Here is a 115,036-nt window from a genome sequence, read left to right on the forward strand (position 1 = left end):
AACCGGGACCGGTTCCCGGTCGATTTAAACCGCGCCAGCAAGGAAGAGCTGCTGCGTGTGCCGGGGCTCGGCACCAAGGCGGTCCAGCGGATCGTCGCCTCGCGGCGGTCCGGCCGCCTGCGCCTCGACGACGTGGCGCGGCTGACAGCCTCGATCAAGCGCGCGCGGCCGTTCCTCACGGCGCTCGACTGGCATCCCGGCGCGTCTCTCGACCACGCCTTCCTGCGCGACCGTCTCGCGCCGCAACCCGTTCAGCTTCCGCTTTTGTGATCTCGCTTTGTTAAGCCTGAAGGACGATCCGTCATGTATCTCGTAAGTCTGCCTGCCGATCTCTCCGCCGACGATGCGCCGTTCCGCGACGCTGCCCGGCGCGCGCTGTCTCTCAATCTCGCACCCGAAAAGGTGAGCTTCAGCGCCAATGGGGAGGCGAGCCTGCTCGGCCCTCTGCCCGACGCTAAGGCCGCGCCGCTCACGGTGCCGCCGGGCTTCGTGGAGCTGATGGAGCTGGCGATCCTTCACCGGGCCGCCGAACGCTACGATCTTCTCTATCAGATGCTGTGGCGGCTCAAGCATGGGGAGGCGGGGTTGCTAGCGCGTGCCAGCGACCCCTGCGTCGCGCGGCTACAGGGCTACGCCAAGGCGGTCCGCCGGGACATCCACAAGACCCATGCCTTCGTCCGTTTTTCGGAGGTGCAGGACAATATGGGGACGCTTCATCTCGCCTTCTTCGAGCCGAAGCATTTCACATTGCGCCGGTCGGCGCCGTTCTTCCGGGACCGGTTCGCGGGCCTGCGCTGGCGGATCGAGACGCCCGTCGGCACTGTGAATTGGGATCGGGAGACGTTGAGCTTCGGGGCGGCGGTTTCCGCCCCCTCCGAGCCGACCCGCGCAAATGGGGCGAGCGGCGAACTCTGGCAGACTTACTACCGGACGACCTTCAACCCGGCGCGTCTGCGCATCGATGCCATGACGGCGGAAATGCCGAAGCATTACTGGCGCAACCTGCCCGAGGCGGCGCAGATCCAGAAGATGATCCGGGAGGCAGGTTCGCGCGAGCGGACCATGCTCGACAGCGCGCCGTCGCCCGCACCGCGTTTTGCTGAGCGCATCGCCGAGCGGCGGGCGTTCGCCGAGGAGACCCAGGCGCCCCTCGCCTCGCTCGAGGCGATCAAGCAGTCGGCGGGCGCATGCACACGCTGTCCCCTTCACGCGGGCGCCACCCAGGCAGTGTTCGGTGAAGGACCGAAGGATGCGGCGCTCATGCTGGTTGGCGAGCAGCCGGGCGATCAGGAAGACCTGGCCGGCAGGCCCTTCGTCGGCCCGGCCGGCCAGTTGCTGGATCAGGCGCTGAAGGATGCCGGCATCGCGCGCAGTGAGGCCTACGTCACCAATGCGGTGAAGCATTTCAAATACGAGCCGCGGGGCAAGCGACGCATCCATAAGAAGCCCAACGCGGGAGAGGTTTCGGCGTGCCGGTGGTGGCTCGATGCGGAGATCGCGGAGGTGCGCCCGCAGCTGATCGTGGCGCTCGGCGCCACCGCCGGGCTCTCCCTGTTCGGCCGCCAGGTCTCGGTCATGAAAGAGCGGGGGCAGATTTTCGAGAGCGCGCAGGGTCGCGTACTGCTGACTGTACACCCGTCCTATCTGCTTCGTCTGCCACCCGAGGAGAGGGCTCGCGAATACGGGCGCTTTGTCGCCGATCTCGCGATCGCCGCGCGAGTGCTCTCAGGCCCGGTAGAGGTGGCGGCCTGACAAAAGCTCACCTGAAAGTGCCGGGAGGCTCGTCAGTACCTGCAAGGTTCGGACGTAATCGGTGGACGGAGGCCGCTCCCGCGAGGGCCAACGCGATGCCGGCCCAGTACGCCACGATATCCCACCAGGTGAATGTGCTGCCGAACACAAGCTGCCCCAGTGCGTGGCTGCGAATTTCGTCGAACCATTCGATGTGGACGGCCTGACTGAACTCGACGCCAGCAGCACCGATTGCCGCTAGAACCGACACGACCACGAGCCTTACAGAAGGCAATAGCGCCGCCAAAGCAAAGAATACCATGCACCCCACAACATGGAGCCGCCATACTTCGCAGCGAGCGGCGGAAATCCCAGCTCTGGCCGGCGCCATAGCAACCCCGCCGCTATGGTGCAAAGAAACGCGACCACATAGATCACGCGCAAGCGTCGTGTCCTCGGCGCGTTCATCGAATTTGCGCGAGGGCGACGCCCTCATCTGCGAGTTTTGGTTCCGCCGGCTTCTTGATCAACGCAACCAGCGTGTAGCTGATGATCAGCAGTAGAAACCACGAGCCGAACTTACCCATGCTGACCAATTCCCACCCCTCACGCTGACCCGGATAGAGCCACGTTTTGGTGTAGGTCCCGATGTTTTCCGCAATCCAGATGAACAGCGTGACCAACAGCACACCAAGCAAAAGCGGCATGTAACGGGGCACACGCCAATTGGTGAAATAGATCCGCGTGCGAAGCAGCAGCATGATTGCGGCGGCGAACAGCACCCATCGAAAGTCGTAGATGTAATGGTGCGTGAAGAAATTGACGTAGATCGCCACGCTCAGAACCGCCATCCAGATCATGGCCGGATGAGCAGCGAACTCGAAATGAAACAGCGACCAGGCACGACAGAGATAGCTGCCAATGCAGGAATACATGAAACCTGAGAAGAGCGGCACACCGGCGATGGCGAAGATGGCGGCTTCGGGATAGACCCACGACCCAACCGAGGTTTTGAAGATCTCCATCACGGTTCCGACCACGTGATAGGAGAAGATCACCTTCGCCTCTTCGAGGGTCTCGAGGCGAAAGATCAGCAGCAGGACCTGGACCGACAAGGCCGCCAGGAAAAGAAAGTCGTAGCGGTGGAGCGCGGCGCGCGCGGGTAATAGAGGAAGGTGGCGACGATCAGGAACACCATGATTCCGCCGAACAGGCAGGCCCAGGCCTGCTTCATACCAAACCGTAGAAACTCATAGAGCACGGCGGTGCTCCGCCGCTTCGCCATCCGGTTTCCGAAGCGCCGTTCGGCAACGATGAACCGCCGGAGAACCGGCCATTGAGTGGCACCGCTCTTTGCGACCAGCTTCTCGCGTCTGTCGCTCAACGCCACCCCCCATAAAAAAATCGCCGGGACGAACCCGGCGATTGTTTCATTACCCCGACTCGCAGCCCCGCCTAGTTATCCAGGAAGGAGCGCAGCTTCCGCGAGCGGCTCGGGTGCTTCAGCTTGCGGAGCGCTTTGGCCTCGATCTGGCGGATACGCTCGCGCGTGACCGAGAACTGCTGGCCGACCTCTTCCAGGGTGTGGTCGGTGTTCATGCCGATGCCGAAGCGCATGCGGAGCACGCGCTCCTCGCGCGGCGTCAGCGATGCCAGCACGCGGGTCGTGGTCTCGCGCAGGTTGGACTGAATGGCGGCGTCGATGGGCAGCACCGCGTTCTTGTCCTCGATGAAATCGCCGAGATAGCTGTCTTCCTCGTCGCCGATGGGCGTCTCCAGGGAGATCGGCTCCTTGGCGATCTTGAGCACCTTGCGCACCTTCTCCAGGGGCATGGCGAGCTTCTCGGCCAGCTCCTCCGGGGTCGGCTCGCGGCCGATCTCGTGCAGCATCTGGCGCGAGGTGCGGACGATCTTGTTGATCGTCTCGATCATATGCACCGGAATGCGGATGGTACGAGCCTGGTCGGCGATGGAGCGGGTTATGGCCTGACGAATCCACCAGGTGGCGTAGGTGGAGAACTTGTAGCCGCGGCGGTATTCGAACTTATCGACCGCCTTCATCAGGCCGATATTGCCTTCCTGAATCAAATCAAGGAATTGCAGACCGCGGTTGGTGTATTTCTTGGCGATGGAGATCACCAGGCGCAGGTTCGCCTCGACCATCTCCTTCTTGGCGATGCGCGCCTCGCGCTCGCCCTTCTGCACGATGGAGACGATGCGGCGGAACTCGCCGATCTGAAGCCCTGTCTCCGCGGCGAGATTCTGGATCTCGGTACGGATATCCTTGATGAGCCCCTTCTCGTCGCGCACGAAATCGGTCCAGCCGCGCTTCTTCAGGCGGCCCACCCGTCGGAGCCAGTTGGGGTCCAACTCGTTTCCGCGATACTCCTCGAGGAAGTCGCCGCGGTCGACGCGATAGCTCTCGGCAAGGCGCAGCAAGCGGCCTTCATATCCCATGAGCTTCTTGTTGATCTCGTAGAGGGTCTCGACGAGGCTCTCGATGCGGTTGGCGTTGAGCGAAAGCGACTTGATCTCGGTGACGATCTCGTCCTTCAGAGACTTGTAGCGCTTCTCCTGGGACGAGGAGAGCTGCTCGTTCTTCATCGCCTTCTCGACGAGCTGGTCCTGAAGCTTGCGAAGCTTCTTGTAGTTGGTGGCGACGGTATCGAAGGTCTCGACCACCTTGGGTTTCAACTCGGCTTCCATGGCGGCGAGGGACATGTTGTTCTCCATGTCGTCCTCGTCGTCGTAATCGTCGGAATCGCTCTCCGAATCGGAGTCGGACTCCTCGCTCTCGTCATCGTCGGAGCGCTCGCCAGACGCTTCGCCGGATTTCTTGGCCTCGGTCTCTTCAGACTCGCCTTCCTCGCCTTCTCCCTCGCCCGCCGGGGTCGGCTTGGCATCGGGGCCGGCATAGGTGGCCTCAAGATCAATGATGTCGCGGAGCAGAATCTTTCCCTCGTTCAGCTCGTCGCGCCAGATGATGATGGCCTGGAAGGTGAGCGGGCTTTCGCAAAGACCGGCGATCATCGCTTCGCGGCCGGCCTCGATGCGCTTGGCGATGGCGATCTCGCCCTCGCGAGAGAGCAGCTCCACGGAGCCCATCTCGCGCAGATACATACGCACAGGGTCGTCGGTGCGGTCTGCCGGCTCGGTGGTGCGCTCGGATTTGGTGACGGCCTGGACCTTGGCAACGGCGCCGCCGCCTTCGCCTTCGGCCTCCTGCTCCTCGGCCTCGTCGGAATCGATCACGTTGATCCCCATGTCGGACAGCATCGACATGGTATCCTCGATCTGCTCGGACGAGACCTCCTCCGAGGGGAGAACCTCGTTCAGTTCGTCATAAGTCACGAAACCGCGTTGCTTGGCGGTCTTGATCAGCTTCTTGACCGCGGCATCGGACATATCGAGGACGGGACCGTCCTGCCCTTCCCCTGCGGTTTGGTCCTGGGTCTGGGCTTCAGCTGTCTTGGTTGCCATTCAATAACTCCAAAGCGCCGGGTGCGCGCGTGCCCGGTTGTGTCTGTCGCGGTCCTGAGCGTGCTATCGCTCATCGGACCCAACCGGCTTTTTCCACCGGCAAGATGCCTCGCCTAACCGCTTCGCGTTAACCGGCAATTAAGCATGGCGAGCGGCCAGGGGCTTTTTTTCCGAAACCGGCCCGGTCCTGCGGTTAACCGGCGTTCGCAACGGCGATCCCCCAGTGATTCCGCCTCGCCGCCCGAGGCGGGAGCTCAGCTTCGAAAACGCCGTAACGGGATGCAAAACTCAGTCGCGATGAGCCGCGTCGAGCAGCTCGAGGCCAGGGATCACCTCGCCAATTTCTACCCCAATCGGTTTCCCTGGCGATTCTCAGCTATGCAATTGGCGAGGGAAAGGGGCAGAGTCAAGGCCGCAAACGCGAAAGTCGCAACCTGTTGCCGATCCCCCTCGCCGGTTCGTCTCGCCCCAAAGGATTTCATCGGCTTAACCCGGCTTTCTTGCCACGTCGCTGCCGCCGCCGGAGATCGCCGGAGGCGGGCTCGGAGCCGGTGTTCACGTCCTTCGACCGCGATTGAGACCAATGCGCTCCCTGCGCACCCTGGCGATCGTCTCGGCGAGGCGCTCCTTCGCCTCCCGGTCGCCGGCATCCTCGTGAGCTTCGGCGACGCCATCGTTGGCCACCTGTTCCTGAAGCATGACGAACTGCTCGAACTCCGCGTCGCTGGCTTCGGAGAGATACGGCGCAATCTCGAGCAGCTCCCGCTTGAGGGTCGGCAGCGCTCGCCAGCGAAACAGAAGATCGCGGAACTGCTCTTCGACCTCCTCATCCGGGGTGCCGGGCTGCAAGAAGCTGATGCGGCTGAAGGCGCTCTCCTTTGCGATGCGGTCGAAGAGCTTGGCATGGCGGCTGTCCCGCAAGGCATCGGCCAGCCCGTCCGGCGTCACCTCGGGCTCCGTCAGGATGATCTCAGCCAGCTCGTCCAGAAGGGCAGCGAAGGGCGCCGCCCGAAGCTCGAGCGCCGCGATCTCCTCCCCGAACCGCTCCAGCAGCCAGGGATGGTTGAGCAGGGATAAGATGATGGTGATGGCAAAGCCGCGTGGTGAGGTCGGCAGGTCGCGGATTCGGCGCACCTGGTCGGGCAGCGCCCGGGGGGCGCGGCCGAAGCCGGTGCGGGCCGGCGCTCTGCCCCGCGGCGCCGCGCGATCGTCGAAGCGTGGATTCTGTGGGCGCTGCACGGCCCAAAGCTGGGCCAGACGCCCCTTGATCTCTCGGCGATAATGCTCGCGAACCCGGCCATTACCGATGCTCTCCAAAAGGCGCTCCAACCGCGCTTCCAGGGCTGCCTTGCGTTCCGGCGTGTCGAGAGGCTGGGCGGAGATCTCACGGTGCCAGACGATCTCGATCAGTGGCTTGGCGTCGGCAAGGCACGACGCGAAGGCTTCAGGCCCTTCCGCCTTCACCAGATCGTCGGGATCGTTGCCCTCGGGAAGGAAGGCGAACCGGAAGGAGTGCCCTTCCTTCAGGGCCGGCAGCATGCGGTCGATGGCCCGGGCGGCAGCGCCCTCGCCCGCCTGGTCGCCGTCGAAGCAGATCACAGGCTCCGGCGCGAGTTGCCACAGGAGCTGCATCTGGCGCTCGGTGAAGGCGGTGCCGAGAGTCGCGACGACGTTCGGGAAGCCCGCCTGGTCGAGGGCGATGGCATCCATATAGCCCTCAACGACGATGATCTCGCGCTTGTCGTGGGCCGGCCCTCGGGCGCGGGCGAAATTGAAGACGCTCGAGCCCTTGTCGAAGAGCTTCGTCTCCGGGGAATTCAGATATTTCGGCTGGCCACCCTCCTCCAAGGTACGGGCGCCGAAGGCGATGACCCGGCCGCGGGAATCGGGGATGGGGATCATCAGCCGGTTGCGGAAGCGATCGTAGGAGGCCCGGCCGTCTTCGGGTTTGATGAGAAGCCCGGCTTCCAAAAGCTGGGCCTCGGTGAAGCCCTTGCCGATGAGCGCGTTCTTCAGGAAGTCGCGGGAGGCGGGGCATAGCCGATACGATAGTCCTGGATCGTCCGGTCCGAGAGACCGCGACCCTTGGCGTAGTTCCGAGCATGTCGGCCGTCGGATTGAACGAACTGCTTCTCGAACAGGCTTGCCGCCGCCTCCATGGCATCGATGAGGGACAGCCGCTCCTTCTCCGCCTTCTCGTATTGGGGGTCCGGCTTCGGCATGGCGACGCCCGCCTCGCCAGCCAGGCGCTCGACCGCTTCCGGGAAGCTCAGCCCCTCGGTCTCCATGACGAATCGGAAGATGTCGCCGTGATTGCCGGACGAGAAGCAGTGATAGAACCCCTTCTGGTCGTTCACCGTGAAAGAGGGCGTCTTCTCCTTGTTAAACGGGCTGAGGCCGACAAATTCGCGGCCGCGTCTTTTCAAGTTCACGCGCCGTCCCACCACCTGCGAAACAGGCAGCCGGGCGCGGATCTCGTCCAGAAAAGAATCGGTAAAACGCATGTTCCTGATTCGGCCTCTTTTCGCCAGCTAACAGGCTAGAAGCGCGGAAACCTATGGGTTAGCGCGTCTTCTCACCGATATTCACCGGCAGAACAGAGCATGAATGTGTGGCGGGGGTTGGGAATTACGCCGCCAAACATCTGCGGATTACCAAAAAATGAACGGGATTTTTTGTGCCCGCTATCATAAATCCCGTCGCACGATTTCAACGGCGCGCGCACCGCGCTTCGAATTGTCATTCGCCATGCTTATAGCCGCCATCGTCATCACCGCCCTTGCGATCGCCCTGATCGGATATCTTCTTTGGAAGGCGCCCCGCGCCCTCTCCGCTGCGGACTTCGCATTCGCGCTCCTGCCCGTGCTGATCGGGATCCTCATCATCGCCCGCTGGCCCCACGACCCGCTCGCGGTCGGGTTGGGCGTCATCCTGGTTTTGATCGGGGTCTATTCAGCGAACCGGCTGCATACCGGGCATTGAGGAGTCTCCGCGCTGCAGGGAATGACCCTACGTCGTCATCATGAACAGCCAGACGTCGGCCCGGCCCGAGAGCCATAGATTGGTGAAGACCAGCCCCGCTGCCAGGACGCTGACGACGAGGGTGGTCGCCGGCCATCGCCGCCAAAGCTCCCACAGAACCGTCATGGACAAGAACGCGAGTAAAGCCAGCACCGCGGGTGCCAGCAACGAACGCTCGTCTCCGCCGGCTCCCAGCGCCGGCAATCCGAAGAGCCCGGCCAACGGAACGATGGCAATTATCGATAGCGCTAGAGGTTTCGACGCCCGGCCCATGGCGAGGATCGCCAGCGCCAAGACGGTTCCGGTGACCGGGAAGAGCCAGGGTTCCATCAGGTAATAGACTTCCGGCATGCCGACCAGCAGCCCGTGAAGCACAAGCTCAGGCTCCATTTCGGGCGCGGGAGCCGAGGTTGCTCCCAGCCAAATCTGATACAGGACGAAGAGCACGGCGGCGAAGATGCTGAGAACCAGCGGTCCCGCCAGCGTGTAGATCACCGGCAGCGCGAGCAGCCAAAGGCGGCTGCGGTCCGAGGTCTCGTTGTCGGTGTTCTCGACCACGGTCTGCGTCGGGTTAGCCCAGCTTCGCCTTCACCGTAGCGCCGGCTTTAGCGAAATCCATCTGGCCGGCGTATTTGCCTTTGAGCTCGCCCATCACCTTGCCCATGTCCTTGATGGAGCCCGCGCCTGTGGCGGCGATGGCCTCGTCGACGGCCTTTTCCATCTCCGCATCGGAAAGCTGCTTGGGCAGAAACTCGGAGATGATCTCGACCTCCTCCGCTTCCTGGGCGGCAAGTTCGTCGCGGCCCGCGTCGGCGTAGACCTTTCGCGACTCCTCGCGCTGCTTCACCATCTTCGTCAGGGTTGCGAGGATCTCGGCGTCGGTGGCCTGCTCCTTCCCTTCGCCGCGGGCGGCGATGTCCCTATCCTTGACGGCGGCAGAGACCATTCTCAGCGTCGAGAGGCGCCGCTTGTCTTGCGCCTTGAGGGCGTCTTTCAGGGCGAAATTGATCTCGTCGCGCATCGGTATGGCCAGGGGCTTGGGGAAAGATATGCCAGAGGCTATCTGACGCGGGAATCTGGCGCAACTTCTTTTGCCGCTTCAACCTACTGGAATCATTGCGTTATTTTGGTGCATGCGCGCTGGCCTGACGCCTAGCCAATGTTGTTGGGTCCGCCGGGGTCTACGCCGCAGGAGATTCGGGGCTTGCACCGGAGCGCCGCATGGCCGATTTCTCCCCTCAAGACTTGTACGGATGAGAGTCGACATTCCATGAGCGATATCGAGAGCAAAGCGAGGGACGCAGGCGCGCCCTCCGCCGTTTCCGGCTGGGACGATCAGGGGCCGACCGCGCTTCTGGTTCTGGCGGACGGAACGGTGATCGAAGGGATGGGCGCCGGTGCCACGGGCGTGGCCGTCGGAGAGGTCTGCTTCAACACGGCGATGACGGGGTATCAGGAGATCCTGACCGACCCGTCCTATGCCGGGCAGATAATCACCTTCACCTTTCCCCATATCGGCAATGTCGGAGCGAACCCCGAAGATATCGAGACCGCGAACCTCGCGGCGTCCTCCGGCGTGCGAGGCTGCGTTCTGCGTGCGCCGATCACCGAACCTTCGAACTATCGGTCCGCGCAGCATTTCGACGAGTGGCTGAAGGCGCGCGGCATCATTGCCATCACAGGCGTGGACACACGCGCCCTAACCGCGCTGACCCGCGAGAAGGGCATGCCCAATGCCGTGATCGCACACGCACCCGACGGCAATTTCGATCGCGGCGCTTTGAAGGCGCAAGCTGCGGAATGGGGCGGCATGGTGGGGCTCGATCTCGCCAAGGAGGTGACGACCGCTCAGACCTACTCCTGGGACGAAGGCGCTTGGGAGTGGAACGAGGGTTTCTCAAGGAAAGAGGCTCCGCGCCATCACGTGGTCGCCATCGATTACGGGCTGAAGCGGAACATCCTTCGGGAGCTGACGGCTGCGGGCTGCAAGGTGACCGTGGTCTCCGCGAACACGAGCGCCGAAGAGATCCTGGAGCGCAATCCCGACGGTGTGTTCCTGTCGAACGGGCCCGGCGATCCGGCCGCGACCGGCGAATACGCCGTGCCGGAGATCAAGAAGCTGGTGGATAGCGGCAAGCCGGTCTTCGGCATCTGCCTCGGCCATCAGATGCTGGGGCTGGCCCTCGGCGGGACGACGTCCCACATGCGCCAGGGCCATCACGGAGCGAACCATCCGGTGAAGGATCACCTGACGGGAAAGGTCGAGATCACGTCGATGAATCACGGCTTCACCGTGGACCGGGAGAGCTTTTCCGACGAGATCGAAGAGACCCATATCTCGCTCTTCGACGGCTCCAATTGCGGGCTGAAGTTGAAGGGCCGGCCGGTGTTTTCCGTCCAGTACCACCCCGAAGCCTCCCCCGGGCCCCAGGACAGCCATTACCTCTTCACGCGCTTCGTCGAGATGATGGACGGGGTGAAGGAGGAGTAGCTAGCTCTCCTCGGCGCTCGCGCCCACCGTGTCGGCCATGACGGCGCCGCGCTTGCCCAGCGGCTGCTTCGGCCGGGTGGTCGTGTCCCTGGACGTCTGGTGCTCCAGCTCGGCATTTATCTCCGCACCCAGCAGAATGATGATGATGGACAGCCATAGCCACATCATCAGGCCGATGGCGGCGCCCAGAGAACCGTAGGTCTTGTCGTAGTTCGCGAAGTTGGACAGGTACCAGGAGAACAGCGCCGAGCCGACCAGCCACGTGACCGAGGCGAAGAGGCTGCCGACGCTGAGCCAGCGCCATTGGGGCGCCTCGCGGGAAGGACCGAAGCGGTAGAGTAGGCTCAGCCACGTCAGCACGATCAGGACCAGAGCGGGCCAGCGGAGAATGGAGATCAGGTGGCCGGCGTAGCTCTCGATGCCCACCCAGGACAGCACCAGAGGCAGCACGACGATGGCGTTGATGGCGATGATGATGAAGATCAGCCCGCCGAGGGTGAAGGCCATCGAAATCAGATTCAGGCGGATGAAGCCGCGCTTCTCCTTCTCGTCGTAGACGACGTTGAGCGCATCCATGACGGCCTTGATTCCGGCGTTGGAGCTCCACAGCGCCAACGCAAGACCGATTGCGAAGCCAAAGCTGAGGCTCGCTTCCTTGCTGTCCGTGATGCGATCGATCTGATCCTGGATGATCTCGACGCCGCCGGACGGCATGACGGCGGAGATCATGTTGAGGTGATCGGCGATGGCAGAAGCACTGGCTGTCAGGCCGTAGATCGAGACGAGGGCGGTGATGGCCGGGAAGAGCGCCAGAAGCATGTAGAACACCACGCCGGCAGCGACGGCCATGACGCGATCGTTGCCGATCTGATCCTTCACCCGCCAGAAGACGTCCTTCCAGCCCTGCCAGGGCATGTGAAACGGGCTGCGTGCTCTGCGGCCACGGTTCTTCTCCTGGGCGCGGGACGCATGAACGTGTTCGGGCTCTTCCGACGGTCTGGTCAGGAAGGCCCCCTCCTCGTCTTCCTCCACCGCAGCGCCGCGTTCGGAATTTTCAGGCTCGGGGGCGGCTTGCCGGCGGAGGGCAGTCCTTTTCGGTGGCGCGCCGAGACCAGCGATCCGGCTCACCTGGTTCACCAGCGTGACGGCGCCGACGAGCATCAAAAGCTCGAGCCAGAAGGGTGTTTTGTCTTGTCTTGCGAACATGTGGCGAAGGCTTAACACCGCAGTGTTGCCAAGGTTTCCGGGTGTCTCTCATTTCCACAGGCGGTTATTTCCGGGGATGCGGCGCCTTCGATCCTTCCCCCCAGATTGAATCTGGTCTAAAGAGCGCTCCTAGCCCTCATTCAAAAGGCTGCCACATCCGGCTCGCAGCGCCCCGGCGCCCCAAGAGCTGGCCAAAACCAGCACGCTTAAAGCCTTATGCCCAAACGCGAAGACATAAAGTCCATCCTGGTCATCGGGGCTGGGCCCATCGTCATCGGCCAGGCTTGCGAGTTCGACTATTCCGGCACCCAAGCCTGCAAGGCCCTGAAGGAAGAGGGCTATCGCGTCATCCTGGTGAATTCCAACCCGGCCACCATCATGACCGATCCGGACGTGTCGGACGCGACCTATGTGGAGCCGATTACGCCGGCCTTCGTCGCCAAGATCATCGAGAAGGAGCGCCCCGACGCGCTGCTCCCGACCATGGGCGGGCAGACCGCGCTCAACACGGCGCTGTCGCTGCAGAACTCCGGCGTGCTGGCGAAGTACGGCGTCGAGATGATCGGCGCGAACGCCGAGGCGATCGACAAGGCCGAAGACCGGGAGCTTTTTCGCGAGGCGATGAACCGGATCGGGCTGCAATCGCCTCGCTCGCTGCTGGCGACGGCCACGGATCTGAAGCGCGCCGACAAGCAGAAGCGCCAGGCAGAGCTCGACAAGATCGCCGCCTCCGGGATGAGCGAGGAGGAGAAGGAGCAGGCGCTCGAGGCGCTCGAGAAGGATTGGGCGCAAGGCGAAAGCGAGCGCAAACGACGCTATCGCGACAAGGGCATGATCGAGGCGCTTGAGGCGCTCTCCGAAATCGGTCTGCCGGCGATCATCCGGCCATCCTTCACCCTCGGCGGCACGGGCGGCGGCATCGCCTATAACCGCGACGAATTTATCGAGATCGTGGAGCGCGGGCTCGACGCCTCGCCGACCTCCGAAGTGCTGATCGAGGAATCGGTGCTCGGCTGGAAGGAGTACGAGATGGAGGTCGTCCGGGATAAGGACGACAACTGCATCATCATCTGCTCCATCGAGAATATCGATCCGATGGGCGTGCATACGGGCGATTCCATCACGGTCGCCCCTGCCCTGACGCTCACGGACCGCGAATATCAGATCATGCGGAACGCCTCCCTGGCGGTGCTGCGTGAGATCGGCGTTGAGACTGGCGGCTCGAACGTTCAGTTCGCCGTGAATCCCGAAGACGGCCGCCTGATCATCATCGAGATGAACCCGCGGGTGTCGCGATCGTCGGCGCTGGCGTCGAAGGCAACCGGCTTCCCGATCGCCAAGGTCGCGGCCAAGCTCGCGGTCGGCTACACGCTGGACGAGCTGGCCAACGACATTACGGGCGGCGCCACGCCGGCCTCGTTCGAACCGACCATCGATTACGTGGTCACCAAGATCCCGCGCTTCGCGTTCGAGAAGTTTCCCGGCTCCGATCCGGTGCTCACCACCTCCATGAAGTCGGTGGGCGAGGCCATGGCCATCGGCCGCAGCTTCCCGGAAAGCCTGCAAAAGGCGCTCCGTTCCATGGAGACGGGCCTGACCGGCCTGGACGAGTATCACTTCGAGGGGCTCGGCCAGGGGGACGACAGCAACGTGATCCGGGCGGCGCTCGGCACGCCCACGCCGGACCGGCTGCTCAAGGTCGCCCAAGCCATGCGGCTCGGCTTCGACCAGGAGCTGGTCTACGAGTTCTGCAAGATCGACCCGTGGTTCCTGGGCCAGATCCAGGACATCCTTCACTGGGAGGAACGGGTCCGGGTCCACGGCCTGCCGGAAAACGGCGCGCAGATGCGCAAGTTGAAAGCCATGGGCTTCTCCGACGAGCGGCTGGCCACCCTGTGCGGCCGGCCCGTCGAAGAGGTCTCCAAGCACCGGCGCGACCTGGACGTGCACCCTGTCTATAAGCGCATCGACACCTGCGCGGCAGAGTTCGCCTCTCCCACCGCCTATATGTACTCGACCTACGAGGGCGATTTCGCCGGCGAGCCGGCCTGCGAAGCGCGGCCGTCCGACAAGGAAAAGATCATCATCCTGGGCGGGGGACCCAACCGGATCGGCCAGGGTATCGAGTTCGACTATTGTTGCTGCCACGCGGCCTTCTCGCTCTCGGCGAACGGCTACGAGACCATCATGGTCAACTGCAATCCCGAGACGGTCTCCACCGATTACGACACCTCGGACCGGCTGTATTTCGAGCCGCTGACGGAAGAGGACGTGATCGAGATCATCCGCAAGGAGCAGGAGAACGGCACGGTCAAAGGCGTCATCGTGCAGTTCGGCGGGCAGACGCCCCTGAAGCTCGCGGCCGCGCTCGAAGCGGCCGACGTGCCGATCCTCGGCACCGCGCCGGACGCCATCGACCTCGCCGAGGATCGCGACCGGTTCAAGGCGCTTATCGAGAAGCTCGGCCTCCGCCAGCCGGTGAACGGCATCGCCCGTTCCCAGCAGGAGGCTATGGAGATCGCCAAGTCGATCGGCTTTCCGCTGATCGTCCGGCCGTCCTATGTGCTGGGCGGGCGCGCCATGGAGATCGTCTTCGAGGAGGCCCAGCTGGAGCGCTATATCTCCCAAGCCGTGGTGGTCTCCGGCAAGAGCCCGGTGCTGATCGACAGCTATCTGCGCGACGCCATCGAGGTGGATGTCGATGCCCTCTGCGATGGAGAGGACGTCTTCATCTGTGGCGTGATGGAGCATATCGAGCAGGCCGGCGTCCATTCCGGCGACAGCGCGTGCTCGCTGCCGCCCCACTCTCTTTCCGACGAGACGATCGCGGAGATTGAGACGCAGACCAGGCAGCTGGCGAAGGCGCTTCAGGTCGTCGGACTGATGAACGTGCAGTACGCCATCCAGGACGGCGAGATCTACATCCTGGAGGTGAATCCTCGGGCGAGCCGCACCGTGCCCTTCGTGGCCAAGGTGATCGGCCGGCCGATCGCCGCCATCGCGGCCCAGGTCATGTCCGGCAAGAAGCTTTCCGAGTTCGATCTCGCGAAGCGCAAGCTCGACCATATCGCGGTGAAGGAAGCGGTCTTCCCGTTCGCCCGCTTCCCCGGGGTCGACCCGGTGTTGGGGCCAGAGATGCGTTCCACCGGCGAAGTGATGGGCATCGACCGGGATTACGGCATCGCCTTCGCCAAGAGCCAGCTCGGCGGCGGCAGCAAGCTGCCCCTATCGGGCACCGTCTTCCTATCCGTGAAGGACGCGGACAAGGCTGGCATGGTGGCGCCGGCACGGGAACTGGTCGATATGGGCTTCCGGCTCCTGGCCACCCGGGGCACCCGCCGCTTTCTCGACGAGCAAGGCATCCCTTGCGAGCGGGTGAACAAGGTGCTCGAAGGCCGGCCCCACATCGTGGACGCCATCGCCAACGGCGAGGTGGACATGGTATTCAACACTACTGAGGGGATGAAGGCCCTGGCCGACAGCTTCTCGATCCGCCGGACGGCCTTGCTCTACCATATTCCCTACTATACAACGCTTGCCGGCGCTCTCGCCGCGACCGAAGCGATCAAGGCGCTGCGGGCCGCAGCCTGGAGGTGGCGCCGTTGCAAAGCTTCACCGCCGCGCAGTCCTGACGGCTGCCGCATTTCTCGATTTTGTTTGAGCCGCTTCACGCCGCGTTCTTGGCGACGGGTTTCTTTTGTGACTTTAATTCGACATTCGATGTCCGGCCGATTCCGGACTTTGCCGAGGAGCTATTGACCATGGATAAAGTGCCCATGACCGCGGAGGGGTATGCGGCGCTTGAGGCTGAGATCAAGCATCTCAAGACAGTCGAGCGTCCGCGCATCATCAAGGCGATCGCCGAGGCGCGCGAGCATGGCGATCTGTCCGAGAATGCGGAGTATCACGCAGCGAAAGAGCAGCAGGGCATGACGGAGGCGCGCGTCGCCGATCTGGAGGACAAGCTCTCCCGTGCCGACGTGATCGACATCTCGAAGCTTTCCGGCAATCAGGTGATGTTCGGCGCGACCGTGACGCTGATCGACGAGGACACCGAGCAGAAGGTGAAATACCGCATCGTCGGCGAGATCGAGGCCAACGTGAAAGAGGGCAAGATCTCGATCGGCTCTCCGATCGCGCGCGCGCTTCTGAACAAGCACAAGGGCGACGTGGTGGAAGTCTCCACCCCCGGCGGCGGCAAGTCCTACGAGATCGTCAAGGTCGAGTTCAAGTAGGCCTGCCCGGGGCCGTCCCCCCTCTTCACGACTTGCATCACTGAGGCAGACGCCGCCGCCATGCGAGCGGCGTCTCGCCGGTCCAGCGCCGGAACGCGCGGGTGAAATGGGCCGGATCCGAATAGCCCAGCGACAGGGCGATCTCGGTGATCGGCATATCCCTGTCCTTCAGGAGCGCGCGGGCCTGATCGCGCAACGTGGTCTCGGCCAGGCTTTCGAAGCTGACGGCCTGCTCTCTCAGCCGCCGCTGTAAGGTTCGCCGCGACAGACCAAGCCGGGCCGCCACATGGTCGATGCCGCTTTCGCCCTGGTCGAGCTGAAGCAGAAAGATATGCCGAACCACCTCGGTGAGCTCGGTCTCCGCCGGCACGGCAGGATAATCCGGCTCCGGCCCGCTCGCCGGTCGGGGGTTCGGCAGCGCCAGTAGCTCCGCCGGAAACACCACGCCTGCCGTCTCGCCGCTGGTGACATCGCTCGCCACCACATCTTCGATCTGACGCCTGCCATCGAACCGGCCTGCGATCTCGACGCGATCCGGCGTGAAGCTGTTGCCTGCGAAATAGCGCAGCAGGGCCAGCATGTAGCCGATGGCGAGCATCTCGTTCTTCTGCTGACCAAGACCCAGATTCTCCGTGACGCTGTAGGTCCATCGGGCCCAGGGCCCAGTCACCGTGAGTGAGATGGTGGTGGCGCCCTGCAACAGACTCGCGAGGCTGCGGCTGCTTTCACCTATCGCGTCCCCCAGGGTCGGCAGGGTGACGAGATGGGCGCCATACGCGCCAAGGCCGGGCACTCCTGCTTCCGTCGAGAGGCGGACAGCCAGACCGTGATCGCCGATGGTGCGGGCAGCGGTTTCCAGCAGCCGGAACTGATCGCGAAGAAGGATGAGGCGCTGAGGCTGGTCGAGCAGGGTCAGGGGAAGCTCGGACTTGCGGAAGACGTCCGCGATCGAGCCGCCCGAGGCCGCGACGATCTCGGCGATCGGTCCTACCGTGCTGGCCTTGGTGAGCGCGTAGCTCCGCATCGCTTCCTCCAATCGGTCGCTGCTTTGGCACCAAATGGCAAGCGCATCCAGGCAGAAACGATAGCGTCTTGGACGGAGCCCGCCGATAGCAGATTGGGAAAAAACAACTGCTCCGCGGCGGCAGAAACGGGACGCAATTCCCGGAACCGAGACTCGAAGGAGGAAACCATGGCGAGCAAGGCATTCGATGACAGCAACATCAATTGGCGGACCATCGATGGGTTCGACCATATCGCCTATCACGTCTGCGACGTCGACGCGGAGAACGGCATCGTCGATCTTCTGTTCAAGTTCGACGCCAACTCCAAGATCGCCATGCACAATCACATGGTGCCCTACCGCACGCTGGTGCTGCAGGGCGAGCTACGCATCTACCGCCCCAACGGGGAGATCAAGGAGGTCCGCCCCGTGGGAAGCTACGTGGCGGCGGCCGGGCAAGGCGAAACCCATACCGAGGGAGGCGGCGACGAGGACGTCATCGTCTTCTTCTCCAACCGCAACGTGAAGGACGTGGTCTACGAGATCCTCGACGAGAGCGGCGAGGTGATGACGACGTTCGGGCTGCCCGAGTTCTCGGCTCTCTTGGAAGAGCAGCGGGCGGCCGGCGAGAAATGCAACGAGCCCTATCCGGTGCAGCCGAGCACCGAAGCCAAGGTCGAGGCAGAAGCGTCAGCCTGAGGCTTGATTTTCCGGAATATCCCCCGGCAAGGCCGCCCTCTTCCCAACCTTCGTGGTGGGCGGCCTTGCCACCCGCTTTGGCTGCGAAGAAAGCGACCGCGGTTCGCGGACGATCGCGACACTGCCCTCTCGACCTGCAGGTTCTCTCTTCCCATAGAACGAGGCCGCGCCCCATTTGCGCCTTAGGCGACGGATAGGCCGGGACCATGATCACCCGCCGCCTCTTTGTCCAAGGAGCCGCCGCCTTTTCCGTTTTCGCCCTGAGCGGAAGCCTGCGAGCCGCCCCTTTCACCCTCCCCGCAGATGACGAGCTCGCCAAGCGCTTCGCCGAGCTGGAATCGTCGACCGACGGGCGCCTGGGCGTCGCGGTGTTCGACAGCGGATCCGCCAAGCGCAGTTCCTATCGGGGCGACGAGCGCTTCCCGATGTGCAGCACGTTCAAGTATCTCGCCGCCGGCGCGGTGTTGAAACGGGTGGATGAGGGCAAGGCGTCCCTCGACGAGAAGATCCCGATCACGAAGGCCGACATGCTGGAATATGCGCCGGTCACCGAGAAGCATATCGGCGAGGAGATGTCCCTCGAGGCGTTGTGCGAAGCCATCGTGACCTGGAGCGACAACCCCGCCGCCAACCTCGTTCTGAAACGCCTTGGCGGACCTGAGGCCGTTACAGAATTCGCGCGGTCTCTCGGCGATGAGGTTACGCGGCTCGATCGCTACGAGCTTGCGCTCAACGACGTTCCGCCGGGCGATACCCGGGATACGACATCGCCGCGCGCCATGGCGAACAATCTCGACCGGCTTGTCCGCACCGACGCCCTCTCCGACGCCTCGCGACGGCAGCTGATCGCCTGGCTGGTGGACAACCACACGGGTGACAATCGGATCCGGGCGGGATTACCGAAGGACTGGAAGGTCGGCGACAAGACGGGCACCGGCCCCCGAGGCTCGACAAACGATGTCGGCGTGGCGTGGCCACCTGACGGCAAGCCGGTCTTCATCGCTGTCTATCTGACCGACACTGAGATGCCGATCGCCAAGCGGGAAGCAGTGCTGGCCTCGGTGGCAAGGACCGTGGCCGAAACGCGCTGAGCGTCTCTAGTCGACCCCGATCAGATCGTCGTCGTTTCGGCTGACGGCCTCGCGGAGAGCGGCGGCGGCGCCCTGAAGCGCCGGTGCTTCCGCCCCGATAACATAGATCGGGATGGAGGCGAGGAAGGCTTCGCGCATTCGGCCCTTCGCCTCGAAATGACGGCGGAAGTCGCCCTCCTTCAGAATATCGAGGATGCGCACGGGGATACCGCCACCCAGATAGACGCCGCCGCGCGCCCCGAGCATGAGCGCCGCATCGCCGGCGAAGCTGCCGAGCCAGGCCACGAAATGCTCAAGGGTCTCGACCGCGATTTCATCGGTCTTCGCCGTCGCGCGCTCCACGATATCGCGCGCTTCCAGCGGTTCGGCCTCGCGCCCGTGCTCCGCGGCGACGGAGCGATAGAGATCGCAGATGCCGAGACCGGAAATGACGCGTTCGGCCGAAAGATGCTCGCGATCGCCCATCATACGCTGCAGGAGCGAGAGGTGACCGAGATGGACGGGCGCCAGATTGATGTGGCCGCCTTCCCCCGGAACGGCGACCCAGCCGGCTTCCGACCAGACGAGACCTGCAGTGCCGAGACCGGTGCCGGGGCCGAGCACGAGCTTGGTCGCCTTCTCCACCGGCGCGGTGCCGCCGATCTGGGTGAGGTCGGCATCGGCGATGTAGGGAAGCGACATGGCGAGGGCCTGGAAGTCGTTCAGCACCAGCAGCCCATCGAGGCCCATGGCCTTGGCGAGGCTCTTTCGCTCGAAGCTCCAAGGCGAGTTGGTGAAATCGACGGTATCGCCGGTGACGGGCGCCGCGATGGCGAACGCAGCCTTGGCAGGCGGATTGGCGAGGGATTTCGCGTAGGCAGTGGCCGCTTCGACGATGCTGGCATGTTCGGCGCAGGAGACGCTTTGGAAGTCTGAAAGTGCCAGCGTGGCAAGATCGGCAACGGCAAAGCGCGCGTTGGTGCCGCCGATATCGGCGACGATGGCGCGCGCCGGCGCGTCCTGGTTTCCCTGCAAGCTCATTCCGTTTCCGCCCTCTTGTTCGGCCCGGTTGTTCCGGCCGCATGCTCACCGTCATCGGCGCGAAGCAGATATAGGTTTTCTGATATTGCGGCCGACACAACCGCCGTTCGCAGCACCCCGCTGCGCTTCGGAACCGCGGCTTCGTCGCAATCTTCGTGACGGCACTGCTTTAGCGGAAATGCTTTGGCTATTGAAGGGGATGGCCGCAGAGCCCAGAATTCAAATGCGCCCGACGGCGCATGCGGCAAGAGGAGGCCTTTCGAGGCGGCATGATCGACAAACTGGAATTCATCATCGCGCTGGCCAGGGAACGGCATTTCGGCCGCGCGGCGGAAGCTTGCGGCGTGAGCCAGCCGACGCTCTCGGCGGGCATCAAGCAGCTCGAGGAGGTGCTGGGGGTCCTGCTGGTACAGCGCGGGTCCCGCTTCCAGGGGCTCACGCCCGAGGGCGAGCGCGTGCTCGATTGGGCCCGGCGCATCGTCGGCGACACCCGCGCCATGCGCCAGGAGATCGAGGCACTGAAGCACGGGCTATCCGGTCATATCCGAATCGCGGCGATCCCCACGGCCCTCGCCATGGTGGCCATGATCACCACGCCCTACCGGGTGCGCCATCCGAATGTGAGCTTCACCGTGCTCACCCGCACATCCATGGAAGTGCTTGGGATGCTTGAGAATCTCGAGATCGATGCCGGCCTGACCTATCTCGACAACGAGCCGCTCGGGCGGGTGAAGACCGTGCCGCTCTACGACGAGCATTACCGGCTGTTGCTGGCGGCGGATCACCCGCTCGCCGGCCGCTCGTCGGTCACCTGGGAGGAAGCCAGTCAGATCCCGCTCTGCCTGCTGACGCCCGATATGCAGCATCGGCGAATCATCGACGGGCTGTTGGGCGCATCCGGCACCCAGGCGGCGCCGACCCTGGAATCGGATTCCATGGTCGCGCTGTTCGCCCATGTGCGGACCGGTCAATGGGCCAGCGTGATGCCCGCAAAATTGGCGCAGGTCATGGGTTTGACGGCGACCATGCAGGCCATCCCGATCGTCGATCCGGAGGTGACCCACAGCATCGGTCTGGTGGTGCCGCAGCGCGATCCGATGACGCCGCTCATTAACGCGCTCGTACAGGAGGCGCAGCAATTGGCACCGATGCTCAACGACCTGGCGCCGCTGCCGAGCGCGAACTCGGCCTGAGCCGCCCCCGCCGAAAAAATATTCTTGAGAAATTTGGAGGTACCACCTCCTCGGCGAACGCGTCTGGCGGGACCGGAGGCGCCGGGCGACGATGTCGCAAGGGCGCGATTGTGCCTTAACTTTCAATTGCTTAGAGATTCATCAAAATCGCGCGCCAAACGTTCCGCTGCTCTAGCGTCGATAGGGATTTCCTATCGGGCAATAGGGCCTCTTTGTTGATTCTAAAGAGGTTTATCGCCATCTTTTGGATGAGTTCTAGGGAGCAGCGGCATGCACAATTATGAGCCATTCGAAGCCGACCGCGCCGCCGAAATAATCGCCAAGCATCAGGCGCGCGAAGGGGCGACATTACCCATCCTGCATGACATGCAGGAGACGTTCGGGCATATCCCGGACGCGGCCGTGGTGATGATCGCCGAGGCTTTGAACCTGTCACGAGCCGAAGTCCATGGCACCGTGACGTTTTATCACGATTTCCGGAAAGAGGTTCCGGGCCGTCGGGTCCTGAAGATCTGCCGCGCCGAATCCTGCCAAGCGGCCGGTGGCGATGCGATCGCCGACCGGATGGAAAAGCGGCTGGGCGTCGAGCTCGGCGGCACCACCACGGATCGCCGGGTGACGGTCGAGGCCGTCTACTGCCTGGGTCTGTGCCATAGCTCGCCGACCGCGATGCTTGATGAAAAAGTCTACGCCCTGCTCGACGAAGAGAAGGCGGATGCGCTTTGCGCGGAGGCCGAACGATGAGCACGCGTATTTTCATTTCCCGTGACGCGGGCGCTTTGGCGCTGGGCGCCGAAGACATCGCCCGCAAGATCGCAGACACGGCCGAGGAGAAGGGTCTCGATATCGAGATCGTGCGTCCCGGTTCCCGCGGCATGTTTTGGCTGGAGCCGCTGGTCGAGGTGGAGCGCCCGGAAGGCCGGATCGGCTACGGCCCGGTGCAGCTGGACGATGTCGACGGGCTGTTCGATGCCAATTTCCTCGAAGGCGGCGATCACAAGCTGAATCTCGGTCTTACCGAGGAGATTCCGTTCTTCAAGAACCAGACCCGCCTCACCTTCGCGCGGGTCGGCATCGTCGATCCCCGCTCGATCGAGGACTACAAGGCCACGCGCGGCTACGAGGGCCTGCGCAAGGCCATCGATATGGGCCCGGAAGAGATCGTCGAGGCGGTCACCAAGTCGGGGCTTCGCGGCCGTGGCGGTGCGGGCTTCCCCACCGGCATCAAATGGCGGACCGTGAACCAGGCCTCCGCTCCGCAGAAATACATCGTCTGCAACGCGGATGAGGGCGATAGCGGCACGTTTGCCGACCGCATGCTCATGGAGGGCGATCCCTTCATGCTCATCGAGGGCATGACCATCGCCGGCATCGCGGTGGGTGCCACCAAGGGCTACATCTACATCCGTTCGGAATATCCCCACGCCATTGAGGCCATGAACGCGGCCATTCTGAAGGCGCGGGAAGAGGGTACGCTGGGCGATAACATTCTGGGCTCGCCCTACTCCTACGATATGGAAGTGCGCGTCGGCGCCGGTGCCTATGTCTGTGGCGAGGAGACCTCGCTGCTGGACAGCCTCGAAGGCAAGCGCGGCGAAGTGCGCGCAAAGCCGCCGCTGCCGGCCCATATCGGCCTGTTCGGCAAGCCGACGGTGATCAACAACGTGCTTTCGCTGGGGGCTGTCCCGCACATCCTCGCCGACGGCGCGGAGTATTATCAGGAGTTCGGCGAGGGCAAGTCCCGCGGCACCCTTCCGATCCAGCTCGCCGGCAACGTCAAGTTCGGCGGCGTGTACGAGACGGCCTTCGGCGTCACCCTGGGCGAGTTGGTCAACGAGATCGGCGGCGGCACGCGGTCCGGACGGCCGGTGCGTGCGGTTCAGGTGGGCGGCCCGCTCGGCGCCTATTTCCCGCCTACCCTGTTCGACACGCCGTTCGGCTATGAGGATTTCGCTGCGAAGGACGGCCTCATCGGTCACGGCGGCGTCGTGGTCTTCGACGACACTGTCGACATGGCCAAGATGGCCCGTTTCGCGATGGAGTTCTGCGCCGTGGAATCGTGCGGCAAGTGCACGCCCTGCCGCATCGGCTCGTCCCGCGGGATGGAGCTCATGGACAAGATCGTGGCCAACGAAGACCGTGCCGCGAACCTCATCGTGCTGGAGGACCTCTGCAACACGATGAAGTTTGGATCACTTTGCGCCCTTGGCGGGTTTACCCCCTATCCAGTGATGAGCGCATTGACACATTTTCCGGAGGATTTCGGCGCCGATCCGTCGCGCCTGGAAGCCGCGGAGTAGTTTGAGAACAACCCGACTGAGATGAGACTTTTGGGATTTAGGTGAGGACGCACACATGTCGCTGATTCAGGAAACCGATTACGGCACCCCCCGCTCGAAATCGGAAGAGATGGTGACGCTGACGATCGACGGCGTCGAGGTATCGGTGCCGGCAGGCACCTCCATCATGCGCGCGGCGATGGAGATGGGAACCGAGATCCCCAAGCTCTGCGCCACCGACATGCTGGATTCCTTCGGCTCCTGCCGGCTCTGTCTGGTGGAGATCGAAGGCAAGGCGGGAACGCCTGCCTCCTGCACCACCGAAGTCGGGCCGGGCATGGTCGTCCATACCCAGACGGACCGCCTGAAGCGCCTCCGCAAGGGCGTGATGGAGCTCTACATCTCCGAGCATCCGCTGGATTGCCTGACGTGCTCCGCCAACGGCGATTGCGAGCTGCAGGACCAGGCCGGCGCGGTCGGCCTGCGTGACGTCCGCTACGGCTACGACGGCAAGAAGCACCCCAATTCGGGTGTCGACGAATCCAACCCCTATTTCACCTACGAGCCTGCCAAGTGCATCGTCTGCTCGCGCTGCGTGCGGGCCTGCGAGGAGGTTCAGGGCACGTTCGCGCTCACCATCGCGGGCCGCGGCTTCGACAGCCGGGTTTCGGCCAGCATGGAAGAGGCCTTCATGGATTCGGAGTGCGTCTCCTGCGGCGCCTGCGTGCAGGCCTGTCCGACGGCGACCCTCAACGAGAAGTCGGTCATCGACATCGGCACGCCGGAGCATTCCGTTGTCACCACCTGCGCCTATTGCGGCGTGGGCTGCGCCTTCAAGGCCGAGATGCGCGGCGAGGAAGTCGTTCGTATGCTCCCCTATAAGGACGGCAAGGCCAACCGCGGGCATTCCTGCGTGAAGGGCCGGTTCGCCTGGGGCTATGCGAGCCATAAGGACCGCATCACCAAGCCGATGATCCGCGAAAAGGTCACCGATCCCTGGCAGGAGTGTTCCTGGGAGGAGGCGATCGAGTTTGCCGCCAACAAGTTCAAGGGCATCCAGGAGAAGTACGGCAAGGGCGCCGTGGGCGGCATTACGTCTTCCCGCTGCACCAACGAAGAGACCTACCTGGTCCAGAAGCTGGTGCGCGCGGCCTTCGGCAACAACAATGTCGATACCTGCGCCCGTGTCTGCCATTCGCCGACCGGCTACGGCCTAAAGACCACGTTCGGCACCTCTGCCGGCACCCAGGATTTCGATTCGGTCGAATATACCGACGTGATCATGGTGATCGGCGCCAACCCGACGGACGGCCATCCGGTGTTCGGCTCGCGCATGAAGAAGCGCCTGCGCGATGGCGCCAAGCTGATCGTCGCCGATCCGCGCAAGATCGATCTTGTCGAGTCGCCTCACGTGAAGGCCGACCATCACCTGCAGCTGACGCCGGGCACGAACGTCGCCCTGCTCACCTCCATGGCCCATGTGGTCGTGACCGAGGGGCTGGTGAACGAGAGCTTCGTCCGCGAGCGCTGCGACTGGGACGACTTCCAGGAGTGGGCCAGCTTCGTGGCCGAGGACCGCAACAGCCCTGAGAACATGGAGCAGTATACCGGCGTCCCGGCAGAAACCTTGCGCGGCGCGGCCCGCCTCTATGCGACGGGCGGCAATGCCGCGATCTACTACGGTCTGGGCGTGACGGAGCACAGCCAGGGCTCCACCACGGTGATGGCCATCGCCAACCTCGCCATGGCCACCGGCAATATCGGCCGCGAAGGCGTGGGCGTGAACCCGCTGCGCGGCCAGAACAACGTGCAGGGCTCCTGCGATATGGGCTCCTTCCCGCACGAGCTTCCCGGCTATCGCCACGTGTCGAACGACCAGGTGCGTGAGCTGTTCGAGGAGCTTTGGGGACGTCCAGTCGACAACGAGCCGGGCCTGCGCATTCCGAACATGATGGACGCGGCCGTCGAGGGCACCTTCAAGGGCCTCTACGTCCAGGGCGAGGACATTCTTCAGTCCGACCCCGACACCAAGCACATGGTGGCCGGCCTTTCGTCCCTCGAGTGCCTCATCGTGCAGGATCTCTTCCTGATCGAGACGGCGAACTACGCCCATGTCTTCCTGCCGGGCTCCACGTTCCTGGAGAAGAACGGCACCTTCACCAACGCGGAGCGGCGCATCCAGCCGGTGCGCAAGGTGATCGCGCCGAAGAACGGTTATGAGGATTGGGAGATCACCCAACTGCTCGCCAACGCGCTGGGCTATCCCATGAACTACAGCCACCCGTCCGAGATCATGGACGAGATCGCTGCTCTGACCCCGACCTTCGAGGGCGTCAGCTTTGACAAGCTGGACAAGGAAGGCTCCATCCAGTGGCCTTGCAACGAGATGGCTCCGGAAGGCACGCCGGTCATGCATGTGGACGAGTTCGTGCGCGGCAAGGGCAAGTTCGTCATCACGGAATACGTGCCGACGGACGAGAAGAGCGGCCCCCGCTTCCCGCTTCTGCTCACGACCGGCCGTATCCTCAGCCAGTACAATGTGGGCGCACAGACGCGCCGCACGGCGAACTCCGAATGGCATGAGGAGGACGTGCTGGAGATCCATCCGCACGACGCCGAGCAGCGCGGCATCCGCGATCTCGACTGGGTGAAGCTGCAGAGCCGTTCCGGCGGCACGACGCTTCGGGCCAAGATCTCCGAGCGGATGGCTCCGGGCGTGGTCTACACGACCTTCCACCACCCCAAGACCCAGGCCAATGTGGTCACCACGGACTTCTCTGATTGGGCGACGAACTGCCCCGAGTACAAGGTGACCGCGGTGCAGGTCATGCCGTCCAATGGGCCGAGCGAGTGGCAGGAGGAGTACGACGAGTTCACCCGCAAATCGCGGCGGATCGCCGGCACTCCTGAGGTCATTGCAGCGGAGTAGGCAAGTGGCCTCGAAAGTGGCCTCCCCGGTCGCAAGGGTTCCTCGCAGCGTTTGGCGGCAGGCGGGCTCCTCCGAAGGAGCCCGCGCTGTGCCCGAGGAAACCGCTGTCGCCTTCACCTACGACACCGCCACCTATGCGGTGATGATGGCGACCCCCTCCGACCTTGAGGATTTCGCGTACGGCTTGAGCTTCACCGAAGGGGTGGCTCAGCCGGACGCCATCAAACAACTCGAAGTGGTCGAAGACACGGTCGACGGCATTCCGGCGATCGAGCTTCGCATGTGGCTCCACGCGGACGCCGGTACCGGGTTTGCCGAGCGCCGGCGCAGCCATGTGGGGCCCACGGGCTGCGGACTCTGCGGCATCGAGAGCCTCACGGAAGCGCTGAAGGCCCCTCCCCGCGTCGGAAAGGGCCGCATCTACAGTTTCGAGCAGATCATGCAGGCCGTGGAGGCGATGAGCCCGCATCAGACCCTCAATCACGAGACGCGCGCCGTGCATGCGGCCGGGTTCTGGAGCGCTCAGGACGGCATCGGGCCGGTCCGCGAGGATGTCGGGCGGCATAATGCGCTCGACAAGCTTGCGGGCGCGCTGCTCCGTCAGGGACGCGACGCGGCCGACGGTATCGTCGTGCTCACCAGCCGGGTTTCGGTGGAGATGGTGCAGAAGGCTGCCGCGATCGGCGCCCCGGTCATCGCCGCCGTTTCAGCTCCGACGGCTCTCGCCATCCGCATGGCGGAAGCGGCGGGCATTACCCTCATAGCGATTGCAAGAAAAGACGGTTTCGAGGTGTTCACCCATCGGGACCGCGTCCAAGGGGAACGTACAAGCGATGTCGCATAGCCATGTCGATCGCCTCGTCTACATGACGAACCAGATCAAAGACTATTTCAAGTATCAGCGCGACGCGGATGCCGCCGAGGAGATCGCCGATCATCTGCGCCTTTTCTGGGATCCGCGCATGCGGCGGCAGATCATCGAGCATCTCGACAAGACCGGCGGCGAAGGCCTTGAGGGCCCCGCGCTGAAAGCCATCGAGTTGCTGCGCGACGAGCACAAGGACCCGGAATATCTTCCGACCACGGCGAAATGCGATCCGAGCGGCGGACGCGAAGACGCGAACTAGCACTCCGGTCTTCGTCCTTGGAGAAGGGGGCATCTCGTCTATCCTATCGCTTGGCGATCTAAAGGCGATGGCGCGCTCCTAGCGAGGATCAGAACTGTGCCCGACGCCTTTCCATGGTGACGCCGGGGGCAGCGAGGGTCTCACCCCATGAGGCCCACGACGGGACGACAGTTTTTTCGCCGCCGATCCTATAGAGTGCCGCCGTGCTCGATCTCACGCCTCAAGAGCTGACCGCGATCGGCTTGAGCCTGAAGGTGGCGAGCTGGGCCACCCTCGTGGCGCTGCCTCTTGCCGTCCTTGTCGCTCTGCTGCTGTCCCGATGCCGGTTCCCCGGCCGTCTCCTGCTGGGCGCGCTGGTGCTGCTGCCGCTCGTGCTTCCGCCGGTGGTGACCGGCTATGCGCTCCTGCTGCTGTTCGGGCGGCAAGGGCCTCTCGGGTCCTGGCTCGCCGACAATCTGGGACTGATCTTCGCCTTCCGCTGGACCGGCGCTGCACTCGCCGCCGGCGTGATGGGCTTCCCCCTCATGGTGCGCGCCATCCAGCTCTCCGCCGAGGCCATGGACCGGGGGCTGGAGGAAGCCGCCGGCACGCTGGGCGCCAACCGTCTCTTCGCCTTTCTCACCGTGACCCTTCCGCTGATCGCGCCCGGCATCATCGCCGGCGCCATACTGTGCTTCGCCCGGGCCATGGGCGAATTCGGCGCAACCATTACCTTCGTCTCCAACATTCCGGGCGAGACCCAGACGCTTCCGACGCTGATCTATACGCTCACCCAGGTCCCCGGGGGCGACGCAGCGGCGCTGCGCCTGACGCTTATCTCCGCTGCGATCTCCATCACCGCATTGCTGCTTTCCGAGGTCGTTGCGCGGGCGGTCGGACGGCGGGTGAAAGCCCCATGAGCATCGACTTCGAAGCAAGGGGCCGGATCGGCGATCTTGCGCTCGATGCGGCCTTCCGAAGCGACGGGCGGCTGACTGCTCTGTTCGGCCGCTCCGGAGCCGGCAAGACGACCATCGTCAACATCATCGCCGGGTTACGGCGGCTGCCTCATGAACGGGTGGTCGTGGACGGCGCGGTCCTGAGCGATACGGCGCAGGGGATCCGCCTTCCGCCCCATAAGAGGCGGATCGGCTACGTCTTCCAGGATGCGCGGCTATTTCCTCATCTCAGCGTCCGGCAGAACCTGCTCTATGGGCGATACTTCGCCCGTGGAGAGACGCGGACCGGTTTGGAGGAGGTCTGTGCCCTGCTCGGCCTGGAGCCTCTGCTGCAGCGTGGCGTGACGGCGCTTTCGGGGGGCGAGAAGCAGCGCGTCGCCATCGGGCGGGCACTCCTCGCCCATCCGCGCCTCCTGCTCCTGGACGAGCCCCTCGCCTCTCTCGACGAAGCGCGCAAGCAGGAGGTGATGCCCTATCTGGAGCGGCTGCGTGACGAGGCGGGCGTTCCGATCGTCTATGTCAGCCATTCCGTGGCCGAGGTCGCGCGTCTCGCGACCACGCTGGTGCTCGTCGAAGACGGCCGGGTCACCGGTCAAGGCGGCGCCCAGGACATGCTCAGCCGGCTCGATCTCGGCCTCGCGGAAGAGCGGGACACCGCGGCGGTGCTGGACGGAGTTGTCGCAAAGCATGACGAGGCGGTGGGGCTCACGACCTTGCGCACGCAGGCGGGGGAGCTTCGCGTTCCCCTCCTGGCTCAGAACGAGGGAACCCCGGTCCGTGCTTTGATCCGCGCGCGGGATGTGATGATCGCCACACGGCGGCCGGAAGGGCTGAGCGCCCTCAACGTTCTGCCGGGGGTGGTGAAGGAGATCGGCACCGCCCACGGGGCAATCGTAGAAATCACCATCGCGTGCGGAGAGGCGACGCTGGTCGCACGCCTCACCCGTTATTCAGTGGATGCGCTGAAGCTCGCGCCGGGCCGCAAGGTCTATGGGATCGTGAAGTCGATCGCCTTCGATCCGGCGGCCACGGGCGCTTTCCCAGGCTCCGAGAGCCGTTGAAGCGGCGCGCGGCCGCTTCCGCTCTTTCCGATCACTTGGTCTGGGGCGGATTCGCCTTCAGAGCCTCTTCGGTGGGCTTGCCATCCCAGACGGCAACGCCCCAGGGCAACCGGCCGACAGGCACGGACTTCACCGGCTTCTGGCTCGCGACGTCGATGACGGTGAGATCGTTGGTCAGACCGTTGGCGACGTAATAGGTCTTTCCGTCGGGCGACAGCTCTCCATGCCAGGGGCGCTGGCCCACAAGGATATAGTCCTCGACCTCATAGGTCTTGGTATCCACCACGGCGACGCGGTTGGCCGGGCCCAGAAGCACGTACATCTTCTTGCCGCCCTTCACGAAATCCATGCCCACGGGCTGGAGCAGCTCGGGGCGTACGCCCTCCACCTCGAAGCGGATGACGTGCTTGATCGTCCAGTCGGATGTGTCGATCACCGAGATGGTGCCGCCGACCTCCGAGGAGACCCAGACCTCCTTGCCGTCGTCGGTGAACTTGGCCTCGCGGGGACGCGTGTCCACGAGGACGTTGGCGATCAGCTCGTTGGTCGCATTGTCGATGACGTGAGCCATCGACGTGCTTTCGGAGGTGATGACCGTGTATTTGTCGTCGGGGCTCACGCCCACGCCTTCAGGCTCCACGCCTACGGGAACCTCGGCCAGCACCTCGCCGGTTTCGGTGTCCATGATGGTGGCGAGCGAGTCGTCCTCGTTGGCGATATAGAGGATCTTGCCCGAGGAATCGGTGGCCATAAGCTCCGGATCCGGACCGGAATTCAGGGTGTGGATGATCTTCAGCGACTTGACGTCGATCACATCGATCGTGTCGCCATCGCCGGCTGCCACGTAGAGCTCGTCGTTCTTCGGATTCTTGATGATGCCGCGGGGACGGCGGTGGGTCGGTACGGTCGCGATGGGCTTCAGAGTCTCGGCATCGACCACGGTGACCGTGTTGTCCTTTTCGTTGGAAACGAAAATGGTCGTTGCGAGAGCCGGCGTCACGACGCCAAGCGATAGGGCGGCAGCAGCGGCTGCGGTGATCAGGCGTTTCATCTCCACTCCCTTACGGATGTCCTTTTCCGGATATTCTTTTTCGACGTTGTTCCAGTTGATACCCGAGATACGTGCGGAACCCTAGTTCTGGTCGAACTCACATAGGGATTCGCGCTCGTCGTATCCAAGAGTGTCGGTCAGGTATTTCGGGTGCAGGAAACCTTCCTGGGGCGAGATGGTGACCACGGTGCGGCCGCCGGCCAGCAGGATCGGCTGGCGGAGCTGGTGGTTCCAGGAGCGGAAATTCATCGCCTCGCCCTTGTAGCCGGCGACCTTGTAATCGTCGCTCAGCATGACGTCGCGCAGATCCTTCACGCTGGTCTTGCCCGAGCGCACGGCCGCCTCGCCGATGGCACGGACCGCCAGCCAGGCGGTATAATCGCGCTCCACCGCGTTGCGGTCCGCCTTGTCGTTGACGGCGCGCTGGAAGGCCATGCCGCCATACTCCGTATAGGCATCGTCCCAGGCCACGGGCCGCAGACCCTGGGTGCCCACAACGGGCTTGGGATCGTAGCTTCGGAACAGCAGGTACTCGCCAAAACCGTCCTGGGTATCGGAGACCCAGATCACGTCGTAGTTGCCGGCGCCCTGAGTGGCGATGGGCATCTGGCTCTGCACCTGCTGATGGCCGGAATCGAGACGCCGGGAGCCCGTGTCGAACTGGTAGACGCGGTCTTCAACGATCTTGCCGCCATAGCGCTTCGCCGTCCGCTCGGTGGCTTTGGCGAATTGCTCGTCCTCGGGGGCCTTGCCCTTGATGAGAAACCAGCGGGGCCACTGCTTCAGGATAAGGTACTGGCCGAGCGCGTCGGCACGCATGGCCCAGCTCGGGATGATGTGGAGGGTGTTGAACCGGCAGTCCTTCTGGCGCAGGCGATCGGCGCTGTCTCGCACATTGAGGATGACCGAGCCCTTGGCCTCCGGCAGATCGGCGACCTTCAAAAGGTCGTCGGCCTCCAGATCGGCGATGATCAGCTTGTCGCCACCCTTCAGGACTTCCTTGGCCTTGGCCACGACGTCCCCATCGTTCGGAACGATGGCTTCGGTCAGCTCGAAATGCTGGCCCGTGAAGCGTCCGGTACGGTTGGTGTCGTCGATGCCGACGCGCGCGCCCTGGATGCCCTTATCGGTGATGATGGGTTCGGCGATGGTGAGGGGCGGCGGCTCGGCGTATTTCTTGCCGAGATAGACGATCTCGTAGTTCTTCTCGGCCTGCTTGGCCTTCTTCGCCTCTGCAGCCTTCTCCGCCTGCTGCTTGGGATCCATGCCTTCGGCTTCGATCCCCTTGCCCTTCTGAAGGGTGGACGGGTCGGGAAGCTGATTGGCCCGGGCCGGCGCGGCGGTATCCTGGTCCTGGGCGGACACTGGAGCAGGACCGCTCAGGGCGAGAAAGATCGCCAAGCACAGGCCGTGCTTGGCGATCCCAAACGTCTTGCGATTGTACGAACTCAGCATGCTGCGAGACCCACAATCAGGCAGTTGCCACTAGTCGAAAGTGGGCGGAGGCGGAACGTTGGACTTGCCACCCGGCACGGAGGACGGGTTGACGCTCCGGATCCACGCGATGATCTTCCAAAGATCATCGGAGGTCTTGATGGACGGACCCATGGCCGGCATCGGGCCAACCACGTTCTCGGAACCGACACGCTTCATGCCGTACTGGTCCTGCAGAGCCTGACTTCCCAGTGTCACGAGGCGGAACAGGGTGTCGTCGTCCTTGCCGTAAACCCAGACGGAGTTGGTCAGAGGCGGGCACATGCCGCCGCCACCGCCGCCGCCATGGCAGCCGTTGCAGCTCAGGCCCATGTAGATCTTATGGCCTTCGTCGGCGACCTTCTCGTAGTCCTTGTCGTAGGGGCTGTGGAGGGAGCCTTTGTCCTTATACCGCTCGACGGCTTTCACCGGCGACATGGTCCAGTCGGCACCGGCGGCCCACGACTCCATATTCACACTTGCCACGCCCAGCAGACAGATCGCCAGGGCGGCGAAACCGATAATCAATTTGCGCACAGTCACGTTTCCTCATCTGGTCTAGTTCGTTGTTGTTAGACGGCCCGGGAGAGTTTCCCATATCCGCCAAACCTTTCCCGGCCAACCAGGAAAGACGACCTGGACGATCCATACCATATGGCCGCCCCACCCCGAAAGGCTAACCTCCTGTAGAATGGCGGGAAACCGTACGAAACGGTTACTCTTTCTACATTTTTCAGGACGGGGAAGCCAGGCGCAGACACCGTGGTCAAGCCCTCGACCGGGCCGTCATCCCGCCATGCCCCGGCGCGGCCCAATCCTTGCCGGCGAGCCATCGGCCCGGAATTTTCCATGTCTCCCGCCGGCGCTTCCGGCACGGCCCAAAGCCGCACGGGTGGGAAAAATCCCCGCAAATCGGCCGATAGGCTTGAAGTATCATGGGGCATGCAAGCCTCCGCGAGGGGTTCAAACGAGATGAACCCGAGTTGACATGCCTCTCATAGCCTAGATCGCGAGGCTTTTGCCTGCGACCTTCTGACCGATTATCCGGAAGCGGCCCGCGTGGGCCGGACATCTCTACACCCGCATATCTTTCGTGACAGCGGCTGGGTCTCACGGCGACTTCATTTCTTCGTGAAGGCATCTCGCGGGATCGTCCGACGGACGGCGTTTTTCTTTGAGAAACTTTCGATCATCTCAAAAGAAAGGCCGCGCCCGATGGGCGCGGCCTTTGCCGAGACTGCCTGTTCGAATGCGGGACTCCCGCCAGCAAGCTATTGCTTCGCCGTTCCCTCATCCTTGGTATCGCTCTGGGCGCGCTTCTGGTTAAGCGCCCGGCCCAGCACGGTGATCGCCTGCTCGGCCGCCTGGGCGTCGTTGAGCTTGGCCACGTCCAGGGCCGTCTGGCCCGAGCTGTTTTCCGCGTCGATATCGGCGCCGGAATTCAGCAGGAGGCCGATGACGGGAGCGTTATCCCGGGCGGCCGCAATCATCAGCGGTGTGGTGCCCGCGCTCGACTTGGCGTTCACGTCGGCGCCCTTCTTGATCAGCTCGCGGGCCAGATCGATCGGCCGCGTGCTGCCGGGAAGGAACATGGCGCCCTCAGCCGCCCGCTGCTTGGCCGAAACGATCATCAGCGGCGTCAGCTCTTCGTCTCCGACGGCCGTATCGATCTCAGCACCGGCGTCGAGCAGCAATTTGGCCGCCTCATACCGTTGCTCCTCGATGGCCAGCGCCAGAGGCGTATAGCCCTCAGCGCTCTTCTTGTTGAGGTCTGCACCACCGTCGATCAAGGCCTTGGCGGACTTCACGTCGTCGCGAAGGATGGCGTAGAGAAGCGGCGTCATGCCGACATCGTCCGGCTCGTCCGGATTCGCACCGAGCTCAAGCAGGAGCTCGACGGTTTCGGGGCTCTTCGAGCTTGCCGCCATGTGGATCGGCGCGCTCCCCTGATTGTTGAAGGCGTCGATCTTGGCGCCCTGCTCAACCAGAAAGCGGATGCGGTCGGGATCGTTGGCAGTGACTGCGTTGAACAGCTCCTGGGTCGGATCCGCTCCGTCGGCGAGCCACTTCTCGAGCTTCTCCTTGGTGACGCGCTGGTCGTCCGAGGCAAGCTCCGGATGGGCCTTGAACTCGGATTGGGGGATCGCCGTGTAGGTGCCGTGGGACGGGAGATCGCCCGCGATATAGCACTTGCTGCACTGGACGAGCGGCACGCCGTAATCCCGCAGCACCTGCTCGATCTCCCCCTTCTTATCGTCGAGGGCGAAATCGAGCATGTATTTCAGGAGCACGTCGGTCTCCCGGACACCGAGCGCCAGGGAAAACTCGAGCGGAACCGTGTCATCGTCCAGATTGACGGGTTTGATCTGGACGTCCTCGCCCTTGATGGTCTTGACCCAACCGGCGAAGGGTCCCCAGACGCCGGCAACATCGACTTCGCCGTCGATGGCACGCTGGATCACGTACCAGGCTGATGCTCGGGAACGAGATCGCCGTCATGGCTCTGGGTCTGCTTGACGACGTTCTTGTAGATTCCGCGCTTGTTGAAGGCCTGACGGAGCGCGGAGGTCTGGAACACGCCAATCTTGAGGTCCTTGAGCTTGGGATCGTCGAGCCCCGAGATTTCGAGATTCTCTTTGGTCGGCCAGACGAGCACATAGGTCGAGCGATACAGGGGATCGGTGGTCAGCAGACGGTCATAGTCGGCGGGGATGTCGAGCATGACATCGCACATGCGCTGACTGAAGGTCTCGCGGGTGAGGCCGCGCTCGATGAACGGGCGCCAGTGATAGGTGATCTTTGCGCCGAGCGCCTTACCGAGGATGTCGACGATCTTATTCTGGAAGCCGTCCTCGTTGATGCTCGACAAAGGCATGTTGCCCGGATCGGCGCAAACGTGGAGCTGCTTGAGCCGCTTATCCTTGTAGGCGGCCTTGGCGGCGGCCCGGGTCGCGATCTTCTCAGCCGGGCTGAGCTCTTCGTAGGTCTTGTCGAGCTGACGCGCCAGGGGCTCTTGGGCGGCCGCCTGCTGAGATGCAAGGGCGCTCACACACAAAGCGCTGGCGAAGAGGAAGGCGTGCGATCGTCTTAAGGCCATAGGATGCTCACTCACTGCCGTTGGGCGAGCCTGCCGCGAGGGTCCTATGAGATGCTCAGAAGACGGTCCGGCAGAAATCCCGCGCTGTGGCTTCTACGCTCGCGCGGGGCTCACCGATCAACATAAGGCTTAAATAAGAAGTGGCGCCCGATGCCACAAGGACATCGGGCGCCTGAACCTAAAGCGTGCTTTCGATTACTCGAAGACGCGGAAGGTATTGAGCGAACCGCCCTGGGGGATCTTGTCCAGGTTGGCTGCCTTGGTCATGGCCGTGGCACCGATGGCACCGAACTTGTCGTTCAGGTCCAGACCAGCGGTGACGGGCAGGCCGATCCAGCCGCCGATACCGGAGAAGACCGACACGTACTGCTTGCCGTCCACCTTGTAGGTGATCGGGTTGCCGATGATGCCGGAACCCAGCTTGCGGCTCCAGGCGATCTCGCCGGAGTCACGGTTGACAGCGCGGAAGTCACCGCCCAGCGAACCGTAGAACATCAGACCACCGTCGGTGACCATGGTGCCGCTCCAGTTCGGATACTGGTCCGGAATCTCCCAGACAGTCTCGCCCGACAGAACGTCGAACTTCTTGATCTTGCCAGTCACGCCAGGCTTCTCAGGATACATGTACACGTTCGCGAACACATAGACAGTGCCCTGGTTCGTGTGCGTGCGCTCCTGCGGCTCGAGCTCCATGCACCAGTTGTTGGTGGGCATGTAGAAGATGTTCGGCTCTTTCGGGTCGACAGAACCAGGCTGCTGGTCCTTACCACCCATAGCCGACGGGCAAGCCTGAACGTTACGGCCAACCTCGAGCGGAGAATGCTCGCGGACCTTGATCGGACGACCGGTCTTCAGGTCGATCTTCTCAGCCCAGTTCGTGGTCACATACTTGTGAGCCTGAAGCAGGTCACCGTTCGTGCGATCCAGAACGTAGGCAAAGCCGTTACGGTCGAAGTGGGTGAGAGCCTTCACGTCCTTACCATCGATTTTCATCGTGGTGAGGAAGTTCTCGTTGATGCCGTCATAGTCCCACTGGTCGAACGGGGTCATCTGGTAAGCCCAGACAGCCGTTCCGTCCTCGACCTTGCGAGCAAAGATGGTCATCGACCACTTGTTGTCGAACTTGCCGACGCCTTCACCCAGCTCGTCCGGGTTCGTGGCGTTGCACTCTTCGTGGCTCTTGTCCGGGCAACGATACTGGGGGCTCCACAGACCGGGGTTACCGGTGGAGTAGTAGACCAGCTTCAGGTCCGGATCGTAGGAGTACCAACCCCAGGCAGCGCCGCCACCGAGCTTGTAGTCATCGCCCGGGAACGTCTTGACGCCGAGGTCCTTGCCGGCCAGGCCGTACTGCGGGTTGTCCTTGTTGGTGTTCTCATCAAGGCAAACCTGCTCGTCCGTACCCGTCGAGTGGCAGAGCCAAGCCTGCTTACCATCCTCAAGATTGTAAGCAGTCATACGACCGCGAGCAGCGAACTCGTCGCCACCGAAGCCGATGAGCACCTTACCGTCGGCAATCAACGGAGCCGGGGTGATGGTCTCACCACGCTCGGGCCAGGCGCTCTTGACGACCCAGACTTCCTTACCGGTCTGTGCGTCAAGCGCGATCAGCCAGCCGTCCAGGGTGCCATAGACGAATTTGCCGTCGGCGTAGGAACCGCCACGGTTGACGGTGTCGCAGCAAGCCCGCGGGATAGCGGATTCGTCACGGTCCGTCGTCTTGACGTAGTGCCAGACCTGCTTGGGGTGATCCGGATCGGTCAGATCGAGAGCCTGGACAACGTTACAATTGGCCATCGACGGGCAACCGCTGATGAAGAACATCATCGTCTTGCCGCCAACGTCCTTGATCACGAGGGGCTGACCTTCGTGACCGCGAAGAGCACCGGTCGACTGGTTCCAGATCATCTGGAGGTTGTCGACGTTGTCAGTGCTGATGTCGCTCAGCTCACTGTGCGGGTGAGAGAAAAGTCACGACCAGGGGCAGGCCACTGATCGGGATCCTTCATCCGCTCAAGCTGCTCGGCATCGGTATCGACTGCCATAGCCTGACCTGTGAAGGCGACCATCATCGCGACGACGCCTCCCAGCACCAGACCATATTTTCCGTACTTCATCTCTGTCTCCTCTCCCTAAGCTACTCAGTTCAGAGATAATGCTGAGTTCGCTGTGGCCGGCCTGAGGGCCCTTTTTGGCTTATGCCCTTACGGGGGAACCAGGCCCGACCGAGTTCCGAGAATTGGCTGAGGTTGCCCGAAAGCGCTTATCTGATCGAACGCGCCAATTTTTTCTTGGGCCCGCTGACGACGACACCACTTTGTGACACCTCACGAGGACTGCAGCTTTCCGCCGCAGAGCAAATTTGTCCAATTGAAAAGTGGAAATTGGACGCAACGCTCATTGGCAAGCTGCCCCCTCATCATTGCCAAATGTATCCTGTTTGCAAGTGAAAAGTGCCGTTCGGTCGCACCCCTTTCGGGACAATTTCCTATTGCGCCGCAACATATTACGGACTCGAACAAATGTGCCTCAGAGCCGGCACGAAAGGCGCAAGCATCTGAATCATCTTGCTTTTAGGTGATACCCAAAAGGTGGCAGCGAGCCTGTCACAGGCGATGACGCGGTGCGGATAACTTCCCGACAAGATTGCCAAAGTTTGCAATCGGTCGATTGGGGTAGCCGATCAACCGATTGCAACCCGCCGCGACTCACAGGACCTGGAGCGCGGCGGCTGCCTCGCCTCAGGACCAGGCCTTGGGCGGCTTGGCTGAGCTTGACGGCATGTGCTGGATGGCGATCCTCATCAGCTCCGCCAGGGTGCGTACCCCAAGCTTCGCCTTCAGCTGGGTGCAGGTGTTGGCGACGGTCTTGTAGCTGACATGGAGCTGTTCGGCGATGACGCCGTAGGGCTTGCCTTCGGCCACCAAGGCCAGGGTCTGGAGCTCGCGCACGGTCATCTTCTTCAACGGGTTCGAGGTGCCGCGCGCCTCCATGAAGGCGACCTCGGAGGCGAGGTCGTGGCTGATATACGGCTTGTTCTCCCGCACTTTCTGGAAGGCCTTCAGCACCTCTTCCGAGGATGTGTCCTTCAGCACGTAGCCCGTGGCGCCGACTTCCAGGGCGCGGCTGACGATCACGGGGTCAGAATGCATGGTGAAGACGAGAATCGGCGTGGTGGTGTCGTGCAGGCGAAGCCGGCGGATGAAGGACAGGCCTCCCAGGGCGCCCGTGCGCATGGCCAGATCCACGATGAGCACGTCGGGCTTCTGGTTGCGGTAGAGGCGGAAGCCGTCCGCGAGACTCTGAGCCTGGGTGATCTCCGAGACGCCGGAATCCTCCAGCAGCTGCCGGCAGCCCTGCAGGACGATGGGATGGTCATCGATGATAAGCACGCGTGTCACGACAGTCCTCCAACGAGCTCAGATGTTTTCGCTTTTGTTTCAGGCTCCGCTTGCAGCGGAATTTCGATCAGCAGCCGGGTGCCCCGGGTCCGGCTGCTCGAGATCTCGCAGGTGCCGTCGAGAGCGCGGACCCGTTCGTTCATGGTGGTCAGCCCGAAGCCCTTCGGGGTGGCGGGCGGAATCCCCTCCCCGTTGTCACGCAGGCTGAGGCGGAGAAGCGGCCTCCCGGGGATGTCCCCCTCGGGCTTGCCCTGCCCCTCTCCGAGATCGATGAAAATGCGCTCCGCATGGCCATGGCGGATGGCGTTGGTGACGCCTTCCTGGATGCAGCGATAGATTGTGAGGTCGGTCTGCTCGCCATAGCTCGGTGCCAGCTCGCCGATATTGGCGTTGATGTCGGTGTCCGGGTGGCTGCGCTGATGGCTCGCGATGAGCTCCTCCAGAAGGTCCGACAACTTCACCTGGCCGAGCGGCCCCGGCCGCAGACGCTTGATGAGACCGCGGTTCAGCTGCTTGAGGCGCTCGGTAATGGAGAGGATCTCCCCGGCCCGGCGCTCGATCTCCTTGGTCGATTTCTGGTCCGGGCCTTTCATGCGCTTGAGGGACGACGCGTTGGCGGTGATGCCGAACAGGCAAGGCCCCGCCTCGTCGTGCAACTCGTTGGCAATTTCCCGGCGCTCGCTCTCCTGCACGGAGATCAGCTGTCGGTAGAGATTCGAGTTCTCTTCCTGGGCGACATCCAGAGCGCCGGCCAAAGTATTGAAACTATGGGTGATCACCGCAAGCTCACGTACCTTCGGCAGGGGCAGGCGGGTGGCATAGTCGCCGCTTTCGAGATTGGCCATGCCGTGGGCGAGATTGGCCAGAGGCTTCAGGAGGCGGCCCAGCACGAAATAGAGCAGACCGAGGATCAGAAGCTCCAGGCCCAGCCAGATCATCACGAGGGCGGAAAAGTCCGACCAGGCCTCGGCAATCTCGTCCGCGGGCTCGCCGACGATGATCACGGGGTTCATGCTGTCGGTCGTAACGACGCGAACGGCCCGGTCGACAAGGCGCGGGCGCACCAGCTCGGCGTACCATTCGGGCGCCCGGCTTTCCTCGGGGGTCAGGCCACGACTGTCCTGAGGCGCGACCTCGGTGAAATGGCCCATGGAATCGATAAACATGATGCGCACGTGGCGCAGATGCTTGAGCTGGACGGGTAGCTGGTCGCGAAGCTCGCCGAGACGGCCCTGGGCGGCCAGATCGCGCACCGTGGCGGCGACCAGGCGCTGGGCGACATCCAGGGAGGCGCCGATCTCCACCTTGGTGGCGGTGCGGGTATTTAAAATGGACACGGCACCGGCGATCAGCGCCGCGATCAGATTGATCACGCCGACAGCCACCAGGAGCTGGGTCCGCACCGGGCGGTCGTACCAAACTCTCTGCCAGAACCGCTGCAACACGCTTCTCCGTGTCCTTCACAACCAGGGGTTTCCAAGCCTCGCCGCCAAGGGCTCCGCGTTTCCCTCTCGCCGGGGTAACTTTTACTAGTAGAGCCTCGGGCAAGAGCGCTGCCAGAGACGGGATTATGCTTAATCTTCAGCCCCGCAAACCTTGGGGCAGAAAGATCGTGCCTTCCGTACACTGGAAGACCTATGGGCGGAAAAAGGCAATGGGAGGTTTGCCAAACTCGTTGCCAAATGTTCCCGGTCCTGAAATGGCGCCATGTCACGACATCGGGCGCTTCAGGCGCACTGAAAAGCCCGCGAAAGCCGATAATGGGCTATCCGCGGTTCGCAATGGATGGGCCAATCGACCTGCCGGGCCGATGGAACTCTAAGGGTTCCTCAGTCATTGGCAGGGAAGAGTTTGCATCTCACGAAGGGGATGCACTCGCGATGTCTCCACCCATATCGCCGAGGTGGCGACCCATCGCGTTTCGATGCCCACATAAGAAAAAGCTCAAATAAGCGGCATTTCCATTTGGATTTTCGGCGATTTTTTACGTCTGCGCGTGCAGTGTCCCGGGTGCAACCGGCAATGTTGACCGGGTAATTCTGCTCACGGCAGCGGGATTACGGCTTATAGGAGGAGACCCCATGAAAGTAGCGATGATTGCAGTAACGGCCCTCATGCTCAGCAGCGGCGTGGCCCTGGCCGCCGATGATGGCGACCCGTCCGGCCGTCCTGGCAAGGTGCTGGATTCCGATCAGTGCCAGGCTGTTTGGGACATGACCGAGCGCGATGGCGACACCCTGTCGAAGGACAAGGCCGTCGATTTCGTCGTGAATTATGAGATGGTCGACACCGACGGCAGCGGCGATATCTCTTCGGACGAATTCAAGGCCGGCTGCAGCAAGGGCTGGATCAAGCCGAAGGATGGCACGGACGCCGAGTAGCACGTCGCTATTCGCGGGCGGCTTGAAACAAGCCGCAATCCGCTTCCAATGACTTCAGAGGCCGTTCCCCGCTCCGATGATTGATGCGGGGGCGGCCTCTTTTCGTTCGGGCCGCAGCCTGTCGATATCCTGCCGCGATCGCCCTACCCGCTCGCTCCGAATGGCTTGCCTGTGCCGCTACATCCGGCCGGCCAGGGTATCCATCTCGCATTTCGACTCAGGCTCGTCATAGCCCAGTGTATCGGTCACGTGGCGGGGATGGAGGAAACCTTCCTGGGGAGAGGTCGACACCAGAGCCCGCGGCGCGGCGATCAGCAGGGGCTGGCGGAGCTGGTTGTTCCAGGGGCGGAAGGAGAGCCCCTTCCCCTTGAACCCCGCCACCGTGAAATCGTCCGACAGGAAGTAATCGCGCAACTCTGGCGCGCTGGTCTTGTGTGACCGCAGAGCCGCCTCTCCGATCGCCCGGACGGCGAGCCAGCCGGCATAATCCCGCTCGGTCATATAGCGGTTCTCGGCCCGCTCGAAGCGGTTCTGCAGCTGGCTGCCGGCGAACTCCTCATAGGCGCGATGCCAGGCCGTCGCCGTGAGACCCTGGGTTCCGACGACAGGCCGCGGGTCGTACACGCGATAGGGCAGATATTCGCCGAACCCTTCCACGGTGTCGGCGACCCAGACCACGTCATGCTCGGGGGCCGCCTGGGTGGCGGCGGGCATCTGGGTCTGGATCTGCTGGTGGCCGGAATCGGCCCGCTTGTTTCCCGCCTCGAACTTGTAGGCGCGCTCCTCGACAATCTTGCCGCCGAAGCGACGCGCTGCCCGCTTCACCGCCTTGGCGTAGGCGATATCGGAGGGCGCGGTGCCCTTCAGCAGGAACCATTTGTCCCAGTTCTTCCAGACCAGATACTGGGCCAGTGCGTCGGCCCGCATGGCGTTGCTCGGCATGATGTGGAAGACGTTATGCCGGCAGGATTTCTGGCGCAGGTCGTCGTCGCTGGAGCGGATGTTGAGGATCAGCGCATTGTTCGCCCCCGGAATATCGGACAGGGCGAGGAGATCGTCCGGTTCGAGATCCGCCACGATGAGATCCTGCCCTGCGGCGAGCAGCGGCTTCGCCTCCGCCGCGATATCGGCATCGCGCGGCAGCTTCACCTCCTCCAGGCTGAAATGCTGGCCGAGAAAGCCGCCGGTCCGGTTGTTCTCTTCGATGGCGACGCGCGCACCGGCAACGCCCTGGTCCTCGATCTCCTTGTCGAGCAGGGAGAGCGGGATCGGCTCATCGTAATCTTTGGTGAGATAGGTGATGGCGTATTCGTTGCCGGGTCTGGCGCCGCCTTCGCCGGATGTTGCAGGCTTTCCCGCCTGGTCGCCGGAAGGCGCGGCAGCGATCAACCCTGCCGCGAGAGCGAGGGCCGCCGCGCGGCCGAAGGAGCGCATCTTGAGCATCGGAATCGCCTTCTATCCTCGGGATCGTGGGGCGGCGCCGGAGCATGGCTTCCCGTTGCGCCGCCGCAGCGAGACGGCGGATGCTGGGCCGCCGCCTCGCCGCATCTGGAGGCTGCGAGGGTAGCGGAAGCGGCCGGGGTGACGCTTTCCAAACCCGGAGGCGAACTCTTCTCGCGAGGCTTGCCGATTTGTCCCGACGGCGCAGGCGCAAGATTTGTCAGTTTGTCGGTGCGGCGGGGTTTTCCGGCGCGATCACCGCAAGGCTTCTGGCGCCGTCGCCGATGTCGATGCGGGTGAATTCCTCGCCCGTCTCGGTGTTGAGCACCGAGATGTCGCCGGAGAACCAGTTGATGATGTAGGCCTTCCGGCCGTCCGGCAGGATGGCCACGCTCTCCGGGTAGCGGCCGACGGTGACCCGCTGCACGACCTCGAGGATCTCTCCATCCAGATAATCGACGGTGCCGGATTGCTGGTTGGCGACGAGTGCCCTGGTTCCGTCCGGCGTGACGGCGACCCCATAAGGCATCTTGCCAGTCCGTACCGTGCCGAGCTCCTGCAGGCCTGTGGTGTTGATCACCGTGACGTCGGCGCTCTTCACATTGGCCACATAGAGCCGGTCGCCCTTCGGCGACGCGGCGAGCGCGAAGGGCGATTTCCCCACGGCGACCGTGGCGATCACCGAGAGCCGTTCCGTATCGATGACGCTGACGCTGTCCCCTTCCCGGTTGGCGACGAAAATCCGGCCGCCACGGGCCGGTGCGACGAGATGGGCTGGCGACTTCCCGGTGCGGATCTCGGCTTCCTTCCGGCAGGTGCCGGCATCGAGCACCGTGACCAGGTTGCGGCTCCAATCAGTGACATAGAGCCGCCCGTCATCCGTGGCCGCGATCCCGAAGGCTCGCCCTTCACCTCGCAGATGCGGGAGGAGCGAAGGTCCGCGCCTTCCAGCACCGTGATCTTGCCCTCATCGGGATGGGTGATGAAGAGGCGCTTGCCGTCGGGGGCGGCCGCGATGACCGCCGGCCCCGGGGCCACGTCGAGGGTCGAAACAACGCGGTCGGACATCGTGTCGACCACGGAGACGGTCCCGGCATCCTGATTGGTGACGTAGAGCAGCGGGTGGGCGCCGTCCGCCTGGCGCGCCGTGGCACTGCCGCTCAGGCCGAACAGACAGACAACGACTGCGCCGATCCTGATCAGCCCCTGGATGCCGGTGGTCGCCATGGCGCCTACTCGCCCCCTTCGACTTTCGCCTTCAACCCTTCGAGCCCGGTTTTAAGGAACTCGTCCATGGCTGCAATAGCAGCCTCGTCATTCTGAGACTCGGATGGGAAGTTTCCGGTGTCGGCGCGGTAAAAGCGTCCGATCCAGCTTACCTCGCTGCCGCCATCGGCCGGGTTCACGTCCAGGGTCGCGGAATAGAAGCTGACCGGGAAGTGCTCGATGTCCGGCGTATCGAGACGATAGGAGTAGCTCATCTCCTCGTCGGAACTGTCGTCGAGGCTGTCGACCAGCTTTCCGCCGTCCTTGAGGGTGACGGTGCGGGTGCCGTCGGCGGTCTCCACCGTCTCCACCATGGGATGCCAGTCCGCCATGCCGCCGAACTCCTTGGCGATGGCCCAGACCTTCTCCGGCGGGGCATCGATCACGATGGTCTGCTCCGCCTTCTTGGGGGTCGGGCCATGGGCCAGCGCAGGCGACACGGACATGAGAAGCAGCGCCGCGGCGCCGAGAACGAGGTTTCTTACAAGCATGCGAATCCTTCTTTCATTTTGATCTTGGCGAAGAGGTTGGAGGTGTGGCCGTTCGAGGCCGGGGCTTTGCGAAAGACCCTCTCCTTCAGCGGAACCGCGCCGTAGAGAAGGACGAGCAAAAGAAGCGCGAGGCTTGCCGGATACGGCCGGATATCGGTGGCGACGACGACCTCCCGGGGCTGCGCGGCGCGCTCGACGTCCGAAACGAGGCGGCCGGCGCTGGTCATCTCGGCATAGGCAAGCCCGGTCTGAGCGGCGATAGCCTTGAGATGCTCTTCCTTGAGTTGGCCGAGATGCTCGTTCCCTTCCTTCATGTCGCCGAAGGGATTGTTGCGGGGGTGATAGCCCGGCCGCTCCTTGGCGGTGGGCGGGGCCATGCCGAAGCGGGATTCCTGAAGCACGTCGTCGGGGCCGTAGACGCCGACCTCGTTGCCCTTATCGTCGAATTTCGGGATGGGGGTGAGCTCGCGCCCGCCGACGCCGACGAGAAGGCCTTTCACCTCGCCGGGCTTTCCCTCGAACGGATCCATGCCGGTATAGGGCAGCGGCGGCGCCTCGTGCCCGTCGGTCATGAACATCAGGCTCGCATCGAGACGGCCGGCCAGGTCGATGGCGCGGTGGACGCCCTTGGTGATGTAGCTGTCCGCGTCCCAGGCCATGCGCCAGTCGATGCTTTCGATGGCGGCATCGATGGAGGAGAAGTTCTCGCAGACCTCCATGGGATCGAAGAGCACGAAGACCCGGCGCTCGGCGAAGATGCCGAGACCGAAGCGGGACTGGCACGGGAGGCCGGCGACGAATTCCGGCAGGATGGTCTCGACGGCTTCCAGGCGGCTGACCGTTTTGCCTGCGAGGGACACATCGCGGGTGTTCATGCTCATGGTGATGTCGACAAAAGTCATGACATCATAGGCTTCGCGGGTGAGCCTGATCCTGGGCAGGAGCAATCCGGCGAGCAGCACCGCGAGCGCCAGGGCGACGAGCCAGAAGCGTAGATCGCGAAACGCAGGACGCCCGGCGAGCCATTTCATGGGGCACCTCGAGGCACGCCGGGCAACTCCATCCAGAGCCGCGTCTCGGGCTTCTCGCCCTCATCGTCAGCGGGGGCTTCGGCCTGCGGCAGGTCGCGCACCAGGCGCATGGCCACGGCGAGGTTGAACTTCGCATCCCATGCCTCCGGCTGAAGCTGGAGGGCGCGGCGATATTCATCCTTGGCGAGATTCACCAGGGAGATCGCCTTGGCGAAGCTGCCCCGGTCGATAAAATCGTAGGCGGCACGCATCCGCGCATTTGCCATGTTGAACAGAAGGTCGGCGCGGTCCGGATCGTCGGCGCGGAAACTCGCCTGATCGAGAATGGCCTGCGCGTCCGGCATGCGGTCGCGGGTCAGCACGTAGTAGCCGCGCGCTGCGAGCAGGCGCGAGGGCGCCTCGGTAAGATCGATTTCCACGTTTCGTCCCGCCAGCAGCGACGCGATCTCGGCATTGGTCTGGCGGACCGTCAGCCAGAGCCATCCGGTGTAGAGGCATGCCGCGACGCTGCCGACGAGCAGCAGCCAAAGCAGCAGACCGCGCATGGCGCCATAGGCCGGCATCCATTGGGCGAAGAGCGAGTCGTCCGCATGATCATCGGCGGCCGGCGCGTGTCGGGTGCGGTCGGTCTGAGCCATCAGCTTCGTCCTCCATAGACGTGGCGTGCGGAGGCGTTCGGCGCGGCGAGCCGCGTCTCGGCGAGCTTTGCGAGAAGCAGCAGGAGCATCGCGAAGGCGGCCACCCCGTAGGCGAGGCCGGAAAGGTCCTTCTGGGGGATGCGCTCCGAATAGCGGATGGGTCCGCGCTCCAGCCGGTCGATGGCGACGGTCGCCTCCTCAACGGCGGCGGGGTTCTCTGCCTCGAAAGCCTGGTAGGGAATGTTCAGGCTCTTGAAGAAGAGGTGCAGGTGGCGCTCGGGCATGGCGTAGGCCGTGTCCTGGTCTTTTGGCCCCGGCTCGTCGAACGGGCCGCTATGGCCCTCGGTGCGCAGGAATATCCAGTAGAGATTCACCGGGCGCTTGGTGAAGGCGGCGCGAAGCTGCTCTTGCACCTCGCGGTCGATCACCGCCGCACCGTCGGACACCAGCACGATGGCGCGACTGCCGCCGATATTGTCGACATTGCTCTCGATGTCCTCCTCGTGCATCGACAGCGCCATGGCGAGACCGCGGGCGACGTCCGTATAGGCGAGGCCCGGCAGGTCGATGGCATCGATGGCGGCGAGGGTCGCCGATTTATGATCGGAGAGCGGCAGCACGAACATCGGCGAGGTGGAGAAGGCGGCGACGCCGATCCGGTCGTGATCGCGCTTCCTGACGAAGTCCTTCAGCAAGGTCTTGGCGGCGGTGGATTTGGAGAACTCTTCTCCGGTGGGCACGCTGCCGGCGAAGGTGTTGTCCATGCTGGAGGAGCGGTCGAAAAGCAGCATGATTTGAGCACCCTCCCCCAGGCGTTCGATGCTTTGGCCGAGCCTGTGGAGTCCGGCGAGGCCCAAGATCAACGCGGCAATGGCGATGGCGCCGATAAGGCGCAAGCCGAATCCGATTGCCGTGGAGACCGGATCGCGATCGATCACGCGGAGCGAGGGATAGCTTTCGGCGGTCTGGGCGCCGAACAGGAAGGGCAGAAGCGCCAAGGGAAGCAACCATAGGAGGGACGGATTTGCGAAGGCGAGATCCATGGATCAGCTCCTCCGCTCCATGGCTCCGAGCTGCGAGGCAAGACTCGAAAGATCGCGCAGCGGCATGGCGGAGCGCGCCGCCTCGAGATCGCTCTTGAAGAAGGCAAGACGCGAGGCCCCGTAGAAGCGTCCGACCTCGGCCTGGCGAGATTGGAACCCCGGATGCTCCGCCAGGAATCCGGGCGCATCCTCGGCGAAGACGCGATGGCCCGCGGTCGCATCGAAGGCGCGGTGGAGGTCGAGGAGCGCGCCGCGATAAGCTTCGGGATCGTCCGCGTGGCGCTTCCGGCTCCCGATCTGGCGAGCGGCGACGGTGAAGGGTCGGGCGGCACGTTGGCGGAAAGGACCCCAGGCATAATGGTGGGCGAGCAGCACCAGGAAGAGAGCCACAGCGATGGCGGAGATCGCGAGCAGGATCGTGATCCGCTTGATCTTGAGCAGTTGCGGCGCGCGGTCGGGCTTCAGGAAGCCGACGGGTCCTTCCGGCGGTTCGGCCGTCTGGATCTCGCGCAAGGGCGACATGAGAAACGACCACTGCGGAATATGCGCGGTGGCCATGGAGCCATCGTCCTCTTCGCCGCCCTGCTCTGCGCCCGTGGGAGCGAACTGCAAGGTGAAGCCCGGCAGGTTCCGCCGCTTCACCTCAAGGGGCACATAGAAGGTCTGGTATGTGAGAGTGATGAGGTAGCGCCGTTCGCCGCCGTCTTCATCCGACTTGACCTTCACCTGGCGCAGATCGAGCCAATAGTTTAGCGCCCCTTCCGCCGGCACAGAGGCGTCCTGCAGATGGTAGCCGTCATCGATCGCGAGATAGATCTCCCGGGTGATCGTGTCGCCGGGGAAGTAGCCGAAATCGCGCGGGTGGCTATCGCGAATGGCATGGACGACGCCGGAGACGCCCTCCTCCGCGTGGACGGCGATCGGGGGCGCTGCCATTCCGGCGATCACAAGCAGCATCAAACCGAGCGCGATGTCGTGGAGCCGCCTCATGCCGCCTCCCCCATCAGATAATCGGTGAAGCGCTCCCAATCGACCGGTGTCTGGAGCTCGCACGGCGCTCGGCCGTAGCGCCGGGCGATGCGTCCGAGGGTCTCGCGCTGCGTGGCGGCTTCTGCGAGGAGCTTCTCGCGCAACGACGGCCGCATGGCGAGGAGACGCCGACGGCCGGTTTCCAGATCCTGCAAGGTGACCAGCCCCCAGGAGGGGAAGTCCTCGGTCTCCTTGGGATCGCGCAGGACGACGGGCACCACATCGTGCCCGGCCAGCGCTTCGAAGAGCCGCTCGATCGTGTCTGCGGGCAAATAGAAATCCGAGATCAGAAAGACGAGCTTTCTTCGTCCGGACAGGTAGCCGGCCGCCTCGAAGAGACCGTCGACGCTCCGCCCCGATGGCGCATAGCTCCGAAGCGCGCGGATCATTTCCGCTTCGCCCGCCCGGGAGCGCGTGGCCGGGATGAAAAGCTCGGGCACGATGGTCCGGTGTCCGCCGATGAGCCCGAAGGAGTCGCCGATGCGCCGGGAGGAGGCTGCGAGCGCGCCGCAGATATCGGCGACGGCCCGCATCTTCCGGCTGTCTCCGACGAAACCCATGGAGCCCGACAGGTCGACGAGGGCATAGAGGGTGATGGCGCTCTTCTGCTCGAAGCGCTTCACATAGAGATTGCCGAAGGGATCGCGCATGGAATGGCGGAGGTCGATACGGCGCGGGTCGGGCGAGCGAAGGAGCGAGACGTAATCGCGCAACAGACCGCCGGCGCCCTCGATGGTGCCCCGATGGGCGCCGATCCGGACGGCCGAGCTTCGCCATGCCAACCGATAAGGCAGATCGACGGAGTGCCGCGCTTCGGTTGGCTCCTGCGGCAGCGCGTCAGTCATTTCCCGACTTTCATGGCGCCGGCACCGTGTCGAACAGCGCGGCAAAGAAGCGGCGGATGATCTCGTCGCGGCGGAGCTCGTAGATCGGGTCTAGGAAGACGCGATGGCCCATGGATTCCGGGAAGACCTCGCGCAGATCCTCCGGCACCACCATGTCGCGCCCGTTGAGCCACGCGCAGACACGGGCGGCGCGGAGCAGGTAGCTCATGCCGCGCGGGCTGGCGCCGCCCTGGACGAGGCGTCCCATATCGACGCCCTCCAGATCGATCCCTGCGGAGACGGGATCCCGCAAAGCCTGCCAAAGATCGAGGGCGTAGCGCTCCAGCGGCTCGGACGTCGTCACACTGTTCTGGATGGAGCGGGCGACCTGGTCCATGACCTCGACATCGAGGATGTCGGGCGAGACGGTCTCGATGAGGCTGTCCACATCGTGGAAGCGGGTCTGGAAGGCGAGCTCGCGCCGGACCTCGCGGTCCTCCGGGAGCTCCATGTTGATCTCCATGAAGAAGCGATCGCGCGCGGCTGCAGGCAGCTCGAAGGTCTCTTCGCGCTCGATGCGGTTCCGGTCGGCGAAGACCTGGAGATAGGGAAAGGTGTATTCGCGGTTGAACGCGGTGACGCTGCGTTCCGCCATCAGGCGGAGCAGTAGGGAATGCACCTGTGGCCTAGCGCGGTTGATCTCGTTGAAGAAGAAGACCGCAAGGTCGCTGCCATAGCGCAGCACGGGTCCCGGATCGACGCGGGGTCGTCCGTCCTCACCGAGATAGGTGTAATAGATGAGGTCGGCGGGCATCAGGTCGATGGTGCCCTCGACGCGCTCGAACGCGCCGCCAAGTCCTCGCGCGACAGCGCGGAGCAAGGTGGTCTTGCCAACGCCCACATCGCCTTCCAGCAGAACATGGCCACGGGCGAAGATGGCGATGGTCAAAAGGCGGATGACCCGGCTCTGGCCGACGATGGCGCCAGCCACCTCGCTTTCGAATTCCTGGGCCTTAGCGCGCCATACATCCAGGTCGATGGCGCTATCCTTGGTGGGCTTCTTCCCCGCCTGGCTTTTTGCCGGCGCGGATGTTCCGGTGGTTCCCGACGACATCTCTTCCCCTCATTCCGCCGTTTGCGCGTGGCGCTCCCACCCCGTGCGCGTTCGGTGGTTCTCAAGTTGAAGGGGGTGCAGCCGAAGCTGCACCCCACCCCTCAATCAGAGGCCGAGGCCCCGCAATCGAGGGTTAGCTCTGGGAGAAGCGGACAGAGCTAATCGAGTTTGGAGACGTCGTAGACCCACTCGCCGGTCTCTTTGAAGTGCGCGGTGCGCTTGGCGTTGCGCGCTTCCATCTCCTTGATGGAATTGCCCTGCTTGGCGAGTTCCTCGGGGTCATGCTTGGGATCGTATTTGGAGCCCTCGACCTTCTCCGGATAGCCCGGCTTCGGCTCCCAGCAGTTGCCGGGGGCCTTGCAGTTGGTGCCGTCGTAAGCGAACGCACCGGCGGTGGAGAGAGTCAGCGCGGCGGCGGCGGCCAGCACCACGCCTGTCAGTTTCGTCTTGCTAGTCATTGGGTCAGTTCCTCCGTAGTCACTCTTCGCTGCTTGGCGGATTGATCCGCCTTTTTCTCCGGGACAATCGCAACGCCCACCTTCCGGCCGTTACGATTTGCCCTCGGGAACCTTGCAATCGCCTGTGGCTTCGACGCTGGTCGGATGCTCCGCGTCGTAGGGTTTGAAGGTCTTCCTCTGCTCTTCGGTGAGCCAGGTGGCCTCCGCAGGGTCGTCCTTATAGAAGTGCCGAATCCAGGCGATCACCTTCAGGGACTCGTCGACACCGAGATCCGAATGCGGTCCCATCATGGAGCGAGCACCGCCCCACATGGTCTCGAACAGACCCTTGTCGGTCTTGTTCTTCGGATAGGTGTAGTAATCGTCGTTGAGGCCCGGGCCGATCTTGCCTTCGCCCACATGGCCGTGACAGCCGGAGCAAGAGGCGAGGAAAGTCTGCTCACCTTCGGCCAGACAGTTGGGAACCTCGGTGTAGAGGTTCTCGCCCGTCTCGAGGAAGTGCTTCGCAGCCGGCGTGTCTGTTCCTTCCGCATTGCTCAGATCGAGGGCTTCGCCCGTGATCGTGTGGTTGAAGGTCATCTCCGCAGCCGCGATGAGCGGCATGGAAACCAGGGCGGCCGACAAGGCCAGTACTTTGAAAGCTCTCATTCTCAACCTGTTGTTTTCTTTTCGATTGCTCCCTAGGCGCCCCCAAAACGCCCTTACGATTTGGACTCCGGCTTCTTCTCGGTCGGAATGTCGAGAAGCGGAATCCCCTCCTCCTCCAGCACGGCCTGGATCTGGGGCTGGCTCTTTTCGAGCGCGGCGTTCAGCTCCTTGAGAAGCTCCTCATCGCCTTTGCGCACACCCATCGACTGGCTGAAGTGGAACGGCACCGGCTCGTTGTCGACGCGGTAGTTCCCGTCGGGGACAACGGTCATCTTCACCGCGTCGTCCTTGGTGACGTAGCGGGCGATCTCCGGGGCGAAGACGATGGCGAGATCGGCCTTGCCGCTTTTCAGATCCGTGATGAAGGTCGTCGGATTGATGCGGATATAGGCGTTGCGCCGGCTTTTGAAGTTGGTCAGGGACCGGTGGTAGTTGAAGTTCCGGTTATAGAGGCCGAGCTTCTTCAGCATGGTCTCGACCGGACCGCCCGGATCGAAGCCGATCGGATGAGCCTTTGCGAGATCCTTGCTATCGAAGGAGTCGATCTCCAGCTCGGAATCGGCCGGCTGAACGAACACATACGCCGTCCGGTAATAGGGATCGGTGGTGAGGACGCGCGGATCGTTATGATCGAGGCCGATCACCACGTCGCATTTGTTCTCGTTCAGCATGTCGCGCACGAGGTAGATGGCGGGACGCTCCATCCACTCGAATTCCACCTCGCGACCCATCTGATCGGCGACGATCTTGGCGATCTTGTTCTCGAAGCCATCCTCGTCCTCGGTGGAGTACGGCGCTTCGGTGCTGGAGGCGCAGACGCGCAGGACGTCGGCGCTGGCGGTCTTCTCGGACGCGGCCTTCGACTTCTCGTCGGCGGTGTGTCCAGCCGTCGCCAGGCCGGCGACGAAGGCGGCAGCCACGAGCGCGGGCGCCAACCTCTTTGTGTGCTCGATGAATTTCATGGTGCTTCTCTCTTCGGTGCTTCTCGCTTCGGGATACGTCCCTCGCTTGGTCCTTACGGACCTCCCCGTCCGGGGATCCGTCCCGCCGGCGAACCGGCGGGACGGAAATCGCCTAGCTAGTTCCGAATGACTTCGGTGGAGTACTCATCCAGGGTCACGTCGTCGGAATACGGGCCCTTCCCGTCGAGGGAGAAGACCAGCAGACCGCCGCCCTGTTGGGTCCAGTTCTGCAGCTCGCGGAACGCACCCACAGCACCCAGACCAGCCGTCGGGTCATCGAGGTCGAAGACCAGACCGACACCCGGCCAGCCGCCAACGCCGTAGTAGAGCGCGACATACTGCGTGCCGTTGTGCTCGTAGGTCATCGGGTAGCCGATGGCGCCAGACGGCATCTTGAACTTCCACAGAAGCTCACCCGTCTCGCTGTTGCGGGCTTTGAAGTAGCCGTCGAGCGTGCCGTAGAAGACCAGATCGCCGGCCGTGGCGAGCGTGCCGCCCCAAGCCGCGAAGCGCTCCATGACGGACCACTTGTAGCTGGAGGAGTCGGCGTCATAGGCCTTCACCTGGCCGAGACCCAGGTAGTTCTGACGGTCGCCCTTCGGTCCGGGATACATGGACAGGGTGGCGCCGACGAAGAACTGACCAGCACGGTAGGGAAGCATGAAGGGCTCCCAGTCCATGCAGATGTGGTTGATGGCCAGGTAGAAGAGCTCCTTCTCCGGATCGTAGGAGTCGTGAGCCTGGTCGTGGTAACCCATGGCCGAGGGGCAGATATCCGTGCCCTTGTGGTCCATGCGGGTGCCATACTCAGGATCGCGAACCGGGATGCCGGTCTCCATGTCGACATGGGTCCAGACGTTCACGGTGTCATCCAGGAAGTCGGCCCGGACGAGGTCACCATTGGTGCGGTCCAGGGTGTAGATGATGCCGTTACGATCGGGGTGGGTCAGGAGCTTCATGTCCTTGCCCTCGATCTGCTGGTCGCTGAGCATGATGACGTTCACGCCAGCGTAGTCCCACTCGTCATGCGGGGTCTTCTGGTAGCCGAACTTCAGCTCGCCGTTGTCGACGTCGCGGGCCATGATCGTCATGGTCCACTTGTTGTCGCCCGGACGCATGGTCTCGTTCCACGGCGACGGGTTGCCCGAGCCGTAGTAGATGAGGTTCAGGTCCGGATCGTAGGCATACCAACCCCAGTTGGTGCCGCCGCCGATCTTCCAGGCGTCGCCTTCCCAGGTCGCCAGGCCGAGGCCCTTCTGACCGTATTGCGGGTTGGCGCTGTTGAAGTCGTCGCCGATGCCGATTTCCTCGTCGGGACCGGTGGCATACATGCGCCACACCTGGCCGCCGTCGTGGACGCTATAGGCAGTGGCATAACCGCGAACGCCGAGCTCGGCGCCCGAGGAACCGACGATGACCATGTCCTTCACGACGTAAGGCGCAACGGTCAGGGTCGAACCGACCTTGATGTCGGAGTTCTCCACCTTCCAGTACAGGCTGCCATCTTCAGCCTTCAGGGCAACCACGTTGCCGTCGAGCTGGTTGTTGATGATCAGCGCGGGCGTGTCACCGCCGCCCGGGAAGTAGGCCAGACCACGGTTGACGAGGTCGCAGCAGGCGACCGAACGAGCGGCCGGATCCTGCTTAGGCTTGTACTGCCACTTGATCTTGCCCGGGTTGTCGAGGTCCAGGGCATAGACGTTGTTCGGGAAAGAGGAGTTGATGTACATCACGCCGTCAACGACCAGCGGCGTGCCCTCATGACCATTCAACAGACCGGTCGAGAACGTCCAGGAAACCCGAAGGTCCTTCACGTTCTTGGTGTTGATCTGGTCCATCTTGCTGTAGTTGTCTGAGGTGTAGTCCTTCCCCGGCATCACGTAGTTCTCGTTGCTCTTCGACAGCTCGATGAGCTTGTCGTTCGCAACGGCTGCGGATGATCCGAGGAAGCCGACGGCGATCGCGACGCATGACGCAGACGCGATCGTGCCGAAACGTTTAAGTCCGTTCATATGCTGAACCCTCGCGTTTTCGCTCCCAACGGGTGCGGAGTTGAGGGCGCGTGCGCCGCTCCTGATAGAGCGCCGCAACCAGCCCCTCTCCGCCTCTCATTCGGCGCCCGGCACGCTCTCTGGTGGAGCGGATGCCTTGCGCCTATCGCGGTCCAGGTGGCCCCGAACCTTTTCTTGAAAGACCCGCTGACCTGAGCGGAAAGCGGATAGCCTTTCTGGCGATGTCGGCATCGTAGGGGGAGCGTCGCGCCGCCGTCTTTGGGAGGGTTCCTAGACTCGGAGCAGGACGAGTTCTCAAACCGCGGCGGAATAAATGATCGCCGGCGGCAAGATAACTTCTAGCGTCGAGGAGGAGGAAAGAGCGTCTGAGCGGGAAAGAATGGCAATGGGATTGAGACCCACCTGCAAGCCATGAAATGGCAAACTCGGCCCGACTCTTCTCGCAATGATCCCAGCGATTTAACGCGCTCTGCTGAGGTCGGCGAGAACACCGACTTCATATACTGAAAGACGATAATCGTGGCCGCGATTCCTCCGCTACCGATTGACGCAACGTCATTTCCGAAACTCTCTCCGGCCCGTCCGCGCGTGAGGGCGACGGCCCAACTCGGCCGGGGCGTCCGGCTCGCCGCCACGTGGACCATGCTGTGCGCCATGCTTCCTCTGCTCGGCGCCTGCGGCGATGAGGTTTCGGCGCCCAAGCAGGCGGAGGAAATCCCCACCGACAGCACCCAGAGCAAGACGCTGGCAAAGACCGGCTGGCTGACCGTGCATGACAAGATCTCGCCGGCGCAGTGGTTGGCGAGTCGGGAGGCCGGCCATGACGTGGAACTCGAAGACCCGAGGGTGAAGGCGCTGCACAAGAAGCTCCAGGACGCCAAGAGCGTGTTCGGCACGCCCTACCGCATGACGGCAAATCGCGCGGTGCAGCTGGAGGAGATGATCGACAAGGAAGGTTGGGAGCACGAGGACGCCGCCGAGCTCATAACGACCTTCACCGAGATCGGTGTCTCGAAGACCTCCGGCGAGGGCTTCGGACAGCTTGCCCAGGCCTATTTCCAGCTGCGCAAGCAGGGGCTCAGCCGCGACGAGGCGCTTCAATACATCCAGGACGAAGCCAAGGAGACCTCCGGACAATGACTCGCGCTCATATGAATCGATTTCTGCCCCTGACCCTTGCCGCTCTTCTGGCGGCCGTCCTGAGCTTCGGCCCGGCGAACGCGTCACCGCAGACCTACTACACGGACTCCGGTTTGGGCGTGGGCGACATCACGGTGGGCACAGGCCCGCAGCCGAAGCCCGGTCAGACGGTGGTCGTGCACTACACGGGCTGGCTCTACGAGCGCGGCACCAAGGCGCGGAAATTCGACAGCTCCGTCGACCGGGGCGAGCCCTTCTCCTTCACCCTCGGCAAAGGCCAGGTGATCGAGGGCTGGGACGAAGGCGTCGCAAGCATGAAGGAAGGCGGCAAGCGCACCCTGATCATCCCGCCGGAGCTTGCCTATGGCGAGAGCGGCGCGGGCGATGCGATCCCGCCGAACGCGACGCTGATCTTCGATGTCGAGCTGCTCGACGTGAAGGACTGAGGCGCGCCGGACTGAATGCGCCGGGCCGGACCTTCAACGAGGACGGCCTCCGCACAGCTACATGACAAGGTGATGCAAGTGCTCAAGACGGGCTGGCAAAAGCTCTGGTACGGGCGGACGATCCGCACCCAGCTGTTGGTCGTGATCGGGGTGATCAATCTCTGCGCCCTCGCGATCGCTGGCGTCGTGACAATCTATAACGCCCGCCACGCCACGAAGGTGGAGGTCTCCGCCTCCATGGAGCTGGCCAAACAATTCGTCGAGGCGACGATCCGGAGCGTGGAGCCTGACGGGCGCTACGGCCTCCTGTCCCGAAAGGTGACGCAGCTTTCCGAGCAGCTTCAGCTGGCCCAGCTGAGGCATGTCCGAATCTATATGGCGAATGCCGCCGGCGGGCTGACGCCCATGGCCGCCACCGGCACGGTCCGAAGCGGACCGCTCGAGCAGGTGGGCGAAAGCGCGCCGCCTGCCTGGTTTGCCGCACTCGTGACCCCCGAGATCGAGACGAGCGCTCTCAATGTCATTCAGCCGGATCCGACAAGCGGACACCTGATGGTGACGGAACGGCCTGAGCAGGCCGGCAAGGTTTGGACCCTGGGCACGGTGGTGATCCAGGGCGCGCCGGAAGACGAGATCGCCGAGGTCTGGGAGGACGTCTCCAGCCTGTTCCTGCTGTGGCTGCTGCTCGATGCGGCCATGCTCATGGTTCTCTATCTGCTGCTCGGCCGGGTGCTCGATCCGCTTGCTGCGATCGCGCGGGGCATGTCGCAGCTTGAGGACGGTCAATACGCGACCCGTCTCCCCCGCCCGCGCCTGGTGGAGCTCGGCGCCCTGGCCGACCGATTCAACTTCCTTGCCGAGGCGCTGGGCCGGGCCCGGGCGGAAAACGCCCGGCTCTACGAGCAGCTCATCACCGTGCAGGAGGACGAGCGGCGCGAGGTGGCGAGCGAGCTGCATGACGAGGCGAGCCCCTGCCTGTTCGGGATCACGGCCAACGCCTTCTCCATCGATCAGCTCGCCGGCAAGCGGAACGACAGGCGCACGAGCGAGATCAAAGGCCACGTCTCGGAGATCCTGAAGATCACCGAGCATCTGAAGGCGATGAACCGCGTGCTGCTGAAGAAGCTTCGCCCTATCGCGCTCGGCAAGATCCCGATCGCCGATGCCCTTACAGACCTCACCAACGAACTCGCCCAACGCTTTCCCGATGTGGAGATCGACCACGCGATCCATGTCGAGGCCAGCAGCTACGGCGAGAAGGTCGACCTCGCGCTCTATCGCTGCGTCCAGGAGGGGGTGACCAACGCCATCCGCCACGGGCGAGCCGAACTGGTGCAGGTGCACCTAAGGGAGAACGCGGCCGCCGTCTCCCGCGACGGCACACCCCTGCCCGCCACGGTCCAGCTGACGATCTCCGACGATGGGCGGGGCATCTCGGCGGATACCCAGGTGGGCTTCGGCATGACGGTCATGCGCGAACGCATTCATGCGCTCGGCGGCAATTGCGTGATCCAGACCGCCCCCTCCCAGGGCGCCACCCTGAAGGTGATCGTGCCGCGCGAGGCCTCCGAAAAATTGGCTCAACACAACAATCAAACAGAAATCGAAATGCACCAATGACCCAAGTTCTGATCATCGACGACCATCCGATCGTTCTGGAAGGCACCAAGAAACTGCTCAAGTTCGCAGGCGTCAAAGGCATCCTCGGCAGCCAGACCCTGGCGGAAGGCTTCCGCCTCTATCGCGCCAAGAAGCCGGACGTGATCATCGTCGATCTCGCCATGCGCACCGGGGCGCTGGGCGGCCTGTCCTTCATCCGGCGCTTGCGGCTGCACGACAGGCGTACGCCGATCCTCGTCTTCAGCATGCACAACGACCCCTTCATCGTGAGCCGCGCACTGAAGATCGGCGCGAACGGCTACATCCTGAAGGATACGCCTTCGGAGGAGATCCTGAAGGCGTTCGACCGGGTCAAGGAAGGGCTTCCCTATCTCGGCCACGACATCGCGTCGGAGGTGGCGTTCCTCGAGGCGAAGGGAAGCGCCGCAAATCCCTTGCGCGCCATCAGCGTGCGGGAGCTGCAGATCCTCTCTCTGATCGCTGAAGGCAAGCCCTACTCCGAAATCGCCGAGGAGCTGCATGTCAGCTACAAGACCGTCGCCAACACCTGCGGCCAGCTGAAGGCCAAGCTTGGGGTGAAATCCCTGTCGGAGCTGATGCGGATCGCCATCGAGCATCTGCCGTCCCGCTCGGGCACGTCGAGCAGGACCTACCGGGAGTAAAAAAAATCGGCCGCTCTCCCTTCCTGCCTCCTGTGCGCGTGAGGCAGTCGGGGAAAGCGGCCGAGTTCGTCCTCAACCAATGCGGCGTTCGCCGCTAGCAATCGAGCGTGTTCTTCCGTTCCCAGTCGGTGAGCGACTTGGAGAAGTCGTTCCACTCCTGCTTCTTGAGCTTGAGGAAGGAGGAGATGAACTCGTCGCCGAGGCGCTCCCGCAGCACTTCCGACTTCTCCAGCTCGCGCAGGGCGTCGAGCAGGTTCAGCGGGAGACGCTTGCAGTCGGTGACCGTGTGGCCCAGCTCGTACATATCGATATCGAGCCGCTTGCCGGGATCGCGCTTGTTGTCGATGCCGTCGAGACCGGCCGCCAGAACCGCCGCGCCGAAGGAGTACGGATTGACCGCACCGTCCGCGAGACGGAACTCGAAGCGGCCGCCGCCCGGAATACGGATCATGTGCGTCCGGTTGTTGCCAGTATAGGTGACCGAGTTGGGCGACCAGGTCGCGCCCGACGAGGTGCGGGGCGCGTTGATGCGCTTATAGGAGTTCACCGTCGGGTTGGTGATGGCGGCCATGGCGGGCGCCTGCTCCATGAGGCCGGCGATGAACTGATAGCCAAGCTGGGAGAGGCCGAGCTCGTCGTTGTCGTCCTCGAACAGGTTGCTTCCGTTCTCCTTGGACCACAGCGAAACGTGCATGTGGCAGCCATTGCCGGTCAGATGGGAGAACGGCTTGGGCATGAAGGTCGCCCGCAGCCCATGCTTCTCGCAGATGCTCTTGGCCATGTATTTGAAGAAGACGTGGCGGTCGGCGGTGACGAGGGCGTCGTCAAAACCCCAGTTCATCTCGAACTGGCCGTTGGCGTCCTCGTGATCGTTCTGGTATGCGCCCCAGCCGAGCTCCAGCATGCAGTCGCAGATCTCGCTGATGACGTCGTAACGGCGCATCAGGGCCTGGGTGTCGTAGCAAGGCTTGGCCTGCTGATCGCGCTCGTCGAAGAGCTCGTCGCCTTCCGGGGTGATGAGGTGGAATTCGCATTCCACCCCGCTTTTCATCTGAAAGCCGCGCTTATCCGCCTCGGCCATCATGCGCTTCAGGGTATTGCGCGGCCCCTGGTCGACGAGCTCGCCGTCCATCATGAGGTCGCCGGCCACCCATGCTACCTCGGGTTTCCAAGGCAGCTGGATGACGCTTTCCGGATCCGGCATGGCGATCATGTCGGAATGGGCCGGGGTCATGTCGAGCCAGGAGGCGAAGCCTGCAAAGCCGGCGCCGTCCTCGGAGATCATGGCGATCGCCTCTGCAGGCACCAGCTTGGCCCGCATCACTCCGAATAGATCGACGAAGCTGATCAGAAAGTATTTTACGCCTCGCTCTTTGGCGAATGTGGCGAGATCGGTGGCCATATCTGGTGTTTCCTCTCCTACTCTACTTTTTCCCTAGAATTGGTCGCCCGTTTTGCCGGGGATCCAGTTGGTGCCGGCCAGGGGCACTTGGGCCATGGCCGCCGCTTCGACGGTCAGCGCCACAAGGTCTTCCGGCTCCAGGTGATTGACGTGGTTCTTGCCGTTCGCACGCGCGATGGTCTGCGCCTCGAGGGTCAGCACCGAGAGATAGTTCGCCAGACGGCGGCCGCCCTCGACCGGATCGAAGCGCTTGTAGAGCTCCGGGTCCTGGGTGGTGATGCCGGCCGGGTCCCTGCCCTCGTGCCAGTCGTCGTAGCAGCCCGGCCTGGTGCCCAGCTTGGCGTACTCTTCGGCGAGATGCGGAGAGTTGTCGCCAAGGGCGATCAGCGCCGCGCAACCGATGGAGACCGCGTCGGCGCCCAGTGCGAGAGCCTTGGCCACATCGGCGCCGGTGCGGATGCCGCCGGAGACGATGAGCTGCACTTCCCGATGCATGTCGAGATCCTGCAGAGCCTGCACCGCCGGACGAATGGCGGAGAGGATCGGAAGACCGATATGCTCGATGAAGACTTCCTGGGTTGCCGCCGTGCCGCCCTGCATGCCGTCGAGGACGACAACATCGGCGCCGGCCTTCACCGCGAGAGCGGTATCGAAGTAGGGGCGGGACGCGCCGACCTTGACGTAGATCGGAACCTTCCAGTCGGTCAGCTCGCGCAGCTCGCCGATCTTGATCTCGAGATCGTCGCAGCCGGTCCAGTCGGGATGACGGCAGGCCGAGCGCTGATCGATGCCTTTGGGCAGGGTGCGCATCTCGGCCACGCGATCGGAGATCTTCTGGCCGAGCAGCATGCCGCCGCCGCCGGGCTTGGCGCCCTGACCGACGACCACTTCGAGGGCGTCGGCTTTCCGCAGATCGTCAGGATTCATGCCGTAGCGGGACGGAAGGACCTGATAGACCAGGGTCTTGGAATGTCCGCGCTCTTCGGGCGTCATGCCGCCGTCGCCGGTGGTGGTCGAGGTGCCCACGGCGTTGGCGCCGCGGCCCAAGGCTTCCTTGGCCGGTCCCGACAGGGAGCCGAAGCTCATGCCGGCGATGGTGATCGGAATCTTCAGATGGATCGGATTCTTGGCGTAACGGGTGCCAAGCGTCACCTCGGTGGAGCACTTCTCGCGATAGCCCTCGAGGGGATAGCGCGTCATGGATGCGCCGAGGAAGAGGAGGTCGTCGAAATGGGGGACCTTCCGCTTCGCGCCGGCACCGCGAATATCGTAGATGCCGGTTGCCGCGGCGCGTTGGATCTCCGCAATCGCATACTCATCAAACGTCGCCGACGGCCGCGGCGGCGAATGAACCCAGCGTCCCTCACCACTCATTAGTACGCCTCCAAATTATCGATTTTAAAGTTGTAGAGCTGGCGGGCAGAGCCGTAGCGCTTGAACTCGTTGACATCGACTTCCTCGCCGATCCCCGCCTCGTCCAAAATCTTGCGCAGGGTTTCCTTGTGCTCGTCGCGCATCTCTTTCTCGATGCAGTCGGCGCCAAGGCTTTTGACGCTGCCGCGCACGAAGAGCTTCGCCTCGTAGATGGAGTCCCCGAAGGCATCGCCCGCGTCGCCCAGCACGACGAGATTGCCGGCCTGGGCCATGAAGCCCGACATGTGGCCGACATTGCCTTTGACGACGATATCGACGCCCCGATTGGAGATGCCGCAGCGCGACGACGCGTTGCCGTCGATAATGACCATGCCGCCGATACCGGTGGCAGCGGCGGAGGACGACGCATCGCCCTTCACATGCACCTTGCCGGACATGATGTTCTCGGCCAGCCCCACACCGGCGCTGCCGTTGACGACCACGTCGGCCTGCTTGTTCATGCTGGCGCAGTAGTAGCCCACGGAGCCATCGATCTCGACGGAGACCGGGGCATCGATGCCGGAGGCGACCGCGTGCTTGCCGCGGGGGTTCAGGACCTTGAACTCGGCCTTGTCGGACGAGCCCTGGAGGTCATGCAGCTTCTGATTGAACTCGCGAAGCGGCGTTTTCTGCAGATCGACGGTTTCCATTAGCTCCGCTCCCAGAAATAGACGGTTGCGGGTTCCGGCTCCCAGACCTTGGCATTCTCGATGCCAGGCAGGGCTGCCAGAGCGCGATACTCGGAACCGAACGCGACGTAATCGTCGGTCTCGGCGAGAACTGCCGGCTTGCAGGCGATGGGATCGCGCAGCACGCCGAAGCCGTTCTCCGTGCCGACCACGAAGGTGTAGAAGCCGTCCAGATCTTCCAGGGAGCTTTCCAGGGCCTCGCCGAGGCTGGCGCCCTGCTGCATCCGCCAAGTCAGATAGACCGAGGCGACCTCGGTATCGTTCTTGGTCTGGAAGGTCATGCCCTTGCGCTGCAGCTCGCGGCGCAGAGCGTTGTAGTTGGACAGCGACCCGTTGTGCACGAGGCACTGGTCGACGCCGGTGGAGAAGGGATGGGCGCCGGCGGCGTTGACGGCCGACTCGGTGGCCATGCGGGTATGACCCACGGCATGGCTGCCGCTCATCTGGTCCAGATGGAAGCGGTCGGCGACCTTATTGGGCCGGCCGATATCCTTGAAGATCTCCATCCGCGTGCCGCGGCCGAAGAGTTCAATTTCCTCTCCGCCGAGACGCTGCAGCGCCTCTTCCGCGTTGGCCGCCTTATCTTCGACGACCGTCATCACGGCGTGGTTGCCGTGGGGCTCGCAATCGATATGCGATTCGATCTCGTGGGAGACCGCCTCGGCAAGCTTGGCAAAGTCGTAATCGGGCGCTGAGGCGCGCACGGTGATTTTGATATGCCCGTCGTCACCGGAGCCATAAATGGCAAAACCAGCGCTATCGGGGCCGCGATCGCACATGGTGCCCAGCATGGTTGCGGTCATGCCGCCAAGCTGAGGCTCAAGAGCGCGATTCTTTAGAAAAAGACCGACGATTCCACACATGGGTAGGTTTGAGCACTCTCAGAATAAGGGTTGCGTGCCTCGGATGAGGCGATGACCCAAACGTAATGAGCCCCCTACCCAGCTGTCAACTGTCAGGAATATTTTTTTCCTCTAAGGAAAGTTCGTTAAGTGGGCTGGCGTGGATAAATGATGATGGAAAGGTAGGTCATGGGCAATTCGAGAAGCTCCTCCGGACCGTGTAAGGCCGTGGAATCAAAGAACAAAGCGTCGCCGGGCGACAGCGTGTAGATTTTGTCCGCATGGCGGTAGAGGGACTTGCCCGTTAACTGATAGATGAATTCCACACCGACGTGCTGGAAGAGGCTGTAGGGCTCTGCTTCCTCGGTCAGGGTGATGAGATAGGGCTCGACGACGATGTCGCCTGAGATGGAGTGACCGAGCAGATGATATTGGTGGCCCGCCTTGGTGCCGCGTCGCTCGATCGCCACGCCGCTGCCCGACGGGACGTAGGAACAGTCGCGCTGATCCTCGTAGCTTTGGAAGAACGATGTGATGGGCACGTTGAGCGCCCGGGACAGCGCTTCAAGGCTTTCGATCGAAGCCGAGACCGCTCCGTTTTCGATCTTCGAAAGCATGCCGGCCGAGATGCCTGCCTGATCAGCCAGTTCGGCGCCGGTCAGATCCAGCTTGCGGCGCAGGGTCCGGACCTGGAGTCCGATGGCCTTCGCCAGGGAGCGGGTCGACGCTCCGCGCGGCGCCGAGGAGCCCGTATGGAGGGTCTCGTCGTCGACCTCGCCGAAGGTCCCGAATTCCGCGCTCGCGCCGGCAATGGTATTGGGGTTGAGAACCCGGCGGACGGGCCGCGTCTCCTTGGCCTGCTGTTGCGGCCTGAGTCTGTTCGCTTTTTTACGTTCCGGCATTCCGTTCCCCGCTCGCCCCTACCCTGTCTCAATTGGTACAAAACCGACATGCGCTCTGTCTATCGCGGCAACTCGCGATTGTATCAGCGTCCGCGATTCGAGGCTTGAGCTTAGCGTCCGAAGCGCGCTGCGCGGCACAGAAACGGTTCGAACGGTTCATCGGGCATAAATCGCACGGTGGCGAAGCCCGCTACGCCGGGAAACAACCGGGAAAAAAATGGGACCGTTCGGAAGGTGGTCCGAAGGCGGCCCCAAAAGAAACCGGCGCGCCCCTTTCGGAGCGCGCCGGCCAAGTCACTCTACTAGTGGAGGGTAAACGACCGGTAGAGGAACCAGAGTGTGATGATCACGCTCAAGATCAGGCAGATCGTTGCGAGCGCCGGGCTGCCGACGAAGCTGTGGATAGCACCCTCAGCATTCACGTAGCCCTCTGCAGTATCGAATGGTGAACCCATTTTCAGTCTCCTTTACGCCTTCACGGGAGCCGCGAAGGTCTGTTCCGGATAGGCGCTGACGCCCAGCTCCTTGAGGTCGAGTCCCTCTTCCTCGAACTCGGGCGAGACCCGCAGCAGTCCCAGCGATTTCAGGAGCAAGCTGACGAGATAACCCGGAACGAAGCCCAGCAGGATGGCGCCGATGAAGGTGCCGCCGAGCTGGCCCAAGAGGTTGATGGGCGGCTGACCTGCCTGCTGGATGTAACCAGCAGCGAAGATGCCGGGAAGGATACCGCCGATCATGCCGGTGATACCGTGCACGGGGACGGCACCGACGACGTCGTCGATCCCAAACTTCTCCATCATGGCGACGCCCTTCGGCATGATCCATGCACCGGCGAAGGCCAGCACGATGACCAGTCCCGGATGGTACAGGTCGAGACCGCCGGCGACGGTGATGATGCCGGCCAGGCCACCGGAGATGGTCAGGAACGGATCCGCCTTGGACGACAGGTAGCCACCGATCAGACCGGCAGAGAGTGCCAGCGTCACGTTCATGGCCAGCGTCGCCAGGGTCACCGGACCGCCGTAGATGGTGGTCAGACCGGTGTAATCGGGCAGGAAGATCACGCAGTCGGCCAGGAAGAAGAAGAAGCCGATGAAGATCAGGAACAGCCCGATAAGGGTCAGCGAGATGTTGTGCGGCAGGATCGGCTGCGGCTTGCCATCCACGAACCGTCCGATACGCGGCCCGAGATTGAGCAGCACACCGAGCGCGAACATGCCGGACACGCCATGCACGACGACGGCGCAGCCGAAGTCATGCCAGCCCCACTCGGTGGTCCACCAACCGTAGTAGTTCCAGCCCCAGGCCGCCGCGAGAACCCAGCAGAAGCTGCCGAGCACGACGGCGAGGATGTAGTAGCCGCCCATCTGAATGCGCTCGATCACAGCGCCCGAAAGAATCGAGGCCGTGGTCATGGCAAACAGGGCGAAGACCATCCAGAAGACGCCCGTAAGCTCGTCCGACTTCGTCGGGGCCAAAGCTTCGGACCAGGGATAGGAGCCCACCACGAGGCCGTAGGCATCGGACGCCACACCGCTCAGAGAAGCGGGATCGGTCCAAGGCCCGAACAGCGGGCCGGTGACCGGCCACAGTGGGAAGGCGTTGTAAACCCAGAAGCCGAAGAAGAAGAAGGTGAGACCGACGATCGGAACCGTCATCAGGTTCTTCAGCATCGTGGCCAAGAAGTTCTTGGACCGCGCCACACCGCCTTCATAGGCCAAGAAGCCGACGTGGATGAGGAGCATCAGCACGCCGGTGATGTAGTAGTAGGCTTCCGCCGTAAACAGTTTCAGAAATGGTAGGGCCGCTAGGCCCTCAATTGCTTGCTCTTCCATACAGAATCCCTCCGTTTACCCGCAGCAAAAGGCTAACGATGGGTTAAGCAGGTTTCGTGCCAAGAAATAAAAGTTCCGCTAAGGAATTTCTCCAGACGCCTGAAATCGTTGAAAAAGCACGGCCGCGATGGGTCTCGCACATACCGGGGACTCCCCCGTGGCACCGCCCGGCCTGGGGCGCCCGATCCCATGCACCTGCGCCATATGTCTGTGCACCGAGAGGAAGATTGCCCAATTAATTAGCAATTGCGGTTCCGTGGGCCCCGCGGCGGCGTCCGGTCGTTCGGCCGCGGAATTTCGGCTTGTCATCGCAATTGCGATCCGGCACGGTCGGGGGGCATTTGGGGGCAACTTCCAGCATAGAGACAAAGCGACCGAGCACCGTCATTTGAGCGGTCTAGACTGGAACGGCTGAGGCTGGAGATTGGGAACCGGCGGCCGGCGCATCGTCTTGAAGACGAGCGATCCGGCGTATCCCGCTCCGAGGCCGATCAGCCGATCGGAAGACCACGGATCTCAACGACTCGGATCAACCACGTTCGAAGGACGCTCAACCGGCCGGCGCTGACGGCGACCGTGCGACGGCCGACAGCCAGAACAGCAGAAGAGCTTTTCGCCCATGTGTGGAATTGCCGGGATCCTGACCGGAAGCAAAGCCTCGTCCGACGATCTGGCCGCCGGCGTTTTGGCCATGACGGAGGTGCTTCTCCATCGCGGACCGGACGCCGGGGATCACTGGCTGGACGAAGAGAGCGGCCTGGCGCTCGGCCACCGGCGCCTCTCCATCATCGATCTGTCGGAGACCGGCGCCCAGCCCATGACCTCCGGGTCGGGCCGCTATGTCATCGTCTATAACGGCGAGGTCTACAATTTCGCTGAGCTGCGCGAGACGCTCACTCAGACCGGCCAGAGCTTTCGCGGGACATCCGATACCGAGGTGATCCTGGCAGGGTTCGACGCCTGGGGGATCGAGGCGACCCTGAAGAAGCTCATCGGCATGTTCGCGTTCGCGGTCTGGGACCGGACCGAGCGGGTGCTGGTACTGTCGCGGGACCGGCTCGGCATCAAGCCGCTCTACTGGACCGATACGGGCAAGGCCATCCTGTTCGCCTCCGAGCTGAAGGCGTTGCGGGCGCATCCGACCTTCCGGGTGGAGATCAATCACGGGGCGCTGGCCGGCTTCCTGCGCCAGGGCTATATCGCCCAGCCGAAGACGATCTATCGCGGCGTGCAGAAGCTGCCGCCCGGCAAGATGCTCATCCTGCGGCCCAAGCAGGAGCCCAAGCTCGAAAGCTATTGGACGCTGGCGGACGTGGTCGAGGAAGGGCTCGACAAGCCGTTCGAAGGCGATGCCGAAGAGGCGGAAGAGAAGCTGGACGAGCTGCTTCGGGACGCCGTGGGCCGCCGCATGGTAGCGGATGTGCCGTTGGGCGCGTTCCTGTCGGGCGGCATCGACAGCTCCCTGGTGACCGCTTTGATGCAGGCCCAGTCCAAGACGCCGGTGAAGACCTTCTCGATCGGCTTCGAAGAGAGCGGCTACGACGAGGCCCAATACGCCAAGCAGGTGGCGGCGCATCTGGGCACCGATCACACGGAGCTCTATGTCAGCGCCGAAGAGGCGCTGAACGTCGTGCCGCAGCTCCCGGAAATCTATGACGAACCGTTCGCCGACGCCTCGCAGATTCCCACCTATCTCATCTCGAAGCTGACTCGGGAATCGGTGACGGTCGCGCTCTCCGGCGACGGGGGCGACGAGCTGTTCGGCGGCTATACCCGCTATCTCGCGGCGGCGCGGTTCGGCCGCCTGCTGTTCGGGCAGCCGGGCGGTTTGCGGAACGTGGAGGCGCGGGTGCTCCGGGCGCTGCCGGCTGCCTCCTGGGATGCGCTGGCGCGCGCCATTCCGGCGCGGCAGCGTCCGCGGCAGTTCGGCGACAAGATGCTGAAGCTCGCGGACGCGCTGGACGGCACGCCCGAGACTTTCTACCGGAACGTGACCGGCCATTGGGACGACCCCTCCACCATGGTGATCGGGGCGGCGCAGACGCCGATCCCCTACGACGCCGACGAGGCCCAGGCGCTGGTGCCCGATGCGGTGGAGCAGATGCAGTATCTCGACATGATGAGCTATCTGCCCGACGACATCCTCACCAAGGTCGACCGGGCCTCCATGGCCGTCTCCCTCGAGGTCCGGGTGCCGCTGCTGGATCACCGCGTGGTCGGGTTTGCCTGGACGCTGCCGAAGACGCTGAAGATCCGGCGCGGGCGCAGCAAATGGATCCTGCGCCAGCTGCTCGACCGCTACGTCCCCTCTCATCTCGTGGAACGGCCGAAATCGGGCTTCTCCGTTCCCATCGATTCCTGGCTGCGGGGTCCGCTGAAGGATTGGGCGGAAGCGCTCCTGGATGAGAACCGGCTGAAATCGGAAGGCTTCTTCAAGCCGGAGCCGATCCGCCGGAAATGGCAGCAGCACCTGTCGGGCAAGCGCAACTGGCAGGCAGAGCTGTGGGACGTGCTGATGTTCCAGGCCTGGCTGGAACGCTGGAAGTAGCGCCCGGCTGAGACTACGCTCCCAGTCCAATCGATTCGGCTTGGGGGCTCTTGCGCATGTCGTACATGATCGCGGCGATACCGATGCTGCTCTACGCGGCGGCGCTCATCCTGGGACTGGCTGGGGTCCCTCTCGGTTTCGCCGACCAGAGCCTTTCTCCCCTCGCCCAATGGATGCTGGTCCTTTCCCTCGGCGTGCAAAGCCTGTGGGCGGCCTTCGCCCATTCCGCGATGCGCGAGCGGGTAGCGGAATCGATCGGCTGGGAAGTAAGTCCATTCCAGCTCGAGATCGCCGGGGCCAATCTGGGCATCGGGCTCGGCGCCATCGCCGCTTCCATGCTCGGTGAGCCGTCCGGGTGGGCGATCTTCTTCGTGGCGGCGGGTTTCTTGTGGAGCGCCGCGGCAACCCATCTGAAGGACATGTTCACGGAGGCGAATTTCGCCATCAACAACGCGGGTCCCATCTTCTGGTGGGATCTGTTGACGCCGCTGACCTTGCTGATTGCGCTCTGGTAAGCGCGACTTCTTCGGCTAGTTCACGCTCATCTCGGCCTGGTACCGCTTTGCTTCGTCCAGGGCCTCGGTCGCGTCCTGGAGCATGAGGGCCGCACCGCCAGAGGCGAACGCATCGCGGGTCTTGTCCAGCATCTCGATTCCCTCTTCCAGATTTTTACCGCCATCCTTGCTGACGGCCGCAAGGGTCACCAGAGAGTCGCCGAGCTGCAGCTGAATGGGCAGGCGATCGCCGATCGTCGCGTTGCGCTCCGGCGCCATCAGCTTCTCATGAGCATCGCGGAGGATCCGGACGGATTCCTCAAGCTGGGCGACGTCGTCCTTCTGACGGCCAACCTCCCGCAGGGCGGCGCCCCGTGTATAGGCGTTCTGGTTTGCAAGGACCGGGTCGTCGATCCCTTCGGTCTTCTTGGCAGCATCGTTGGCGCAGCCGAGGGCGGCCGCGGCCAGGGCCACATCGTCCTTCGCCTTGCCGGCGATCCGCAGCGCGCTGGACGAGAGCGACTTGGCGTTCATCCAGCTATAGGGATTGCCCAGCTGCTCGAACAGCGTCGCGGCCTTCTCGCAACGGTCAGAAGCCTTCTCCAGGGTTTCCACCTTCCCGGACAGCGCATCTCCCTCGGCCGACATCGCCCGGCCTTCGCCCAGATAGGCGAGGCATTCGATGAAGGTGGATTGCGCCTTCACCGGTGTCTCATCGGCCCCGGCCTCTTTCGCGAAGGCATCGCCCGCGGCGAGCGCCTTCTGCCCAGACGCCTCGCCGCCTGCGATCACAGAATGGAGGCCGTAGAGGATCGCCATCTGGGCCGAAAGCGCGTTCAGCTCGTCGATACGCTGGTTCTCACGGAGGATGGGAAGCACCGGTTCGAGGGTTTCGGCGCTCGAATACAGCGCGCGTGCGTCATACGCGTTGCGCCAGCGGCTGTTATAGGCGAGCGACAGCAAGGTGCGGACCCGGACCACCTCACGGGGCGCCACCTCCGCATCCAGCTCGTTCAGGGCCTGTCCGAAATCGGTGATCGCCGCGTCGATATGCTTGGCCGCCTCCTCGCCCGTGGAGAGAGAAGCGAGACTCAGCTCGATACTGCCGAGATAGCTTTTGATGCGAGCGACCGAGAGCGGATCCTTCGGCGCGTCCTTTCGGTCCATGAGGGTCTTGAAGAGGCGGTCGGCCCGCTTGAAATGCTCGCGTGCCTCGTCGTTCCGGCCGAGCTTCGCGGTCAGATGGCCATCCAGCTTCTGAAGATCGCCGGCGAAGTAGAGAAACTCATTCTCGGTCACCTGCTCCAGCCCATAGAGCTGCTCGATCAAGCCGGAGAGATCGTCGGACGTCTTCAGCAACGTCTCGACCGTCTCGGGCGGGAGGGGAACCCCCTGAAATGCCAGCGCCTCGAAATAGTCGGCGGTCATCTCCGCCACGAGCAGGATCTGGCCGGACGGCCAGCTATCGGGCGCGGAATCCTTTCCGAACATCTCCTCGATGATGGCGAGTCCCCGGTCGTCCTTGCTGTCGGCGACAAGGGCCGCACCGATCTGAAAATAGGCCGTCTCGATCTTCTCGCGAATGCGCTCGCGGCTCTTGGCATCGAGGGCATCGGGAAGATCGCCGCGCAAGCTCTTCAGCCGGTCCATCCAAGCGCTCATGGCCTCGCGCTGCTCCGGCGTGAGATACTTGCCGCGCTGGTTCCAGGCCTTATACCCCGCACCGGCCACGACGCCTGCAAGGGTAGCGCCGAGGCGGTCGGAGAACTCGGTGGGGATCCGCAAGGGATAGACCTCGGGCTGGGCTTGCCCTGCCCCTTCCGCAGGCTGGCGGGTCAGGATGCGCAGCTCGATCTGCTTCTCGGTCGGCACGGCGCGGCCCCAAATGAGAAGCTCCGCGTTCTGGGCCTCGAGCCAGGTGCGGCCTTCCTTGGTGGCGTTGGCGATGTTCTGGGAGAGGCGGCCTTCCGCCGGAAGCTCGAGTGTCTTGGGGTAGAGGTCGACCTCGACGGCGGCCTCCCCGGTCGCCGTCATGGGCAGCTGCTGTTCCAGCGCCGTTCGGACGCGCAATGTGTATTCCCCGTCCGGATCGTTCTCCAACCGGGCCACGAGGATACCGAGGCGGTCCTCGCTGAAGGGCTCCGGCATGTCGGTGGGCAGGAATTCGTAGATGTAGCGGCCAACATCGGCGCCGCTATAGATCACGCCCGTGACCAGCATGGAGACGACGGCCCAGATCGCCGGAATCACGATGAGATTGCTGAAGCCGCGCTGGGCGGTCCACCAGTCCTTGGCGTTCTTTCCCGCCTCCTTGATCGGATTGGTGCCCTTCATAATCCCTCCCACCGGCCCTTACTTGCCCTTGAAATTACTGGAGGTTGCACGTTTGGACAATCGGCAGCCGGCTTGCTGCGGGCAGTTTCCGCGTTTTCTATAAAAATGAAAACGCTGGCGAGGGTGCGGTCGTTGGGTAAACTCGACCGGCGGTTGGGCAAGGCCGGGGCTTCGGAGAACGGGCGCATTTTGTGATGGCTGGCGAAAGGGGCGAGTGCGCGCCGCAGCGTTTCGCTGATAGGGCCTCAAGGCTGCGACGGTTTTGGCCCGTCCTTTTTCTCGGCGTTCCCCTGGCCTTCGCAGGCTATGCCCTCCCGCTTGCCGGCACACCGGCACCCTCCTCCGCCCAGCTTCCGGCCTATTGCGCCGAGGCCAAGCAAGCGGATCTGCCGCTGCCCAGCCAAGCGGAGCCGGACGCCTATCAACGGCAGCTCTTCGCCTTCCTGAACGACCGCACCTACGCCAAGCTCGGCTGGTGCGTCGACAAATCCATGGACGACAATCTCGTCCGGGACACCGGTCCCTACGTGAACAACGTCTATTTCGGCACTCATCCGGCGGTGCGGGTCTACTACTCCCCGAAGATGATGCAGTGGCTCCTGGGCGACCGGGACGGCCCGCCCGAGGACGGCGCCTTCATCGTGAAGGAGATGTTCGAGCCGCCGGCCGCCCGCTACGAGGGGATGGACGATGCCCAGGTGGTCGAGAAGCTGAAGTCCTGGACCGTGATGGTGCGGGACACGGCGGGCGCCCATGACGGATGGTATTGGTCCAACCCCGTGCGGGGCGAGAGTCAGGCGAGCGCCCACGACTATCCCTTCAAGTACCGGGAATCCGGCTTTGGGCAATATTGCCTGCGCTGCCACGCCTCCGCAGCGGATCACGGCACCTTCTCAAGCCTCAGAAACATCAAGGGCTTTCCGGGCGATCCACTGCGCTTCCGGGTGGACGATTCCTGGCGCGACCATCACGCGGCCGCGAAGCCGTGGCAGCCCGGAAACGAGACGGAGGAGATGGGCGAGATCGACGACCGCGAGGTGGAGACGGCTTATCGCCACCTGCCGGATCCCAGCGATGCGGAAGCCGAGGCGGAGCCGCATCCCGGCTTCGAGCCGTCGTCACCCGATCCAGCCTTTCTGGAAACGTATCCCGAGGTGAAGGATCCGGGATTCGAGAACGTGCAACGCTTTCCGTCGGAGACCCACGACCGGGTGGTGGCCCATGCCGGGATGGGGCCGGGCTTCGTCAGCTCCGATCAATGCATGGGATGCCATGGCGGCATCAACGGCAACCAAGGCACGGCAGCAGGCCCTGTCATGTTCTTCCAGACCGGTCCGGATTATGGCGAAGGCTACAACGTCTCTCCGTATGGCGAATGGCGCTGGTCACCCATGGGGCTCGCCGGACGCGACCCTATCTTCCACGCCCAGCTCGATAGTGAGATCGCGCTGCTGGAGAAGGAGTTCGGAACGGATGGAAAGGTGCCGGACGAACAGATCGCCCATCTGCAGAATCTCTGCTTCAGCTGCCACGGCGCGATGGGCCAACGGCAACTGAAGGAAGACGCTGCGAAGCTGGGTCTCGATCCGCTGTTCAAGCGGGATTACCTGTTCCTCACCTCCAAGGAAGCCGACAATCCCTACGCCAAGTACGGCGCGCTGGCGCGAGACGGCATCAGCTGCGGAACGTGTCATCGCGCACGGCAGAGCACGCCGGTCGAAGGGCTCTCGGAGCTGAAGAGCTACCTCACACACAACACGACGGGACGGTTCGAGACGGGGGCGCCGGACGAGATCTACGGCCCCTTCAAGGACGAGGAGATCGTCACCCTGCCCATGAAGAATGCGCTCGGCATCACGCCGAAGCACGACAGCTACATCCAGAGCTCGCGGCTCTGCGGCTCGTGCCATCATGTCAGCCTGCCGAATGTGGACATGCCGCTGAGCGCTCATGCGGCGAACGATCTGGACGCGAGCGTGCCCGCCGAGATGTTCAAGGATTTCAAGCACTCAATCGAGCAGGCGACCTATATGGAATGGCTGAACAGCGGCTATCAGAACGAGTTTCCCGCTGCCAATCCGACGCCGGAGCGCGCCCAGAGCTGCCAAGGCTGCCATATGCCGAGCCATTTCAAATCGGCGGACGGCAAGGTGGATGTGAAGCAGATCAAGACACGCATTGCCGCCGTCCAGGACGACAGCTATCCGGAAGCGGAGCATATGCCCCCGGTGGAAGAAATCCGGGTGCGCTTCCGGGAAGAGGGCTTCAAGCGGCACCGGCTCCAGGGGCTGAACGGCATGCTCATGGAGATCTTCCGCCAGAACAACGACGTGCTCGGCGTGCGCACCAAGGACTACATGACAGGCGCGGATGGGCTGAAGCTGGCGCTGGATGAGGTCGCGGCGCAGGCAAGGGAGCGTACCGCCGATCTCGACGTGACGACCAAGCTCGACGAGGACGGCAAGCTGATCGCCGAGGTCGAGGTGGTGAACAAGACGGGGCATCGATTCCCGACCGGCGTGGGCTTGCGGCGTGCCTTCCTCGAACTGCTGGTGATCGACGGGAGCGGCGGGCGCGAGCGAGTCGTGTGGGGCTCGGGACGGACCAACGCCGTCGGGGTCCTGGTGGACGAGAAAGGGAATATCCTCCCCACCGAGTTTTTCGAAAAAGACGAGACGGGGGCGCCGCGCTATCAGCACCATCACGAGGTGATCGATTCTCAGGACCAAGTGCAGGTCTATGAGGAGCTGCTGCGGAACGCCGAAGGCGAGTTCACCACGAGCTTCGTGCACCGGGCGAACCACGTGAAGGACAACCGGCTGCTTCCCTTCGGCTGGCAGGAGAAGGGCCCCCTACCCGACCGCTATTCCGAGCTGAAGGATTTCATCCATGCGACCCATCCGGGACAGGATGCGATCCGGGATGAGGATTATCGCAGCGGCAAGGGGCTCGACCGGGTGCGCTACGAGATCGAACTGCCGGAAGGAGTCGATGCGGACGACCTGACCGTGCGCGCGACCCTTTACTACCAGCCCCTCCCGCCCCATTGGCTGAAGGAGCGGTTCGCCACGGCGCCCGATATGCCGGCAACCCAACGGCTCTACTATATCGCAAGCCGTCTGAAGCTGGACGGCACGCCCATGGAGAATTGGAAGTTCAAGCTGACGTCGAAAGAGGCCAAGGTTTCAGCGCGTTAGCGCTTCCTTGGCCGATTTCGATTCACGTCTTTACGGGCCCGACCCAGACCTGCTGGGCGTTGACGAAGGCATGGATGCCGTGGGGCCCAGCTCGCGGCCGTAGCCCGAACGCTTGATGCCGCCGGAGGGCAGCCGCGGGTCCGTCTTGACGATGCCGTTCACGGCGACCTGCCCTGCCTCGATGCGCTTGGCGAGAGCCTCGCCCCGCTCTGCCGTCGACCAGACGCTCGCGGCCAGGCCGTATTCCGTGTCGTTGGCCATCTGGAGCGCATGCTCCTCGTCGTCGGCGCGGATCACCACGGCGACGGGACCGAAGGTCTCTTCGGCGAATGCACACATGCCCGGCTTCACGTCGGTGAGCAGCGTGACGGGATAGAAGTAGCCGTCGCCCTGGACCGGCTCTCCACCGAGAACGCAAGTGGCGCCTTGGTCGATGGTGCTCTTCACCTGGCGGGCGAGCTCGTCGAGTAGATCCTTGCGGGCGATGGGCCCGACATCGGTCTCCTCCTTGGCCGGATCGCCGACCTTGAGCGCCGCAAGACGCTCTTTCAGCTTCTCGACCATGTCGTCGTAGACCGGCGCTTCGACGATGATCCGCTTGGCGGCGATGCAGCTCTGGCCGGCATTGATGATACGGGAGATCTTGAGGATGTCGGCCGCCTTGTCGAGATCGGCATCGGCTAGCACGATGGACGGATCGGATCCTCCCAGCTCCAGCACAGCGGGCTTGATCTCGGACGCCGCGATAGAGGCCACGGCCGCGCCGCCCCTGGTCGAACCCGTGAAGGAAACGGCCTGGACGCGCTTGTCGCGGATGACCTTCTCAACGGCAGGCGTCTCCAGAAGCAGGCTGTCGAAGACGCCTTCCGGGGCGCCGACCTTCCTGAAGACATCGGCAATGGCCGCGGAGCAGCCCGGTACATGGGGGTCATGCTTCATGAGGCAGGTGTTCCCGGCCATCAGCGCCGGCGCGCAGAAGCGGAATGCCAACCAGAACGGCGCGTTCCACGGCAGAATGCCGAGCACAGTGCCGAGGGGCAGATGCTGGACGTAGCTTTTGGTCGCGTCGGATCCCAAGGTGATCGGCGCGAGATAGGCCTCGGCGAAGTCCGCATAGTGCTCCGCGCACCAGGCGGATTTCTCCACCTCGGCACGGGCCTCCTTGATGGGCTTGCCCATCTCTTCCGTCATGAGGGGCGCGAGTTCGTCAACGCGTGCCCGCATGTCCGCGGCGACCGCCTTCAGCAGCTTGGTGCGTTCGGCGAACGAGGTCTCGTGCCAGCTCTCATAGGCCTTGCGGGCCGCCGCGAGCTTCGCTTCCACATCCGCATCGGAATCAGGCGTCACCTCCCGGACCACCTTCCCCGTGGCCGGATCGATCGCTGTCAGCATCAAACGTCTCCGCTTATCTTGAACCTGCTCTTTGCTCGAGCATGATCGTGTCCGAAAACCGGTGCGCAGTTTTCGGGATCATGCTCTATCCCGCCGCGGCGTCCTGCTCGGAGTCGTCGGACTCCTCGGCACGATCGCCGGATTCGACGGCATGGAGCTTGGTGTCGGTCTTCGTGGTGAACTCGCGGGCAAGCGTGAAGAAGGACTCGCAGCCATCGGCCGTCACGTGGATCGTGTCGGAAATGCCCATGGTCTTGTCGCGGTCCACACCCCAGACCCAGGGAATGATGTGGAAGGTCATGCCTTCCTTGAGGGTCCGGGAGTCGCCCTGCATCAGGCTCAGGATGTAGCCCTCGTCCCAGCTCGGCGGAAAAGCGATGCCGATGGAATAGCCCGACCGGGTGATCAGATCGCCGCCGTGATCGGCGCTGGTGATGATATCGCGCACGATATTGTCGGCATCCGAGACGGTGAGGCCGGGGCGGATGGCGTTCTCCACCTCCTTCAACGCTTCCATCATGCAGCGCTGGGCGCTTTCCATGGATGGCGTCAACTCGCCCAGCACCACGGTACGCATCATGGCGGTGTGATAGCGGCGATAACAGCCGCCGACTTCCATGAAGACATGCTCTCCGGGCTGGACCGTGCGGCCCTCCCAGGTCGCATGGCCGATCATGGACCGCGGTCCGGAGGTCACGTAGGGCATGACAGCGGGCGGCTCACCGCCGGCGCGGAACATCGCCTCGCAGATCGCCGCACCGATATCGTTCTCCGAGACGCCGGGCGCGCAGGCCTCGATGCCGGCCTTCATCCCGGCCTCGGTGGCGAAGGCCGCCTTCTTCATGATCTCGATCTCGGCAGGGCTCTTCTGGATGCGCCCCTCCTCCACGATGCCGAAACAGTCCATCAGCTTGCCGTCGGTGAAGGCGGTGCGGACGCGGTCCTGCTGGTAGGCGGGGAAGAAGTAGCTGTTCCGCTCGTAGCCCACGGTCGAATAGGCGAGCCCCGCATCCCGGAGCTTTCCACCAGGCTTTGGATGGCGTCGCCGTTGTCGGCGTAGGGCCTCGTCTTATCGACCCAGGTCCGGGCGTAGACGTTGGACTCCTCCATCTTCCGGGTGACCATGTAGCAGTCGTCCACCAGCGGCACGACAAGGGCCTGGAAGAAGGAGTAGCCGGTGGTCTGATAGTCCGTGAGATACATGATGTTCTCAGGATCGGTGATGATCACCGCATCGAGCAGACGCTCTTCCATGCGCTCCCGGAGGCCGCTCAGCCGGCGCTGATATTCCTCCGGCGGGAAGGTCATGTCATCGCGCTCTCTCATGCTGCCTCCGCAATCGACTGAGTGGAATTCTCCAGGATCTTGAGACCCTCTTCGAGATCAGCGTCGGGGATGGTGAGCGGCGGGATAAGCTTGATCACCCGGCCCAACGGTCCGCAGCCGCCGACGAGCAGTCCGTTCTCGAAGCAGCGCGCGATGATCTGCTTGGCGAGGGCGCCATCCTGGGTGTCAAGCCCCTGCATCATGCCGCGGCCGCGCACCTCGAAGCCTTTGGCGCCGTTCGACGAGGCGATCTTGTTGAGGCTCCCTTCCATCATCTCGCCCTTGCGCTTCACCTCGTTAAGGAAGCTGTCATCCTCGAAATAGCGCATGGCTTCACGCCCGGCGACGAAGGAGATGCCCTGGCCGCGGAACGTGCCGGTGTGCTCGCCGGGGCTCCAATGCTTGTCGTGCTCGGGCTTCACCAAATTCATGGCGAGCGGCGTACCGAAGCCGCCGATGCCCTTGGCGAGGGTGATGATGTCGGGATCGAGACCCATGCCGTCGAAGCTGAAATACGAACCGGTGCGGCCGCAGCCGGCCTGAATGTCGTCGAGAATGAAGAGCGCGCCGCGGCTCTGGGCGAAGGCCTGAAGCTCCTTCAGCCATTCCTTGGCCGCGACGTTCACACCGCCTTCGGCCTGGATCGGCTCGACGAGGACGGCGGCCGGGGGCTCGTAACCGGAGGAGGCATCCGAATAGACCGCCGCCATTTCCTGGAGCGACTTGCCGAAGGGGAAGCGCTGCACATGGTTGAGGGGTACGCCGGCGGCATTACGGAAATAGGAGTTGGCGGTGCAGGCCAGCGCGCCGAGGGTCATCCCGTGGAAGCCGTGAGTGAAGGCGATCACGGTCTCGCGCCCGGTGACGCGGCGGGCGAGCTTCAGTGCCGCCTCGACCGCGTTGGTGCCGGTCGGACCGGTGAACTGCATCTTGTAGTTCCAGCCGCGGGGCTTCTGGATCGTCTCGATGAACGCTTCCATGAAATCGCGCTTCGTGGAGGTCGACATATCGAGGTTGTGGGCGATGCCATCGGACTTCAGAAAGTCGATGATCGCGTCCTTCATACGCTCGTTGTTGTGGCCGAAATTGAGCACCCCGGCGCGGCGAAAAAGTCGATGTAGGACTTGCCGGCCTCATCGACTTGCCGGGCATTGGAAGCGGATTTGAAGACGGTCGGATAGATGCGGCAATAGCCGCGGACGTCGGATTCCCACTCTTCGAAAACATCCATGGTATTTGCCGGCATTCTTGGTCTCCCCTTCCGTTGACGGGCTATTCTTGAAGCGCTGCGGGCGCAGATTGTTCCTCGAAACGATCGGTTCCGGCGTTGGGCAGCGGTGCGCCGGCAAGGCGTGCGAAGCAGCGCGCGACGATAGGAATCAACCGGTCGTTGAAGTCGTAAAGCGGGCTATGGCATGGCGCATCGTGGTTCTCGCCATCGTCGGCACCAACCAGCGCGAAAGCCCCCGGGACTTTGCCGAGATAGTAGCTGAAATCCTCCGAAGCCATGATCGGGACGGGCAGATCCTGGTCGTGCCAATCGGCGCCGAGCTCGTCGGCAAGCGCGCCGCGCATCTCTTCGCTCGCCCCGGCGGAATTCACGGTCGCCTCGTAGCGCGGCGCGATTTCGACCTCGCTTCGACGCCATAGGCCCTGGCCGTGTCGGCTGCGATCTCTTCGATGAGACCGTTGATGACCGCGCGATCCCCGGGGTTGGCGATCCGGATGCTGCCGCCGATAACCGCCGTCTCCGGGATGACGGTGTTGAGGCTCGGCGCATCGATGGAGGTCACGCTCAGGACGGCCGGGTGCTGGGGCCGGATTCGCCGGCTCACCACCTGCTGCAGAGCCATGGTGATGGCGGCCGCGGCCAGCACGGGATCACGACACGCCTCGGGCTGGCTAGCATGACCGCCCACGCCTCGGACCGTAATCTGGAACGTGCCGTTGCCGGCCATGACCGGCCCTTCCGGACAGACGGCCTTGCCGTATGGAATCGCGGGCCAGTTGTGCCAGCCGAAGACGAGATCGACGCCTTCGAGCGCTCCGTCGGCGATCATCTCGCGAGCGCCGTGGCCGCCCTCTTCCGCCGGCTGAAACATCAGGGTCACGGGGCCAGGCAGCGCGTCCTCGTTACGCTTCAGCCAGATGGCGGCTGCCATCAAGGTCGCTGTGTGACCGTCATGGCCGCAGGCGTGCATGACGCCTTCGCTGGCGGAGGTCCAGTTCCGGCCGGTTCTTTCCAGGATCGGGAGGGCGTCGATATCGCCGCGCAAGGCGACGTGGCGGCCGGGCTTGCCCTCTGCGAGGGTTGCCACAGTGCCGGTGCCGGCGCAGGCGCGCCAGGCGATCCCCAGCTGATCCAGGCTTGCCCGGATCGTGGCTGCGGTCTCGGTTTCCTGCCAGCTCAGCTCGGGATGACGGTGGAGATAGCGCCGAAACCGGACAGCGGTCTCCATCACGTCGTCCCAGCCCTGGCCGGTCCGCGTGAAATCGACGGGCTGAAGATCCAAGCTCATAGACGAGACTTACGGGACCAGAGCTGCCAGCACAAGCGACGGCGTATGGTTACAGACCCGCCTTCCGGGCGCCTCCGCAGTGTCACAGCGCCCTACGCACTCTTCGTACGCGGCAGGAACATGCGGCCCTGCTCGGTCACGTATACGAGCACAAGGGCCGCCAGCCCGCAGCCGAGGAATCCGAAGGTCAGCGGCACGAGAGTGCCGTCGAACTGCTGGCCGACGAGGAACCCGATGACGGCGCCGACGACGGTGGTGGTGAAACCCACCACGGCCGACCCGGTGCCTGCAATGTGGCCCAGAGGCTCCATCGCCATGGAATTGAAGTTCGGGCCGATGAGACCGAAGCAGAACATCAGCCCCGCCTGGAGGGCCGCGAAGGTCCAAACATTCTCGTGGCCGGTCCAGGCCACGACACCGTGAAGCGCGGCGATGGCGATGAAGCCGAGAAGCGCGAAATGAGAGACCCGGCGCGTGCCCATCCGCTCGACGATGCGCGAGTTCACGAAGGAGGCGACGGCCATTCCGCCCGCCGCGAGCGCGAAGACGAACGGAAACAGGTCCGGCTCATGCAGCGCTTCGGCGAAGACTTGCTGGGCGGAGGTGATGAAACTGAAAAGCGCCCCCAACATCAGTGCCATGGCAAAGGTGTAGCCAAGCGCCATGCGATTGGTGATGACGGCTTCCAGAGCATTGCCGATGCCCCTGGGCGAGATGGGAATCTGATCCGCCGGGTGCAGGGTCTCTTTGAGCCGGACCCAGGTCCAAATGGACACCAACACGCCGAACAGAGCCAGCGCGCCGAAGATCCACTGCCATGGCGCGACGGATGCGATCGCGTAGCCGAAGGACGGCGCGAGGATCGGGGCAGAGAGGAAGACGATGAATGCCAGGGACATGACGCGAGCCATGTGCCGGCCAGAATAGCAGTCGCGAATGATCGTGATGGACAGGACGCGCGTTCCCGCTGCGCCGCAGCCTTGCAGGAAGCGGATGAGGATCATCGTGGAAAGCGAGGTGGCGAAGGCGGTCGCCGCACTGAACACGACATAGATCGCGAGCCCGACCATCAGCACGGATTTGCGGCCGTACCGGTCGGCCAGGGGACCGTAAATGAGCTGTGCGCCGCCAAACCCCAGCAGATAGGCGGTCACGACCCATTGGCGGTCGTTCTCGGAGACGATATGGAGCGCTTTGCCGATCTCGCCGAGAACGGGCAGCATGGCGTCGATGGAGAGCGCGTTCGTCGCCATCAGGGCGGCCATAAGCGCGACGAACTCGGCAAAACCCATGCCGGAGTTGCTCGGCTTCTCCTCGGTCCGGCGCGACGGAACGGCAGGCGTGACGGGCGGCGCGGTCTCGACGCCGTCGCTGGTGACTTGCTTCATTGGACTTTCTCTCTTGCACCCCAGCTTGGGTTCGCGAAGGGAATTCGCAAGGGTGCAAAGATGCTCCGCTGCATACGCGGCGCGGGAGGGCTGCTGTTATTCGATCAACAAAGTGACCCTGTGATGGCCGAGCGCGCTGGCAGCACGCTCCGCCGAAATCCTACGAGGCCGCCGCGCCGCCGCTAGTGCGAGCCCGCCGGAGGAGATCGGTCAGCCCCTCGGCGGTGAACGGCTTCAGCATGGACGGAACCTCGGCCAGCTCCGGCGGATAGTCGATCTGCTCGCCGTAGCCGGTCACGAAGGCGCAGGGCACGCCCTTCTTCAGCAGACGCTCGGCGAGGGCGAAGCTGGTCTCCTCGCCGAGATTGACGTCGAGGAAAACGAAGCCCGGTTCGCGATCCTCGACCTTGGCGTAGGCGTCCTTCAGGCTGCAGGCAACGGCAACACTCTTCACGCCGAGATCGCGCATGAGGTTTTCGGCCTCCAGCGCGATGATGTAACTGTCCTCGACGATAAGGATGCTCTTGGGCAGCTCGACATCGGCATCCGATTGAGCCTCTTCGTCCGGGACGTCGGGAGAGACCGGAGCGGCGGACTCGGCGACATAGTCCGCCGGCACCACGAAGCTCGCGCGCAAGCCTTTCGGATCGTAGACCACCTTCGCCTGACCTCTGAGGTCGTAGACGATCGAGCGCTCGATCAGGGTGCTGCCGAAGCCGCGTGAGGTCGGCTCCTTGACCGGAGGTCCGCCCCGCTCCGCCCAGCGAATGATCAACTCGCCCTGACCGTTGAACTCGGTCTCGACATGGACCGAGCCATGGCTGTCGCTCAGGGCGCCGTACTTGGCGGAGTTCGTCACAAGCTCGTGGATCACCAGGGCGACGGTGGTGAATGCCTTGGGCTGCAGCATTACCTCCGGGCCGGTGAGAATCACCCGGTCGGCCTTGTCGGCGACGTAGGCGGCGGCTTCGGACGTGACGAGCTTACGGAACGAAGCCGGGCCCCAATTGTCGGCGGTGATCTGGTCGTGCGCCAGGGCAAGCGCGTGGATGCGTCCGCCAACGACCTTGGTGAAGTCGGCGATATTATCGGCCGAACCCCTGCTCTGGCTGATCACCCCCTGGATCAGCGCAAGAATGTTGCGGACCCGGTGGTTGAGCTCGGAGATCAGCAGATCCTGTCTTTCCTTGGCGCGCTCGCGCTCATGCTCCGTCGCCGCCGACAGCTGCAGGATGACTTCGAGCAAGCTCACCCGCAGAGCTTCGGCGATGCGCAGCTCGACGGGCCGCCACGGCTTGGAGTGGCCGTTCACGGTCTCCTTCCACAGGTTGAAGCTCTTGCGTGGCGTGAGACGATCGCCCAGGGGACCGGAAGCAACCGGCTTGTTGGGATCGCCGGCCCATTGGACGCTGCGAACCGCCTCTCGACGGAAGAACACCATGTAGTCTCGGACGGGACGCGACAGCGGCACGACGAGCATGCCTGCCGCCCGGTCGATATAGGCGGAGCCGGATGGGACTTCGGAAGCGATCTCGTCGGACGCATAAACCTGATCCACTCCGGTGCGGGTGAGATAGGCGACCAGCTTGTCGAACTGGATACCGTCCGGGGTGGAGCCGTGGAGCGCCCTGCGGCCGTCGATCTTGATGCCGACCCCGTCGCAGGCGAGGAGATCGGCGATATCGTCGATATGGGCGAGCACCCCGTCGAAGCGGGCATCTTCGGTCGCCATGGCCGTGATGAGCTTCTGGTGGAGCTGCTGGGCGTGCGCTTCGTAGGCCGCTTCCTGGTCCCGCTCCCGGTTCTCCACCATCATGGAGAACATCTGGCCGAAGAGCTCGGCGACGGTGCGCCGGGCGAAGGGGATCGGATGGCCGCTATAGTGGTGGCACGCGAAGAGGCCCCAGAGCTTCCCCTCCCGCAGGATCGAGACCGACATGGAGGCGCTGACCCCCATGTTCTGCAGATACTCGATATGAATCGGCGAGACGCTGCGCAGGATGCTCATGGAGAGATCCAGCGGTTCGTCGAGGCCGGGCTTGGAGAGGATCGGGGACGGCGCAACGCCGATATCGGGGATGATGCGCAGCCAGTTCCGCTCGTAGAGCGCGCGGGCCTGCTTCGGGATATCCGAGGCCGGGTAATGAAGTCCGAGATAGGATTCCAGGCCTGGCCGCACGGCCTCAGCGATAACCTCGCCGGATTGGTCCTGATCGAAGCGATAGACCATAACCCGGTCGAATTTCGTGAGGGCGCGCATCTCCCTGGCCGCGACCCTGAAGAAATTGCGCAGATCGCCCGCCTGCTGGAGCTTCGCCACCATGGAGCGGACACTCGCGCCCGCATTGACCTCCCGCTCCTCGACGCATTTTTCGCATTCGACGATGATGGTCGAACCGGTCAGATGGACGGCGACGTCGCAGTTGAGCCCTTCCGCCGTCACGGTGACGGCGAAGATGCGGGCTACCGTGTCCCCCATGATCGCGCTCTGGAGCTGACCGCGGATGAGGTCGACGGCACCCGGCGTGAAAATCTCGTTCAAGCGTTGGCCGAACAGTTCTGGGGCTTCTATGCCCAGCCAATCCCCGACATTCTCGGAGGCATGGGTGATGTGCCAGGTTTCCCGGTCGACGGCCAAGAGGAAGCCGAAGGGCTGGACCGACCCGATCAGGTGGATCGGCTCCCGGTCGCAATTGGAGAGATCGACATTCTGTTGAGGCTGCATCAGACGTTCTCGAGGCTCGAATGCTCCGCAACCTCTTCATGAAGGCTGCCGCCGTGCCGGCGGTGTGGGGCGGCGGGCAAGAAATAGGAAAAGGCGAGCATGGCGCCGGCCTCGGCCTCCTCGGGCGCCCGGCGAACGGCCTCGGAGGCCTCGAGGCGCTGGAGATACCGAGCCCAAAGCCCCTCCCCTTCCCCGTGCATCAGGTAGCGCGTGGCCGGATGCTGAGCGGCGCCGAATTCCTTCCTGAGACCGCGCAAGATGATCGTGCCGCCGAGCCGTGAGCCTTCCAGGACGTAGAGAAGGCCGAGTTGATGGGCCTCGCCGCGAAGCTCAGGGACCGGCTGCACCGGGGTCGAGGGAATGTTCAGGGCAGAAAGGTCGGCGCGCAGGGCGCCCGTCCGTGCATGACGAGGCCAATCGGGCCAGAGCCGCCCGATCTCGGCGCGCTCCAGAGCCTCCTCCAGCGGAAACAGAGCGTCGGCGATCGCGGCCAGGAAGCGCCCATAGCCGGCGGGCCGGTCCCGCAGCATTCCCGCGAAACGGTCGTCCACGGCTTGATGCATGCCGCTGGTGGCATGGCGCAGGCGGTCTCGTGCGGACGCCCGCTCTAGGGTGGGTCGAGACAGCATCGCCTCCTTCAGCGTTTCCAGGTTTGCGCGAACTCGCCGCCGTGCCGCGCCTGTGTGATTTCGCCCGTCCTCAGGGCCGTTAGGACCGCGACGCCGGCCCTTATCCCGTCCAACCCCGAAGGGGCGGGTCGGGTTCAGCGGAAAATGCCGCCGAAAATGCCTCTGCGGCCACGATCGCCGCGGTCATGGCCACGACGCTTGCGCCGGTCGCGATCGAAGAAGCCGAAACCGTCCCGTTCGGAATCGCTTTCGACACGGCGGTCGTCCAGCAGGTCCGATGCGAGCGCGACGGACTTGTCCTCCACCGGTGGGCGGGCCGGGAACGCGGCCACCTGCGGCAGGCGAGGCTTGAAGCGTTTATCCTTCTTGATGGCGTCGCGCATAAACGTGGCCCAAATTTGAGCCGGGAGACTGCCGCCGGTGACGCCTCTCATCTTCGAAAAGTCGTCATTGCCGACCCAGACGCCGACGACCAGATTGCCGGCAAAGCCGATGAACCAGGCATCGCGATAATCCTGGCTGGTGCCGGTCTTGCCGTACGCTGCGATCGGGAGCCTGGCGCCATGACCGGAGCCGCTGGTGACGTTGGCGCGCAGAAGCTCCCGGAGCTCGTTCTGCTGCTCCAGCCGCCATTCGCCGGAGCCTTCGGGCGGAAGGATATCGTCATCCTCCTTGCCGAAGCCGGTAATGCTCCACGCTTCACGGGATAGGCGCCGGAGGCCGCGGCCGCGTAGGCCGAGGTCATCTCCAGCAGCGGCACCTCATAGACGCCGAGGGCGATGCTGGGGGTCGCCTGGAGCTTCGCCGTGACGCCGAGGTCGCGCGCGGCGTCGATCACGGGCTTACGCCCCACCGCTTCAGAGATCTGCACGGCGACGGTGTTGATGGACGAGGCGAAGGCCTGGCGCATGGAGACCGGTCCGCGGAAGCGATGACCGAAATTCTTGGGCTCGTAGTTGCCGATCTTGATGGGCTGATCGACGAGGGTGCTTTCTGGCGTCAGTCCTGCGCGCAGACCCGCCAGGTACACGAACAGCTTGAAGGACGAGCCGGGCTGGCGTGCGGCCTGGACGGCGCGGTTGAACTGGCTCTCGTCGTAGTTCGTGCCGCCGACCATGGCGAGGACCCGGCCGTCGGTGCGCATCACGACCATTGCGGCCTGGCTTGCCTTGCGGCTTTCTCCCTGCTTCGACAAGACGGAATCGACCGCGTGCTCGGCAAGCTTCTGCAGCTTCGGATCGAAGGTCGTGTGAACCCGGACCGGCGCATAGCTGCCGTCCTTGGGAAGGCGGATGGTGCTCGCCACCCAGTCTGCGTAGTAGCCGCCATCCGAAGAGGTGGACGCGATCTCTGGCAGCACCGGCTTGAGCTTGTCCCGCTCCTTGATGCCGAGGGCGTGGGTTTCCACCATCGCCTCCATGACCAGATTGGCGCGCTCCTTGGCCTTCTCCGGGTCCTGCCGCAGGCCCGTGGGCGATTTCAGAAGCGCCACGAGATAGGCAGACTGGGGCACGGTGAGCTTGCTGACCGGCGTGTTGAAGTACCGCTTGGCTGCGGCGCGCAGGCCGAAGCAGCCCTCGCCGAAATACGCGCTGGAGACGTAGCGCTCGAAGATCTCCTCCTTGGACAGCCGAAGCTCCAGAGCGAGCGCCATCCAGGCTTCCTTCTCCTTACGCTCGAAGGTTCGCTCGCTGGAGAGATAGGCGTTCTTGATGAGCTGCTGGGTCAGCGTGCTCCCGCCTTGCACGATGTGACCCGCTGCGCGATTGGCCTGGGCCGCGCGTAGCAGGCCGATGGGATCAATGCCGGGATGCATGAAGAAGCGCCGGTCCTCCATGGAAACCAGCGCATCCACGAAATGCTTCGGGATCTCGGCGTATTTGACCGGCTCCGCAACACACCCGCCGCGGCGTGCGAAGGGTTTGTCGTCCCTGTCGAGCAGGATCAGCGTGCGATTGTTGGGAGGATCGAGGGCTGCAAGGGAGAAGTCGTCAAGCAGCGGCGTCAGGGTCAGATAAGGGACACCAAAGAGCAACCCCGTGACGAGAAATCCGGTCGTGAGCGCGGAGAGACATCCCGCAATGAAACGCCCTGCGGCGACCAATCTCCCGGAGAGTTGCATCCTCACCCCTTGCTGCCGCCCCCGCGCCGAAGGCTACTGAATCCGTACGGTTCCCAACTGTGCGCGGGCGGAAGCGGGACTGATGCGCTTCACGTATTTCTCGTAGACCCAACCCTCTGCGCCGGAATTCGGCTCGACAACCCTGATCCATCCTCCGTCGCGCTCGCTGAGCTGAAGCTGAGCGCCGGCAAGCTGCACTTCCACGATCGGATTTGCGCTGGATGGGCCCGACCGCATGTTCACGGCATCGACAACCTCGACCCAGTCCCTTCCGGTGCGACCCGGCGCGGACGGGTCTGCCGCATCGCCGGCATCGGCCGTCGACCCGGCGGTCTTGGCTGCCCGGCCAAGCAACGGCGAGGTCGGCTTATCGATGCTTACATCCTCTGTGATCGATTTGGACGTCTGAGCGGTATCGGCCTCGGCAGGCACCGTAAAAGCCTGCCCCGCAAGCATGAATCCGAACATCGTCACGACGAGGGCCGCAAGGGAGGCGACGCCGGTGGCCGCGGTATATCGCATCTTTGGTGTCATCAGAGTGGCTAACCCCGTGAGCGGGAAAGCGTTCCCATACTGTAGATCGGGCGGCGCAACGAGGGTTAAGAGCGGCGACCTGACGCTAAGGTTAAGAGCACGAGAACCGCCTGCGGCTTTCGCGCAAAGATCGAGAGATTTCGGAGCCAGGCGATAGGCGGCCGCTCAGCTTCGCATGAAGCGCGCCTTTGCAAATGCGCCGTTGAAGCGCCGTTTGCCACGCGCGAGGTCAACATGGGAGGCGGGACGGCTTCGATCAAGCGCGCGGTGGTCGCGGACGGCCGTAGCGCCGCATCCATTTCGGCTTCTTCATGGGCATCAGGCTTTCGGCAATGCGCTTCTCGGCCTCCACGATCAGGAGGAATGCCACGCCGACGGCCACGATCGCGGCAAGCTCGACAATGGACAGAGCGTGGCTGCCGAAAAGGCGCTGCATGACGGGAAGATAGGTGAAGGCGAGCTGGGCGAGCAGCACGGAAGCAACCCCGATCAGCACGGCCCTGGTGCCCAGGACGCCCTGCCAGGTTATGGACGGGCCGTGCACATATCGAACGCTGAAGAGATAGAAGATCTCCATGGCGACGATGGCGTTGACGACGATGGTGCGCCCCACCTCCAGGGGGAGTCCGCGCGCCGTCGCCGAAGCATAGAGGCCAAACCCGCCGGCCACCATGAGGCCTGAGACAAAGAGAACCCGCCAGAGCAGCCGCTTGGAGATAAGCCCCTGCTTCGGAGAGCATGGCGGGCGCTGCATGGCGTTCGGCTCGGTCGGCTCGAATGCGATGGTGAGGCCGAGGGCCACCGCCGTGACCAAGTTGATCCAGAGGATCTGAACGGGCGTGACCGGAAGGGTCAGGCCGAAGACGATGGCCAGGATGATCAGCATGGCCTCGCCGCCGTTGGTGGGCAGCGTCCAGGCGATCACCTTGGTGAGGTTATCGTAGACGGTGCGGCCTTCGCGAACAGCGGCGACGATGGACGCGAAATTGTCGTCGGTGAGAACCATCTCGGCGGCTTCCTTCGCGGCCTCGGTGCCCTTGGCTCCCATGGCCACGCCGACATCGGCGCGCTTCAGGGCGGGCGCGTCGTTCACCCCGTCGCCCGTCATGGCAATCACCGAGCCGTCGGCTTGGAGCGCCTCGACAAGGCGCAGCTTATGCTCGGGGCTGGCGCGGGCGAAGACCGATGCCGTCCGAGCACGCGCCGCCAAATCCTCCGCCTCCATGGCGTCGAGCTCCTGCCCGGTCACAACCTGGGGATCGTCGGATAGGCCGAGCTGTCGGGCGATGGCGAGCGCGGTGGCTTTGTGGTCGCCCGTGATCATCTTCACGCCGACACCAGCCGCACGGCATTCTGCGATGGCCGCAAGCACTTCCTTCCGAGGCGGATCGATCAATCCCACCAGGCCCAGGAGGGTCAGGCCGCGCTCCACATCCGGCGCGCGCAAGGTTCTTGCGCGCTCAGGGAGCATACGGCAGGCGATTGCCAGGACACGCTGTCCCTCACTTGCGAGGCGCTCGGTGCGGTGATGCCACCCCGCGGCATCGAACGTCTCTTCCACGCCGCCCCCCTCGCCGACCAAAACCTTGTCGCACATGGCGAGAATTCGCTCGGGCGCACCCTTCACATAGACGACCCGGCTGCCGTCGGGCTGCTGGTGAAGCGTGGCCATGTAGCGGTGGCGTGCGTCGAACGGGATCTCGTCCAGCCGTTCGTGGGTGTGACGGGTGGTCGGAGCGTCGTACCCCGCCTTCTCGGCGAAGCAAAGAAGGGCCGCCTCCATGGGGTCTCCGTCGATGCTCCAGGTCTCTCCATCCTGATTCAGGTGAGCGTCGTTGCAGAGAAGGCTCGCCCGGGCGAGCCTGGCCAGCGCCGGATCGGCGGCCGGGTCGAGCAGCTTGCCGCCGGTCTCGAATTCTCCGACCGGAGCATAGCCGGTGCCGGAGACGGAGATCTCCTCCTCGCCAGCGACGACGGATTTCACCGTCATCTCATTGCGGGTCAGGGTGCCGGTCTTGTCGGAGCAGATGACCGAAACCGCCCCCAATGTCTCGACCGCCGGCAGGCGCCGGATGATGGCCTTGCGGCGGGCCATGCGCTGAACCCCGACGGCGAGCGCGATGGTCATGACGGCGGGCAGACCTTCGGGGATCGCGGCCACCGCCAGGCCAACGACGACCATGAAGGCCTCGTCGAGGGAATAGGCGCGGAGGGCGACGGCGTAGAGGAAGACCAGCGCCGAGACGCCCAGCACGGCAATGGTGATCTGGCGGGCGAAGACGTTCATCTGGCCCACCAGGGGCGTCGTGAGCTGCTCGACCGCGCCGATCATGCTGCTGATCCGGCCGAGCTCTGTGGCGCCAGCGGTCTCCGTGACCACGCCGGTGCCATGGCCGGCGGCGATGAAGGTGCCCGAGAATGCCATGGAGACGCGGTCGCCCAGCGGTGCGTTGTCCGGTGCGGCTTCGACCGTCTTGTCGGCGGGCACGGATTCCCCCGTGATTGCCGCCTCGTCCGCCTTCAGGCTTCGCGCCGACAGCAGCCGGAGATCGGCGGGCACGCGGTCGCCAGCCTCCAGGAGAACGATGTCGCCGGGAACGAGCTCATCGGCAGGCACGGTCGTGCGGCGCCCTCCACGCAGGACCGAGGCGCGAGGATCGATCATGCGGCGGATCGCATCGAGGGCGCGCTCTGCCCTCCCCTCCTGGATATAGCCGATCACCGCGTTGAGCAGGACGACGCCGAAGATGACGATGGCGTCCGGGCCGTGGCCGATTGCGGCGGCTATGACGCCCGCACCGATCAATATGTAGATCAGGAGATTATGGAACTGGGCCAGGAAGCGGATCAGAGCGCCGCGCGGCCTGGCTGCCGGCAATCGGTTCGGCCCGTGGAGCGCGAGCCTTCTGGCGGCTTCGGCCGTGGAAAGCCCGTCCGGACCTGTCGAAAGAGCGCCGAGCACCTCTTCAGGGCCAAGCGCGTGCCAGCTGCGCGGGTGCGGATTCGGTCCGGCTGAAGCTGGGGGTGGGGAGTTCGTGGGCGGCACGGAAACCCTACGACGCTGACGGTGGCCTACGCGTCGTTACTCTAGCTGGCTGGAGTGACGAGACAAGCCGCGCCGCACCGGCAGACCTGCGGCGGTGTGCCCTGATGGGTTCGTTCAGTTCGGGAGATCAAACCGGTAGGCGACACCGAGTATGCCCGAGAGCTGATCGGGGGTTTCGACCACCGGGCTGTCGGCCGCGTCGCCGACGAGGCGGCCGTAACGGACACCGCCTTTCATGAGCCAGCGTTCGCTGAGATCGTATTCGGCGCCCAGCTCGAGATAGATGTCCTTGAAGCCGGCGTCCGGATCATAGCTCTGGAGGCCGGCTTTCGAGCGTGCGGCCTGGGCGGGCGTCACGCCGAAATAGGTTTGCATATAGTCGGAGCTCGCGATCGTGGTCCCCAGGCGGGTGACCAGGGTGATCCTTTCGGTGACCTCCCGTTCGGTCTCCACACCAAAGCGGAATTCCGGTCCGCCCCCATCGCCCGTGACCCGGTCGAGGATCGCGGCATCGAACTCGAACTCACCGATATTGACGCCCGCGTAGCCGCCCAGCACGAGACCGCCGTCGATGTCGCCCCAGCCCCGGAGAAGATTGCCGTCGTTCTGCTTCCGCTCGGTCATGTAGCCGGTCACCAAGCCGGCTTCGAAGAGGTCGCCGCCGATGGCACGGATGCGGATATCGTCGAGGCTATGGAATTCGATGCGCTGGCGGACCTGCTTGAAGAGGGACGGTTTGGCGTCGTCCTCGGCGGAGAGTTTGGGGATGATGATCGGAATGCCGAGCCACTCATGCTCGTTGGAGCCTTCGTATTTGGGCTTCACGATGCCCGCACCGCCCAGTGCCACGGTCTTCTTGTGCTCGGACACGCCATCGGCGAGAGCCGCCGGAGCGCAGAGCAGTCCCGCGGCCACGGCCGACGCCGGAAGCGCCCGCCCGGCCCCTTCGAAGCGCGGCGGAAAGAGATTTGTCAGAAGTCCCAAAACATCCCCCAAGTCAGCATGCCGTGTGGGCAAGGCACGCGAAAACCTCAACGAATCGTATCGGACGGCACTTGCCCGCGCAATCGGTGGCCGCCAATCCGGCGATCACATCTTTCTTATCGCCCCGCAGGTGAACCGAGGAAGCACGGGCAGCGTATCGTTCTATCAACGCAAGCGCTGCCGGCGCCGGCAGGACTCAGGAGAGATTGTAATGACGCAATGGGCTGCCGCGTATTTCGGTGCCTTGATCGTGTTCGGCATCATCGACTTCGCGTGGCTCGGCACGATGGGCAACGTGTTCTACAAACCGCTTCTGGGCGACATGCTGGCAAACAGCGTGCGACCTGTCCCCGCTCTCGTATTTTACTTCCTCTTCCCCGTTGGCCTTACAGTCTTCGCCATCGTGCCGGCCCTGCGGGAGTTCTCACCCGCTACGGCGCTGGGCTATGGCGCGCTTCTCGGGGCGCTTTGCTATGGGACCTACGACCTCACGAACCATGCGGTGATGCGGGAGTGGAGCGTCCAAGTCACGGTGGTCGACATCGCCTATGGGGCTCTCGCCTCTGCAATCGCAGCTTTAGCGACCTACTACATCGTCGCCAACGTGCTGAGGCTGGGCGGCTCGCCCGCCTAGCCGATCAGAACCGCCGCGCGGTTTTTCGCGTCACCGACCTGTCGGGGCGAGCCGGTAGTGACTGACGCCCCAGGCTTTTGAGCGGTGGCCGAACAACCCCTCGGTCGCGAGGAAAAACAACCGCCAGCGGCGCTCCCAGAGCTTGGCGTCGGCGCCATAGACCTCCTGCAAGATGTCCGCGACGGCATCGCGGTTGGCGTCGTAGTTCTTCAGCCAGCCGCGGGCTGTCCGGGCGTAATGCTCTCCATCCCAGCGCCATTCGCCTTCCAGCTCGAAGAGATCCGGGAAGGCCGAGATCAACCCGTGGCTCGGCATGATGCCTCCGGTGAAGAAATGCTGAGCGATCCAGTCGGAGGTATCGCCGACCTCGAAACGATATGGCGCGCTTTCATGGGTGAAGACGTGGACGAAGAGCCGGCCGCCAGGCGCGCACCAATTGCGCGCCTTCCCGAGGAGCGCCTGCCAATTGGCCATATGCTCGAACATCTCAACCGAGACGACGCGGTCGAAGCGGCGCTCGGTCTCGAAGCCGTTCATGTCGGCGGTCCGGACCTCGAGATTGTCCAACCCTTCGCATCTGGCCTGCTCCTCGATGAAAGCCCGCTGTGATGCCGAATTGGAGACGGCGAGTATATTCGCGTTGGAATAGTGCCGCGCCATCCAGAGCGTCAGGGAGCCCCAGCCGCAGCCAAGCTCCAATATGGTCTGGCCATCGGCGAGGTCGGCGTGATGCGCCGTCTGGCGTAGAGCGCTCTCTTCAGCTTCCGCGAGGGTCGAGTCCGGCCCATCGTAATGGCAGCAGGAGTATTTCCGCTGTGGCCCCAAGACGTGCTCGAAGAAGGCTGCCGGCAGCTCGTAATGCTGCTCGTTCGCGGTATCGGTATGGAGGGCGATGGGGTAGTCCGCCATGGCCTCGGCGAAAGCGCCGTCGGTCATGCGGCCTGGCTCCGACAGGACGCGTCCGGTTTTCGACACCCGGGAGGCGATAACAGCCCGGGTCAGGCTATCCGGCCACGGAAGCCGCTCACCCAGATAGAGCGCCGTCTGTTCGAGCCTGCTCATGGCGCCGGCTTCTTTCCGGCGCCGGGATCTGTCTTGGGTGGAAGCGGGAAGAAGGCGCTGACGCGATTCTGATAGTCGCGGAATGCCCGGCCGCGCGTTTCCAGCATGTGCTGCTCCAGCGGCGGAATGCCGGAGATATAGACCAGCAGCCAATACATGAAGGCTGGGCCGAGCAGCGCCAGCCAGCCCCACGGGTAGATCGCGAAGCCGTCGATGGCGAAGAGCGGATAGGCGCACCAGCCGAGCCATTCGAAAAAGTAGTTCGGATGACGGGACCAGCCCCAGAGGCCCGTGTCGCAGACCTTGCCCTTGTTGGCCGGATCCCTGGCGAAAGCCCGCAGCTGGGCGTCGGACAAGGCTTCGCCGCCGAGGGCCACAATGAAGATGAGGCCGGCAAGCCAATCCTGCAGCCGCAGCTCGGGCAACGGATTCCAAGCGGCGAGAAACATGGAAAGCGCCAGCGGCAGGCTCGCATAGGCCTGCATCTGGAGCATCCAGAACATGCGGCGGGGGGCATCGCTCCCCCAGCTTTCTGCCAGCTTCGCGTAGCGGGGATCGTCCTTGATACCGCTGGTCCGAAGCGCGATATGCCCGCCAAGCCGTAGGGTCCAGACCGCGATCAGGCAGGCGATAAGGAGCTGACGGGCGAAAGAGCCTTCCGAGGCGACGATGGCGCCGGCGGCGCTCGCGACGCCCGTGAAGCCCAGCCCGAAGGTCCAGCACGTATCGACCCAGCCTGCATTCCCCGTGCGCCGCCACAGCACCCACGCAAACGTCATCACCGCAGCGAGGACGAGGAGCAGAAGACCGGTTGCGATGAGAAGATGCGCCAAGGTCATGCGCAAAGCTCCTCGGACGGGCGCTTTGCGCTGGGATGACCGCCGGCTTCGGCGACAGCCTCCACGAAACGATCGATGTCACCGAGAATTGGGGCCACGAAGCGCAAGGACGACGAAAGCGCGCCCACGGTCTCCAGATGACCGAGGTTCCAGAAGGTCTTCAGCGTAACGGTGCTGCCGACCGCATGGAGCCTCTCGGCGAGGCGCTTGGAATTGCCCGAAAAGACCGCCCCGTCGAGAAGTCCGGTGATGAGGAGTGCGGGCGGCTCGTCGCCTGTCACATACGAGATCGGCTGAGTTTCCGGGCGGGACGCGCCGCCGAAGATCTCGATCAGGGTCCGGTCCCGGATGGGCAGGAAGTCGTACGGTCCCGATAGGCCGATGAGACCGGCAAGATCGCGGGACGGAACCAGATCGTGGGGCGCGAGCCAGCGCCGGTCGATGGCGACCATGGCGGCGATATAGGCCCCCGCCGAATGGCCCATGACGAAAAGCCGCCCGGCATCTCCGCCGAACGTGGCGATGTTGCCTTTGACCCAGGCGACCGCTTGGGCTGCGTCTTCGAGGAAGGCCGGGTAGCGCACTTCGGGATAAAGCCGGTAATCGGAAACGACCGTCACGTAGCCCCGTCGCGCCAGGCTCGCGGCGGCGAAGCGATAGATCTCCTTCTCGCCGCTCTGCCAGCTGCCACCATAGAAGAAGACGATAACCGGAAAGGTGCCCGTCCCATCTGGCGTGTAGATATCCAGGCTGCGCCGCGTGGGACTGCCGCCGGCATCTTCGCGATCGAGTCCCTCGCAATAGGATTGCGAGGACACCACGGAATACCCCCCGCTCGGCGTGAGCGCATTCACGATGTCGGCCGCGGAGTAACCCATCAGAACCGGACCAGCGGCTGCAGCAGGCGGCCCAGCCAGCCCTGGAGCTCGATACGGCCCTGCATCGCGACGATGCAGATGCAGCGCTCGCCTTCCTCCACGACCGGGTGATGCTCCACCGTATCGTCGGCCTCGTCGAAATCGCCGGCACCGAACCGGCCATGCTCGTGGCGGAAGGCGCCCTGCAGCACGCAGGTCCATTCGCGGCCGGTATGGCTATGGTGGGGAAGCTTGATGCCGGGCTCGGCCTTCAGCATGAAAAGCCGAAGGTCCGAGGGCCCGCCCGTCTCGATCGTGCGCATTTTGAGCCCGATGCCGAGACTCCGCCATTTGCCGAGGGGAAGGCCTTGCAGGAGCGGCGCCAACGACGCGGGCAGGTCCGGGTCATTAGAGGTCTCGACCCCGTTCACCGGAATTTCGGAATCGTCAGCGTCCAGCCTGGACAGGACCGCCTGCAAGGCGCCGTCGGCAAGCGGGACGGGTTGGGACTCCTCCAGCAACACGCCGCCGGCCGTCTGGAGCATGCGCGCCGTGGCGCGGCAGTGACCGCACAGCCTCAGATGGCTCGCAACCACAAGGCGGCTAGGCTCATCCAGGGCGCCGCCCATATAGGCGGCGATGGTCTCGTCGGAGGGATGATGCTTGATCGTCATATGCCTTCACCGAGGGCTTCACGGAGCCGCCCCATGGCGAGGCGGACGCGGGACTTCACCGTGCCGAGCGGGATCTCCAGCATTTCGGCGATCTCGCTATGGCTGCGGCCTTCGAAAAACGAAAGTTGCAGAACCCGCAATTGGTCTGCGGGCAAGGTCTTCAGGGCTTCGCGCACGCGGTCCTCATTCTGCGCGCCCTGCAAGAGCTCATCGGGACGGTCGGGGCCCTCGGGCTCCGGCGCCTCATGGAGCAAATGGGTCCGCCTTCTGGCATCCCTACGCGACCGATCGATGCGCAGATTGCGCGCGATGGTGAAGATCCAGGTCGAGGCACCGGCCTTCTCGGGTCTGTAGGTCTCCGCTTTGCGCCACACCATCAGAAGAGTCTCCTGCGCGATGTCTTCGGCGAGCTCTTCGGAGGTTCCGCCGCGCATCAGGAACCCCTTGATGCGGGACGCATAGGCCTCGAACAGAGAAACGAACGCCTCCCTGTCCTTCCGCCTGGCGATGGCCGTGATCAGCTTCTCCGGATCCGGCTCGGCTGTTGCTTCGCCCTCACCCCGCATCTGCGCCCCATACTCCCGGAGCTGTCGCATCCCGTTCGAGCTCCCCGGGCACGTCCGTCATCACAGTCATCGCGCAGCCGAGCTGCGCCGATTTTCTGAAGATCGATACGTGCCGTCCATGGAAGCGGATCACTCCTGCCGCGGGGGCTTTTCTGTGATCCAACCCTGCCGGAAGGGCGTAGCAGGCAGACGGTCTTGAAGCGCTGGACGCGGCCAGACCTTCCGACAGGCATCTGCTCACGAAAGACGGGTTTTCCATTGGGTCAGGATACATCAGAAGCCCCGCTGGATATCGGCGTCGTCGGAACGGGGATCTCGGGTCTCGCGGCCGCATGGCTTCTCTCCTCGCGCCACCGGGTGACGCTCTACGATTCCGACGTCCGTCCGGGCGGGCACAGCCATACCGTCAGTGTCACCCACGACGACACGGACACGCCAGTCGACACCGGCTTCATCGTCTACAACCAAGATACCTACCCCAATCTAACCGCGCTGTTCGCGTTGCTGAACATCGAAACGCAACCAACCGAAATGTCGTTCTCCGTCTCGCTCGACCGGGGGGAACTCGAATATTCGGGAAGCGGCCTGGGTGGTCTGTTCGCTCAGCGGCGTAACCTGGTGGATATGCGGTTCTGGGCGATGCTGAGAGATCTCAGACGGTTCTACCGGACCGCGCCACGCGATCTTCCGTGGCTGCCGCTCGACATGACGCTCGGCGACTATCTCGACCGCGGCGGGTATGGGGATGCGTTTCGTGACGATCACCTGATACCCATGGGGTCTGCAATCTGGTCGGCGTCGGGAGGCAGCATGGCGGACTACCCGGCGGCCGCGTTCATCCGCTTCTTCGACAATCACGGATTGCTGCGCTTTCGCGACCGTCCGGAGTGGCGCAGCGTATCGGGCGGCAGCCGAACCTATGTGGAGAAGCTGATCGCGGAGACAAAGGCGACCATGCGGCTCGGAGAGGCGATCGGCGATATCGACACCGATGGCGATCGCGTACGGCTGCGCGACGCCTCCGGCGCGGTCGCTGAGCACGACCACGTCGTGATCGCGACCCACGCGGACCAAGCTCTGGCGATGCTGGCCCGGCCTACGGAGGAAGAGCGGCGCAGGCTCTGCGCCTTCCGCTACAGCCGGAACGAGACGATCCTTCATTCCGATCCGCAAGCCATGCCGAAGCGCCACTCCGCGTGGGCCGCCTGGAATCATATCGGGACGCGAGACGCGTCGGACGAAGCGCCCACGATGGTCACCTATTGGATGAACCGGCTGCAGGGTCTGCAGACCAGGCAGCCGTTCTTCGTCAGTCTCAACCCCGAGCGCATGCCGGACCGGATCTGGCACCGGCAGATCTACGAGCATCCGATCTTCGATACGGCAGCGCTGGAATCCCAGCGAGGTTTGTGGTCGCTGCAAGGCCGGCGCAGGCTTTGGTTCTGCGGCGCCTATTTTGGGGCGGGCTTTCACGAGGACGGGCTGCAAGCGGGGCTCGCGGTCGCCGAGCAGCTCGGCGGCATGCGGCGCCCGTGGCAGGTCGCGGCGGAGTCCGGACGGATCTTCTTTCCGGAGGCCCCGCCCGATACGGCGACGGAGGAGCTTGCGGCGTGACAAAGCGTTCGGACGCTATGACCTCCAAACTCTATGCGGGCTGGGTGAGCCATCAAAGGTTGCGCCCCACGCGCCACAGCCTCCGATACCGTGTCTTCTGGATGCTGCTCGATCTCGACGATATCGACGCGGCGGGCGAGCGGCTGAAACTCTTTTCCCATAATCGTGCCAATGCGTTGAGCCTGCGCGATGAGGATTACGGAGACGGCAGCGCGCGGCCCCTGAAGGCCCAGGTCCTGGAGCACCTCGCAGCCGCCGGAATGGAGACGTCGGATGTGCGAGTCATGCTGCTAACCATGCCGCGCATCTTCGGCTACGGGTTCAATCCGCTCAGCCTCTACTTCATATCGAGCGCAGACGGACGCCCGATGGCGATCCTCTACGAGGTTAGCAACACGTTCGGCGAGCGTCACAGCTACCTCATGCCCGTGACGGAAGAGACCGGCGGGCCGGTGACCCAACGTTGCCCCAAAGGATTCTACGTCTCGCCCTTCCTGGACATGGACCTAGACTATCGGTTTCGGGTGCGGCTGCCCGGCAAACATGTCGGGCTGAACATCACCGCATCGGACGCAGAGGGGCCGATGCTGCTCGCCTCGCTGCGCGGCACGGCCCTGCCCATTCGCGACCGCACGTTGTTGCGGCTTCTGCTCACCTACCCCCTCCTCACCCTCAAAGTGACGGGTGGGATCCACTGGCATGCACTGAGGCTTTTCGCGAAGGGTATGCGATTGCGCACGCGGCCGCACCCGCCGGAACACCCGGTGAGCTTCTCCAGATGATCCTTCTTTCGACAGTCGACGAGGACCGACTCTTCCAATGACCTCCGACGCATCTCAATTGGCATCAGCGGAGCCGCAGCGCCAACGGCGCAGAAGACATCTCGCTCGCAGATTCTTCGATCGGGTCCTGCCCGACTTCCCCGTGGGCAACCTGAGGCTGACGCTCCCCAGCGGCGACACGATCTCGCGCGGCCGCGCCGGCGACACGCTGAAGGCGGATATCGAGATACATCGCTGGCGAGGTCTTCGACGGATGCTGGCCGGCGAGCTGGGATTCACCGCCGGCTATCTGGACGGCGATTGGTCGACCTCGGATCTCGCCTCTCTCCTGGAGCTCTGCATCCGAAACGAGGACGTGCTCCGGCAGCGCCGCAGCGTCGCCATGCTCGCCCATCTCGGGCACAAGCTCGCTCATCTCGCACGGGCCAACACGCGCCGGGGAAGCCGCCGCAATATCAGCGCCCATTACGATCTGGGAAATGCGTTCTACTCCGCCTGGCTGGATGAGGGGATGAACTACTCCTCCGGCCTCTATCGCCGCGGCAACGAAACGCTGGAGGAAGCACAAGAGATCAAGCTTGCCCGCGCCATAGAGCTCCTCGATGTCGCGAACGGCGAAGACGTTCTGGAAATCGGCTGCGGCTGGGGCGGGCTTGCCGAGAAGCTCGCAAAGGCGGGTTGCCCGGTGACGGGGATCACGTTGTCGAAGGAGCAGCTCGATCACGCGAAGGACCGGCTTGCGTCCCATGCTCGGGCCGAGATGCGGCTGGAAGACTATCGCGAGCATATCGGCGTGCACGACCGCATTGTCTCCATCGAGATGCTTGAGGCGGTCGGCGAGCGGTATTGGCCGCTCTATTTCCGTAAGCTCCGGGATTCGCTCCGGGATGGCGGCGTCGCCGTGCTCCAGGCGATTACCATCGAAGAGGCCCGCTTCGAGGACTATCGCCGTTATCCGGACTTCATCCAGCAGCATATCTTCCCCGGGGGCATGCTGCCGACGGTCTCCATCGTGACCCGGGAGGCGGCGAAGGCCGGCTTACGGCTGGTGCAGCAGGAATCGTTCGGTCCCAGCTACGCCCGGACCTTGGCGGAATGGCGAAAGCGCTTCGTCGAAGCCTGGCCGCGGCTCAAGCCGCTGGGGTTCGACGAGCGCTTCCGGCGCCTCTGGGAGTATTATCTCGTCTATTGCGAAACGGGCTTCAAGACGGGCTCCATCGACGTGAGCCTCTTCAAGCTCACGGCCGACGGCAACCTCAATACGGATGCGGCCTCCTAGCGCGAAGGGGTACCTCCTTCGGCTAAATTGCAGGACCCGGGACCGATCGCCATATGGTTTGGTCCTACCCGTCAGCCCTATTCCGGCCCGCGTTCTGAACACTTCGCACGGCGGCGATCCGCCCCCCATCACAGCATTTTTCCGATTATTGGGAGCGGAAATGAAACCCGTCCGCATCATTCGCCATCAGGATTGGATCGAGGCCGGCCATCTCACCAATACGTTGGAGCGCCGGGGCATTCCTTACGAGGTGGTCGCCCTGGACGAAGGCCGGACGGTGCCGCAGGAGACCGGCGACGTCTCGGCGCTCGCCTTTCTCGGCTGTACCCACAGCCTCACGGAGGATGCCGACTGGATGCGCGACGAGATCGCATTGATCCGGAAGGCGGCGGACGCAGGGTTACCGATCCTAGGCCACTGCTTCGGCTCTCAGCTCATCAGCGCCGCATTCGGTGGCGAGATCGTACCGATGTCGCAGAAGGAGATCGGCTGGCATAGGGTGAAGATCGCCGACAGCGAGGCGGCACGGTCCTGGTGCGGCGATACGGAGGATCCGGAGATCCTGATCTGGCACCACGATGCCTTCACCCTGCCCGAGGGTGCCGATCCCCTCTATTCAACGGATTTCTGCCCCGACCAGGCCTTCGCCATCGGCGACAGGATCGTGGGGACCGTGGCCCATGTGGAGGCCACTCCTCAGTTGCTCAAAACCTGGCTGCAGGTGTACGGCGACGATATCGACCAGATTTCCGAGACCGTGCAGAGCGCGGACGACATCCGCGCCGACCTCGAAGGCCGCTGCGCCAGGATGCATGTGCTGACCGACCGTCTCTACGACAAGTGGATCGGCACTTTCATGTAGCGTCCCGCGCGCCCTGCCGGACGCCTAGTCCGCCTGGGCAGTCTCGCGTTCCACGAATTTGTGGAACCGACTCGTGGAGCCGTCCTCGGTCTTCTCCTGATACATCATCACCAGCCGCTCCTTCTCGAACTTGTCGAAGAATTCGTCCCAGGAGATGAGATCGAGGCCGGGGGCGTCTTTGGGCTCGAAATCGAGCCGCAGAATGCCCGCCTCGCCACCCTTGCCCGTATCGCTGACGGTGGCGGGACGACCGCCGCGCTCTTCCGCCCACTGCTTTATCTTGCTGTGATCGATGGTGATCTTGGTGTCGCTCATTGGTCTCCTCCCATCCTTGCAATGCCCGTAGAACCGATGGCGCGGCGGTGAAGTTCCGACGATTGCCGCGCCGGCCGCCCCTACGCGGGGCACGGCAGGCGTGGTACTCAGTTCTATGGGTCGAGCTTCCGGTTTCGGGCTAGCGGGGGATCTCACATGACGCATGGCCATCACCAGGCCAGCGCGAACGGGCGGGACGTCCCGCTGGCGCGAGAGGACAAGCGGCTGTCGCTCGCAGCGCTCGGCGCCGGGGCCGGCGGCAATCTTCTGGAATGGTACGATTTCGGTATCTACGGGCTGCTCGCCCCGGTCTTGGCGACGATCTTCTTTCCGGCCGAAGACAGGATCGCCGGGCTGATCGGCGCCTATGGGCTGTTCGCTGTCGGTTTCGCCATGCGGCCCATCGGAGGGCTGGTGCTCGGCCATCTGGGCGACCGGCTCGGCCGGCGCTTCGTGCTGATCTTCTCGGTCGTGCTGATGGGGCTCGCCACCACGTGCATCGCGCTGCTGCCGGGCTACGAGACGATTGGTGTCGCCGCGCCGATCCTCCTTCTCCTGCTGCGTCTTGTGCAGGGGTTCTCGGTCGGCGGGGAGTTCACCGGCTCGGTGAGCTATCTGGTGGAGACGGCCCCCCAGCATCGCAGGGGCTTTGCCGGAAGCTTTGCGAATTTCGGCTCGACCCTCGGCATGCTGCTGGCCGCCGGCGTCAGCGCTCTCATCGTCACTTTCGCCACTCCGGAGCAACTCTCCAGTTGGGCGTGGCGGGTCGCCTTCCTGCTCGGGGGCGGCATCGCACTGGGAGGCTACTTCCTGCGCCGGCATATGGAGGATGACGGGCATCGCCCGCCCAAGCCGAGCCTGGACGATCCGCTTCCCCTGATGCAGGCGATCACGAAGGCGCCCGGCGCCATGATCGCAGCGATCGTGTTCACGTCGGGCTATGGCATCGTGAACTATCTGACGATGGTGTTCTTTCCCGTCTATGCCAGCGAGTTCGGCAGCATACGGGAAGCGACGGCGCTGCAGTTCAACACGCTTGCCCAGGCGACGGCGCTGTTGGTCGTACCCCTGGCCGGGTTGGCCACGGATCACCTGATCCGCCGGCGGAGCCTGTTGATCGCAGTGTTCGGCGCGGAGGCTATCGCCGCGCTTGCCTGCTTCAGCCTGGCCGCGACAGGCGGGATCTGGGGTTTCGCTGCGGCCCAGATCGCATTCGGCATCATGCTCGCCCTCGTCATGGGAACGGCGCCGGCCATGCTCGTGGAGCTGTTTCCCAGCGCCTACCGGATGAGCGGCTATTCGGTTTCCTTCAATATCGGCATCGGCATCGCGGGCGGGACAGCGCCCATGGTGGCCACCGGCCTGGTCGGCGCGACGGCAAACCTGATGGCGCCGGCCTGGTTTCTGATGATCGGCGCGGCGCTCGCAGTCGTCGGCGCCTACGCCATGACAGATCGCAGCCGGGAGCCGCTGCGCTGATGCGCGGCGGCAACCATTGCTTTCGCCGCCTTTCCCGCCTTCTTGGATCAGCTTTTCGGAAAAGTTTTCTCAATTCGAATGGTGCTGGGCGGACAAAGCCTTAACCAGATATTTTCGAGCCTTTTTAAGAGCTTGTCTGATTAGCTCGGGGTGCAAGTGATCGGTTTCTGGCGACTGGGGAGGTCGCCAAACGGCCGGTAAGTTCCCTCGGGTTGCTGGGCTGAGAAGGTGTCTATCAGAACTGTTCGCGAAGACACGGCTGCGTCCGTGGAGCGCTCGGAGCTTGTTCAGGCTCTCTCGCAATGCCGTGCGGCCTTTGTATCGGTCGGGCTGTTCAGCGCGCTCATAAACGTGCTGATGCTCACCGGTCCGCTTTTCATGCTGCAGGTCTACGACCGGGTTCTGCCGAGCCGCAGTGTCGAAACCCTGATCGCTTCGCCGTCCTCGTTGTTATCCTCTATAGCTTCCAAGCCATTCTAGAAGGCGTCCGGTCGCGGATGATGAGCCGCGTCGGCACCCATCTCGACGAGAGTCTTTCCTCCCGGGTTTATTCCGTCATCGCCAAGCTGCCATTCGTCGCGCGTGGCCAGGGCGACGGGCTCCGGCCGATCCGCGACCTCGATCAGATCCGCTCGTTCCTCTCCGGCGGGGGGCCCACCGCCCTGTTCGATCTGCCGTGGATTCCTGTCTATCTCGGCCTCTGCTTTCTATTCCATCCGCTGATCGGTATCGCGGCCCTTGCCGGCGGCGCCATCCTGCTCGTGATCACGTTGCTCGCGGAATATCTGAGCCGCGCGCCGTCAGCGGCGGCAGCCGAACTTGCCGCCTCGCGGAACGGGCTTCTGGAAGCGACGCGGCGCAATGCCGAGGCCGTTCACGCCATGGGTATGGCGGAGCGGTTGAACGCGCGTTGGTCGGAGGTCAATGCCGGCTATCTGGAGCATCAGCGCCGCGCCTACGATGTCGCGGGCGGTCTCAGCACCCTGTCCCGTGCACTGCGGCTCTTGATCCAGTCGGTCATCCTTGGGCTCGGCGCCTATCTCGTCATCAAGGGGCAAGCCAGCGCCGGCGTAATCATCGCAAGCTCGATCCTCGTGTCGCGCGCACTCGCGCCGGTCGAGCTCGCGGTTGCCAATTGGCGAGGCTTCGTCGGGGCGCGGCAGAGCTGGAAGAGCCTGCGTGAAATGCTGGCCAGGATTCCGGCTGCCGGCACACCGCTGGAGCTGCCGAGGCCGGAAGAGTCTCTGAGCGTTGCCGGCGTCGCGACCGCTCCGCCCGCCTCGCCCCGCATCGTGGTGCGAGACGTCTCCTTCGATCTGAAAGCGGGCGATGCGCTGGGAATCATCGGCCCGAGCGGTGCGGGGAAATCCTCGCTGGCGCGAACCCTCGTAGGCGTCTGGCCGCTGTTGCGCGGCCGGGTGAGCCTCGACGGGGCAGCGCTGGAGCACTGGTCGTCACAATCCCTCGGGGCACATATCGGCTACCTACCCCAGAACGTCGAGCTGTTCGACGGGACGGTGGCGGAGAACATCTCGCGTTTCGACCCCGAGGCCGGAAGCGATGCAATTCTCAAAGCGGCTAAGGCGGCCGGCGTGCACGAGCTCATCCTCTCGCTGCCCGCAGGCTACGACACCATTATCGGTGAGGCGGGCGAAGCGCTTTCCGCCGGACAGCGGCAACGTGTTGCGCTCGCCCGGGCGCTCTACGGCGACCCCTTTCTCGTGGTGCTCGACGAGCCAAACGCCAATCTCGACGAGGTCGGCGATGAGGCGCTGACATCGGCGATCGCCAGCGTTCGGGAACGCGGCGGGATCGCCGTCGTGGTGGCCCACCGGCCCAGCGCGCTTGCAGCCGCCAACCTTATCCTGGTGCTGGTCGAAGGCCGGATCGAGCGGTTCGGGCCGAAGGAGAAGATGCTGCACGGGCTGGTTCGCCAGCCGGCATCGGCGGCATGAAGAGGGGATCCGCGATGACGCCCAAGAGAAACGATCGCACCAAGGCATCGCTCCGGCGGCACATCCTGCTTGGCACCGCCTGCGCGCTCATCCTCGTCGGAGGATTGGGCGCCTGGGCGGCGCTCACCGAGATCTCCGGGGCGGTGATCGCGCATGGGGTGCTGGAGGTCGATTCGAAGGTCAAGAAGGTCCAGCACCCGACCGGTGGGGTCGTCGGAGAGCTTTTGGTCCGCGAAGGCGATTCCGTCGAGGCCGGCCAAATCCTGGTCAAGCTCGATGAAACGCAGACCAAGGCCAATCTCGCGATCGTCTCGAAGTCGATCGACGAACTCCTGGCCCGCGAAGCGCGGCTGGAGGCGGAGAAAACCGATGCGGATGCGCTCGACTTCTCCGACAGCCTCACGGAGCGGCAGGACATTCCGAACGTACAGAAGCTGATGGAAGGCGAGCGCAAGCTCTTCCAACTGCGCCTTAGCGCGCGCGAAGGGCGGAAGGCGCAGCTGCGCGAGCGCATCGCGCAGCTCGACGAGGAGATCTCGGGTCTCACCGAGCAGGCCGCCGCGAAGAAGCGCGAAATCGGGCTCCTGGAAAAGGAGCTCGGTGCGGTGCGCTCTCTGTGGGAGAAGAAGCTCGTTCAGCTCAATCGGGTGACCGAGGTCGAGCGTGATGCCGCCAGGCTCGCCGGCGAGCGCGGGCAGCTCATCGCCTCCATCGCCCAGGCGAAAGGTAAGATCGCCGAGGTGAAGCTGCAGATCATCCAGGTCGACGATGAGATGCGCAGCGAAGTCGCCCAGCAGCTTGCGGAAATCCGCGCGAGCCTTTCCGAGCTCACGGAACGGAAGGTGACGGCGGAAGACCAGCTCAGACGCATCGACATCCGCGCACCCCAGGACGGGATCGTCCATGAGCTCCAAGTCAACACGGTCGGCGGCGTCATCGCCGCAGGCGAGCAGATCATGCTGATCGTGCCGCGCAACGACGACCTGATCGTCGAGGCGCATGTTTCGCCGAACGATATCGATCAGCTCCAGCCGGGCCAGAAGGCGGTGCTGCATTTCTCGGGTCTGAACCAGCGGACCACGCCGGAGCTGGACGGCGAGATCAGCCGGATCGGTGCCGACCTGTCGACGGACAAGACGACGGGCAAGACCTACTTCCTGACCCGCGTCGCCATCGAACCGGATGAGCTGGCGAAGCTCGGAGGTGTGAAGCTGATGCCGGGAATGCCCGTCGAGGTCTTCATGCAGACGGCGCCGCGCACGGTGCTGTCCTTCATGCTGAAGCCGCTGCAGGACCAGATCGAACGAACCTTCCGGGAGGCGTAGGCGACGTGCGTATGAGCGGATTTGTGAGGCCTGCGACGAGTTGTCCGGATCGAAGATGAAGAGCGTTCAAGACGAAGAGGAGACCTGGAAAGATGCTTAAGCCTGATCGACCCTGGCGCCCGTTTTTAGCGGAATTCTGCGCTTCTGCCCGACTTATCGAGCAGGTTGAAAGTCCGCGTCAGGGTCCGAAGTTCACCCGTTGAAATCCGTTGGCTGAGGCGCGAGGCGGGAGCGCTCCGGTTTGAATCAAAGCTTACCCGACGGCGAAGCTTCCGAGTAACCGGCCGCTCTTAGACCTCGCTCCCTGGCGAAGGAAACGAAAGAGAAAATGGCTAAACTTTCCTACACTGCAGAAGAAGCGGGCGCTCAAATCATCCGCGACGGCTTTGGTTGGGGCGAGGTGCAGGGCGAACCTGTCACCGTTACCTACGCCTTCCGGGACGACCGGCCGAGCTACAACAACAGCAGCAACGTCTACGGGTCGTTCAGCCCCTTCAATTCGGTGCAGATCGCGGCCGCCGAGACTGCGCTCGAGCTTTGGTCCGATGTGGCCAACATCACGTTCGTGGCGCAGGGGGCCGGCAGCGCGCCGTGGGGAGATTCAGCTTCGATCCTGTTCGGAAACTATTCGGCGAACGACTGGGCGGCAGCCTTTGCCTATCTCCCCGCGCCGGATGGAACGGACGGCAGCGATCCCGCGGGCGACGTTTGGGTGAACCGCTATTACGGGAACTTCAATCCGGCTGACGGCAACTACAACAATCTCGCCCTGATCCACGAAATTGGCCATGCCCTCGGGCTCGAGCATCCCGGCGACTACAATGCCGCCCCCGGGATGAGCATCACCTACGCGAACAGCGCAGAGTATGTTCAGGATACGCTCCAGTACTCGGTGATGAGCTATTTCGGCGCCGGCAACACGGGCGCGGTTCACGACGGCATCTATGCCAGCACGCCGTTGATGCATGACATCGTGGCGCTGCAGATGCTCTACGGTGCCAATTATCTTACCCGCGCGGGCGATACGACCTACGGGTACCGTGCGAACGCCGGGGCGGCATACACGTTAGACGGCGAAAACGACGCCGCTGTGTTCTGCGTGTGGGATGGCGATGGCATCGATACCTTCGATTTCTCCTGCTACCGGGACGATCAGACGATCGATCTCCGGGAGGAATCCTTCTCGAGCGTCGGCGGGCTGACCGGCAACGTCTCCATCGCACCCGGCGCCGTGATCGAGAATGCGATCGGCGGCTCCGGCCACGACATCATGATCGGGAATGACGCTGACAACATGCTGCGCGGTCTGGACCGCGGCGACGATCTTCGCGGTGGCGCGGGAAATGACGTTCTCAACGCCAATCGCGGGAGCGATATCCTGTGGGGCGGAGACGGAAACGACCTGCTCGCCGGCGGACAGGGCAAAGACACTCTACATGGTGGCAATGGAGACGACATTCTGAACGGCGGTGCGCACAGGGATGTCATGACCGGCGGCGCCGGGGCGGATCAGTTCCAGTTCCGATCCGTGAACCATTCGGGGCTCGGCGCCGACAGGGATGTGATCACCGACTTCACGCCTGGAGAGGATCTGATCGATCTGAGCGAGATCGATGCACGCACCGATGTGGGCGGAAACCAGGCCTTCCGATGGTTCGGCCTCGATCATGCCGACGGGCAGTCCGGCGCGCTCCGCTTAAGGATCATCGGCGACGATGTGGTCGTTAAAGCCGATGTAGACGGGGACGGCCGCGACGACTTCCAAATCCTCGTGCAGAACGTTCACTCCCTGACCAAGGATGACTTCATCCTCTAGCGCACGCTGGCATGCGGGCCCGGGCTGGGCGCTTTAGCCTTTAAGCGCTTCGTCTTTAAGAGCTTCAGTCTTGCCAGATCGGTCGCGAGGTCTTAGCAGCGCGGCATGGATGCCATCTTCGACCAGGGGGCCCCGCCGCCCTGCCCCGCCCCTTTCAATCTCGCAGCCTATGTGCTGAGCCGTGCGGGCGACCTGGGCGACAAGACCGCGCTCGCCGTGATCTCGCCCGACGCTTGCGACAACTGGAGCTACGAGCGGCTGGAGACAGCCGTGCGGGGAATCGCACAGGGTTTTCTGGAGGAAGGGCTCCGGCCGGGCGACCGGCTTCTCATGCGGGTCGGCAATAGCGTCGCGTTCCCGCTGACCTTCCTTGCCGCCCTTGCCGCGGACATCATCCCAGTGCCGACCTCGGCGCAGCTCACGGTGTCGGAAGTGGCGAAGATCATTGCCGAGGTACATCCGAAGCTGATCGTGGCCGAGGATGGTGTCGCGGTTCCGGAGAACGCGCCTTGTCCCGTACTGGCTGCCGAGACGCTGGGCGAGATGACAGCGCTCCCGCCAGCGGACTATGCCATGGGCGATCCGGAGCGGCCGGGCTACATCATCTACACCTCCGGCACATCGGGTCAGCCCCGCGCCGTTACACACGCCCACCGGGCGATCTGGGCGCGCCGCATGATGTGGGCTGGCTGGTACGGACTTCGTGAAGACGACCGGCTGCTCCACGCCGGCGCGTTCAACTGGACCTACACGCTGGGGACCGGGCTGCTGGATCCATGGACGCGCGGCGCGACGGCGCTGATCCCAGATGGCGCCGTGACGCCGTACCAACTCGGCGCGCTACTTCAAGGGCATCACGCGACCCTCTTCGCCGCCGCACCGGGTGTGTATCGCAAGCTCCTGCGCACGCCTGTGCCCGCCTTGCCATCGCTGCGCCATGGCCTGTCGGCGGGCGAGAAGATGCCCGACGGCATACGCGCGGCCTGGGAGAAGGCGACGGGAACGCTATCCATGAAGCGTTCGGCATGTCGGAGTGCTCCACCTTCGTTTCCAGCTCTCCGGACAAGCCCGCACCGGCAGGCACACTCGGCTATCCACAGCAGGGCCGGCGCGTGGCCGTGCTTGGCGAAAGCGGACCCGTGGGATTCGGCGAGCCCGGCGTCCTCGCCGTCTCACGCCGGGACCCCGGCCTCATGCTGGGCTATTGGGGAGCGCCGGAGGAGACCGCGGACCGCTTCACCGGTGAGTGGTTTCTGACGGGAGACCATGTGAGCCTCTCGGAGGACGGGGCGGTCACTTATCTCGGACGGACCGACGACATGATCAATGCGGGCGGCATTCGGGTTTCGCCGATCGAGATCGAATCCGTTCTCAATGCCCATCCCGACATCACCGAGAGCGCGGCCGCGGAGGTCGCGGTGAAGGCGGACACGACCGTCATCGCCGCGTTCTATGTTGCACCCGCCGAGCTCGATGGAGAGGCCTTGCGGGACTACACCGCCGAGCGGCTCGCCGCTTACAAGGTGCCGCGCATCTATGTGCGGCTCGAGGTCCTGCCGAAGAACGCAAACGGGAAGCTGGCGCGCAAAAGCCTGCGTGAGAGCTACGAGCACAGCCATTCGCGAGCTGGTGGGGAACTGGCAGGGTCGCCCGGAAAAGTCTTGTGATCGACCCCAGCTTGAGCGAATCTCGCGGCGGGGAGCATGTCTTCAAGGGAGGGCTGAAGCATGGCCGTCACCATCGCACAATTGATCGTATGGCTTATCGTCGGCGCGCTCGCAGGCTCGCTGGCAGGGTTTGCCATCACGGGCCGGCTGAGCGGTCTCGGACGCTGGATGAATCTTGGCCTCGGACTGGTCGGCGCGCTGATCGGCGGCGCCGTCTTCCGGTGCTTCAACATCTGGCCGGGGCTGAATTCCATCTCGATATCGCTTCGCGACATCGTCGCGGCGTTCCTGGGAGCGCTGGTGTTTCTCGTGATCCTGCGGATCGTCCAAAGCCGGCGGTAGCTTCAGGTTCGTCACATCGTCTCGGTTGATCGGCCGTCCGCCAGAACGCGTTAGCCGCCTCCGTATCTGAACCACGGTTTCCCAGGTTAGGACCGGCGGGAACCGCAATGCAGCGTGCACGTTGCTATGGGAGGCAACCGGAGAGGGGATAGATATGCTTTATATTCTTTGGATCATTCTGATTGGCTTCATTGCCGGCGTCATCGCCAAGTTCATCATGCCGGGCGACAACGAGCCCCAAGGCTTCATTCTGACGACGCTGCTCGGCATCGGCGGCGCTTTCGTCGCCACTTATCTCGGCCAGGCTGTCGGGTGGTACGGCGCGGACGATTCCGCGGGCCTTATTGGCGCGACAGTCGGCGCAATCATCGTGCTGTTCGTCTGGGGCCTTATCGCGAAGCGCAGCGCTTAAGGGCCCGTCTGCCCGTGGGCTTCAAGGCCTGCGGCGCTGGAATGCGTCTCATGACATCGCGGCCTGCAAGGCGGTTGACCTTGCGGGCCGTTGTCATGGGTATCATTCCAAACACCATTACACTGGGTACCGCCGTTCGTTCGCGAGACAGGCGCTCCCTTGAGCTCGATAGACTCGCCGGCATTCTTTAATAATTTTCCACGGGGGTTGAGACAGTGGCCGCACTGTCCATCGCGTTTTTCGCTCTGGCGGCATTGGTGATCGTGGGCACGTTTCTGCCGCTGATCCCGACCCATGCCGGAATCGTCCGGATCTGCGACTTCCCTCGGCCTCAGCTGCTGGTCGGCGGCGTCGCAGCCCTGATCGGTCTCCTTCTCACATCATCCTGGCACGCGCCCTATCACTGGGTGGCCGCGGCGCTGCTGGTTCCCGCGGTTCTGTACCAAGCTCTGCGGATTTGGCCGTTCACCCCTCTGATGCCGGCCTCGCGGCTGTCCCAGGCGCGCCCGGAGGATCCGACATTTTCGGTGCTAATCGCGAACGTCAAGCAGACCAACCGCAAGGCGGAGGGGTTGCTCCATCTCCTGAAAACCTACGATCCCGATCTCGTCTTCATCGTGGAGATCGACGATTGGTGGAAGTCCCAGCTGCAGCCGGTGGCCGAGCGCTACCCCCACGTCACCGCCCTGCCCCAGGACAACGGCTACGGGGTCCTGTTCATGACGCGCCTGACGATCGAGACCTGCGAGATCCGCCGTCTGGTGCGCGAAGAAATTCCGTCCCTGAGGGCGAAGCTCGGCCTCGCGTCGGGCGATAGCTTCTGGTTCTACGGCCTGCATCCCGAGCCGCCGGGTCCGGCGCAGGATGCGGAAGACCGCGATGCGGAGCTGATGATCGTGGCGCGGGAAATGCGCGATGACGGCGATGCATCGCTGGTCGCAGGGGACCTCAACGACGTCGCCTGGTCCCGCACGACCGCGAGCTTTCGCCGGATCGCGAAGGCTGAGGACCCGCGCCGCGGCCGCGGGCTCTACGCCACGTTCCACGCCGATTACTGGTTTGCCAGGTGGCCGCTCGACCATCTGTTCCACACGCGCGAATTCGCAACCCACGAACTGCAAGTGTTGCCCCATATCGGGTCCGACCATTTCCCGGTCTATGCCCGGCTCTCCTATGTCGGGAAGAAGTAGTCGCTGTCGGTAAGCCCTGGCCGGCCTAAGCCCCGTCCTGCTGGCAGATAGCGAGCAGCCCATCCGGATCTGCGACCTTGATACGGCCATAGGCCTTCACGATCAGACCGTCCTCCGCAAAACGGCGGATCACCCGCTGAAGCGTCGGCAGGGAGATTGCCGTCATCCGCGCAAGGTCGGGTTGCGAGATCACCAGCCACCCCTCGTCCTGGGGCCAGGCGTTGAGCTCGAAGAGCAGCTTGTCCGCGACCCGCTTCTTGGCCGACTGCATCGAAAGGTTGGTGACGATCCGGAACGTGTGCTCGAAGTTCTCGTAGGTTAGCTGATAGAAATCCGCGTAGAGACTCGGATCCTCTCTCACGAGATTGCTCAGCTCCTGTATGGGGAGCTGCACCAGCGTGGTCGGTTCGGCGGCGTAGATCGAGATGAGGCGCGGCTTCTCCGACAGAAGCGCCAGATCACCCACCCAGAAACCGGCGCCCGCCCGATGCATCACGTAATCCTCGCCATCGCTCCGGGGAAAGGAGCAGTCCAGCGAGCCCGTCACGAGGCCGAATATGCCGGTGGGGACGTCCCCCATCAGGTAGACCGCCTCGCCCGCGTCGTAGTGCTTGAGCCGCGCAATCGAGGCGAAACGCTTCTGCTTGTCCGCGCCGCGTCCGGCAAACCATCCGCGCTGTTCGAGAATCGTCAGCGCCTCCGTCAGGCGCGTGACGGGATGCTTCAAAGCCGAATGATCATTTAGCGAATTCATGAACCAATAGTATCAGATGATCGGTTCTGTGTAATCCGGTCGGAGTACGCTCATCACACTCATGAGCCACGGGAGGAGAGCGAACCCATGTGGTTTCCCGTAGGGTTCACCACGCGCATTGCCGCGATGGCATTCATTGCCATTTTCGCAGCCTCCTCGGCGTTCGGCCAGCAGGACCCCCTTCCCTCGTGGAATGACGGCGCCGCAAAGCAGGCCATCGAAGGCTTCGTCGAAAAGGTGACGGAGGAGGAGGGGCCGGACTACGTGGCGCCGGATAACCGTATCGCCGTGTTCGACAATGACGGCACGCTTTGGGTCGAGCATCCCGCCTATACGCAGCTGGTCTTTGCCATCGACAGAGTAAAGGCTCTCGCGCCCGAGCATCCGGAGTGGAAGGACAAGCAGCCATTCAAGGCCGTGCTCGAGGGCGATATGAAGACCCTGGCCGCATCGGGCCAAAAAGGCATCGCAGAGCTCGTCATGGCGACTCATGCGGGCATGACGCCGGCGGAATTCGAGACCATCGTCGAGGACTGGCTGGCAGAGGCGAAACATCCCCGCTTCAAGAAGCCTTACACCGAGCTCGCCTACCAGCCGATGCTCGAGCTTCTCTCCTACCTTCGGGACAACGGCTTCAAGACCTTCATCGTGTCAGGGGGCGGCATCGAGTTCATGCGCCCGTGGACCGACCGGGTCTACGGCATCCCGCCGGACCAAGTGGTGGGATCGAGCATCAAGACCGAATTTCAGGACAAAGACGGCGATCCGGAGCTGATGCGTATGCCGGCGATGAACTTCATCGACGATGGTCCCGGCAAGCCCGTTGGCATCAATCAACATATCGGCCAGCGCCCGATCGCCGCCTTCGGCAATTCGGACGGCGACCTCCAGATGCTGGAATGGACCACGGCGGGCGACGGGCCGCGTTTCGGTATGATCGTTCATCACACCGATGCGAAACGAGAATACGCCTACGACCGCGATACGAAGTTTGGCCGGCTGGACAAGGCCCTCGACATGGCGCCGGAAGAAGGCTGGACCGTTGTCGATATGAAGAACGACTGGAAGCAAATTTTTCCCCCGGAACCAGCGCCGTAAGGCGGAAGCCGGCGGTCATGACAAAGGAGGAGATCCAATGAGGACGTATCTGAGACGATGCCTGTGGGCTTCGCTGTCGGTGACAGTGATGGCCTTTTCGGGCGGGGCTTTCGCCCAAAGCGACGCTCCGGCCGGCACCGCGCCGCAGGACTCGGCAGGCGCAGCGACGACCGAAACCCCGTCCGATTCCGCCACGAGCGGCGCCCCGTCGGAGGCCACCGCAACCGAAACGTCGAACGACACGAAGAGCGACCGGCCCAATATTCTCCTGATCGTTTCCGACGACACGGGCTGGGGCGATCTCGGCCCCTATCTCGGCGGCAAGGCGCGGGGCATGCAGACCCCGAGTTTCGACAAGCTGGCCAGCGAAGGCATGACCTTCACCAATTTCTACGGCCAGCCGAGTTGCACGCCGGGCCGCGCGGCGATCCAGACCGGACGCATCCCGAATCGCTCCGGCATGACCACCGTGGCCTTCCAGGGCCAGGGCGGCGGCTTGCCGGCGGCGGAATGGACGCTGGGTTCGGTGCTGAAGAAGGCCGGGTACGACACCTATTTCACCGGCAAGTGGCATCTTGGCGAGGCCGACTACGCGCTGCCGAACGAGCAGGGCTACGACAAGATGAAGTACGCGTTCCTGTATCACTTGAACGCCTACACCTACGGCGATCCGAAGTGGTTCCCGAACATGTCGCCGGAGCTGCGCGCCATGTTCCAGAAGGTGACCAAGGGCGCGATGTCCGGCAATGCGGGGGAGCCTGCCAAGCAGGTCTGGAGTGTCAACGGCGAGTATGTCGATACCCCCGAAAAGGGCGTGGTCGGCATTCCGTATCTCGACCAATATGTCGAGGAAGCGGCCACGGAATTCCTGGAGGATGCCTCCAAGTCGGACAAGCCCTTCTTCATCAACGTCAACTTCATGAAGAACCACCAGCCGAACATGCCGGCCCCGGAGTTCGAGCATAAGTCGATCTCAAAATATAAGTATTCCGACTCCGTGGTGGAGCTCGATACCCGTGTCGGCAGGCTGCTGAAGAAGCTCGACGAGCTCGGCATGGCGGAGAACACCCTCGTCTTCTACACGGTCGACAACGGTGCCTGGCAGGATGTCTATCCGGATGCGGGCTATACCCCGTTCCGCGGCACCAAGGGCACGGTGCGTGAGGGCGGCAACCGCGTGCCGGCCATCGTGCGCTGGCCGGGCAAGGTGGCCGAGGGCGTGATCAACGACGACACGTCGGGCGGTCTCGACCTGATGGCGACCTTCGCGTCCGTCGCGGGAACAGAGCTTCCCAAGGACGACCGGGACGGCAAGCCGATCATCTTCGACAGCTACGACATGACACCTGTCTGGACCGGCAAGGGCGAAAGCCCTCGGCACGAGTGGTTCTACTTTACGGAGAACGAGCTTTCGCCGGGCGCCATCCGCTACGACAACTACAAGTTCGTCTTCAACCTGCGTGGCGACGACGGCATGCCGACGGGCGCGCTTTCGGTCGACACCAATCTTGGCTGGAAGGGTGCGGAGAAGTATGTCGCGACCGTGCCTCAGGTCTACGACCTGCAGGCCGATCCTCAGGAGCGCTACGACATCTTCATGAACAACTTCACGGAGCGGACCTGGGCGGCGATCCCGTCCAACGAGGCTCTGGAGAAGCTCATGAAGAGCTATGTGAAGTATCCGCCTCGCAAGATGCAGAGCATGACCTATACGGGCCCGATCACCCTGTCCGGGTATCAGCGCTTCAAGTGGGTCCGCGAGCAGCTCGAGAAGGACGGGGTGAACATCCCCATGCCGACGGGCAACTAAGGCGCAGTAGAACAGCACCCGAGAAGGGGGTCGGTCCGGAAACGGGCCGGCCCCTTTTTTTGTGTCTCTTTTTCGCGTCACGCAGCCCGGACTCGGGCGTAACATCCACACTTCAAGGTTGATTTTCTCGCGTTTCCCAGAAGGAGGAAGACGATGACTCTCAACATGGAGAAGCTGGAGCCTCTGCTGCATCTGATGGTGCAGGAATTAGGCGCCGCGGCGAGTGCAGCGCTTGTCCTGATCGGCGACAAGCTCGGGCTGTATACGGCCCTTGCCGAAGGCGGACCGTTCAGCCCGCAGGAGCTCGCCGACGAAACCGGAACTCATGAGCGCTATGTCCGCGAATGGCTGGCCTGCCAGGCGGCCTCCGGTTACGTCGAATACGATGCGCAAAGCGGCGATTTCTCGATGACGCCGGAACAGGCGGCGGTTTTCGCCGACCAAGACAGCCCGGTGAACATGACCGGCGGCTTCTATTCGCTGGCCGCCGTGTTCGCCGATGAACCCAGACTCGCGGAGGCCTTCAAGTCCGGCAGTGGAATCGGCTGGGGCGATCACAGCGACTGCCTGTTCTGCGGCACCGAGCGCTTCTTCCGCCCCGGCTACAAGGCCCATCTGGTGAGCGAGTGGCTTCCGGCGCTGGACGGCGTGGTCGACAAGCTCGAGGCGGGCGCAAGTGTTGCCGATGTGGGCTGCGGTCACGGGGTCTCGACCGCGGTGATGGCCGAAGCTTTCCCGCAATCCAATTTCACCGGCATCGACTTCCACGAGCCTTCGATAGCGCATGCGCGCAGCCACATGAACGGCGAGAGCACTCTCAGCTTCGAGGTGGGGCGGGCGCAGGATTTCGCCGGTGCCGGCTACGATCTGGTGACGGTGTTCGATGCGCTGCACGACATGGGCGATCCGGTGGGCGTGGCGTCCCATATCCGCGAGGCGCTGAAGCCCGAAGGTACGCTTATGATCGTGGAGCCGCTGGCGGGCGACACGTTGGCGGAGAACCTCAATCCGGTGGGCCGCATCTACTATGCCTTTTCGACCAATATCTGCGTGCCGGCGTCACTCAATCAGGACGTGGGCGCGGCGCTCGGCGCGCAGGCGGGCGAGAAGCGCCTGACCGAGGTGCTGACGGAAGCGGGCTTCGGCAGCGTGCGCCGGGCGGCGGAGACGCCGTTCAACATGATCCTGGAAGCGCGGCCCTGACGGTCAGCCGGTGAAGCTGTCGGGAAACAAGGCCCCTGCCCCGTCGAGATTACCCGTGTCGGCATAGGTCATCGGCATCGCGTCCGCATCGAGCAGCTTGCCGCCGACCACCTCGCCGGTGACCAGCATGTGATCCCCCGCCGGGGCGATGTACTTCGCCTTGCACTCGAACCAGGCCATGGCGTCGTTGCGCAATGGGGGCCCGAACTTGCCGGTCGTCCAGTCCGGCTCGGCCAGGGGCCCGGGATCGCCCGACTTCCCATAATGTTCGGCCAGGTCTGGCTGATCCTTCTTGAGCACGTTGACGCTGAAGGCCCCGCCTGACTCCAGGAGCGGGAAGGAGGCGTGATCCGGATTGATGCTCAGCGCCAGGAGCAGAGGATCGAAGGAGATCTGCATGACCCAGGCGGCGGTGAAGGCATTGCGGGTTTCGCCGTCCGCGACGCCGA

Annotated in this window: 100 protein-coding genes and 4 pseudogenes (2 of these 104 running past the window's edge); 41 read left to right on the plus strand and 63 right to left on the minus strand. The window is 63.7% G+C overall.

Annotation, left to right across the window (positions count from 1 at the left end; all coding sequences use genetic code 11):
* On the plus strand, positions 1-270 hold the 3' end of the coding sequence (locus A7A08_RS11315) for a putative DNA modification/repair radical SAM protein (RefSeq protein ID WP_069095594.1). The gene continues 978 nt to the left of window position 1, outside the view; the window shows 270 of its 1,248 coding nt (coding positions 979-1,248); the start codon falls outside the window, past its left edge; the stop codon is at positions 268-270.
* Between the two features lie 33 nt (positions 271-303).
* Positions 304-1,752 carry a UdgX family uracil-DNA binding protein gene (locus A7A08_RS11320; RefSeq protein WP_069095595.1) on the plus strand — a complete coding sequence of 483 codons (1,449 nt, stop codon included), beginning with the start codon at positions 304-306 and terminating at the stop codon, positions 1,750-1,752.
* Positions 1,753-1,759: 7 nt separating this feature from the next.
* Here A7A08_RS11320 and A7A08_RS16340 read toward each other — a convergent pair whose 3' ends face one another.
* The 5 genes and pseudogenes from A7A08_RS16340 to A7A08_RS11345 form a co-directional block, all read right to left on the minus strand.
* Positions 1,760-2,053 carry a ribosomal maturation YjgA family protein gene (locus tag A7A08_RS16340; RefSeq protein ID WP_069095596.1) on the minus strand — a complete coding sequence of 98 codons (294 nt, stop codon included), beginning with the start codon at positions 2,051-2,053 and terminating at the stop codon, positions 1,760-1,762.
* Between the two features lie 142 nt (positions 2,054-2,195).
* Positions 2,196-3,016 (minus strand): annotated as a pseudogene (locus tag A7A08_RS11330) (DUF817 domain-containing protein).
* Positions 3,017-3,186: 170 nt separating this feature from the next.
* Entirely contained in the window at positions 3,187-5,211 is a 2,025-nt protein-coding gene (rpoD, locus tag A7A08_RS11335) for an RNA polymerase sigma factor RpoD (RefSeq protein ID WP_069095597.1), read from the minus strand.
* 555 nt (positions 5,212-5,766) lie between these two features.
* Positions 5,767-7,329: a DNA primase gene (locus tag A7A08_RS11340; protein ID WP_342586677.1), complete on the minus strand. Its 1,563-nt coding sequence runs from the start codon at positions 7,327-7,329 to the stop codon at positions 5,767-5,769.
* Positions 7,224-7,715, minus strand: coding sequence for a CHC2 zinc finger domain-containing protein (locus A7A08_RS11345; protein WP_069095599.1), 492 nt, complete (start codon positions 7,713-7,715; stop codon positions 7,224-7,226). The genes A7A08_RS11340 and A7A08_RS11345 overlap by 106 nt, the downstream gene beginning before the upstream one ends.
* A gap of 244 nt (positions 7,716-7,959) precedes the next feature.
* Here A7A08_RS11345 and A7A08_RS16345 point away from each other — a divergent pair, with 244 nt between their 5' ends.
* Positions 7,960-8,193: a hypothetical protein gene (locus A7A08_RS16345; protein ID WP_169822999.1), complete on the plus strand. Its 234-nt coding sequence runs from the start codon at positions 7,960-7,962 to the stop codon at positions 8,191-8,193.
* Positions 8,194-8,220: 27 nt separating this feature from the next.
* Here the strand turns inward: A7A08_RS16345 and A7A08_RS11355 are convergent, their stop codons facing one another.
* Complete coding sequence (locus A7A08_RS11355; protein ID WP_069095601.1) at positions 8,221-8,790, minus strand: hypothetical protein; 570 nt, start codon at positions 8,788-8,790, stop codon at positions 8,221-8,223.
* Between the two features lie 13 nt (positions 8,791-8,803).
* On the minus strand, positions 8,804-9,253 hold the full coding sequence (locus A7A08_RS11360) for a GatB/YqeY domain-containing protein (protein ID WP_069095602.1): 450 nt from the start codon (positions 9,251-9,253) through the stop codon (positions 8,804-8,806).
* 249 nt (positions 9,254-9,502) lie between these two features.
* Here A7A08_RS11360 and carA point away from each other — a divergent pair, with 249 nt between their 5' ends.
* On the plus strand, positions 9,503-10,723 hold the full coding sequence (gene carA, locus A7A08_RS11365) for a glutamine-hydrolyzing carbamoyl-phosphate synthase small subunit (protein WP_069095603.1): 1,221 nt from the start codon (positions 9,503-9,505) through the stop codon (positions 10,721-10,723).
* Here carA and A7A08_RS11370 read toward each other — a convergent pair whose 3' ends face one another.
* Positions 10,724-11,929, minus strand: coding sequence for a YihY/virulence factor BrkB family protein (locus tag A7A08_RS11370; RefSeq protein WP_069095604.1), 1,206 nt, complete (start codon positions 11,927-11,929; stop codon positions 10,724-10,726). It abuts the gene before it with no gap.
* 216 nt (positions 11,930-12,145) lie between these two features.
* Between A7A08_RS11370 and carB the strand changes: the two are divergent.
* Together carB and greA are read left to right on the plus strand one after the other, a co-directional pair.
* Positions 12,146-15,561, plus strand: a pseudogene (gene carB, locus A7A08_RS11375) (carbamoyl-phosphate synthase large subunit).
* Between the two features lie 129 nt (positions 15,562-15,690).
* Positions 15,691-16,164 carry a transcription elongation factor GreA gene (greA, locus tag A7A08_RS11380; protein WP_069095605.1) on the plus strand — a complete coding sequence of 158 codons (474 nt, stop codon included), beginning with the start codon at positions 15,691-15,693 and terminating at the stop codon, positions 16,162-16,164.
* A gap of 37 nt (positions 16,165-16,201) precedes the next feature.
* Here the strand turns inward: greA and A7A08_RS11385 are convergent, their stop codons facing one another.
* The gene (locus A7A08_RS11385) at positions 16,202-17,188 is read right to left on the minus strand and encodes an AraC family transcriptional regulator (protein ID WP_069095606.1); all 987 of its coding nucleotides are present in this window, start codon (positions 17,186-17,188) and stop codon (positions 16,202-16,204) included.
* A 168-nt stretch (positions 17,189-17,356) separates the two neighbouring features.
* On the opposite strand from A7A08_RS11385, the gene A7A08_RS11390 reads away from it, so the two are divergent.
* Complete coding sequence (locus tag A7A08_RS11390) at positions 17,357-17,866, plus strand: cupin domain-containing protein (RefSeq protein ID WP_069095607.1); 510 nt, start codon at positions 17,357-17,359, stop codon at positions 17,864-17,866.
* Positions 17,867-18,072: 206 nt separating this feature from the next.
* On the plus strand, positions 18,073-18,957 hold the full coding sequence (bla, locus tag A7A08_RS11395; protein WP_069095608.1) for a class A beta-lactamase: 885 nt from the start codon (positions 18,073-18,075) through the stop codon (positions 18,955-18,957).
* A 6-nt stretch (positions 18,958-18,963) separates the two neighbouring features.
* On the opposite strand, the gene glk is transcribed toward bla, so the two are convergent.
* Positions 18,964-19,977: a glucokinase gene (glk, locus tag A7A08_RS11400; protein WP_069095609.1), complete on the minus strand. Its 1,014-nt coding sequence runs from the start codon at positions 19,975-19,977 to the stop codon at positions 18,964-18,966.
* A 269-nt stretch (positions 19,978-20,246) separates the two neighbouring features.
* Here glk and A7A08_RS11405 point away from each other — a divergent pair, with 269 nt between their 5' ends.
* From A7A08_RS11405 to modC, 8 genes are all read left to right on the plus strand, one after another.
* A complete protein-coding gene (locus A7A08_RS11405) occupies positions 20,247-21,170 on the plus strand; it encodes a LysR family transcriptional regulator (protein WP_069095718.1) in 924 nt (307 codons plus the stop codon).
* 270 nt (positions 21,171-21,440) lie between these two features.
* Positions 21,441-21,914, plus strand: a complete 474-nt coding sequence (locus A7A08_RS11410; RefSeq protein ID WP_069095610.1) for a formate dehydrogenase subunit gamma — start codon at positions 21,441-21,443, stop codon at positions 21,912-21,914.
* Positions 21,911-23,470 (plus strand): formate dehydrogenase beta subunit, encoded by a 1,560-nt coding sequence (locus tag A7A08_RS11415; RefSeq protein ID WP_069095611.1) that lies wholly within the window; start codon positions 21,911-21,913, stop codon positions 23,468-23,470. The genes A7A08_RS11410 and A7A08_RS11415 overlap by 4 nt, the downstream gene beginning before the upstream one ends.
* Positions 23,471-23,525: 55 nt before the next feature.
* Positions 23,526-26,378: a formate dehydrogenase subunit alpha gene (gene fdhF / locus A7A08_RS11420; protein WP_069095612.1), complete on the plus strand. Its 2,853-nt coding sequence runs from the start codon at positions 23,526-23,528 to the stop codon at positions 26,376-26,378.
* A 16-nt stretch (positions 26,379-26,394) separates the two neighbouring features.
* On the plus strand, positions 26,395-27,222 hold the full coding sequence (gene fdhD, locus A7A08_RS11425) for a formate dehydrogenase accessory sulfurtransferase FdhD (protein WP_069095719.1): 828 nt from the start codon (positions 26,395-26,397) through the stop codon (positions 27,220-27,222).
* Complete coding sequence (locus A7A08_RS11430; RefSeq protein WP_069095613.1) at positions 27,212-27,505, plus strand: formate dehydrogenase subunit delta; 294 nt, start codon at positions 27,212-27,214, stop codon at positions 27,503-27,505. The genes fdhD and A7A08_RS11430 overlap by 11 nt, the downstream gene beginning before the upstream one ends.
* A gap of 203 nt (positions 27,506-27,708) precedes the next feature.
* Positions 27,709-28,404: a molybdate ABC transporter permease subunit gene (gene modB, locus A7A08_RS11435; protein ID WP_069095614.1), complete on the plus strand. Its 696-nt coding sequence runs from the start codon at positions 27,709-27,711 to the stop codon at positions 28,402-28,404.
* Entirely contained in the window at positions 28,401-29,504 is a 1,104-nt protein-coding gene (gene modC, locus A7A08_RS11440) for a molybdenum ABC transporter ATP-binding protein (RefSeq protein ID WP_069095615.1), read from the plus strand. Before modB ends, modC begins: the two co-directional genes overlap by 4 nt.
* Before the next feature lie 31 nt (positions 29,505-29,535).
* Here the strand turns inward: modC and A7A08_RS11445 are convergent, their stop codons facing one another.
* From A7A08_RS11445 to A7A08_RS11480, 9 genes are all read right to left on the minus strand, one after another.
* Complete coding sequence (locus A7A08_RS11445) at positions 29,536-30,555, minus strand: PQQ-dependent catabolism-associated beta-propeller protein (RefSeq protein WP_069095720.1); 1,020 nt, start codon at positions 30,553-30,555, stop codon at positions 29,536-29,538.
* Positions 30,556-30,636: 81 nt separating this feature from the next.
* Positions 30,637-32,010 (minus strand): ABC transporter substrate-binding protein, encoded by a 1,374-nt coding sequence (locus tag A7A08_RS11450; protein WP_245290907.1) that lies wholly within the window; start codon positions 32,008-32,010, stop codon positions 30,637-30,639.
* A 30-nt stretch (positions 32,011-32,040) separates the two neighbouring features.
* The gene (locus A7A08_RS11455) at positions 32,041-32,565 is read right to left on the minus strand and encodes a c-type cytochrome (RefSeq protein ID WP_245290908.1); all 525 of its coding nucleotides are present in this window, start codon (positions 32,563-32,565) and stop codon (positions 32,041-32,043) included.
* Positions 32,566-33,299: 734 nt separating this feature from the next.
* The gene (locus A7A08_RS11460; protein WP_069095616.1) at positions 33,300-34,490 is read right to left on the minus strand and encodes an ankyrin repeat domain-containing protein; all 1,191 of its coding nucleotides are present in this window, start codon (positions 34,488-34,490) and stop codon (positions 33,300-33,302) included.
* The gene (locus tag A7A08_RS11465) at positions 34,487-35,125 is read right to left on the minus strand and encodes a hypothetical protein (RefSeq protein ID WP_141693972.1); all 639 of its coding nucleotides are present in this window, start codon (positions 35,123-35,125) and stop codon (positions 34,487-34,489) included. The genes A7A08_RS11460 and A7A08_RS11465 overlap by 4 nt, the downstream gene beginning before the upstream one ends.
* A 195-nt stretch (positions 35,126-35,320) precedes the next feature.
* Entirely contained in the window at positions 35,321-37,033 is a 1,713-nt protein-coding gene (locus A7A08_RS11470) for a PQQ-dependent dehydrogenase, methanol/ethanol family (protein ID WP_245290909.1), read from the minus strand.
* 35 nt (positions 37,034-37,068) lie between these two features.
* The gene (locus A7A08_RS16925; protein WP_245290910.1) at positions 37,069-37,242 is read right to left on the minus strand and encodes a hypothetical protein; all 174 of its coding nucleotides are present in this window, start codon (positions 37,240-37,242) and stop codon (positions 37,069-37,071) included.
* A 624-nt stretch (positions 37,243-37,866) separates the two neighbouring features.
* Positions 37,867-38,526 (minus strand): response regulator transcription factor, encoded by a 660-nt coding sequence (locus A7A08_RS11475; RefSeq protein WP_069095618.1) that lies wholly within the window; start codon positions 38,524-38,526, stop codon positions 37,867-37,869.
* Positions 38,523-39,968, minus strand: coding sequence for an ATP-binding protein (locus A7A08_RS11480; protein WP_141693973.1), 1,446 nt, complete (start codon positions 39,966-39,968; stop codon positions 38,523-38,525). Before A7A08_RS11480 ends, A7A08_RS11475 begins: the two co-directional genes overlap by 4 nt.
* A gap of 639 nt (positions 39,969-40,607) precedes the next feature.
* Here A7A08_RS11480 and A7A08_RS11485 point away from each other — a divergent pair.
* Entirely contained in the window at positions 40,608-40,907 is a 300-nt protein-coding gene (locus A7A08_RS11485) for a hypothetical protein (RefSeq protein WP_141693974.1), read from the plus strand.
* A 177-nt stretch (positions 40,908-41,084) separates the two neighbouring features.
* On the opposite strand, the gene A7A08_RS11490 is transcribed toward A7A08_RS11485, so the two are convergent.
* From A7A08_RS11490 to A7A08_RS11555, 13 genes are all read right to left on the minus strand, one after another.
* Positions 41,085-42,350 carry an ABC transporter substrate-binding protein gene (locus A7A08_RS11490; RefSeq protein ID WP_069095621.1) on the minus strand — a complete coding sequence of 422 codons (1,266 nt, stop codon included), beginning with the start codon at positions 42,348-42,350 and terminating at the stop codon, positions 41,085-41,087.
* A 217-nt stretch (positions 42,351-42,567) separates the two neighbouring features.
* Positions 42,568-43,179: a YncE family protein gene (locus A7A08_RS11495; RefSeq protein WP_083226703.1), complete on the minus strand. Its 612-nt coding sequence runs from the start codon at positions 43,177-43,179 to the stop codon at positions 42,568-42,570.
* Positions 43,180-43,579: 400 nt separating this feature from the next.
* Complete coding sequence (locus tag A7A08_RS11505) at positions 43,580-44,104, minus strand: SRPBCC family protein (protein ID WP_069095624.1); 525 nt, start codon at positions 44,102-44,104, stop codon at positions 43,580-43,582.
* A complete protein-coding gene (locus A7A08_RS11510; protein WP_069095625.1) occupies positions 44,095-45,135 on the minus strand; it encodes a vWA domain-containing protein in 1,041 nt (346 codons plus the stop codon). Before A7A08_RS11510 ends, A7A08_RS11505 begins: the two co-directional genes overlap by 10 nt.
* The gene (locus tag A7A08_RS11515; protein ID WP_083226705.1) at positions 45,132-45,773 is read right to left on the minus strand and encodes a hypothetical protein; all 642 of its coding nucleotides are present in this window, start codon (positions 45,771-45,773) and stop codon (positions 45,132-45,134) included. Before A7A08_RS11515 ends, A7A08_RS11510 begins: the two co-directional genes overlap by 4 nt.
* On the minus strand, positions 45,773-46,816 hold the full coding sequence (locus A7A08_RS11520) for a vWA domain-containing protein (RefSeq protein ID WP_069095626.1): 1,044 nt from the start codon (positions 46,814-46,816) through the stop codon (positions 45,773-45,775). Before A7A08_RS11520 ends, A7A08_RS11515 begins: the two co-directional genes overlap by 1 nt.
* A 3-nt stretch (positions 46,817-46,819) precedes the next feature.
* Entirely contained in the window at positions 46,820-47,806 is a 987-nt protein-coding gene (locus tag A7A08_RS11525) for an SDR family oxidoreductase (protein ID WP_069095627.1), read from the minus strand.
* Positions 47,803-48,690, minus strand: a complete 888-nt coding sequence (locus tag A7A08_RS11530) for a DUF58 domain-containing protein (RefSeq protein WP_069095628.1) — start codon at positions 48,688-48,690, stop codon at positions 47,803-47,805. Before A7A08_RS11530 ends, A7A08_RS11525 begins: the two co-directional genes overlap by 4 nt.
* A 10-nt stretch (positions 48,691-48,700) precedes the next feature.
* Positions 48,701-49,783, minus strand: a complete 1,083-nt coding sequence (locus A7A08_RS11535; protein WP_083226706.1) for an AAA family ATPase — start codon at positions 49,781-49,783, stop codon at positions 48,701-48,703.
* Positions 49,784-49,941: 158 nt separating this feature from the next.
* Positions 49,942-50,241: a methanol dehydrogenase [cytochrome c] subunit gene (locus tag A7A08_RS11540; RefSeq protein ID WP_069095629.1), complete on the minus strand. Its 300-nt coding sequence runs from the start codon at positions 50,239-50,241 to the stop codon at positions 49,942-49,944.
* 90 nt (positions 50,242-50,331) lie between these two features.
* Positions 50,332-50,889: a cytochrome c(L), periplasmic gene (moxG, locus tag A7A08_RS11545; RefSeq protein WP_069095630.1), complete on the minus strand. Its 558-nt coding sequence runs from the start codon at positions 50,887-50,889 to the stop codon at positions 50,332-50,334.
* Between the two features lie 53 nt (positions 50,890-50,942).
* Positions 50,943-51,851, minus strand: a complete 909-nt coding sequence (gene moxJ / locus A7A08_RS11550; protein WP_069095631.1) for a methanol oxidation system protein MoxJ — start codon at positions 51,849-51,851, stop codon at positions 50,943-50,945.
* 116 nt (positions 51,852-51,967) lie between these two features.
* The gene (locus A7A08_RS11555; protein ID WP_069095632.1) at positions 51,968-53,863 is read right to left on the minus strand and encodes a methanol/ethanol family PQQ-dependent dehydrogenase; all 1,896 of its coding nucleotides are present in this window, start codon (positions 53,861-53,863) and stop codon (positions 51,968-51,970) included.
* Positions 53,864-54,451: 588 nt separating this feature from the next.
* On the opposite strand from A7A08_RS11555, the gene A7A08_RS11560 reads away from it, so the two are divergent.
* The 4 genes from A7A08_RS11560 (at position 54,452) to A7A08_RS11575 (ending at position 57,731) form a co-directional block, all read left to right on the plus strand.
* Positions 54,452-55,003, plus strand: a complete 552-nt coding sequence (locus tag A7A08_RS11560; RefSeq protein WP_083226707.1) for a hypothetical protein — start codon at positions 54,452-54,454, stop codon at positions 55,001-55,003.
* An 11-nt stretch (positions 55,004-55,014) separates the two neighbouring features.
* Positions 55,015-55,449 (plus strand): FKBP-type peptidyl-prolyl cis-trans isomerase, encoded by a 435-nt coding sequence (locus A7A08_RS11565; protein ID WP_069095633.1) that lies wholly within the window; start codon positions 55,015-55,017, stop codon positions 55,447-55,449.
* 72 nt (positions 55,450-55,521) lie between these two features.
* On the plus strand, positions 55,522-57,069 hold the full coding sequence (locus A7A08_RS11570) for an ATP-binding protein (protein WP_069095634.1): 1,548 nt from the start codon (positions 55,522-55,524) through the stop codon (positions 57,067-57,069).
* On the plus strand, positions 57,066-57,731 hold the full coding sequence (locus A7A08_RS11575) for a response regulator transcription factor (protein ID WP_069095635.1): 666 nt from the start codon (positions 57,066-57,068) through the stop codon (positions 57,729-57,731). Before A7A08_RS11570 ends, A7A08_RS11575 begins: the two co-directional genes overlap by 4 nt.
* 94 nt (positions 57,732-57,825) lie before the next feature.
* On the opposite strand, the gene glnT is transcribed toward A7A08_RS11575, so the two are convergent.
* The 7 genes from glnT to A7A08_RS11605 form a co-directional block, all read right to left on the minus strand.
* A complete protein-coding gene (gene glnT, locus A7A08_RS11580; protein ID WP_069095636.1) occupies positions 57,826-59,133 on the minus strand; it encodes a type III glutamate--ammonia ligase in 1,308 nt (435 codons plus the stop codon).
* A 33-nt stretch (positions 59,134-59,166) separates the two neighbouring features.
* The gene (locus A7A08_RS11585) at positions 59,167-60,507 is read right to left on the minus strand and encodes an FMN-binding glutamate synthase family protein (protein WP_069095637.1); all 1,341 of its coding nucleotides are present in this window, start codon (positions 60,505-60,507) and stop codon (positions 59,167-59,169) included.
* Complete coding sequence (locus tag A7A08_RS11590) at positions 60,507-61,196, minus strand: GltB/FmdC/FwdC-like GXGXG domain-containing protein (protein WP_069095638.1); 690 nt, start codon at positions 61,194-61,196, stop codon at positions 60,507-60,509. The genes A7A08_RS11585 and A7A08_RS11590 overlap by 1 nt, the downstream gene beginning before the upstream one ends.
* Positions 61,196-62,098 (minus strand): class II glutamine amidotransferase, encoded by a 903-nt coding sequence (locus A7A08_RS11595; protein WP_069095639.1) that lies wholly within the window; start codon positions 62,096-62,098, stop codon positions 61,196-61,198. The genes A7A08_RS11590 and A7A08_RS11595 overlap by 1 nt, the downstream gene beginning before the upstream one ends.
* Positions 62,099-62,223: 125 nt before the next feature.
* On the minus strand, positions 62,224-62,979 hold the full coding sequence (locus A7A08_RS11600) for a helix-turn-helix domain-containing protein (RefSeq protein WP_083226709.1): 756 nt from the start codon (positions 62,977-62,979) through the stop codon (positions 62,224-62,226).
* Positions 62,980-63,281: 302 nt separating this feature from the next.
* Positions 63,282-63,434, minus strand: a complete 153-nt coding sequence (locus A7A08_RS16350; protein ID WP_169823000.1) for a hypothetical protein — start codon at positions 63,432-63,434, stop codon at positions 63,282-63,284.
* A gap of 12 nt (positions 63,435-63,446) precedes the next feature.
* Complete coding sequence (locus A7A08_RS11605) at positions 63,447-64,814, minus strand: ammonium transporter (RefSeq protein ID WP_069095640.1); 1,368 nt, start codon at positions 64,812-64,814, stop codon at positions 63,447-63,449.
* A gap of 619 nt (positions 64,815-65,433) precedes the next feature.
* Here A7A08_RS11605 and asnB point away from each other — a divergent pair.
* Positions 65,434-67,362 carry an asparagine synthase (glutamine-hydrolyzing) gene (asnB, locus tag A7A08_RS11610; RefSeq protein ID WP_069095641.1) on the plus strand — a complete coding sequence of 643 codons (1,929 nt, stop codon included), beginning with the start codon at positions 65,434-65,436 and terminating at the stop codon, positions 67,360-67,362.
* Positions 67,363-67,418: 56 nt separating this feature from the next.
* The gene (locus A7A08_RS11615) at positions 67,419-67,877 is read left to right on the plus strand and encodes a DUF6790 family protein (RefSeq protein WP_069095642.1); all 459 of its coding nucleotides are present in this window, start codon (positions 67,419-67,421) and stop codon (positions 67,875-67,877) included.
* Between the two features lie 15 nt (positions 67,878-67,892).
* Here the strand turns inward: A7A08_RS11615 and A7A08_RS11620 are convergent, their stop codons facing one another.
* Positions 67,893-70,190 (minus strand): hypothetical protein, encoded by a 2,298-nt coding sequence (locus A7A08_RS11620; protein WP_069095643.1) that lies wholly within the window; start codon positions 70,188-70,190, stop codon positions 67,893-67,895.
* A gap of 194 nt (positions 70,191-70,384) precedes the next feature.
* On the opposite strand from A7A08_RS11620, the gene A7A08_RS11625 reads away from it, so the two are divergent.
* Entirely contained in the window at positions 70,385-73,387 is a 3,003-nt protein-coding gene (locus A7A08_RS11625; RefSeq protein WP_069095644.1) for a cytochrome P460 family protein, read from the plus strand.
* Positions 73,388-73,417: 30 nt separating this feature from the next.
* On the opposite strand, the gene A7A08_RS11630 is transcribed toward A7A08_RS11625, so the two are convergent.
* The 15 genes from A7A08_RS11630 to A7A08_RS11685 form a co-directional block, all read right to left on the minus strand.
* Positions 73,418-74,779 carry an NAD-dependent succinate-semialdehyde dehydrogenase gene (locus A7A08_RS11630; protein ID WP_245290911.1) on the minus strand — a complete coding sequence of 454 codons (1,362 nt, stop codon included), beginning with the start codon at positions 74,777-74,779 and terminating at the stop codon, positions 73,418-73,420.
* Between the two features lie 85 nt (positions 74,780-74,864).
* A complete protein-coding gene (locus tag A7A08_RS11635) occupies positions 74,865-75,767 on the minus strand; it encodes a M24 family metallopeptidase (RefSeq protein ID WP_208430622.1) in 903 nt (300 codons plus the stop codon).
* Positions 75,686-76,105, minus strand: coding sequence for an aminopeptidase P family N-terminal domain-containing protein (locus tag A7A08_RS16570; protein ID WP_208430623.1), 420 nt, complete (start codon positions 76,103-76,105; stop codon positions 75,686-75,688). Before A7A08_RS16570 ends, A7A08_RS11635 begins: the two co-directional genes overlap by 82 nt.
* Positions 76,102-77,169 carry a diaminobutyrate--2-oxoglutarate transaminase gene (locus A7A08_RS11640; RefSeq protein WP_245290912.1) on the minus strand — a complete coding sequence of 356 codons (1,068 nt, stop codon included), beginning with the start codon at positions 77,167-77,169 and terminating at the stop codon, positions 76,102-76,104. Before A7A08_RS11640 ends, A7A08_RS16570 begins: the two co-directional genes overlap by 4 nt.
* Positions 77,166-77,351, minus strand: coding sequence for a hypothetical protein (locus A7A08_RS16575; RefSeq protein WP_208430625.1), 186 nt, complete (start codon positions 77,349-77,351; stop codon positions 77,166-77,168). The genes A7A08_RS11640 and A7A08_RS16575 overlap by 4 nt, the downstream gene beginning before the upstream one ends.
* Before the next feature lie 26 nt (positions 77,352-77,377).
* On the minus strand, positions 77,378-77,707 hold the full coding sequence (locus tag A7A08_RS16580) for a zinc-binding metallopeptidase family protein (RefSeq protein ID WP_208430626.1): 330 nt from the start codon (positions 77,705-77,707) through the stop codon (positions 77,378-77,380).
* Positions 77,704-78,624 (minus strand): amidohydrolase, encoded by a 921-nt coding sequence (locus tag A7A08_RS11645; RefSeq protein WP_208430627.1) that lies wholly within the window; start codon positions 78,622-78,624, stop codon positions 77,704-77,706. The genes A7A08_RS16580 and A7A08_RS11645 overlap by 4 nt, the downstream gene beginning before the upstream one ends.
* Before the next feature lie 92 nt (positions 78,625-78,716).
* Positions 78,717-80,012, minus strand: coding sequence for a multidrug effflux MFS transporter (locus A7A08_RS11650; protein WP_245290913.1), 1,296 nt, complete (start codon positions 80,010-80,012; stop codon positions 78,717-78,719).
* A gap of 160 nt (positions 80,013-80,172) precedes the next feature.
* Positions 80,173-82,737, minus strand: coding sequence for an HWE histidine kinase domain-containing protein (locus tag A7A08_RS11655; protein ID WP_069095645.1), 2,565 nt, complete (start codon positions 82,735-82,737; stop codon positions 80,173-80,175).
* Entirely contained in the window at positions 82,737-83,366 is a 630-nt protein-coding gene (locus A7A08_RS11660) for a biliverdin-producing heme oxygenase (protein ID WP_141693975.1), read from the minus strand. Before A7A08_RS11660 ends, A7A08_RS11655 begins: the two co-directional genes overlap by 1 nt.
* Before the next feature lie 134 nt (positions 83,367-83,500).
* A complete protein-coding gene (locus A7A08_RS11665; RefSeq protein WP_069095647.1) occupies positions 83,501-83,749 on the minus strand; it encodes a hypothetical protein in 249 nt (82 codons plus the stop codon).
* A gap of 47 nt (positions 83,750-83,796) precedes the next feature.
* Positions 83,797-85,488 (minus strand): transglycosylase domain-containing protein, encoded by a 1,692-nt coding sequence (locus tag A7A08_RS11670; RefSeq protein ID WP_083226710.1) that lies wholly within the window; start codon positions 85,486-85,488, stop codon positions 83,797-83,799.
* Between the two features lie 33 nt (positions 85,489-85,521).
* Entirely contained in the window at positions 85,522-86,010 is a 489-nt protein-coding gene (locus A7A08_RS11675) for an SH3 domain-containing protein (protein WP_169823001.1), read from the minus strand.
* Positions 86,011-86,278: 268 nt separating this feature from the next.
* Positions 86,279-89,068 (minus strand): cation-translocating P-type ATPase, encoded by a 2,790-nt coding sequence (locus tag A7A08_RS11680; protein WP_069095650.1) that lies wholly within the window; start codon positions 89,066-89,068, stop codon positions 86,279-86,281.
* A 114-nt stretch (positions 89,069-89,182) separates the two neighbouring features.
* Positions 89,183-90,052, minus strand: coding sequence for a MipA/OmpV family protein (locus A7A08_RS11685; protein ID WP_069095651.1), 870 nt, complete (start codon positions 90,050-90,052; stop codon positions 89,183-89,185).
* A gap of 211 nt (positions 90,053-90,263) precedes the next feature.
* Between A7A08_RS11685 and A7A08_RS11690 the strand changes: the two genes are divergently transcribed.
* A complete protein-coding gene (locus tag A7A08_RS11690; RefSeq protein ID WP_069095728.1) occupies positions 90,264-90,686 on the plus strand; it encodes a DUF2177 family protein in 423 nt (140 codons plus the stop codon).
* Between the two features lie 30 nt (positions 90,687-90,716).
* On the opposite strand, the gene A7A08_RS11695 is transcribed toward A7A08_RS11690, so the two are convergent.
* From A7A08_RS11695 to A7A08_RS11715, 5 genes are read right to left on the minus strand one after another with little or no spacing between them, the layout of a single operon-like run.
* Positions 90,717-91,748: an SAM-dependent methyltransferase gene (locus tag A7A08_RS11695; protein ID WP_069095652.1), complete on the minus strand. Its 1,032-nt coding sequence runs from the start codon at positions 91,746-91,748 to the stop codon at positions 90,717-90,719.
* Entirely contained in the window at positions 91,745-92,587 is an 843-nt protein-coding gene (locus tag A7A08_RS11700; protein WP_069095653.1) for a DUF1295 domain-containing protein, read from the minus strand. The genes A7A08_RS11695 and A7A08_RS11700 overlap by 4 nt, the downstream gene beginning before the upstream one ends.
* Positions 92,584-93,465 carry an alpha/beta hydrolase gene (locus A7A08_RS11705; protein WP_069095654.1) on the minus strand — a complete coding sequence of 294 codons (882 nt, stop codon included), beginning with the start codon at positions 93,463-93,465 and terminating at the stop codon, positions 92,584-92,586. Before A7A08_RS11705 ends, A7A08_RS11700 begins: the two co-directional genes overlap by 4 nt.
* Positions 93,465-94,118: a ChrR family anti-sigma-E factor gene (locus tag A7A08_RS11710; protein ID WP_069095655.1), complete on the minus strand. Its 654-nt coding sequence runs from the start codon at positions 94,116-94,118 to the stop codon at positions 93,465-93,467. The genes A7A08_RS11705 and A7A08_RS11710 overlap by 1 nt, the downstream gene beginning before the upstream one ends.
* Positions 94,115-94,714, minus strand: coding sequence for a sigma-70 family RNA polymerase sigma factor (locus tag A7A08_RS11715; protein WP_245290914.1), 600 nt, complete (start codon positions 94,712-94,714; stop codon positions 94,115-94,117). Before A7A08_RS11715 ends, A7A08_RS11710 begins: the two co-directional genes overlap by 4 nt.
* Positions 94,715-94,942: 228 nt before the next feature.
* Here A7A08_RS11715 and A7A08_RS11720 point away from each other — a divergent pair, with 228 nt between their 5' ends.
* The 4 genes from A7A08_RS11720 (at position 94,943) to A7A08_RS11735 (ending at position 99,221) form a co-directional block, all read left to right on the plus strand.
* Entirely contained in the window at positions 94,943-96,298 is a 1,356-nt protein-coding gene (locus A7A08_RS11720; protein ID WP_069095656.1) for an NAD(P)/FAD-dependent oxidoreductase, read from the plus strand.
* The gene (locus A7A08_RS11725; protein WP_245290915.1) at positions 96,295-97,080 is read left to right on the plus strand and encodes a DUF1365 domain-containing protein; all 786 of its coding nucleotides are present in this window, start codon (positions 96,295-96,297) and stop codon (positions 97,078-97,080) included. The genes A7A08_RS11720 and A7A08_RS11725 overlap by 4 nt, the downstream gene beginning before the upstream one ends.
* A 142-nt stretch (positions 97,081-97,222) precedes the next feature.
* Positions 97,223-98,359, plus strand: coding sequence for an SAM-dependent methyltransferase (locus A7A08_RS11730; protein WP_245290916.1), 1,137 nt, complete (start codon positions 97,223-97,225; stop codon positions 98,357-98,359).
* Positions 98,360-98,519: 160 nt separating this feature from the next.
* Positions 98,520-99,221 carry a type 1 glutamine amidotransferase gene (locus A7A08_RS11735; RefSeq protein WP_069095659.1) on the plus strand — a complete coding sequence of 234 codons (702 nt, stop codon included), beginning with the start codon at positions 98,520-98,522 and terminating at the stop codon, positions 99,219-99,221.
* 24 nt (positions 99,222-99,245) lie between these two features.
* On the opposite strand, the gene A7A08_RS11740 is transcribed toward A7A08_RS11735, so the two are convergent.
* The gene (locus A7A08_RS11740; protein ID WP_069095660.1) at positions 99,246-99,536 is read right to left on the minus strand and encodes a hypothetical protein; all 291 of its coding nucleotides are present in this window, start codon (positions 99,534-99,536) and stop codon (positions 99,246-99,248) included.
* 156 nt (positions 99,537-99,692) lie between these two features.
* On the opposite strand from A7A08_RS11740, the gene A7A08_RS11745 reads away from it, so the two are divergent.
* The 9 genes and pseudogenes from A7A08_RS11745 to A7A08_RS11780 all read left to right on the plus strand — a co-directional run bounded on the left by A7A08_RS11745 (position 99,693) and on the right by A7A08_RS11780 (position 109,722).
* Positions 99,693-101,015, plus strand: coding sequence for an MFS transporter (locus A7A08_RS11745; protein ID WP_083226713.1), 1,323 nt, complete (start codon positions 99,693-99,695; stop codon positions 101,013-101,015).
* Between the two features lie 234 nt (positions 101,016-101,249).
* Positions 101,250-102,970: pseudogene (locus A7A08_RS11750) on the plus strand (type I secretion system permease/ATPase).
* A 14-nt stretch (positions 102,971-102,984) separates the two neighbouring features.
* Positions 102,985-104,295: an HlyD family type I secretion periplasmic adaptor subunit gene (locus A7A08_RS11755; protein WP_083226714.1), complete on the plus strand. Its 1,311-nt coding sequence runs from the start codon at positions 102,985-102,987 to the stop codon at positions 104,293-104,295.
* Between the two features lie 328 nt (positions 104,296-104,623).
* Positions 104,624-106,111, plus strand: a complete 1,488-nt coding sequence (locus tag A7A08_RS11760; RefSeq protein ID WP_069095662.1) for a M10 family metallopeptidase C-terminal domain-containing protein — start codon at positions 104,624-104,626, stop codon at positions 106,109-106,111.
* 105 nt (positions 106,112-106,216) lie between these two features.
* Positions 106,217-107,259: pseudogene (locus A7A08_RS11765) on the plus strand (class I adenylate-forming enzyme family protein); the annotation flags it as partial.
* A gap of 45 nt (positions 107,260-107,304) precedes the next feature.
* Positions 107,305-107,778 (plus strand): class I adenylate-forming enzyme family protein, encoded by a 474-nt coding sequence (locus A7A08_RS16585; RefSeq protein ID WP_208430629.1) that lies wholly within the window; start codon positions 107,305-107,307, stop codon positions 107,776-107,778.
* A 60-nt stretch (positions 107,779-107,838) separates the two neighbouring features.
* Positions 107,839-108,120 (plus strand): GlsB/YeaQ/YmgE family stress response membrane protein, encoded by a 282-nt coding sequence (locus tag A7A08_RS11770; RefSeq protein WP_069095663.1) that lies wholly within the window; start codon positions 107,839-107,841, stop codon positions 108,118-108,120.
* A gap of 154 nt (positions 108,121-108,274) precedes the next feature.
* The gene (locus A7A08_RS11775; protein ID WP_069095664.1) at positions 108,275-108,532 is read left to right on the plus strand and encodes a GlsB/YeaQ/YmgE family stress response membrane protein; all 258 of its coding nucleotides are present in this window, start codon (positions 108,275-108,277) and stop codon (positions 108,530-108,532) included.
* A gap of 215 nt (positions 108,533-108,747) precedes the next feature.
* A complete protein-coding gene (locus A7A08_RS11780; protein ID WP_069095665.1) occupies positions 108,748-109,722 on the plus strand; it encodes an endonuclease/exonuclease/phosphatase family protein in 975 nt (324 codons plus the stop codon).
* 25 nt (positions 109,723-109,747) lie between these two features.
* Here A7A08_RS11780 and A7A08_RS11785 read toward each other — a convergent pair whose 3' ends face one another.
* A complete protein-coding gene (locus A7A08_RS11785) occupies positions 109,748-110,476 on the minus strand; it encodes a Crp/Fnr family transcriptional regulator (RefSeq protein ID WP_069095666.1) in 729 nt (242 codons plus the stop codon).
* A gap of 126 nt (positions 110,477-110,602) precedes the next feature.
* On the opposite strand from A7A08_RS11785, the gene A7A08_RS11790 reads away from it, so the two are divergent.
* From A7A08_RS11790 to A7A08_RS11800, 3 genes are all read left to right on the plus strand, one after another.
* On the plus strand, positions 110,603-111,574 hold the full coding sequence (locus tag A7A08_RS11790) for an HAD family hydrolase (protein WP_425349022.1): 972 nt from the start codon (positions 110,603-110,605) through the stop codon (positions 111,572-111,574).
* Between the two features lie 37 nt (positions 111,575-111,611).
* Positions 111,612-113,384, plus strand: coding sequence for an arylsulfatase (locus tag A7A08_RS11795; protein ID WP_245290917.1), 1,773 nt, complete (start codon positions 111,612-111,614; stop codon positions 113,382-113,384).
* Positions 113,385-113,537: 153 nt separating this feature from the next.
* Complete coding sequence (locus A7A08_RS11800; protein ID WP_069095668.1) at positions 113,538-114,587, plus strand: class I SAM-dependent methyltransferase; 1,050 nt, start codon at positions 113,538-113,540, stop codon at positions 114,585-114,587.
* A gap of 3 nt (positions 114,588-114,590) precedes the next feature.
* Here A7A08_RS11800 and A7A08_RS11805 read toward each other — a convergent pair whose 3' ends face one another.
* Positions 114,591-115,036: the 3' portion of a flavin reductase family protein gene (locus A7A08_RS11805; RefSeq protein WP_069095732.1), read on the minus strand. It continues 55 nt past the right edge of the window; the window shows 446 of its 501 coding nt (coding positions 56-501); its start codon lies off the right edge, out of view; the stop codon is at positions 114,591-114,593.

The sequence above is a fragment of the Methyloligella halotolerans genome, from assembly GCF_001708935.1.
GTDB lineage: Bacteria > Pseudomonadota > Alphaproteobacteria > Rhizobiales > Methyloligellaceae > Methyloligella > Methyloligella halotolerans.

Coding starts and splice junctions, on each gene's coding strand:
- A7A08_RS11320 (WP_069095595.1), top strand. CDS start 304: ATGTATCTCGTAAGTCTGCCTGCCGATCTCTCCGCCGACGATGCGCCG.
- A7A08_RS16340 (WP_069095596.1), bottom strand. CDS start 2,053: ATGGTATTCTTTGCTTTGGCGGCGCTATTGCCTTCTGTAAGGCTCGTG.
- rpoD (WP_069095597.1), bottom strand. CDS start 5,211: ATGGCAACCAAGACAGCTGAAGCCCAGACCCAGGACCAAACCGCAGGG.
- A7A08_RS11345 (WP_069095599.1), bottom strand. CDS start 7,715: ATGCGTTTTACCGATTCTTTTCTGGACGAGATCCGCGCCCGGCTGCCT.
- A7A08_RS16345 (WP_169822999.1), top strand. CDS start 7,960: ATGCTTATAGCCGCCATCGTCATCACCGCCCTTGCGATCGCCCTGATC.
- A7A08_RS11360 (WP_069095602.1), bottom strand. CDS start 9,253: ATGCGCGACGAGATCAATTTCGCCCTGAAAGACGCCCTCAAGGCGCAA.
- carA (WP_069095603.1), top strand. CDS start 9,503: ATGAGCGATATCGAGAGCAAAGCGAGGGACGCAGGCGCGCCCTCCGCC.
- A7A08_RS11370 (WP_069095604.1), bottom strand. CDS start 11,929: ATGTTCGCAAGACAAGACAAAACACCCTTCTGGCTCGAGCTTTTGATG.
- greA (WP_069095605.1), top strand. CDS start 15,691: ATGGATAAAGTGCCCATGACCGCGGAGGGGTATGCGGCGCTTGAGGCT.
- A7A08_RS11385 (WP_069095606.1), bottom strand. CDS start 17,188: ATGCGGAGCTACGCGCTCACCAAGGCCAGCACGGTAGGACCGATCGCC.
- A7A08_RS11390 (WP_069095607.1), top strand. CDS start 17,357: ATGGCGAGCAAGGCATTCGATGACAGCAACATCAATTGGCGGACCATC.
- bla (WP_069095608.1), top strand. CDS start 18,073: ATGATCACCCGCCGCCTCTTTGTCCAAGGAGCCGCCGCCTTTTCCGTT.
- glk (WP_069095609.1), bottom strand. CDS start 19,977: ATGAGCTTGCAGGGAAACCAGGACGCGCCGGCGCGCGCCATCGTCGCC.
- A7A08_RS11405 (WP_069095718.1), top strand. CDS start 20,247: ATGATCGACAAACTGGAATTCATCATCGCGCTGGCCAGGGAACGGCAT.
- A7A08_RS11410 (WP_069095610.1), top strand. CDS start 21,441: ATGCACAATTATGAGCCATTCGAAGCCGACCGCGCCGCCGAAATAATC.
- A7A08_RS11415 (WP_069095611.1), top strand. CDS start 21,911: ATGAGCACGCGTATTTTCATTTCCCGTGACGCGGGCGCTTTGGCGCTG.
- fdhF (WP_069095612.1), top strand. CDS start 23,526: ATGTCGCTGATTCAGGAAACCGATTACGGCACCCCCCGCTCGAAATCG.
- A7A08_RS11430 (WP_069095613.1), top strand. CDS start 27,212: ATGTCGCATAGCCATGTCGATCGCCTCGTCTACATGACGAACCAGATC.
- modC (WP_069095615.1), top strand. CDS start 28,401: ATGAGCATCGACTTCGAAGCAAGGGGCCGGATCGGCGATCTTGCGCTC.
- A7A08_RS11445 (WP_069095720.1), bottom strand. CDS start 30,555: ATGAAACGCCTGATCACCGCAGCCGCTGCTGCCGCCCTATCGCTTGGC.
- A7A08_RS11450 (WP_245290907.1), bottom strand. CDS start 32,010: ATGCTGAGTTCGTACAATCGCAAGACGTTTGGGATCGCCAAGCACGGC.
- A7A08_RS11465 (WP_141693972.1), bottom strand. CDS start 35,125: ATGGCCTTAAGACGATCGCACGCCTTCCTCTTCGCCAGCGCTTTGTGT.
- A7A08_RS11470 (WP_245290909.1), bottom strand. CDS start 37,033: ATGATCTGGAACCAGTCGACCGGTGCTCTTCGCGGTCACGAAGGTCAG.
- A7A08_RS16925 (WP_245290910.1), bottom strand. CDS start 37,242: ATGAAGTACGGAAAATATGGTCTGGTGCTGGGAGGCGTCGTCGCGATG.
- A7A08_RS11485 (WP_141693974.1), top strand. CDS start 40,608: ATGAAAGTAGCGATGATTGCAGTAACGGCCCTCATGCTCAGCAGCGGC.
- A7A08_RS11490 (WP_069095621.1), bottom strand. CDS start 42,350: ATGCTCAAGATGCGCTCCTTCGGCCGCGCGGCGGCCCTCGCTCTCGCG.
- A7A08_RS11505 (WP_069095624.1), bottom strand. CDS start 44,104: ATGCTTGTAAGAAACCTCGTTCTCGGCGCCGCGGCGCTGCTTCTCATG.
- A7A08_RS11510 (WP_069095625.1), bottom strand. CDS start 45,135: ATGAAATGGCTCGCCGGGCGTCCTGCGTTTCGCGATCTACGCTTCTGG.
- A7A08_RS11515 (WP_083226705.1), bottom strand. CDS start 45,773: ATGGCTCAGACCGACCGCACCCGACACGCGCCGGCCGCCGATGATCAT.
- A7A08_RS11520 (WP_069095626.1), bottom strand. CDS start 46,816: ATGGATCTCGCCTTCGCAAATCCGTCCCTCCTATGGTTGCTTCCCTTG.
- A7A08_RS11525 (WP_069095627.1), bottom strand. CDS start 47,806: ATGAGGCGGCTCCACGACATCGCGCTCGGTTTGATGCTGCTTGTGATC.
- A7A08_RS11530 (WP_069095628.1), bottom strand. CDS start 48,690: ATGACTGACGCGCTGCCGCAGGAGCCAACCGAAGCGCGGCACTCCGTC.
- A7A08_RS11535 (WP_083226706.1), bottom strand. CDS start 49,783: ATGTCGTCGGGAACCACCGGAACATCCGCGCCGGCAAAAAGCCAGGCG.
- A7A08_RS11540 (WP_069095629.1), bottom strand. CDS start 50,241: ATGACTAGCAAGACGAAACTGACAGGCGTGGTGCTGGCCGCCGCCGCC.
- moxG (WP_069095630.1), bottom strand. CDS start 50,889: ATGAGAGCTTTCAAAGTACTGGCCTTGTCGGCCGCCCTGGTTTCCATG.
- moxJ (WP_069095631.1), bottom strand. CDS start 51,851: ATGAAATTCATCGAGCACACAAAGAGGTTGGCGCCCGCGCTCGTGGCT.
- A7A08_RS11555 (WP_069095632.1), bottom strand. CDS start 53,863: ATGAACGGACTTAAACGTTTCGGCACGATCGCGTCTGCGTCATGCGTC.
- A7A08_RS11565 (WP_069095633.1), top strand. CDS start 55,015: ATGAATCGATTTCTGCCCCTGACCCTTGCCGCTCTTCTGGCGGCCGTC.
- A7A08_RS11570 (WP_069095634.1), top strand. CDS start 55,522: ATGCAAGTGCTCAAGACGGGCTGGCAAAAGCTCTGGTACGGGCGGACG.
- A7A08_RS11575 (WP_069095635.1), top strand. CDS start 57,066: ATGACCCAAGTTCTGATCATCGACGACCATCCGATCGTTCTGGAAGGC.
- glnT (WP_069095636.1), bottom strand. CDS start 59,133: ATGGCCACCGATCTCGCCACATTCGCCAAAGAGCGAGGCGTAAAATAC.
- A7A08_RS11585 (WP_069095637.1), bottom strand. CDS start 60,507: ATGAGTGGTGAGGGACGCTGGGTTCATTCGCCGCCGCGGCCGTCGGCG.
- A7A08_RS11590 (WP_069095638.1), bottom strand. CDS start 61,196: ATGGAAACCGTCGATCTGCAGAAAACGCCGCTTCGCGAGTTCAATCAG.
- A7A08_RS11595 (WP_069095639.1), bottom strand. CDS start 62,098: ATGTGTGGAATCGTCGGTCTTTTTCTAAAGAATCGCGCTCTTGAGCCT.
- A7A08_RS11600 (WP_083226709.1), bottom strand. CDS start 62,979: ATGCCGGAACGTAAAAAAGCGAACAGACTCAGGCCGCAACAGCAGGCC.
- A7A08_RS16350 (WP_169823000.1), bottom strand. CDS start 63,434: ATGGGTTCACCATTCGATACTGCAGAGGGCTACGTGAATGCTGAGGGT.
- A7A08_RS11605 (WP_069095640.1), bottom strand. CDS start 64,814: ATGGAAGAGCAAGCAATTGAGGGCCTAGCGGCCCTACCATTTCTGAAA.
- asnB (WP_069095641.1), top strand. CDS start 65,434: ATGTGTGGAATTGCCGGGATCCTGACCGGAAGCAAAGCCTCGTCCGAC.
- A7A08_RS11615 (WP_069095642.1), top strand. CDS start 67,419: ATGTCGTACATGATCGCGGCGATACCGATGCTGCTCTACGCGGCGGCG.
- A7A08_RS11620 (WP_069095643.1), bottom strand. CDS start 70,190: ATGAAGGGCACCAATCCGATCAAGGAGGCGGGAAAGAACGCCAAGGAC.
- A7A08_RS11625 (WP_069095644.1), top strand. CDS start 70,385: ATGGCTGGCGAAAGGGGCGAGTGCGCGCCGCAGCGTTTCGCTGATAGG.
- A7A08_RS11630 (WP_245290911.1), bottom strand. CDS start 74,779: ATGCTGACAGCGATCGATCCGGCCACGGGGAAGGTGGTCCGGGAGGTG.
- A7A08_RS16570 (WP_208430623.1), bottom strand. CDS start 76,105: ATGAGAGAGCGCGATGACATGACCTTCCCGCCGGAGGAATATCAGCGC.
- A7A08_RS11640 (WP_245290912.1), bottom strand. CDS start 77,169: ATGAAGGACGCGATCATCGACTTTCTGAAGTCCGATGGCATCGCCCAC.
- A7A08_RS16575 (WP_208430625.1), bottom strand. CDS start 77,351: ATGCCGGCAAATACCATGGATGTTTTCGAAGAGTGGGAATCCGACGTC.
- A7A08_RS11645 (WP_208430627.1), bottom strand. CDS start 78,624: ATGAGCTTGGATCTTCAGCCCGTCGATTTCACGCGGACCGGCCAGGGC.
- A7A08_RS11650 (WP_245290913.1), bottom strand. CDS start 80,012: ATGAAGCAAGTCACCAGCGACGGCGTCGAGACCGCGCCGCCCGTCACG.
- A7A08_RS11655 (WP_069095645.1), bottom strand. CDS start 82,737: ATGCAGCCTCAACAGAATGTCGATCTCTCCAATTGCGACCGGGAGCCG.
- A7A08_RS11660 (WP_141693975.1), bottom strand. CDS start 83,366: ATGCTGTCTCGACCCACCCTAGAGCGGGCGTCCGCACGAGACCGCCTG.
- A7A08_RS11665 (WP_069095647.1), bottom strand. CDS start 83,749: ATGCGCGACGCCATCAAGAAGGATAAACGCTTCAAGCCTCGCCTGCCG.
- A7A08_RS11670 (WP_083226710.1), bottom strand. CDS start 85,488: ATGCAACTCTCCGGGAGATTGGTCGCCGCAGGGCGTTTCATTGCGGGA.
- A7A08_RS11675 (WP_169823001.1), bottom strand. CDS start 86,010: ATGCGATATACCGCGGCCACCGGCGTCGCCTCCCTTGCGGCCCTCGTC.
- A7A08_RS11690 (WP_069095728.1), top strand. CDS start 90,264: ATGACGCAATGGGCTGCCGCGTATTTCGGTGCCTTGATCGTGTTCGGC.
- A7A08_RS11695 (WP_069095652.1), bottom strand. CDS start 91,748: ATGAGCAGGCTCGAACAGACGGCGCTCTATCTGGGTGAGCGGCTTCCG.
- A7A08_RS11700 (WP_069095653.1), bottom strand. CDS start 92,587: ATGACCTTGGCGCATCTTCTCATCGCAACCGGTCTTCTGCTCCTCGTC.
- A7A08_RS11705 (WP_069095654.1), bottom strand. CDS start 93,465: ATGGGTTACTCCGCGGCCGACATCGTGAATGCGCTCACGCCGAGCGGG.
- A7A08_RS11710 (WP_069095655.1), bottom strand. CDS start 94,118: ATGACGATCAAGCATCATCCCTCCGACGAGACCATCGCCGCCTATATG.
- A7A08_RS11715 (WP_245290914.1), bottom strand. CDS start 94,714: ATGCGACAGCTCCGGGAGTATGGGGCGCAGATGCGGGGTGAGGGCGAA.
- A7A08_RS11735 (WP_069095659.1), top strand. CDS start 98,520: ATGAAACCCGTCCGCATCATTCGCCATCAGGATTGGATCGAGGCCGGC.
- A7A08_RS11740 (WP_069095660.1), bottom strand. CDS start 99,536: ATGAGCGACACCAAGATCACCATCGATCACAGCAAGATAAAGCAGTGG.
- A7A08_RS11745 (WP_083226713.1), top strand. CDS start 99,693: ATGACGCATGGCCATCACCAGGCCAGCGCGAACGGGCGGGACGTCCCG.
- A7A08_RS11755 (WP_083226714.1), top strand. CDS start 102,985: ATGACGCCCAAGAGAAACGATCGCACCAAGGCATCGCTCCGGCGGCAC.
- A7A08_RS11760 (WP_069095662.1), top strand. CDS start 104,624: ATGGCTAAACTTTCCTACACTGCAGAAGAAGCGGGCGCTCAAATCATC.
- A7A08_RS16585 (WP_208430629.1), top strand. CDS start 107,305: ATGCTGGGCTATTGGGGAGCGCCGGAGGAGACCGCGGACCGCTTCACC.
- A7A08_RS11770 (WP_069095663.1), top strand. CDS start 107,839: ATGGCCGTCACCATCGCACAATTGATCGTATGGCTTATCGTCGGCGCG.
- A7A08_RS11775 (WP_069095664.1), top strand. CDS start 108,275: ATGCTTTATATTCTTTGGATCATTCTGATTGGCTTCATTGCCGGCGTC.
- A7A08_RS11785 (WP_069095666.1), bottom strand. CDS start 110,476: ATGAATTCGCTAAATGATCATTCGGCTTTGAAGCATCCCGTCACGCGC.
- A7A08_RS11790 (WP_425349022.1), top strand. CDS start 110,603: ATGGCATTCATTGCCATTTTCGCAGCCTCCTCGGCGTTCGGCCAGCAG.
- A7A08_RS11795 (WP_245290917.1), top strand. CDS start 111,612: ATGAGGACGTATCTGAGACGATGCCTGTGGGCTTCGCTGTCGGTGACA.
- A7A08_RS11800 (WP_069095668.1), top strand. CDS start 113,538: ATGACTCTCAACATGGAGAAGCTGGAGCCTCTGCTGCATCTGATGGTG.